This is a genomic window from Algoriphagus boritolerans DSM 17298 = JCM 18970, from assembly GCF_900108085.1.
Classification (GTDB): domain Bacteria; phylum Bacteroidota; class Bacteroidia; order Cytophagales; family Cyclobacteriaceae; genus Algoriphagus; species Algoriphagus boritolerans.
In genome coordinates, this window is sequence record NZ_FNVR01000001.1 from 351,068 (window position 1) to 466,410 (window position 115,343).

Genomic DNA, 115,343 nt, shown 5'->3' on the forward strand with positions numbered 1-115,343 from the left:
AAAGTCTGGATTCCGTTTGATTGGCGATGTGAAATTTGATGAGGTAGCCGAAAAGGCGGCTGCTATCACCCCGGTCCCCGGGGGTGTCGGCCCAATGACCATTGCTGCCTTGCTTTACAATACACTTCAATCAGCCGAAAAAAAGGTTTTTGGATAAAACTCAAAAAAAGTAAAGAAAACCCCAAAACTCGTTTGTTTCAATTGGGATGGATTTCTACTTTTGCAAACCCTAACCGCGCACGTGGTGAAACTGGTAGACACGCCACTTTGAGGGGGTGGTGCCCTTACGGGTGTGGAAGTTCGAATCTTCTCGTGCGCACAGAGCCTGACCAGATTGGTCGGGCTTTTTTTTTCGGAAAGTCATGAAAAAAAATATCCTTATTGGATTAGACCTGTCAGGTTTTCAAAACCTGACAGGTGTTTTTACACTTTCATGGCTGTGGATGAATTTCCCTCATTCATATAAGTTTTATTAATGGGCCTTTTGAAATTTTAATTTTCCTTACTTTTCCTTCAAATTCCCCAGTTATGAAAAATCTCTTTACTTCGCTTGTCTTTGTTTTTCTTTTAGTAAGCTTGTCCTATACCTACGCACAGACACCGCAGTTTCCGATTGTGAAAGGTTTTGGTGGGATTTATGAAATACCAGAGGCTACCGAGCGTCCGGATCCAAGCTTAGAATATAAGGTAATAGTGGATCTGGCATCAGGTGCGGAAGACAACAAACAAATCTCCCGATGGGTGGACAACGTGGCCAGAATGATGAATCTTCATGGTCTGGCGGGAGTTCCAAAAGAAAAGATCAAGGTCAAAGTCATCATTCATGGAGGTGCCATTTTTACACTTCTCACAGATGAGAATTACCAGGGTCGATTTGAAGTGTCGAATCCAAATCTTCAGGTCTTTGAAGCATTGAAAGAAGCTGGAGCGGACATTTATGTCTGCGGTCAGTCTCTGATCGCAAGAAATCTAAAAGCTTCGGACCTTTGGCCGGGGGTCACGATCGCACACTCAGCCCTGACCACAATCACTACCTATGTGCCGCAAGGCTATGTTTTATTAAAGTTCTGACCAGCTTGGAATAATTGTTGAACAGTGAAGGTTTGATAATGAAAAGAATGAAGCCCTTCAATTCAATTAGTTCGACAGGGAAAAAAGTAGCCGCCGGATTTTTTTTGGCGACTTTTATTCTGGTAAGTGTAGCTGGGCTGACCTATTATACCCTCAATCAATTAGAAGATTCGGTCAGACAATTGGCCCAGCCGAATCAGAAATTAGAACTGCTGAACGACCTTCAATCAGAGATTTTTCGAATTACCCGTATCGGGGGAAACAATTTTAGTGTAGATGGACGAGTCAATGATTCGACCATTTCCCAGCTTCAGGCAAAACTCGATCAATTGGACACCTTAGCTGTAGATTCTTTGGAAATCCAAAGTGTGCAGACAATCAGAGATAATCTTGCGGTGCTGATCACTGGTTTTGTGGATTTGTATGAAGTCAAGAAGAATCTCGCAACCCGAAATTTTTCCCAGGAAGCGCTCAATCGAGTGGAGGTGGGGATTCGTCGGCGGGCTCAAAACCTGGAATACAGACCCCTCCGAGAGCTCAATCCCAAGAACTTCATCTATAACGAACTCCGACAGGAAGCCAACAGCAGGCAGGAACAAAGCAGTGGACTTGTGACCAGGGATGAAGATCAACTCATCAACTATCTAAAGCGGCTTAGAGATGAAAATACCGGACAGACCAAGTCCGCCCAACCGCAAAATCTGGATAGTGTACTCTACTCCCTAAGGGGAGTAATCAATCAAATTTATAAGGAAGAAAGCTTTCAGCGCCAAAGATTAGCCACATTGGAAGCTTCTCTTTCTCAAAAACAAAACGAGATCGGAAATACAATCCAATCTTTGATCGGTGACTTGCAATCCAAAGCCATCCTCGAATCCAATGCGCAAAGTCAACAAGCCTCAGGTCTTGTTTTTGATGTTTCTTACTTCCTGCTGATTGTTGTTGTCATTGCCGTAGTGGGTACAGGCTTTTTGGTTTATTCGATCCTCAAGGAAATCAGTCTCAATAAATCCTATCAGGAAGATCTGGAATCTTCTCGTAGAAAATCCGTTCAATTGGCAAAATCCAAGCAGGAGTTTCTGGCCAATATGAGTCATGAGATCCGTAACCCGCTCCACGTCATTCAGGGATACAGGGCTATTTTAGAGAAATCCAGTTTGGAATCCAATCAGTTGACTCATCTCAAAATGATTGGATTTGCCTCCGATACCTTGATGGAAATTGTCAATGATATCCTTGATTTTTCAAAGTTGGAGGCGGGTAAACTCAATTTGGAAAAAGAGCCGTTTGATCCCATTAGGTTATTTGGAGCGATTCAAAGTTTTTTTGAATTAACAGCCAAAGAGAAGAAGCTTGATTTTATATGGCATTTGGATTTGCCAGATGACCAATGGCTGGTGGGGGATGAACTTCGGATCAAACAAGTGATGAACAACCTGTTAGGCAATGCTTTCAAATTTACCCAGGAAGGAAAAGTAGAGGTAAAAGTGAAATGGGACCGTGGCAATCTGGAGATTGCGATCAGTGATTCCGGAATCGGGATGAATCAGGAGGAACTGAAGAAAGTCTTCCAGGAATTTGATCAGGCGGACACCTCCATTTCAAGGAAATTTGGAGGAACCGGTTTGGGCTTGGCCATTGTACAGCGCCTCGTAAGCCTCATGCAGGGAGAACTTTTGCCGGAAAGTTCTCCGGGAGAGGGGACGACTATGCGGGTTGTGATCCCGATGGAATTGACTGCGGCACTGGAGGAAATTGAAGTTTCGGACACAGAGAATTCGATCGATTTGAGTGGATTGAAAATTTTGCTCGTAGATGATGATCGGGCAGGATTGAAATACCTGGAAACTGTCCTGGCTTATTTTGGAGCGGAGGTCACTTCGTTTCCCGGAGGCAAGTTTTTTAGGGATGACTTTTATTCCATGCCGCTGGATCTGGCGATGATCGATATTCAGATGCCTGAATTTTCAGGATTTGACGTGGCCAAATCCATTCATAACTTTCAGGAATACAATAAATTACCCTTGGTGGCAATGACTGCGAATGTATTTGTGGAAGAAAAGGAGAGATTGTTTAAAGAAGGGTTTGATGAATTGATTCTTAAACCCTTTCAGGAAGAGAAACTTATTGCTGTTTTGGGAAAATTCTTTCCCGAACGCATAAAAGCTAAAATTCAACAATCCGTTCAAGAACCGCATTCAATTGGACTTTTTAGCCTGACCGATCTGAATAAGTTTTGCATGGGCGACCAGGATTTACTTGCTGAAATTGTGCGAGACCTGATACGGGAGACCGAATCGGACTTACAGGCAATAACCCGGGCAAGGCTTAACAATCGTTGGGCTGAGATTCTCGAGATCTGCCATCAACTCGGAAGCAGACTTGGACAAATCAACAGTCAAGCCGGACCAATTGCCCGGAAAATCGAGAATAGCCTGAAGTTGAACAATCAGCAAGGAATTCAGGAACTGCTCAATCAACTGGATTCAGAGACCAAGAAAACTTTGAGCGGATTGAAGGAAAAAGTGGCTGAGATCGTCTGATTTATTCCAGCCCGTATTTTTCGATTTTGCTGTAGAGCGTTTTTCGGTCCATGTTTAAAATTCGCGCAGTCTTCGACTTGTTAAATCGCGTATCCAGGAGAACTTTTTGGATCAACTCCTTCTCTTGCTCTTTCCACTGGCTTTTATAATCTGTCCCGGCAGAAGGATTCACGAGTGGCGGAACTGTGGTGGCTGGAGAGGTTGAAATCGCCTGACTAGGAGACGCTGTTAGATAGGAATTGTCGTATAATTCCAGGGGCAGGGCATCTTTTTCAATTCGATCTTCTGATGAAAGCAAAACGGCCCGCTTTACGATATTTCGGAGTTCCCGCAAATTTCCCGGCCAGTCATAGCCGTAAAAAATATCCCAGACTTCGGGACTCAGGCTTTTGATTGATTTATTCAGTCGCTCATTGCTTTCCTGAATAAATTCTCCCACAAAATACTCCAGATCAGCTTTTCGCTGCCGAAGAGGAATGGCCTGAAGCGTAAATTCATTTAATCGATGATACAAATCTTCCCTAAATCCTCCTTCGCTGGAGTGTGAGGTAAGCATTTCATTGGTGGCAGCGATGATTCTTACGTTGACTTCAATTTCTTTATTCCCGCCGATTTTTCGGATTTTCCGCTCCTGAATCGCCCGAAGCAATTGGATCTGGACCTCATAGCTGAGGTTCCCGACTTCATCCAAAAAGATGGTACCGCCATTTGCGGATTCAAAGTGACCGGTTTTGTTGTCCAAGGCACCTGTAAAGGCACCTTTCACATGGCCAAAAAGTTCACTTCCAGCGAGTTCTTTTGGCAATGCACCACAGTCAATAGCTACAAATGGGCCGTCTTTTCGCTTGGAGAACTCATGAATGCGTTTGGAAATCAATTCTTTTCCCGTCCCGGTTTCTCCTAGAACCAAAACACTCAAATCCGTAGGAGCTACAAGCTGAATATGTTTTTCAAGTTTCTGGGCCTCCTGCGATTCGCCTATTACATAGGGAGTTTCAGACTTTCTTGATTCGGTTTTGGTAGGCTCTTTTGGAGAAATACCAGACTTAAGTTCTATTTTTTGTGCCAGGGATTCTTTGACTGTAGCGAGCAATTCGTCGGGATTGATAGGCTTGGTGATGTATTCAAAAGCCCCCAGTTTCATCGCTTTGATTGCTATCCGGATGTCGGAATAATGCGTGATGAGTATCACCTGAAGATGAGGGAAGTTTGATTTTGCCCATTGAAGCAGTTCCATCCCGGTACCATCAGGAAGTCGGAAGTCTGCTATAATCAGTTCAAATTTGCCGGTACTCAGAATGGTTTGAGCCTCCTTCACTTTGGTCGTGGTGGTCACTTCGAAAGAGTTCTTTTCCAAAAAGGTCTTTACTATTCTGGAGTAGGTCAAGTCGTCTTCAACTAAAAGGATATGTGCCATCAATTTTGTTTTTTTATGATATAAACAAAAAAAGCACCAGACTAGAGTCCAGCGCTTTTAAAAATAGGGAATAAGCAACTTACTCTTTTATTTCGTTGCCTTCGGCATCGTAAGTTTTCCAGAGTTTTTCTTCAGTTCCATTATCAAAGGCTACTTTGTAATGCACTGCACCGTCTACTTTTTTTACCTCCCATGCTTCAGTCAAGGTAAGCGCTTGCAGCGATACATCTCCTGCGATGGTTTGCTTGACAGGTGTTGGAAGTTCGTCAGGCTTTATTTGTACTTTTTCTTCCTGCAAATTAATTTCCAACGAATTTGAGATTCCAGAGGCGATGGTTGGGGTGGCGAAAGCTGCACCGGCCACCATCATGGCAGACATCAAAATGATCTTTTTCATGGTGTTAAAATTGGTTTTAAGGGTACCATGGAATTTCGCGTTGATGTAAACCATCCGTCTGCTAGACAAATGTGTTAGGCTCGATTTCATGGTGTTGTTTAAATTGGTTTAGTTGATTTTCAGAATCCGGATTCTGATTTCGGAAACGTATTTTCCAAAGTTGATAAGTTTAATGCGAACCCTGTGCCATACCTGTTTTTAGCTTTATTTGGGGGTTTTCATTAAAAACGGAACAGGATTTTTGAGTAAAAATTCCGCTAGCTGTGGAGATTGACTCCCACTGGAAGATGCTGAAGTCCACTAATGCCGAATTGGATGTCACCCATAGAATATTCTTCGAAGCCGAACTTTTAATCAGGAATAATTCTTTTGAAAACACTTACCTTTGAATCACCAAAAGAACATTCGCCTTTCTCCATGAGTGACGCAATCAAACACGAGTGCGGTATAGCCATGATTCGGCTCCGTAAGCATCCTCAATATTATATTGACAAATACGGAACCAATGCTTTTGCCGCCAAACGCATGTATGTGCTGATGCAAAAGCAAATCAACCGGGGACAAGATGGTGCGGGAGTCGCCAACGTGAAAATAGACACCAAACCAGGCACCCGATACATCAGCAGGTATCGATCTATTGAATCAGCCGCGGTCAATTTTATTTTCGACAAAATCAATGCGAAATATAAAAAGGCCAAAAAGATCGGAGGCAAAAAAGTCCTCCAAGATGCAGAGTGGCTCAAAAAGAATATCTCATTCACCGGTGAAGTTTGGTTGGGTCACCTTCGCTACGGAACGCACGGAGAGAATAGCATCGAGACCTGCCACCCATTTTTAAAGCAAAACAACTGGAGAAGCCGAAACCTGGTTATGGCCGGCAACTTCAACATGACCAACAATGAGGAACTTTTTGGCAAACTCGTCCAACTCGGTCAGCACCCTAAAGAAAAAACCGATACTGTCACCGTGATGGAAAAGGTCGGGCACTTTTTGGACGAGGAAAATCAGCGAATCTTCGAGAAATACAAACATCAATACAGTAACGAGCAAATTACCCAACTCATCGAGGAAGAATTGGATGTGATTCGGATCCTGAAAAGATCCTGTCGCGATTTTGATGGCGGATATGCTATGGCTGGAATAATCGGAAACGGTTCCTCTTTTGTCGTCAGAGATCCATCGGGAATCCGACCGGCCTTTTACTATGCAGATGATGAAATTGTGGTGGTAGCTTCAGAGAAGCCTGCAATCAAATCGGCATTCAATATTGATTTTAAAGAAATAAAGGAAATAAAACCCGGTCACGCGATAGTAATCAACAAAGACGGGTCCTTTACCGAATCGGAAATTTTGCCTGCACGGGAGAAAAAATCCTGTTCCTTTGAGCGGATCTATTTCTCGCGTGGTACTGATCCGGATATCTATCAGGAGCGGAAAAATCTGGGCAAAGCATTGATTCCCCAGATTCTCAAGGCGATCGATTTCGATCTGAAAAACACCGTGTTCTCTTATATCCCGAATACTGCTGAAACTGCATTTCTGGGAATGATCGAGGGATTGGAAGACTACCTGAGTGCAAAACGAAGAGAGGTATTCTTGGAAGGAAAGCCTCACGTGGGTGATTTGGATGATTTGCTCAACTTCCGACCGCGTGTCGAAAAGTTGGTCAGTAAGGATGTCAAACTGCGGACTTTCATTACCAATGATACCGACCGGGATGCCATAGTGGCAAATGTTTATGACACCACTTATGAGGTGATCAAGTCTGGCATTGACACCTTGGTGGTGATCGATGACAGCATTGTACGTGGAACTACCTTGGAAAAAAGCATCCTGACCACACTCGATCAACTGAATCCAAAGCGAATTATCATCGTGTCTTCTGCTCCACAAATCCGCTTCCCGGATTGCTATGGTATAGACATGTCACGCATGAGAGAATTTATCGCGTTCCGGGCAGCAATCGAACTATTGAGAGACCGAAAAACCGAGAATGTATTGGATCGGATTTATGATTCTTGCATTGAAGACCCTGTTTCCACAGAGAATTTTGTGAAAGAGGTCTACAGTTCGTTTTCTGACGATGAAATCTCTGATAAAATAGCCGAAATCGTAACCACCCCCGAGATCAAAGCTGAGGTCAAGATCATTTTTCAAACGGTAGAGAACCTACACAAGTGCATTCCAAAACACCTTGGTGACTGGTATTTCACAGGGGATTACCCCACTACAGGCGGGACTAGAGTTGTTAACAGAGCCTTTGTCAATTATATGGAAGGTAAGTCTGTGAGGGCGTATTAAGTTTGAAGGAATCCATTGAAAAACAGGCGCAAGGAATAATCTTTGCGCCTTTTTACATTATTGGAAGAAAGGATTGCGAACAAAAGGTTTATTTTGAACCAAAATTGATCTTATTAAAATGGAAATAAACGTCCCCCTTCTTAAACAAATCTGTGAAATCGCCGGAGCGCCCGGTTTTGAAAAAAGAGTGAGAGATCTGGTCATCGAACTCGTCGCACCACTGGTCGATGAAGTGAATACCGACAATCTTGGAAGTGTAATTGCCATAAAAAAAGGCAAACGAAATCCAGATGGAAAACGAGTGATGGTAGCAGCCCACTTGGATGAAATCGGTTTTATAGTAACTCATATTGATGAGCAGGGATTTTTGAGGTTTCATACTCTTGGTGGTTTTGATCCGAAAACATTGACAGCCCAACGGGTGATAGTGCATGGAAAGAAAGACATGGTAGGGGTGATGGGCAGCAAACCCATCCACGTGATGTCAGTTGAGGAACGAGCTAAACTTCCAAAAACCACCGACTTTTTTATTGATCTGGGAATGTCCAAGGAAGAGGTCGAAAAGTATATCTCGATCGGTGATCCGGTGACCCGGGATCGGGAACTGATCGAAATGGGCGATTGCGTCAATTGCAAATCCATCGACAATCGAGTAGCTGTATTTATCCTGATCGAGACGCTGAAGCAACTTGAAAATCCTGCCTACGATGTCTATGCGACATTTACAGTGCAGGAAGAGGTTGGAACCAGAGGTGCCAATGTAGCCGCTCATAGTATCAATCCGGATTTTGGAATTGCCTTGGATACGACCATTGCATTCGATGTACCCGGAGCTGCTGCGCATGAGAAAATCACTGAGCTAGGGAAGGGGACCGCAATCAAAATTATGGATTCGATGACGATCTGTGACTACCGCATGGTGGAATTTATGAAGCAAACGGCCGAAAAAGAAGCGATCTCCTGGCAACCTGAAATTCTTACTGCAGGAGGAACTGACACCGCCGGAGTGCAGCGAATGGGTAAGCAGGGCGCCATTGCCGGTGCGATTTCCATTCCTACCCGACATTTGCATCAGGTGATCGAGATGGCGCATAAGAAAGATATTGCCCATTCCATTGCATTGCTCAAGGCTTGTCTGGAGCAACTGGATGGCTATGATTGGAAGCATTGAGTAACCCAAACTTCGATATTCCCCATTCCGCGTTCGGTTTTCGATATTTTAAGTTTTTGAATATCGAATACCTAATAAAGAAAATCGAATAATGAAGGTAAAAGAACTAAGCCGTGAGCTAAACCCGCTAGACAAATAACTCCCAAAACCAACCCCTAAACACTATGAAACCTATTCTTTTTCTTTTTTCCATCTTCCTTTTCTTCTCTTGTCAAAAAGCCGAAAACGAAGAAGTCAGCGTACAATCGACGGAGTCTGAGTGGCAGGTTCTTTTCAACGGAAAGGATCTCAGCGGTTGGATCCCCAAAATTCATCACCACGAAGTAGGTGAAAACTATGCCAATACTTTTAAGGTAAAAGATGGCGCAATTGAAGTCAATTACGATGATTACGGGGCCTTTGAGGATCGGTATGGACACCTGTTTTATGAGAAATCTTTTTCTTCCTTTCATCTAAAATGGGATTATCGATTCACCGACCAGTGGCTGAAGGATGCGGCAAGTTATACCTATCGAAATTCCGGAATCATGTTTCATTCGCAAGCACCTGAGACGATTTTGAAAGAGCAGGATTGGCCGATATCAGTGGAATATCAGATGCTGGCAGAGGAAAAGGAAGGCGTCGCACGACCTACCGGCAATATGTGCAGTCCGGGTACGGATGTAGTGTATGAAGGAAAAATCGACGAGCGTCATTGCATCAATTCCATCTCGCCGACATTCAAATGGGACGAATGGGTAAAAGCTGAACTGATCGTGTATGGAGACTCTATTGTGCATCATCTGGTCAATGGAGACACCGTTTTGACTTATAGTTTTCCTCAGATCGGTGGAGGAGTAGCCAATCGATTTGATCCTGCGATCAAGGTCGATGGTACGCCGCTCAAATCAGGCTATATAGGACTTCAAAGTGAGGGGCAAGGGGTGATTTTCAAGGATATTAAGATCCGGGTATTGTAAGAAAATTTAAAAAGCCGGTAAGGTTTTGATAAACTGCAATGGTTTTGGCGGCCTATTGATAGCGGTAGATTCTCGGGATTTCCCCCCCTCCCTTTTTTGGCTGGCGAATTTCTGATCCCAAGAATACTTTTTCCTTCCAAAAGGGTATTTCATACCTCGAAGTGTGTAGCAATTACACTATACTGAAAAGCGGAAAGGACATTGATTTGATCTAGTTGGCCATTTCTCCATTGGCACGTTTCTGGGACAAGATGAATCAAATCAATTATTCATTTAACCCACATCCAAAATGACTATTCCAAATCATTCCCAAATTAGTTTCGGTACTGCAACTTCTTGTAAAGTAAAAACCTCCCGTGATGAATCAGTCGGTTCCATCAAGGAATTCATGATCAATGTACAATCTGGTAAAGTAGATTATGTTGTCTTGAAGGTTGATGAAGGGTTCCTGAATCTGGGGTCAAAACTTCTGGCTTTGCCTTTCGAAGCTTTCGAGTTTAACACAGCGCAGAAAGACATCGTCATTGTCAAAGAGTCAAAAGAAACATTGGAAAATGCACCTGGATTCGATAATGACAACTGGCCAAGCGGTCCGCAGTCGGACTTCCTTCATACCATGCGTACCTATTACAGCCAGGAGTCTCGCAGTTTGCATGGACGATATGATCATGAGAATGAGTCCTTTTTTGCCCAAAATGATCGATTTGACATGGAATCAAAAAGTATCAAGAACCGTGAATTCGGCGATGGATTCCTGGAAACAGATCATCGCGGTGATAGACAATCAGATCTACGTAGAGGGGGTCAACCGCTGTTGTAGAATTATCAAAAATTAGATTTAAAAGAAGGCTAATTCAGTTCGAATTAGTCTTTTTTTATTTTTTCGCAATTTGACTAGAATCGAGTTAACCTTTTAAAAAAAATGCGGTCATAAGGGACTTTTCTGCGATTATCAGCGGGATAAAACAGGAGTTTTTTCGTAAAGTGTTTTTCCATGTTTCTGAATAGGATTGACCAAATCTGGATTATCAATTTGATGAAAAATTGAAAGGTCAATTTGATAGGGTAGAAGCAAATCATCCAGCTCGTTTTCAATCCTGAAAAGCTCGGTCAAACTTAAGTTTTTCCCAATCAAAGTTAAGTCGATATTGGAGTTATGTTGATAATTACCCATAGCTCTTGAACCGTAAACCACACACTTTTCCACTTCCGGGAAATTCATAAATACACGTTGGATTTTCTCTAATGATTCCACTTTTAATCCAAAATTAAGATCAGCTTTCATCTTTTAGTTGTTTCATTTTTTCTTCCAATTCTTTGAACAAAATGAAGTAAGTGTCCGAGATTTTTCTTGCAATTCCTTCAGCAACTTCTTGATTGTACGTGTGCGAGGATTGATTTCGGCTTTTGATCATTTCCATCCAGCCATCTCCGTCATGAATTAGTCCTTTTCAAAATGCTTCTCGGGAAGCATCCCGTGAACCCGTAATATCCGGATTTCCCTGAAACGCAAAGAAGTCCTTTAGGACATTCCAGGCTAATTCATGGGTGAATTCAAATGCTTGAATTAATCCTTGCTCTTCCAAATCAGAAAGCTCTCGTTCCCTTGAAAGTGCCACTGCACGCTCCAATTGTCGAAGTGCTTTCGAGTAGTTTGTTAGTCGTTGTTGCCAGCGGATTTTGGTGTTCATTGCCTTAAGTTAAATTTTTAAATCATTACCTCTAAATCTTACTTTTCATTCAACAAAAAATCCAGAGCCTTTCAACTCTGGATTTTCACTAATTACTCAATAACTCGATAACCTAATAACCATCATCCCAACTTCCCCAAACTCTCCTCCAAAGCCTTGATCTTGGCTTCAGCATCTGCCTGCTTTTTGCGTTCCATTTCGATGACTTGGGCTGGAGCCCCTGCTACAAAGCGCTCATTGTTGAGTTTTTTCATGACAGAAGTCAAGAAACCTTGCGTGTATTCGATTTCTTTTTTCAGGTTGGCTTTTTCCTCCTCTACATTGATCGAGTCACCCATTGGTACAAAGCACTCATCAGCTTTTACTACAAAGCTCATCGCATGGTCGACTTTTTCCGCAAAGCCAAGGGAGGACAAGTTTGCCAGTTTGATTAACACTGATTCGAAGCCGGCGTAGACCTCCGGATTCTTGGAGTTGATGCTAAGATCAAGTGCTTCTTTGGGTGACATCCCTTTGGAAGCTCTCAGGTTTCTCACTTGTGATACGACCTCGAAAACTTGCGCAGCTTCTTCAATGATTTTAGAATCAAAAGCTTCCGCTTCAGGCCAAGATGCCAGGATCAAGGATTCAGCGACTGATCTTTCTTTGATTTGGTGCCAAAGTTCTTCCGTGATAAATGGCATGAACGGATGGAGGATCTTCAGGATTTTTTCGAAAATCTGAATCGTCCGGTCATAAGTCTCCTGATCAATCGGATGCTGATAGGCAGGCTTGATCATCTCCAAATACCAGGAGCAGAAGTCATCCCACACCAGCTTGTAAGTCACCATCAAAGCATCCGATATTCTGAATTTCTCAAAATGCTCGTTGATTTCTGTCAAGCCTTGATTGAATCTGTTTTCAAACCACCTGATGCTGGAAGCATTGGCTGATCCGTCCAGATTTGGATCGATTTCCCAGCCTTTTACCAGTCGGAATGCATTCCAGATCTTGTTGGAGAAGTTTCTTCCCTGCTCCACCAGCTTGTCATCGTAGGGTAGATCATTTCCCGCGGGGGAAGAAAAAAGCATCCCTGTTCTCACGCCATCCGCGCCATACTGAGCGATCAATTCCAGTGGGTCAGGAGAATTTCCAAGAGATTTGGACATTTTTCTGCCCAGTTTATCCCGGACGATTCCAGTGAGGTAGACGTTTTTGAAAGGCTTTTCACCCATGTATTCATAGCCTGCAATGATCATGCGCGCTACCCAGAAGAACAGAATCTCCGGCGCTGTCACCAAATCATTGGTAGGATAGTAGTATTTCAGTTCCTCGTTTGGCTTGCCGGTAGTGAAGACATCCGTGTCAAAAACCGAGATCGGCCACAGCCAGGAGCTAAACCAGGTATCCAACACGTCTTCATCCTGGTGTAGATCGGACAAGGTGTAGCTTGTGCCGAATTGAGAATTGGCTTGTGTCAACGCTTCCTCGGCGGTTTTGGCCACGACATACGCTCCGTTTGGAAGGTAATAGGCAGGAATCCGGTGTCCCCACCAGAGTTGACGGGAAATACACCAGTCGCGTACATTCTCCATCCAGCTGCGGTACATGTTTTTGAACTTTGGCGGATAGAGTTGGATCACATCATCCATTACCGAACTTAAAGCGGGCTTGGTGATGTCCTCCATTTTTAGGAACCATTGAAGCGAAAGCTTGGGTTCGATCACCGCATCAGTTCGCTCAGAATGACCGATGTTGGTTTTGTAATCCTCGATTTTCTCGAGTTGATCAGCCTCCTTGAGTCGCTTGCCGATCATCTTGCGGGCAACAAACCGATCCTCTCCGACTAGAATCTGTGCTTTTTCATTGAGTGTTCCGTTGTCATTCAGAATGTCAATAACCTCCAGTTTGTGCTTGACTCCGAGTTCGTAGTCATTGATGTCGTGGGCTGGAGTCACCTTCAGGCATCCCGTCCCAAATTCCATGTCCACATACTCGTCTTCGATGATCGGAATGGCTCGGTTGATCAAGGGAATGAGTGCTTTCTTTCCTTTGAGATGAGTGAATCGGGGATCATTTGGATTGATACAGATTGCAACATCGGCCATGATGGTTTCAGGACGTGTAGTCGCAATGGTTAGGAATTGATCTTCGGTTCCTTCGATTTTGTATTTGATGTAATACAGCTTCGAAGCGATTTCCTTCATGATCACTTCGTCGTCTGAAAGTGCTGTTTGGCCTTTTGGATCCCAGTTGACCATGCGGATGCCACGGTAGATTTTGCCTTTTTTATGCAAATCCACAAAAACCGAAATCACCGCATCGCTCAATCCCGGATCCATGGTGAAAGCCGTCCGGTCCCAGTCGCAGGAAGCGCCGAGTTTCTTGAGTTGTTCGAGGATGATACCTCCGTATTTTTCTTTCCATTCCCAGGCATATTTCAGGAATTCCTCACGGGAAATTGATTTTTTGTCAATACCCATTTCTTTGAGCATGTTGACGACCTTGGTCTCTGTGGCAATGGAAGCATGGTCGGTTCCGGGAACCCAAAGTGCATTTTTGCCCTGCATTCTGGCACGACGGATAAGCACATCTTGAATGGTATTGTTCAGCATATGGCCCATGTGGAGCACCCCGGTGACATTAGGCGGAGGAATGACGATGGTGTAGGGTTCCTTGCTGTGGTCAATCTGGGAGGAAAAGAGCTTGTGCTCCATCCAGTAACCGTACCATTTGGCTTCGGCGGCGGCCGGTTCGTATTTGCTGGCAATAGACATACTCAGGGGTTTTTTCGAAGCTGCAAAAATAGGAGAAAATAGGGAAAGGGCCTTGATGGAATCGGAATGGGTTGAAAGAAAAGGTTTTTACCACCAAATAAATTCTGAATCAGTGAGTGATTGGTACAGATTGGGAATCTAAATCCTAATCTGCACAAAAATGAAATTTCAGATTTAGAACAAAAAAAGACCGACGATCCCGCCGGTCTTTTAAAATTAGCTGAAAGTAAACTTAATCGCCCTTATACAAATCCCAGCTCAACTCTGCTTGTGGATGAGGAAATTGTGTAAAAATCGTACCTCCGTCAAAGCTTGTTGGGATCTGATTTAGGCGCCCATATCTACGAGCATCGATCCAACGATGACCCCAAGGCTCAGCCCAGAGTGAATACCTCCTCTGATATAAGATTTCATCAAGTAGTGCCGCCTGTGTTTGAGCGCCTGAGTAAGGACCAATTCCAGCCGCATTTCTAATGATATTAATCGCTTCTACCGCCTGTGGCACCTGATTGAGATTAGCATGTGCTTCAGCTTTCAGGAGAATCAATTCCTCATTCCTGATAAATGGAATAGAAGCTGTATTGGCAGGCCATCGGGCATCCTGATGTGTACCCACCAAGGCTCCGGCATCAGTGGTTACCGTGACAGGGTTGCTTCGGCGAAGGAATTTTCTTCGAACACGTAAATCACCGGCGGTTGTATCTTGCAAAACTGAAGGGTGAACAACAATGATGGTGTTTACCGCTGCATTTGGCACATAAAATAAAGGATTGAAAATATCTGGAGCAGCTCCATAAGGATGTGATGGACCTGCATTCAAATCCCCATTTAACTGCATAAAAGATTCATCCAAAGCAGTCAAGACACCTTGCCAATCCTCCCGGTAAGCATTTAATCTGGCGGTGATAGCCCGATTAACTTGGCTCAAGCCTGCAAAGGTATTGTACCCATTAAATCCACTGGTCAGTGAGAAGGGGAAATTACCTTCTCCGGCAGCCACAAGCTCAGTATTCCCTTCATCCAGGATGGTTTTGATCGCATCTAGCGCTTGTTTATAAGGGACAAAAGGTCCTGGGTTTAAGGGGTCTTTCACATCAATTCGAATTCCATTTTCATATACGAAATTTGCAGGAATCATAAACTGAAAACCCTGAATGGTCTTTGCAAATCCTCTTACCGCACTTTTTGAGGTTTCAGGGATTAATGAGGTATTTGCCGCGGCGGTAATTAAGACGTCTGCTTGCTTGATTGCCTGATAAGGAGCCGCCCATGATCCTCCTCCTGTAGTACCAAACCCGAAATAGGCTCTATCCGGAACTCGTCCGTTTTGACCCAGCCAGTCAGTTTGGAATCTGGGATCAGAGGCATTGAGATACCAGATTTCCCTTCCGAAGGTATTCCATGCCTGGGAAATATTGGTCACATATCCTCTGTGCCTGGATTCCAGTCCTGTGATTAAAAACTGGATTTGCTGAGGAGTGGCATTGTTCGACACAGATCCAACGGAAGGGTTGTTTGGATCCTCTATATCATCGAGCTGTAGTGGATTACAGCTGGATATTAATGCGGCAGCAATTAGAGCTGAAGCGAAATAGTTTCTTAGATTTTTCATGATAAAGCCGGTTTAGAAATCAACAGTTAAGTGGAAAAATATCCTTCTTGGTGTTGGATAGGGAGCAATATCCACATTGTTGGCAATGGCTTGGGCTCCAAATGTGGAAGTTTCTGGATCATAACCTTCATAGTTGGTGAAAAGGAAGGCATTGTTGACAGATGTGCCAACTCGGATATTTGATACGCTTGTACCAAACCACTCAGCGATGGATGTTTTTGGTAAATTGTAGTAAAGACCTATTTCTCTAATTTTCACATAGCTTGCATCCTGAACCCATCTACCTGCATTGTTGAATGGTGCTGGTGGTCTTTGGCGTCCGTTTGGTCTTCCGTCACCATCATCGTCATTAAACCAACCGTTGGTGGTTCCCCCACCATCAGTGAGAAATGAAGTTAGGTTGATGTTATCTCCGCCTTTTTTCCAGTCAATTAAGAACGACAATTCAAGTCCTTTTAGTAAACTGATTGTATTGAAAAAGGACATATTGAAATCGGGCTGGGCATCTCCCCAGAAGGTAAATCCGCCAGGATTATCTGCTGCGGCAGGGGTACCGACAATCGTGGTGGGAGAATAACCTTCAGCATAAAGAAAGGTGCCAAGCCCACTGCCAAACGCTCCGGCGATGTAGGTAGGGATACCCAATCTGGTCATCAAAAGCTCATTTTTCCAATACATGACCCGGCTGAACCAACGGAAGTTGGCAGTCTCGATTGGAGTACCGGAAATCGCCAATTCAATCCCTTTGTTTTCAAGTTCAGCCTCATTACTTGGCGTGGTGTTCACACCTGTAGAAGGAGCAAGATTCAGGTTTTGAACGTTGTTTTGGGTGGATTTGATGTAATAAGTTGCTTCAATTGCCAATCGGTTGTTGAAAAAACCAGCGTCAACACCAAATTCAAGTTCTTTGGCGGTTTCAGGCAATATTATGGTGTTACCGATTTGAGTACTTACCACAGAGCCCAGGAGTCCGCCGATGTTGGTGCCACCAAGTGGGGTGAATGTTGAACCAAAATTCACAGGTCCGGCTGTCTCGCCATAGGCAATTCTGGGCTTTAGCTGATTTATAAAACCAACATTCCAGAAATCAAAATTTGCAACATTGAAAGCAACTGATGCTCTTGGGAAAGCATAATATTGGTTTGGGTCTCCATTGAGTGTGGATTTATCCCATCTGATGCCCACAGTACCGATGATTTTATCCTCCCAGTTGGCTTCTTGCTGCAAGAATATTCCTGCATCCTGAATTTTGCTGCTGAATTCCTGATTGATCTCTTGAATATTGGCTTGTTGCAAATTACGCTGCCCCGGCACCAATCCTCTGCCTCTGTTAAACAGCGCATTATTTTCAAAATCCAACCTAACCAGTCCCGCTGAGCTATTCATATTAACAGCCCCAAGGTTCCAATTGTAAACCAAGGCAGCCTGAAAATTAGTGTTGAAGCTTTCCTGCTTTCCTTTTAAAACGTCCCCAGGATTGGCTTGTGCTCTTTGAAACTGAAGGAATTCCGGCAGGTAAACCAGGGAAGTGTTTTGAAGATAGTCCAGCCCTCCGGAGAATGTTGCTTTGAGGAAGCTTTTTTCTGTTTTTAAAAGATCCACGTCCAGTGTAAAAGCCTGGATAAACCGGTTGACCAAGGTGTTGTTGACTCCATTGTCTGTCACTGCTACCGGATTTTCTGAGAAATAGGGATTGGTCGGATAGGTCCCGTCCGCATTTCTTCTTAAGTCAAAATAATTTGGTACATAAGCGATGGAATAGCCGATCGATGCACCTGAGTTATTCTGATTTCCGGTGAAACCTCTGTCCGTATTTGAGCGAATGTAGTTTGAAGATACTCCCAGTCTGATTCCGTTAGTGATCTTATGATCGATGTTTGCACGGATGGAATACCGATTGAAACCGGTATTTTTAACTGTTCCCTCTTCATCCGTGATGTTTCCTGAGACAAAGAATTTGGTTTTGTCAGTTCCACCGCTCACGTTTATTCGAGTATTGAGTAGGGTAGCCTGATTGTTATAGAAGTAATCTTCATAATCTATGAAGTTTCCACTGGATTGGGCAGCTCTAAACCGCTCCAATTCGATTGGTCTCCTGGATTCTGGAAAGAAGAAATTGATTTTATCTTCACTCCAATCATCCACTCCGAGGAGTCTGAGCGGTTGAGCGAAACCAATATCCTGAGAAAGGGAAACGGTAGTTTTTCCCTCCTGACCTCTTTTGGTGGTGATGATGATTACGCCGGCATTTGCGCGGGTACCATAGATAGCAGCTGCTGATGGACCTTTGAGGATTTCGATGGTTTCGATGTCAGCCGGGTTGATGTCAGCCAGACGGTTTGAGCCGTCATCTTGATTGCTAGCGCCTGCACCTGAGACGGTTGCTCTACCAGTCCGCTGCGAAGCGTTGCTGATATAGACTCCATCCACGATGATCAGAGGTTGAGAGGCTCCGGAAAGGCTGGAAATCCCTCGTAGTTGGATCGAAATACCTCCTCCCGGTGCTCCGCCGTTGGACCGGATAGTTGCCCCGGGGACTTTTCCATAGAGTGCTCCATCAGTTGTCTGAATCGTAGTCGTACCCGTCAGGTCTCTAGCCGAAACCGAGGTCACCGCATTGGCGAGGTTACTTCGTTTGACAGAAGTCGCCAGACCCGTTACTACTACTTCTTCCAAATTGGTAGCGTCTTGTTTTAATTTGATGTTGAGGATGGTTACTCCCGGGGCGACCTCCACATTTTGTGTAAGGTATCCAATTGACGAGAAAATCAGCGTTGCCGGATCATTGGTAGGCAAAGTGATCGAAAAACCACCATCCAGGTCGGTAATAGTACCTGTGGTAGTTCCTTTTAGCAAAATACTGGCTCCAATCATGGCGTCGCCAGTACGCTCATCTGCAACAGTTCCGGAGACTGTGTATTGGGCATTTGCCCATCCAACAGATCCCCACAGGAACGCCAGCGAGAGGATTGTTTTGTAAAGTTTGAACATAGAATAAAGAATATTTGGTTTAGACTAATTTCTTAAAAAAATCTGAATGAAACGTGGTCTATCCTGATTTGAGGAAAGAAAATTTTTAAAAGGAGATTTATCCTGATTAGTTGTCTTAAACCAATTTAAATAGGTGTAATTCGAAGAAAAAAAGAGGAGAACCTAATTCTCCCCTTTTTTCTGAGAAAGTAGAAAGCAAGCTGTTCCTTACTTTTTAATCATTGGCAACATAATACGACTCTGCATTTTTCTACCATGGTGAATCGAGTTTGTGGCGATTTTGCCCTCCGTTTCGTCGTAGTTGTTTCCTCCGGTATTCATATTTCGGTCAAAGCGGGGGAAGTTGGAGCTGCTGACTTCGATCCGGATGCGATGGCCTTTTTCGAAATAATTCGAAGTGCTCATTGGAGTCATTTTTACCTCATAGACTTTGCCGTTTTCCATCCAGACTTCCTTATCATAGCCTTCCCGATAGCGTACACGTTGGATAGTTTCATCCAGATTATAGGCTTTTCCGTCCGGATAAACATCTATAAGCTTAATCGTGACATCGGTGTCTTTGACATCTGAGGATAGATATAGGTAACTTTCGATAAAACCTGAAACTTCTACGCCCTCTGCCAATGGTTCGGAAGTATAGACCAGGATATCCTCACGCAGTTCCATTTCACTCTGATCAAATGAGCCACCGACTACAGCATTGCCCGTACAGCAGACATTTCCGCCGTAGGAGTTGACCGGATTCATCGGATCGTATTTGAAGGTGTCTTGGGTGGCTTTTCTGGGGGCCTTTGTGACTAATTTTCCATCACCGTTTCGTGTATTTGCTTTTCCCTCAGAATCCAAAAAGAACGGAGTCATCACCGCCTCAGCAGGTGGCCAGACATCCGAAGATTGCCATTTGTTACTGCCCATGGTGTAGTAAGTTACTTTTGGCATTTTGGCAATTGTACCACTTTCGTCCTTTCCTTTTAGCCACAAATCAAACCATGCCGTAATTACTTCGTCATAATTCCATCTCGCATCGCCTACACTTCGATCACCGATGATTGTATTTTCAGTGGCCCGGGTATAAGAGCAGTGAAGAACAGGTGCGATGATCAGGTATTGATTGTCCCTTGCCATTTGACTGACCGCATTCTGTCGGGCATGATTGTAAAGCGCAATGTTTGGCGAAGAGGACACATCGTACCAAGATACAAACCACATCGACGGCTTGTCAAAAGGCATATTGTCATGATAAAGGCCACCTTGATACCACTTCGGATCGTTGGGCTTTCGCGTGATCATCTCTTCGTAGATTCCCATAGGCCCATTGGCGGCTTTGATTATATCTTTAACTGGGAGATGAGCCAAGCCATCTTTCCAGTCCACCCGGGGATATTCCGGAGCCATGTCATAAAAACGCTGCAACCTGAGGAGGTCTTTTTGCCCAATTCCGGCTTGAAGTTTTGGCGCCATCGGGTCATGTTGGGTGCTGTAAAGCCACGCCGTGAAAAGCATCTGCCCTGCGCCGCCTCGATACCAATTGCCTTGCTCATAAAAGTTGCCGATGCGGCCTACACCTGCACCGTATCCCTGTGGTACCAAAGCTGCCAATGCAGGGTGCTCCAGCGATGCGGCCGCCATCTGCCATTCAGCTGTAGAGGAGCAGCCTAGCAAACCGATCTTTCCATTGCTCCAAGGTTGCTTGGACATCCATTCAAAAGCATCGTAGCTGTCAGTCAATGGAGTGCCGAGAATGTCCCAGTCTCCTTCGGAAAAGAACCTGCCGCGCTCATTTTGCACGACATAGGCATAGCCTTTCTTCACCCATTCCATGGCGGTCTGCAGAGTTCGGGTATTCATTTCCCCGTTGCCATAGGTGTTGAAGTTGTAGGGAGTCCGAGAAAAAACCACCGGTACTTTCTGGTCACCTTTTGGGCGATAAATGTCCGTCGCCAATCGAATTCCGTCCCGCATAGGCATCATGACTTTTTGATCGACAATGGCAACTTCCTCCAGTTGGACTAGTATGGGTTTTTCCTGTGAAAATGCTTTTGGCCCGGTGGCCAAAAGAAAGAGGGCAAGTAAAATTTTAAAATATGTCTTCATTTGGGTTATTTTTAGGATTTCAAGTTAAGAAGTCCGACTTGGTTTAGCATTTCTTTTTTACAAATGGTCTTAAGAAAGAGATCATTTGCTCTCCAATCTCCTCGAATTGTCTTTTGGATTTTTGATTTCCCCCAATCGGGTTAAATTTGCGTTCTCAATAATTTTTGAACATGAGCGACAGCCCTATTCCCACTCTGAGTTCCTGGGTGGAAGTACCCAAAAATTCCGATTTCACGATTTACAATCTCCCGTTCGGTATTTTCAAAAACAAGAAACTGAATCCCAGGATTGGGATAGCCATTGGAGACAAGATTGTTGACTTGAGTGTCTTGGATCAGGAAGGCTTTTTCGCAAATATGTTTTTGCCGGAAGGAATATTCATCAAAGAGTCTCTCAATGAATTGATTGCCTTGGGAAAAGTACAGACCAAAAAAATCCGGGAACGGGTACAAAGTTTACTCTCGGCAGATAACGGAGAGCTCCGGGATCACTCAGCCCGGGGAAAAGTAATGGTATCCAGAAAGGAAGCGGAAATGCTTCTGCCGGTCAAAATCGGAGACTACACTGACTTTTATAGTAGCCTTGAGCATGCGACCAATGTCGGAAAAATGTTTCGAGACCCTGCGAATGCCCTATTGCCAAATTGGAAACACATCCCCGTTGGCTATCACGGGAGAGCCTCATCCATTGTAGTATCCGGGACACCGATTCACCGCCCCAAGGGGCAATTCAAAGATCCGGACATGGAAGTGCCGGCTTTTGGGCCCAGCAGAAGATTGGATTTTGAGTTGGAGTTGGCCTTTATCACGGGCAAACAGACTAAGTTGGGAGATTCGGTGGCTACCGAAGATGCAGAGGATTATATTTTTGGCTTTGTACTCTTCAATGACTGGTCAGCCCGTGACATTCAAGCTTGGGAGTATGTACCCTTGGGTCCATTCCTTGGGAAGAATTTTGGATCCTCCATCTCTCCCTGGGTAGTAACCTTGGAAGCATTGGAATATTTCAGATCTCCCAATCAGACCCAGGAACCTGAAGTGCTACCATACCTGAAATGTGAAAAAGATCACAGTTTTGATATCAGTCTTGAGGTGCTGATCCAGCCTGAAGGTAAAAAACCTAGTAAGGTCTGCACGTCCAATTTCAAACATCTGTATTGGAATGTGGCGCAGCAACTTGCGCATCACACCTCCAATGGCTGTAATATAAATGTCGGGGATATGATGGCATCGGGTACTATCTCAGGTTCAACAGCCGATTCTTTTGGCTCCATGCTTGAGTTAAGCTGGAATGGAACCCAACCTGTAAAACTTGAAGATGGGGAGGAGCGAAAGTTCATTGAAGATGGGGATACGGTCATCATGAGGGGTTTTGCTGAAAAAGCCGGTATTCGAGTGGGTTTTGGCGAAGTGAGCACCCAGATTTTACCTGTAAAGTAAATTCACATTAGAAAAATAATACCAGGCCACGGATAAATCTAATTCGAGGCTTTTTTTAAATTTTTTTAGTTTTTTATCTTTTTTAACCCTTACTTTATGTAAGATGCTGACAGGCAGTTACTTGCGTTTTAGTTAAATGCAAATGTTCTCAGGTTCCCGAAAAGCTTCGCTTTTATTTTAATCTGTTTATAATTTGATTTTAAAAGGCCATCCCGATAGTTATCGGGAGGAATCTCGCATGGTTTATAATCATCCCAGTGTGTGTCACCGAAGGGGGCATGCTCGATTTCATCCCACTTAATCTTTCTTTATTGCTGAGTTGATATCATCCGATTTTTTTTGAAGTCACCTAATTGTGGAGAATAATTCTTAAAGCTTTATGCTTTTTGTGAGTTTATTTAAACACTTAGGTGGCTTTTTTGTGGATTCTGGATCTTGTTTTTTTATTCGAACACTTTATCAAGTGTGTAGCTCAACGAAAATTCGAATAGCTTTGGAATCTGATCAAGTAGGGGGTATTTCTACTCTCGATTGATCCAAAGGTATTCTGCAGGCTTAGTCTGGTTTTTTCTCTTTATTTAAATGTCAAATTCAATCTCGAAAATCCCGATTTCCCTCTCTTGGTCAGGAGGAAAAGACAGTGCATTTGCACTTTGGAAGCTGCAAAATGACAGCAGATATGAAGTCACCAGGCTCCATACGACCTTGGGGGAGCAGACCAGACGAGTGGGGATGCACGGAATTCATGAGGATTTGATCCAAGCACAAGCCGAAGCATTGGGAATTCCCTTAGATAGGATTTATTACCCAGCCAGCGGAGACAATGTCGCCTATGAAAAGGCAATCAATAAGTACCTGGATTCTTTGGGGGAATTGGGAGTAAAGCATATCGCCTATGGGGATATTTTTTTAGAAGATCTTAGAAAATACAGAGAGGAAAAATTAGCTGAAAGGAATTTTCAGGCGGTTTTTCCGCTTTGGAAATTCAATACCCAAGCGCTTGCTCATGAGTTTATCGCTGCTGGATTCAAAACCAAGATTTGTGCCGCAAGTGCCGAATTGATTAATGAAAACCAAGTTGGGATAGATTTTTCTGAGGATTTTTTAGAATCACTGCCAGAACTGGTGGATCCATGTGGTGAAAATGGCGAATTTCATAGTTTCTGTTATGCGGGGCCCGTTTTTGCCCGTCCTTTGGATATTTATTTGGAGAAAGTCCTTAGCCAGACGTATCAGATTCCTTTAGAAAATGGAACGATTCAACAGAAAAAGTATTGGTTTGCAGATATCCGCATTTCCAATAGCGGTTTTTAATTTTTCTCGGCAGATCAGCCATTTTACCGGTACCTGAATTCACAATTTCCAGAAGGCTATTTTAACCTGCAGCGACTGCGATGAAGTTTGAACTAATACACCATCCATCCAAGGCATAGTCCTGGTTTTCTGACAGGGTTTTGAGTAATCCCTCTGTTTTTTATCGCTCACCGGGAATTCATTAGGTAGTCATCTCCTTGAAAAATAATGGTTTATAATCCATTTTGCCTTCCTGTATTCCTCTGTTTATAATTGGTTTTCAGTTGCCACATAGCCTGTCCCGATCTTTAATCGGGAGAATGCCCTGAATAATCATCCCCTGTGTGAGAACCCTTTCTCATGGGCATTTCATTTAGGGAAAGAAATTTTTGAAAAGTTGCAGATCATTTATAAAAGTCTGCAAGGGCAGGGTCAATGGTGGGTATCCTGGTAATTTTGAAAACCCAAGCAACGAGATGACCAGAATATGTGGAGAAGCTATAAATCAATAATTTGGAATAATACCCCATTAAAGGAGACGCCTAACTCGCTGGAATTTTGGAGAGGTTACCTTTTCGGAGTGATTTTGATCTACTTGATTCCGTTTTCAATTCTGGCTTTAATCCCAAGCATGGTTATGACCTCCATTGGAGGGCAATATTTCCTGATGACTTTTGATATTATCGCGTTTTTTATACTGTTGTTATTGGGATTTTCAAAGATGATTTCACTGAAGTGGAAAAAGATTCTGCTCATAACTTTAGTCTACCTTCTTGCAATGATGATTATGTTGGAGCTGGGCTCATTTGGTCCCGGCTTGATGTATCTAGTAGCTTCGGGGGTATTTATCGCCTTGCTTTTTCCTTCTCAGGACAGTTGGTATGGGCTTTTAATTGGATTTATTGTCTGTGCTTTTTTTGGGCTGCAAACCAATTATCATTTCATCCCGGGGTTTACCGGTGAAAGATTGGATTTCATGGGGTGGTTTGCAATCGCGATCAATCTGGTTTTTATCAATGGAGTAATTGCAAAGGTAGTACCTGTTCTCTTCGAGAAAATGCAACAGAGTATAGACGCACGGCATCAGGTGGAGAATATGCTCTTAGTCAAACAGGCCGAACTCAACTCGATTGTTCAAGAATTGGAAATTAAAAACGCAAACTTAAATCAGCTAATTACCGGTGTTTCAGAAGATCTCCAAGACCCCTTGCGAAACATAATCAGCTTTATGGAGAATCTCAAGCGCAAGTACGTTGGGAAATTGGATGAAAGAGCCCATCAGTACATTGATTTTGCGATCGGTGGAGGGCATAAAATGCGAGACATTATACTTGGGCTGTTGGAGATTGCCAAGATTGGAAAAAAGAGGGAAGATTCAGAGTATTTCCATGTCGATGAAATCGTTCAGAAAGTCCTTTTGCTACAGCGAAAATCGATTCAAAATTCCAATGCTAAAATTGAATTTGGAGAATTACCAATGATTTTTGCACCTAAAACTTACCTCCTTCAAGTATTTAATGAATTGATATCCAATTCGTTGAAATTCTGTGATCCTGATAATTTCCCCGTTGTCAAAATATCCTATCAGGAGGCCGATTGCTGGTGGCAGTTTGCCGTCAAAGACAATGGGATTGGGTTTGATAGTTCTGATGGAAAAGATCCGTTTACCATATTTAGCAAATTACACCTTAGCAACGAAAAACAAGGATTTGGTATTGGCCTTGCCTTGGTGAGGAAAATTTTGGAAAATCTTCAGGGTTCGGTTTGGGCAGAATCCACTCCGGGGCAAGGGTCAGTTTTTTACCTGAAAATCCCAAAAGCTGCTTAATTTTCGCGTGAAAGCAGTTTTTCAACTGAAAATACGCTGTATTGTATTCGGGGTAAAAGCAGGTTTTAATCAAGTAGCGTAAAAAGCAACTCAGGTTCATCGGTGGTGATGAAATCTGCTTTCATTTCCATGAGCCACTTCATGTCCTCTACCTTGTTTACAGTCCAGGCGTTGACAGTCAATCCCAAATTTTGGGCTTCGGTGATCCATTCCGGTTTTTGTCTCAGAACTCGGATATTGTAATCAAAACCAAAAAAACCGGCGGTCTTGAGCTCTGCAGGGGATTTGTCTCCGCTCAGGTAAGCCACATTGGCATTGGGATCGGTTGCGATGGCTTTTTTTCCTCCTTCATAGCTGAAGGTGATGTAGTCCACCCATTTTTCTGCTCCCAACTCTTGGACAGTTTTTACTGCCATTTCCCCCACTTTTTCGCTTCGTTCCACACTGATGCGAGAAGGTTTGAATTCCAGAATCAGCTTGGTTCCCTGCTGTTTCATTCCTTCGGCCAGGTATTCTTTAAGTGTTGGGATTTTTTCTCCATTGGGTAAGGTTTTGGCCAAAAGCTCCTCATACGTAGAGATTTCAATATCCAGACCCTGCAAATCATGATCGTGGTTGACGACTAAGATATCATCTGCCGTCATCCAAACGTCAAATTCAGATCCTTCGCAGCCTAATCGAATGGCCTCTCTCAGGGAAGCCAGGGAGTTTTGGGGCAAACCTTGCGCTTTCCAGGCTCCGCGGTGCGCGATGACTTTATTGACATGAAAGCTGCTTTGGGCAGCGCAGGAAGATAAAATAAACACCATTGACAGAATCAGGAACAGCATATTTCGCATAGCAGTGAATACCAATTAGAATGAAATTTGACCCAAAATAACTAATCTAGTTTATGCTACCTGCTCCAACCTGGAAATTCACAAAAACTTAATCTACTGTTGTCGATTTTAAACTTGTGGATTTTCCGGAGGCTTAGGGCCAAATATTTTATAAAGAAGCCATCCAATTCCCAATAGAAAATGAAGAATAAGGATAACTGCGATACTGATTACTAAGGAATTACTTGCCATTTTCTGTTTGTCAAGCTAAGGGGCATAATTTTTATTTGAGCAAGAAATTCACGGAAAGGGTAGGGCTAGAATTTCCGCCAACCATGATGGTAAATTCTCCCGGTTCCACCAGCAGATTACCTTCTCCATCATAGAATCCCAAGTCTTCAGGACCCAGAAAAAATTCTATTGTTTTGCTTTCTCCGGATTTGAGATGGATTTTTTGAAAGCCTTTCAATTCTTTTATTGGGCGGGTGAATGATGAGAAATGGTCGTTGAGATAGAGTTGTGCTACTTCTTCACCATCGCGTAGACCTGAATTTTTTAAATTCACTTTTACCCGTACCTGTTGGTTGGCAAGGCTCTCAACGCTAAGCCCTGAATAGTCAAATTGGGTATAGCTTAAGCCAAATCCAAAAGGATAAAGTGCTTCATTGCTGACATCAGAATAATGGGACCAGAACACGATATCATCACCAGGATTATTAGGTCTGCCTGTACTTTTTTGATTGTAATACAAAGGCATCTGACCGACATTTCTTGGAAAGGACATGGGGAGTTTGCCCGAAGGGTTGTAATCGCCAAAAAGCACCTGCGCAATAGCGTTGCCACTTTGTGAACCCAATTGCCAAGCCTGCAAAATGGCCGGAATATTTTGGTCGGCCCAACTTAGATCTAGGGGACGGCCGCTGATTGATACTAAGATCACTTTTTTGTTGACTTTGATCAGTTCTTCTAAAAGTTCCTGTTGCAATCCAGGAAATCCTATTTCACTCCGGCTGCGCGCTTCACCGGACTGGAATCCATGCTCACCCATCACAGCGATGACTACGTCGGCTGCACTGGCGGCTTCAAGGGCTTGAGAAAATCCACTTCGGTCAGTGGTATTGAGTTTTACTTCTTTCAAAAATGTGGGTGGCTCCGTTACAAGCTCAGCACCTTTTGCAAAAGTGTAGTTGTTTTGAGAAAAATTTTCTAGACCTTCTAAGACCGAAACAGCACTGTTCGGTTCGGCCAAACCTCTCCAGCTACCCAAGGGACTGTCTTTATCTGAAGCTAGGCTACCTATAATCGCTACTTTTAGTCCTGATTTAGCTAATGGTAAAAGATTTTCCTTATTCTTGAGTAAAACGATGGATTTTTTGGCCATCTCCAAGACGCCAGAGATATGTTCAGCACTTCCCACCACTACTTCTTCTCGGGTTTCATCACAATAAAGGTAAGGGTCATCAAAAAGACCCAATTCAAATTTTAAACTTAAAATTCTCCTGACAGCATCATCAATTAGAGATTCCTCAACCTCTCCGGATTCTATTAGTTCTTTTAAATGTTTGATGTATAAATAGGATTCCATGTCCATATCCGATCCTGCCTGAATGGCAAGTTTGGCTGCAGCTCTTCCATCCTGAGCCACCCGGTGATTGACCATTTCACCAATAGAGCCCCAGTCAGAAACTATAAACCCTTTAAACCCCCATTTTCCTTTAAGGATTTCTCGTTGCAAAAGGGAATTGCCGGTTGCGGGAATTCCATTGAGGTCATTGAATGAATTCATGAATGTCCGTGCTCCGGCATCCAAGGCAGCCTTGAATGGAGGAAGTATTACGTTATATAGAGTACTGGTACCTACATCCACAGTATTGTAATCCCGTCCACCCTCAGAAAACCCGTATCCAGCAAAATGTTTGACACAGGCTGCCAATGTCAAGGGGTCGCTTAAATCGTCTCCTTGATATCCTTTAACTCTTGCTTTGGCGATTTGGCTACTTAAATATGGATCTTCACCGGCCCCTTCCATTACCCTTCCCCATCGTGCATCCCGGCTGACATCCACCATTGGGGCAAATGTCCAATTTACTCCCATTGCTGCAGCCTCCCGTGATCCGATTTGGGATGATTTTTCAATAGCATCCAGATCCCAGCTGGCAGCTTCTGCCAGGGGAATTGGACTCATTGTTTTCATGCCATGAATCATATCAAAGCCAATTATCAGCGGAATTCCAAGTCGTGTTTCTTCAACTGCAATTTTTTGAACCTTTCGGACTTCTTCGACACCCGTAATATTGAGCATAGATCCAACAAAACCCTTTCTTAGGTTTTCATACTTTTGGGAGGCATTTCCCTCTGCCGGTGCAGGACCAGTTACATCCCAAAACCCATTGTACTGGTTCATTTGACCTATTTTTTCTTCCAGAGTCATTAGGGAAATCAAGCTGTCAACTCGGCGGTCCAAGGCGGATTGTCCGATTGCCCATTGGATTGTGGGGACATTTATTGCCAGTAAAATCATTGCTGAACTGAGTGTTTTTTGCATGGCTTTTGAGTTTTGAAAATGTTTCAGTTTTCAATTTCCGCAATCTTATTTCACTATTAGGTGATAAATATCAGTTGAAAAAATAATTCATTTAAACTCTCAACAGACCTTGAGGAAAAAGAAAAATAAAGAAAAGAGAGAGCCAACCCGAAGGCTGGCTCATGTAAGCTATATTTTGGAGTTCATTTACTTAAACCCAATCTCTTCCAATCCTGCATGGCTGATTTTGATGGCTTCCAATGGATCCAAACCAAACGTGTTGTCTTGCTCGACCAGGTAATACTCCATTCCTGATTTCGATTTTTCTGCCAAAATGCGTTTGAAATCAATGTTTCCGGTGCCTACAGGCGCAAATTGGCTGGAATCATTCATGTCTTTCACGTGCCAAGACTTGAATCGACCCGGATACTTTTCGAAATAGGTCAACGGGTCCACTCCAGCCTTCGTCACCCAAAAAAGATCCATCTGATAGTTGACATCAGCAGGGTCGGTATTTTCCAGGATATAGTCTGTCAGGATTGTCCCGTCCGCCATCGGGATGAATTCAAAGTCATGGTTATGATAAAGCATTTTTAATCCTGCTGCGGAGCATTTTGCACCGATTGTTTTCAGGATTTCCACCAATTCAGCTGGGGTACCTTTCATTCCCATCCCATCAGGACCAAAAGTGAACATGCCCATAGGAGGTACTGGAATGACAAAATATTCGATTCCAGCTGCTACGGTGGCAGCGATTTGCTCCTCAGCATTATCCAGGGTCACGCCGCCCATGTGGGTGCTTTTGGCGATGAGGCCGAGTGAGTCCAGATAGTTTTTGAATGCTATCGGTTCCATGCCGTAAAACTTCCCGTCTGCGTAGCCCGCAGCTTCTACATAGGCGTACCCAGCGTCAGCCACAGCCTTGAGTGTTCCTTTTGGGTCCTTGCCCATGGCATCTCTGACCGTGTATAGTGCCAGTCCGCCGAATTTGGCAGGTTGCTCGACTACAGTCTCTACTACTTCTTCGGTTTTAGGACTGCATGAATAAATGCCCAGTAGGATTGATGAAATCAGGGCAAGGTTTAGTGCTGTTTTTTTCATTGATAAAATTGATTTGAGAGTTGAAAGTTACCTAATTCCATTTATTCTCCGGTCTTATTTAAACTATTAGATTACGGATATTGAATAGAAGCTTCTCTATGTTGCATAGTAAAAGTCGATGAAACATTTTGAACTGAGATCGTTTTAAGTAGTGTACCAAACTTAAATTTTTATGCCAGATTTTGTGAAAATCCTCGATATCCAACGCCTGACACATGACGTCAAGCAATTCAAAGTGGAAAGGCCAAATGGATACGAATTTGTACCGGGACAGGCAACCGAAGTGGCAATCCGAAAGAAGGGTTGGGAAGCGGAAAAACGCCCATTTACCTTCACTTCTTTGCCCAATGACCCCCAACTCGAATTTGTGATCAAATCCTATCCTGACCATAATGGGGTTACCAAGGCCATTGATGATTTGAAAGTAGGCGAAGAGCTGATTGTGGATGAGCCATGGGGAGCTATTCAATACAAAGGAACAGGAGTTTTTATTGCCGGAGGCGCAGGTATTACGCCCTTTATTGCGATTTTCAAAGACCTTCAAAAAAAGGGAAAACTAAAGGGGAATAAGTTGATTTTTGCCAATAAAACTTCCAAAGATGTCATCCTGGAAGATTGGTTCAGAGGTTTATTGGGTGATGATTTCATTTCTATTTTGGATAAGGAAAAGAAGACAGGGCATCAAAATGGCCGGGTGGATAAGTCATTTCTGGAGAAGCATATTTCAGACTTTTCTCAGGAATTCTACCTGTGTGGGCCCGATCCGATGATCAAGGCTGTGAGTAAAAGCCTGGAGGAATTGGGAGCCAATCCGGAAGCCATCGTATTTGAAAAATAAGAGAATTACCACCCTTATATCGACGAGATTTAAAAAAAAAGCCGTTTCCTATCAAATATGGAAACGGCTTTTTTGCTTATTGAAACGCAAAAATCACCGGAAATAAGAAAACCACAATCCCTGTCCACAGTAGGTAAACCGGAAGATACCGCACTAAGACTAACCCCACTTCCTCCAGCTTTTTTCGACGCAGTACTGTCTGAATCAACATGCGCGCAACTAGCAGCAAATGGATTAGCATCAGAATATTCACGCCCAGAACAGCCAGTCGATTGGGCGTAATGCCCCACTCGGAGATCCGAAAGGCAATCGCAGACAGTGCTATACCATTGACTAGGATAGTAACCAATGAAAGTAAAACCAAAATCCAGATGTCAATCCCGGATTTTTCTTCCTTGGAGGATTCGGCCACAGAAAAGAAAATCAAGGCCATTACTCCAATCAATAGCATGTTAAAAATCATCAGAAATTCCCGATCGTTGTAAGGATCCTTGCCCGCGTAAACTATCGCTCCGAGATAGATCACTAGCATAACCAGCACGAGTGGACTGAAGATTTTGGCGATGATCGGCGGCACCTTATTGACCAGTTGAGGATTGGTTTGCGTCAGGTGAGTAGCGACCAATGGAGCAGCCGCTAAACCAAATACTACAATGTATTCGAAATAGAACTTTTCGATCTGAAGTCCGATCAAACTGAACAAACCTATGGTGATGCCGGACATGAATCCTCCTGCCAAAAGTAACAGTGCTCCCATGATCACAGCATCCCCATTGAAATTGAGATAATCCAGCCTTTTGGGAAGATTGTTGATTTTGGTATCCGAGAATACAAAGCCCAAAATTCCCCAGAGCAAAAGTGGGAAGTGAATGCAGGCTAAAAACAAGGTGTCGCTTTCTGGATTGTCGGGGAGTAGATTGATGTAGAGCGCTGCGACTAAGATAATGCCGAATGGAAGAACCAATGACCGGAAGGGGAGTTTGTTTTTCCGGGCAAAATAGGCGGCCACGAACGGGAAAGCGATAAGTCCTATATTTCTAGGGTAGAAAAACTCCTCATTCAAAGAGAAGATGGCTGGAAACTTTGCCAATATGCCCGCCAAAAGTGCAGCGATAACTACAAACTTCCACTCGCTGGGACTGCCCCAGCTTACCCGATCCGATTCGTAACTGAGGCGTTGGTACCAGAATTCTGCCTGAGGTTGACCTTGAAGTTGAGGATAGAGCAGCTTAAATTCCTGTTTAAACTCAGTTTTGTTTTTTCGATAGTATTTTTCGAGTAGACCGGGATTATCCCAGAGACTAAGGATGGAATCTTTCATGATAGTGAGCGCATATGGAGAGTTAAATTATTGATCATTTGGCAAATGTTTAGTCCCAATGTCCGGTAAAGTTGAAAGCGATCACAGCGCTGATCCAGATTGCGACGAAATACAGAATGGTACTGAAAATGATTGCGATCAGCTTTTGATTGCCCTTGGGAAACCAAAGAAATCCCATCAAAAAGAAGAAAATTCCACCTACGGCGCCCCCCATGGGGATGAGAATAAGCGGAACAAGCATCCACAATTCCAGCAGGTCCTCTTTGGTCAGAATGATGAAAAGCAATAAAGAGAACGGTGCGCTTGCACCAAGTAGGGCAGGGAGCCCCAATTTTTTGAGGGGTAAACCTTGTAGGAAGTCAGTTGAATTGTTCATGAGATTTTTCATTTTAATTGAAAGTACTTTGATTTTCAAAGTGAATAGATAAATTTTATGTATATCCGCTTTTTTACCAGTACCCCTATTAACTATCGTTTGGAGTTCCTAAGAACATGCTGTTGACCGTCGACCGTCGTCTGTGGACGATTAGCCGCAACTTCTAAAGCATCTTTCTTAATTACTGGAAGGATTGCGGATAATCAGAATAAATTTTTTTAGGCTTTGTTCTGGTTGATCAAATTTTCAAGAAAGTCGAGATGTCCCTGAAACGCCTTTTTACCTTCGTCAGTAGCTGAGTAATTTGTCAGAGGCTTTCGCCCGGCAAAGGTTTTTTTCACGGAGATGTATTCGGCGTTTTCCAGATTTCGCAGATGCGAGGCCAGATTGCCGTCCGTGACCTCCAGGATTTCTTTGAAAGAGTTGAAATCATACTGTTCATTGACCATTAGAATGGACATAATTTGCAGCCGGATGACGTTTTCAAATGCTTTATCGTAATTCCCTTTCACCCTATCTGTCGTAGCGGTAATACATCATTGAGCCATAGATCACATGCAGAACACCGAATCCCAAGGCCCAGCAGACTAATCCAAAATCAGGAAAAAAGGCGGCGATAAGACCCAGAAGCAATTGCCCTATTCCCAAATTTTTGATTTCGCCCAAAGTAAAATGAGAGGCATTGATCAGACCCAAACCATAAAAGACCAAGGTAGCAGGGGCAATCAAGTTATAAGCGCTTTCGTGGATCAAAGCAAAAGAGAAAAGTCCGCCGGAAATTACCGGAATAAAAAGGGCAAAAAGAAAACGTTTGCTAGCCGGAGACCAAAACTGATGGGAATTACGCTGACTTTTTTGCTGACTCAGCAGGTAGGCTGTACCGATCGCGAGCACCAATATGACCAATGCCACAGCAAGTAAATTGACCTGCAACGCATCACTTTTGATTGGAGACGAATCCTTTCCATAGTCAGTGTTTGGGAAGTAGATCCAATACCATGCGATTCCTGCACCCACAAAAGCATAGATGCCTGCGAGTATTCCAGCAAGCCCGCTGAGTGAGAGAAAGCGGGTACTCCGCTCCATCATGGATTTGATTTCTGCTAATTCCTGTTCGGGTTTTTTCATATTCAAAAGTACTTTGAAATACAAAGTAAATCAATTTTTCAAATCTCGTTTCTTTTTTTTAAAAAAATAAAACTCCTTTAGGAGCAGAAGGCATTCATTAATGAGTAGAATTTGGAATTGAAGCCTTTCCTTTTTTGAAAGTTTTTTTGTTAACAGGTAGGCGATCTTAATTTTTTGATTGGCTATCCACAAAATACATGTTGACCTTGCCAAGGTTTTTAGCTTCTATTTTCCCCCTAAGAATGCAATAAAAGACATCTTTGACTAATTGGTAGGTGGCTCCTGAGACATTTAAATCAACTAAGTTTTCTATGAATTCTAGTAATCAAATTCAGATCCGCTCTCAATGAGAACTTCCAGGATCAAAAGATCAGGAACTAGTTTACTGTCCGAATTTTGCCTCTTGGGACTTGCGTCATGCAAAAAAGATGAAAATGATCCGATTGTTGACACGATGAGTCAGCCATACAGAAATTCCGCATTTTAATCTTCCCAGTACATCAATTCACAAATTTCGCCAGGTCAACTAATACTTAAAAATGGCCAGGATGATCCTTTCTTTAAATATCCCGGAATGATGGTGTAAAATCCAGCCGAATTAAAGCACTTGTATGGAGAACCGAAATCGCCAATGAAAACATCCAATTTTTTAGCTTTGACATTCTTTGAGTCTCCATTGTGGAGATCGGCTTTTTTATTGAAAAAAAAACGCAGCACAATTAGAGCTGCGTTTTTGATGCCGAATCGAACTTTGTCTAAAAAAGCAAAGGTGCAAATTGGCTCAGATACACTCTCCAGTTTTTCCAGGTATGGCCGCCTTCGCTTTCCACATAGTCGTGAGGCATTCCCATCCCTTTGAGTTTTTCGAGGTATTCTTGATTGGCTTTGTAGAGGAAATCCCTATTACCGATGGCGATCCAATATAATTTGTAACCATTGTCCATTTGAGCTTTTAGCGTTTCATCGAAGTTGCTGTAGACCTTACCGGTCGCATCTTCCCGAGGCATGATCGCTGCGGAGAAGAGTCCCATGTAGTCGAAGGTATTTGGATAGTATCTGGAAATATGAAGGGTATGAAATCCCCCCATGGAAAGCCCGGCGATGGCCCGACTGGCTTTGTCAGCTTTGACACGATAGTTGCTTTCTACAAATTTGATAATATCCTCAAAAGTGCCTTCGTACGTTCCATCCATTGTCTTGGGAATCATAAATTGCGGCTTGTAGAAGTTTTTGCTGCCTTCTCCGGGGGCACCATCCTGAATTACGTTTCCGTTTGGCATCACCACGATCATGGGTTTGGCTTTTCCTTGAGCGATCAGATTATCCATGATTTGGGCAGTACGGCCTAAAGCGAGCCAGGCTTCTTCATCCCCACCGGCGCCGTGTAAAAGATAAAGTACCGGATATTTTTCAGTAGAAATTTCATACCCCGGAGGCGTATAGATGGTGATTCTTCGATCCATTCCCAGTCCCGGAGAATCATACCAACGCCTGGCTACTGTGCCGTGTGGAATGTCATTGGTCATGAAAAGATCAGCATGTCCACCACCGACAATGAAAATATTCGTCACAGAGGCCACGTCTCGGATCAGGAAGGGATTACCCGGATCAATGCTGGAGAAGCCATCTATTGTAAAAGAGTAATTGTAAAGTCCGGAGTCCAAAACCGGAGTTTTGAATTCCCAGACACCATTTTCCCCCTTTTTCAATTCAGCTTTTCCAGGACCGTCCATTAGTCCCATTGGAGTTTCCATTTTTACTGAAGGAAGGAAATCCCCGGTTACCTGAACAGCGGTCGCATTGGGGGCGTGAAGTCGGAACGTGACTGAATTGTCTTCGTGTATTTCCGGCGAAATGATGTTTTGGGCGCGGAAAAGGGCTTCCTGTGCGTAAGAGGTGAATCCTATCGTAGCTAGGAAAAACAAGGTTGTTAGCAGGTGATTCTTCATCGGTTATTTTTCTATTGTCTCAAAGTGTGAAAATAGAAAAAAGAAAACCGAAAACCTATAGAATGGGTAGTAAGCGAAAAAGAAGGATTTTAAATTGACGCTTAAAATCAGTGGAATCCGGAGGTTCAGGCCGTTAAAGTCTTCAGGTTTGGACTCCCATAAGGAAATCTTCCGATCACCCTGATCCAGAATTTGCTCTCAGCCTTTTCGACAATGAGCCAATGCCTCGGGAGATTTTGAACCCTAGTTGAACAGGTCCCTTTCGGGTAGAAAGAGAAAAAACATGAAACGTATCAAAAGAAGTAGAGCGACTTTCATTCAATCAGTAGAAGGATTAAATCATTTGGAATATTGGGGTCATTGACCTTCAAATTTCCCAAAAAAGTGAATTCGGATTAATTGAAGTTTTTGATTAACAGGTAACTGAATTCAATAATTTCCTTGTAATTCTCCTTGCTGATTTTCTCATCGATTCCATGGAATCGCGTCATAGATTCAGGGTTGATCCGAATAGGATAAAATCGGTAAACTTCTTCCGAAATATCATAGAAGTTTCGGGAATCGGTGCCTCCTCCCAACAATCCGGGAACAACCAACGCATCAGGATTTTGGCTTCGGATCGTTTTGGCTAAAATCTGAAAAGCTTCAGATTCGACTGTGGAAACCGGCGAAGGATTGGTCAAATGTCCGACGGGTTCTACCCGGACTTTTTCAGAAACTGTCTTTTCGATGTGTGCTTTCACGGACTCGATGGTCTCTCCCGGCAGAATTCTAAAATTGACCGTAGCCTCTGCCACAGTGGGAATGACATTGTTTTTCACTCCCCCATCGATGATTGTAGGCGCCGTGGTTGTATGTGCATTGAGCGATTCCAGGATTGGTTTTTTAAAAAGCCAAGGATTCGCAAAAGCCAACTTGGTAAAAAACGGAAGCTCTGCGCCTAGGTATTCCAATTGGGCATCGATCGGCTTCACCATTTTGTAAGGCAGCTGATTGTTTTCAAGATCCACAATTGCCTGAGCTAGAATTCCAATCGTGTTTTCTCGGGGAGGAGCGGAACTGTGACCACCGTTTGTCTCTACGATTAGTCTGAAGGAAGCGAATCCCTTTTCGGCCAGATTTATCATAGCCACAGGTTTCTCTACTCCAGGAATCATGTTTTCGGCAATGAAACCACCTTCATCGATCGTCATCGCTGCTTCCACACCTTTTGCCTTCAAATGGGCGGCAATTTTCACTGCGCCGTTACCACCCCCTACTTCTTCGTCATGACCAAAAGCGAGATAGAAGGTTCGAGAGGGAACGAAGGATTCTGACAGTAATTTTTCCACTGCTTCCAAAAGACCGACCAGTGTCCCTTTATCGTCCATTGTGCCCCTGCCAATGATGTGCGTATCGGTGATTTTTCCCTCAAATGGTGCAGCTTCCCAATCTCCCAAAGTAGGTTCATCTACCGGCACCACATCCTGATGTGACAACAGGATGATTGGTTTTTTTGAAGCGTCTGACCCTTCCCATTTGTAAATCAGGCTGTAATCGGAGATTTTTTCTAAAGTCAAGTTTGCATGGGTGAGCGGGAATGTCTCGGCAAGAAATCGATGAAATCCAAAAAAAGCAGCAGAATCCGGAACAGCATCTTCACTGTAGGAAATGGTCTGGAATTGAATGGCTTTTGAAAGATTTAGAAATACATCATCAGATATTTCCAATTTCTCAATTGGTTCTGCCGCGACTTGCTTTGAGCTAAGTTGGAAGGTATTGAAAAGCAGGATAGCAGCTAAAGCAACTAGAATAAGGACTAGTCCAAGGAAAATTTTTTTCATAAAGCGGTTGGTTGGTTTGCCTAATTTAGCTAGAAATTGGAATCTATAAGTGCTGAGATTAGAATGCTTTAAGGAAGTGAACTCTTCCATGTGCCAATGGCAATGACTAAGAAGCCATGGGAAGCCACTTCATTTAGGAAGTTGACATGTTCCCATGGAGAATCAAAGCAGGCCCCATTGCCCCAAGCGATGATCGGTAGCTTGTTGGCGCCTCCACACTTGGACAAATCCTGAGGTTGGAATAGCGTATGAGTCGGCAGGGAAGTAGCACTAGTCATTATCGCAGGAAAGTTTCCTTTGCCGCCATTCTCGATGACTTCAGTTGGTGTTGGAGCCTCAGAGGCCAAGTTTTCGGAGAAAAAGGGAAGCACTTTCGTCTGAATTCACTCGGCGATTCGGTTGAGGTGATCGCCCTCATAACTTTCGTAGACGTGGTCGATCTGATAGGAGTCCAAGATCTCGTGCAGGGTTTTGGTGGCATTGCTGATGCTCCTGTCCTGTAATCCTGCATCCATGCCGATGGCCTTGAGTTTTTTGAGATTCAGGATGTATTGATCTACAAAATTGAGCGTGCGGTTGGCGATAATCTTATTGATGACATCTTGGCGGGGCTCTCCATTTTGAACTGGAAGATCAAGGTAAACGGTTACATCCCGGTCAGCCGAATCGCCGATGAGATTTCCTTCGAGTGCTTTGCTGTGGACTTTGATTCGTTCCTTGTTGCCCTTTTGGGCAAAGGAGGCGAACGCTCCCAAGCAAATCAGGAGCGTAAAAAGAAAAAGCTTCTTCATAGGTTTATGGGTTTAGGTTGAGCTAAAAGTAGGTTTTATGGTAAGAATGGCCAAACGGTATTTTCCAAGAAGATATAAGTTAAATTTAGACGAGGAATGCCTGGATTTTTCCTGTCAAATAAAAAGAATATACCTTTAGTATTACTACTCGGAAAAATGAAGACACTGAATTTGGCCCAATTCCCTTACTTGAGAAAAAGAATCCGGTTTTTTGTTTCGAGGCTTAAGGGGATTTATTTACAAGTCTCATTTGATAGTTTACTCCATCTACCTCCAAAGAGTTTGCTCAAGGAGGTTACTTTCACAACGTCTTGGAATCCGGGTTTAAAAAGATTGGGACTGCTAAGCCGGACTTGTCTGCGCTAAATCTAGTAGTAACTGGCAGTCAAATTCTATTATGATTTTTTTTACCACCGAGAATTAAAAAGTACAAACAGTGAATTATAAGTCAAATCTCAAATGAGAGTTGAGTTTTGAAAAATTCAATTCCCTGCCTAAGATTTAATCAGGTCAATTTTCAAGCTGTTGAAATTAAAAAAATAGAATTTCAGCCAGAAATTCTAATTGGGCATTTTACCTTGCAATAAAAAGTACCAGATCATGGCAAAAAAGAAATCCAAACCCCAAAAAACAACTTTTAATCCTATGACCTACCTGAAAACCGGTAATGCCCGAAAGCTACCGGTTTATGAATGTCTTTTGCCAAAAAATTGGGAACTAATCAAGAAGTTTCCGGTGATCTTGGCCCGAAAGCATGTCAATGGAAATATAACTTTTACCTCCGTTTTGGTTGATTTATTGTGCACAGGAGCCAAGGATGTCCTGTTTTTTGTGAATGAACCCGAGTCTTTCTACCGGGAAATTTTGCAAAGATATAAGGAGGGAATGTTGCTGGATTTTGAACCTGTTTCCTATGAATTGATCCATAATGTGATTTTTGAATCGATTGCATTTGCTGAGGAATTTGGGATTGCACCACATGAGGATTTTAGGTTTGCGGAGTTGATTTTGGATGAGGATTCGGATGATTTTCCCAGGATAGAGGTTCCCTTAGGAGAAGGTGGAAAAGCGCATTTGTACCTGAATTTTGATGATGAACGTGCGCTTTATTTTGAGCGGCAAATTATGAAGTATGGTCAAACCGGGACTTATGAAATCATTCGAAATGAGTTTGATCCGTTCTTTGATGGGGATGAATTGGATGATGAGGAAGACTGGGAAGACGAAGATATGGATGATAAATTTTCAGATACTTGTTTTGCCTGGAATGAATGGGAATGGGAGGAGTTTTATAATGACGAAAACTTTGAAAACTTACCTTTTGATATTGTGATCTTTACGCTTACCCGTTTGCCGGAATACGCTTATGATGAAATGATTGAGGAGCCGATGTTTGCTCCATTTTTGGAGATTCTACACACGGAGGAGCCTACCTCCAAGTATTCCTTTAGCAAAAAAGAACAAGAATACATGGCTGAAGTCTATGAAAGGCTGGGATTTTCTGACTTGGAATTTGATGAAAGCGATCCGGAATTGCTGGAAATGATAGAATCCGGAATCCAAAAATTTCCAAAAAATAGAATTCTTTACCAGTACAAGTGGGAATATTTCCAACGCAGCGGGGATCTTCCTAAGTCATTGGAAATCGCCTTGGAGATGAAAGAAAAATTCCCTGACTACCTGTTTGGCCTATCTTGCCACGCTCAATCATTGATTGAAATGGGTGAGGTTGATTCCATTCCGGAGGCTATGAACGATTTTACCAAAATCCAGGATTTTTTACCGGACCGGGAGAAGTTTCATGTTACGGAATTACAGTCCTTCTATTCGCCTTGGATTTATTATTACGCCAAAACGGGACAACTGCGGGCAGCAATTTTTTTGTACATGTTATTGGAAGATCATTTTGTGCTGATTTCTTTTCCACTGCATCCACTTGTCGAAGAGGCATTGGCATCAGAAGCACTTAAAGTAGTCGAACCTTTTTATAAAAAAGTCAAGGCAGGCGAAGTTTCCAAGGAGGAGTTTGTTGACTTGATGATGGGGGAGGATTAAGGATAGGCCTTACAGGAGATCAATATTTTGGAATTTGCGGCACTGGGTTTGATTTTAAAGCCAATTGCAAATTGGCAAAAATAGGAGGGTGGAATTGTAAATTCCACTTAGCATCAATAGAAAGTTCACCTTTAAAAAATCAGATTAAACCCAGAAAAGGATAGGCATTACCATAGAATTCAAATTCCACTCAGCTATTCCAAGAACCTGATTTTGAAAAGACAGAATACACCTTGAAAGGACTTGAAAATTTAAAATACTAAAGGTTCTTACTCTTCGGATTTTGCCTTACATCAAAAAAAGCCAAGATCAGAATATAGGTTGACCTTATAGTGTAAAAGACCCTAGTTTGCCATGTAAGCTGAAATCCACGAATATCTTTCTCGGGAAATTCCATCACACCAATTTCGGGGAAGCTTTCCAAAATATCCAAGAAGTCATTGGTTATAGATTTGAATTTTTCAACTGAACCTAAGCCCCAATTGTATTCCAAATAGTTTAAAATTCTCAAAAAATCTTTATTCGCTCGTTTGCTGACGAGGATTTTCATTTTTTTCGTTTTAAAAATTCTTCTCTTGAAATCAAAGTTGACTCATCGGCTGACTCTTCCAAAGCCAATAGAATTTCCTTTTTTTTATCTTCCGGTAATTCTTCCCAAAGTTTTCCATGGGGAGTTTCTTTTCTCAGTGAAAGGAAATCCCGAAGTGTCTCTAAAAGTTGCTCGTTGTTTATTTCTTCTACGAGCTGATGAACCGAATCTTTAAGTGTTTCTGACATGATTTCTTTTGCTTATCAACAACAAGATAAGGAACGTTGAATTGAAAGAGAAGATTTCGAGATCGGATTTATCTTGAGGATTATGTCAAGAATAAGCCTGGAGGTGGAATCTTCAGCCTTAATGAAAGGTTTGAGTTTTGAAAGTTTGATACTTAAATGATTTGTTGGTATTCTAAAAGCCAATCATAAATTGAAAAGAATATCCGGTAGGAATTGCGAGTTCCACCAAGCGTCAATAGAAAGTTCACCCTTAAAAGACAGATTACATATAGAAGGGTTTGACTCCAAGAATTAATTGGAAAAACAAAAATCAGTAAAAGAAAAAAAGTTGATTTTTTTATGCTCAAAAAGTGTAAAATTCTTTCAAACTTTTAGGTTCTACCAAATCCAAATCTTTCAGTCCTCAAATCTCCCAATCCGCCCAAATCTCCATTTGCCATTCCCCGCCACCCAAGGTATCTTTGCTCTCGAATCAAAAACGCCTTAGCTGTGTCAAACAAAACCGTCAAAGTAGGTCTGGTACAACTCAGTTGCTCTGGGGATGTGGCCGAAAATATGGAGAAAACTATCGCAGGTGTCCGCACTGCTGCCGAGAAAGGCGCGCAAGTCGTTGTTCTGCAGGAACTTTTTAGATCGCTCTATTTTTGCGATGTGGAGGATTATGATAATTTCCTTCTCGCCGAACCAATCCCCGGCCCATCGACTGATACGCTCGGAGCCTTGGCCAAAGAACTTGGCGTGGTGATCGTAGCTTCTCTTTTTGAAAAAAGAGCAGAAGGCCTTTATCATAACACCACTGCGGTATTGGATGCAGACGGAACCTACCTGGGCAAATACCGAAAGATGCATATTCCTGACGATCCGGGCTATTTTGAGAAGTTTTACTTCACACCCGGCGACTTAGGTTACAAGGTTTTCCCTACCAAGTTCGGCAAGATCGGTGTCCTCATCTGCTGGGATCAGTGGTATCCGGAGGCGGCCAGAATTACAGCGTTGAAAGGTGCTGATTTCTTAGTCTATCCGACTGCGATCGGCTGGGCCTTGCATCAGGATGAGCAAACGAATGATGATCAATACAATGCCTGGCAGACGATTCAGCGTTCGCATTCAGTGGCGAACGGCATTCCGGTAGTTTCTGTCAACAGAACAGGAATCGAGGGCCCGATGCAGTTTTGGGGAGGGTCTTTTGTTTCCAATGCCTTTGGAAGAGTCACCTATAAAGCGCCTCATTTGGAAGAAGAAATCCATGTGGAAGAATTGGATCTGACCGGTTCGGATCGGTACCGTACACATTGGCCTTTCTTGAGAGACAGACGGATTGACTCCTATGCTCCGATCACCAAACGCTACCTAGACGAGGAGTAGGCCATGAGAGACGTTTTTGAACTTGCCAGATCAGGGGCAGCCACTCCTGCGGAATTGGGCTATTATTTTCCTGCGGAATTTGCACCGCAGGAGTCCATGTGGCTGAGTTGGCCCCACAAGGAAGAAAGCTGGCCAGGGAAAATTGAAAAGATTTTTGCACCCTATTCCCGGTTTGTCAAAGAAGTGGCCGCAGGTCAGAAGGTCAATATCAATGTGGCCGATGAGGAGATGAAAGGTTTTGCTGTGAAGCACCTTAAGAAAGCTGAGGTGAAGCTAAGCAATGTGAGTTTTCATTTTTTTCCAACCAATGACGCTTGGTGCCGCGATCACGGACCTGCTTTTTTGATTAATCCTGATTCTGAATATAAGAAAGCCATCGTCAAATGGGAATACAATGCCTGGGGAGAGAAATATCCCCCCCACGATCTGGACAATATGATTCCGCTTCACATTGCCACGTATTTGGGAATTCCCAGCTTTCGTCCGGGGATCGTCATGGAAGGCGGTTCGGTAGAATTCAACGGAAAAGGAACCTTACTAACTTCTAAGGCCTGTTTGCTTAATGAAAACCGAAATCCAACCCTAAACCAAGCTCAAATCGAGACGTACCTTCGTGATTATTACGGAGTAAGGCATATTCTCTGGGTAGGGGATGGCATCGTTGGTGACGATACCGATGGACATATCGATGACATCACTCGCTTTGTGAATGAAGATACTGTGGTGACTGTAGTGGAGGAAAATAAAGCAGACCAAAACCACAAGATCTTGGTCGAAAATCTGGCTTTATTGAAGAAAATGCGCCTTGAAAACGGCAAGCAACTGAACATCGTGGAGCTCCCAACGCCGAGTCCTGTCATCTACGAAAATCAGCGGCTACCAGCTTCTTATGCGAATTTTTACATAGCTAATGAAGTAGTAGTAGTTCCAACTTTTAGAGACAAAAACGATCAAAAGGCATTGGACATCCTGACGGAATGCTTTCCACAGCGGAAAGTGGTGGGGATTGACAGCACGGATATCATCTGGGGATTGGGATCATTTCACTGCTTGAGTCAGCAGGAACCATTTGTGGAGTAGGCAGTTCACCGTGTTCAGTTCAAGTACCAAGGTTTAGAAGCAAAAATCAGAGTAGTAAAATACAGTAAAAACAGGTCACCTGTAGTTGCTTAATAGGAAATAAGAAAAACAAATTATGTGTATCCGCACTGATGCACGTGAACTAGATTTAGGGTATTTTGTATCCGGATATACGTCCACAGACGACTGTCAACAGCACATTCAATTGGAACTCAATCTTGCCCTAATTTGGGTACGTGCAGCTAACCGAATCCACATAAAACAAATTAAAAGACTGAATGTAGGGAAAGAAATTTTAAAATTAGGGGATAGAAAACAAATAAGGCAGCCTTCTGGGCTGCCTCAACTTTAAGAAATCGCAATGGATTTAACGGGTTTCCTTTTGGCTTCTTCCTTTTTTGGAATTTCCAGCCTCAGTATTCCGTCCCTGTAACTGGCTTTGATCTGGTCAGCTTCCACAGTATTGGGAAGATAGAAAGATCTCTTAAAGGATTGATAGCTGAATTCTCTTCTGGTAAACGAAGTGTTTTCATCCGTATTCTCGAAAGAGTTTTCAGACTGGATAATTAAAGTATCGTTATCCAATTCCACATGAAAATCTTCCTTTTTCATCCCTGGTGCTGCCATTTCTACCATAAAGGCTTCATTGTTTTCCATAATATTAACCTTTGGTAGCGTGTTGCCTTGAGTTGCCCAGTTATCCCATCCAAAGAGGTCTCTCCAGACGGTATCATCGAAAAAGGATGGGGTAGAAGGCGAGATTCCGTTTCTTTTAATTAGGTTAGTCATGGCTTTCAAATTTTAATTGTTGAACATTTAAACTTTTACAATCAATCTGAACTTGGCATGCGCAAGCATAAATCAATAATTTCAAGAAACTAGCTTTTGAATTGCAATTCAAGGGTTAGATTACAAGTTAAATGCCAAGCCTATTTTGGGAAATTTTGACAGATTTTTACTGAAAAAATGACAAGGAACTGACAGGATTTCTTGCATAACTAAGTTATATTTAGCCATTAGATTTGCCAATCCTGAACTCTTGATTCCTGTTAGTAATCAGTTTTTTAACTTTCATGTGTGTTTATAACTTGAAGTTTATTGGTCACATGGAATCTCGCAAGGTTTACAATCATTCCAGTGTGTGACTTTTTAATCATGCTCGATTTCATATAGCTTGGAATAGAGGACCGTTTAAAACTAGCCTAAAGACAGATTGGATAACTCTATCCTTCACAAAAATCATCCATTGAATTTCTATAATCCTGTTTACATCAAAAACCCGTTTTCAACAGGATAAGGCGCCGGAATTTCTTTTTCCTCCAGCATTTCGAGCAAATCAATTTCTATCACCCGTGCAATAGAAGAAATCGGCACATCGTTGTAGGCACCTTCAAATGGATTTTCGGAATAGTCTCCAATTCGGTCTACCAAAAAGAAAATCCAAATAATTATCGTGGAGAAAGGCACGGTTAGCCAATAATGCAGTTTGGTGGATTGTTCGAAAATGTCGAGTAAACCAAAAGGGATCAACGCGCAAAAAATGTAATTGATAAATAAACCTGTAGAGGCATATTGTCTTGGGAAAGGGAAATTTTTGATTCGTTCGGACATGCCCTGACTGTCCATCAGTTTGGAGAGCAGCTGCTGAAGGTAGACATGCTTGTATTCGGTGATTCCCCCACTTTCCTCCAGTTTTTTCAATTCCAAACTTTGTGTTTTGAGTAGATGGAAGGGCATATTTGTGAAAGATTTTAGTTTGTTGATTTCCGGGGTGGAAAGGTATTTTTCAAGTTCGGCTTCCGGGCCTCTCATGCCTTCTTGCTGAAAATATGGGGTGAAGATTAAGTTTTCGATTTTGGCATTGTGTTCCCATGTTTTACCTTTTCGCATGGCATGTTTTAAGGCAATAATCCAAGCTAAATGTCGGTGGACAAACTTCTTTTTCCACTCAAAAGCCACCGCAGGGGAGGAGAGACTCATGATGCCTATGGCGATCGACCTGCTGTCATTGACGATGGCACCCCAGATTTTTCGGGCTTCCCAAGCCCGGTCGTAGGAACTGTTGTTTTTGAAACCCAGGTAAAATGCCACTGCGATACCGATTACCGATATCGGTTGCCAAGGAAGCGAAAAGGGAATTCTTGTGATTTCGTAGCACACGATTACTGCAGCTGAGTAAAACAGTGCGTTGATCAATGGTTTTTTGGACCAGCGGATCGTGCTCCAAATGTGGTAATGCCTTTTGACGTACATGAGTGGTGGTTTTGGGTCAGAATATCAAAAAGTTCTTCTGATTATCCAATTCAGATAGATGAAAATGTTTTTGCATCTCCTCACTTCACCCCTTCTGCCTTATCCGCCGGTCCCACGCTTGATTTTTAAGTATTGTCTGATCAGGGGAATGGAGGTAATGACGATCAGACTCACTATGATCCACTCCAGGTAATGGATGAGTTCGGGGAAGATGATTTTCAGAAAATATCCGGCCAGCACCAAACTTGAGGTCCAGACCAATGCACCGATCAGGTTGTAGACCATGAAATTCCGAAAATTGGATTTGATCAATCCCAGGCAAAGCGGTAGAAAGGTTCGGATGATCGGAATGAATCGTCCTATGATAATAGCACCATGCTGCCGCTTTTCGAAGTAAGAGGCCGCGACATTCAGGTAGCTTGACTTGAAAAAGAGAGAGTCCGGTCGCGTCAGCAGCCATTTTCCGAGTTTTAGCCCTATGAAATAAGAGACGATATATCCCAAAAAGGCTGCTGCGGCAATGTAAAATACCAAGGCATAAATGGAGACTTCCAAAATTGGCAGCCCGCATAGCATGCCTGCCAAAAACAATAGTGAATCTCCGGGTAGAAAAAAACCAAAGAAAAGCCCGTTTTAAGTAAATATGATCGCTAATAAAAGCAGGAGTCCACCCCGCCGAATGATCAGTTCCGGACTCAGAAGTTCTAAAATAGAATTGATAAATTCATACATCTGAATTTTGGATTTATAGGTAGTTAATTTTTTACTGATTGGGGCAATTCCTGTACGACAACGACTTCGGATTCGATCAGTTCGAGATTTTCCTCAGGTGGCAATCCAAACTCACCTTCCCATTTTGCAATCACACAGGTAGCCAGGCAGTTACCGATTACGTTGACAGATGTCCTTGCCATATCCATAAGTTCATCGATCGCCAAAATCAGGAAAATGGGTGCCATGGGCAGGTTGAAGCTTGCGGCAGTTCCCATCAGGATAATCAGGGAAGCTCTTGGGATTCCTGCCACCCCTTTGCTCGTCAGCATGAGGGTCAGCACCATGAGAAGTTGATCCGCAATACTCAGTTGGATCCCTGCTGCTTGGGCGACGAAAATAGAAGCCAAAGCGAGGTAAAGGGTGGTGCCGTCCAAATTGAAGCTGTAGCCTGTGGGTATGACAAATGCTACGATTTTGCGTGGAACTCCAAACTTCTCCATAGCCTCCATTGCTTTCGGAAGGGCTGCCTCTGAGCTCGTGGTGGCAAAGGCAATAGAGACAGGTTCGGAGATGGCTTTCAAAAATTTGATTACCGGTATCTTTAGCAGCAGCGCGATAGGCAGTAATACCAAGACTAAAAATGCTAAAAGGGCGACGTACAAGGTGACGAGCAAATGGAAGAGGTTGACCAAGATTCCCAGGCCCATTTCACCTACTGTGTAAGCGATTGCTGCGCCGACTCCGAAAGGAGCAAAATACATGATGATCCGCGTGAAATTGAACATCACTTCGGACAGACTCTCCGTGAAGGATAGCATGACTTGCTTCTTTTTTCCATCCTTTACCAGCGCCAATCCGATCCCGAAAAGGATACTAAAAATGACGATTTGAAGAATTTCCCCTTCTACAACCGATTTGGCAATATTCTCCGGAAAAATATGGAGGATCACTTCCTGCCAGGTTCGAGCTGTGCCCTGCAGCGGGACTTCACCCACGGGCAGTTCGATACCGACACCAGCTTGAGAAATGTTGATGGCCAACAGACCGATCAACAGGGCCAAAGTGGTTACAACTTCAAAGTACAAAAGCGATTTCCAGCCCATTCTTCCTACTTGCTTTAGGTTGGAATGGCCGGCAATGCCTACCACGAGCGTCCCAAAAAGCAGGGGGGCGATCACAGTTTTGATTAGCTTGAGAAAAAGCTGACTGACCACTTTCAGGTTCATCGCTACCTCGGGGAAATCTGTTCCGATTGCCGTTCCGATGAGCATACTGCCAAATATCCAGGTGGTAAGCGAGCTTTTTTTGAGACAATAACCCACCACGGCTACCAAACCGATCCACCTACTGATCAGCATCAGCGAGTCGCCTACAGTGCCCGGAAATAGGAGGTTGATTACGATGAAAATGGCCGCTTGAGAAGCCGATACGGCTAGAAGGATCAAGACTCCGCTTGATTTAGGAAGTGACATAGAAAGAAGGATTGGGAAATACTGAATTGACTTGCTGGCATGACAGGCATATCAGCATGCAGTCCTGGTGGGATATTCCGGAAACTGAATTCTGATAAGAATGCCTTACCTTAAAAGCAAAGGATTTAAAACCTTTTGATCATTAGGAGATTACCTAATTTGGAAAAGCGAAAGATCCCCTGGGCTAGGTGAAATAGTGGTGCGGAAAAGCAATGCGAAACGCGGGTAAACCTGTCTCGATGGTTAGAGCTGATTTTAGGTAGCAGCGTCCCAAAAATTGGCATTTGGCTGATAGGCCTGTAAGATTGGCAAGAAGAACCTTTGCCGAACCAACCTTCTGAAGGGAGTGAAAAGCAGGTCTTTCAGGAATAAAGCAGTTGGATAAAGGTTCGCCGACTTCTCCATTGAAATGGTGCTGAACAAAAAAATCTGATTTTGAAATCAGTCCGTTTTCGGGGGAATTTTGATTCCACTGGTCAGGGATGTGATCTGCTCCGAAGACCAAGGATCCGACTAGACCGAGAAATAAGAATAATGTCCCCCAAACCCGCATTAACAGCATTTTGGAATAAAGCTAGCTGAAAAAAAAGGATAAAATTCTAAATGAGTTCAATTATTTTTTTGCCTGTCCGTAGTCAGTGACCGCTGTGATGTAGCTAGAATTTGGGTAATAGCCAAAAACATCTTTTATTAATCCGGATTGATCCATGGGGTGTAAAAGGATAACCTGTAACTTGGATAAGTCCTTCCTGTCATTTATATGGCCAATATCCTGAAGTCTTCCCGTTACTTTCCCTTACAAGTCACCATCGATGATCGTGAGCCAGTTGCTTTAGAACAGGAGTTTCGGAAATTGGGAAATATGATCATTCACCGGCGGAGATTGGCAGTTGGGGATTATCTTTTGGACAGGGATTTTTTGGTTGAGCGAAAGTCCATTCCTGATTTTTGTCTTTCGATAAAAGATGGTCGATTGTTTACCCAAGCCGGAAAACTGGTAAACAGCCGTATTCCTGCCTGTATTGTTTTGGAAGGTAAAAACAGGGAATTCAGGAAGACTGATTTTTCTCCAAAGGCAATTCAGGGGATACTGCTTTCCATTTCTATGGCTTTCAGACTTCCGATTTTGCGGACCAAAAACACGCATGAATCCGTTGAAGTCATGCTTCAGGGCTTTAAGCAACTTACCCGGGATAAATTGGAGGAACAACGCTTTTACCCCAGAACTTTTCATTCAAAACCGAAAAAAGATCCTCTTTTGGCTCAAAAGCTTCACATTCTTGAAGGGTTTCCGGGAATTGGTGTGGATAAGGCAGAAAGGCTGTTGATGAAATTTGGAAGTCTTCAGGCGGTCTTCAATGCCGAAATAGAGGACCTACTGCTTGTGCCGGGAATCGGTAAAAGGACTGTGGAAGGGATGCTTGAGATTTTGAAAAAATAAGTGGCTGCGAGCAATATCAAGGCTGAAATTATTGATCCTGTGAGTGTCTCACTGCTCTTCAGGTTTAGAAATTCTTGAATAAGTGAGTTTCTGCCTTCACTTTCAGATTCTTCTAATCGCGATTCCTATAGATCTTTAGATTTTTGGTGTATCGCCCTGAGGCAATAAGTTCCGGTTTTCCGTCTCCATCTAGATCGGCCGCTTGCAGATCCTCAAAGGCCATCCCGTATTTGTCTATCCGGATTTCTTCAAACTCGGAAAATGAATCGGTTTTCGGGATTAATAACTTGATCCCGAACTCTCCCCCTCATTTTCCGATGAGTTCAATTTATTTTTGCCCGGATGCGAACAAAAATGTTCGAAGTATCTGTCCGAAAAATAAATAAAGGTTCAAAACAATCAATTTTGGACCTTTTTTCATGGCATAAAAGTGGAAACAGAGAGTGTGACCAAAAGTGCAATTAACCAATGCCTTTTGATTTGAGCTAAATCAATACTTTAATTTACCAGGTTATGTGGATCAATTATCTGAAAAGCGGATTCCGCAATTTGCTCAAGCATCGTTCCTATACCCTCGTCAACCTGATAGGCCTCACTGTAGGAATCGCAGAGACAATCCAACTGGTTTTTTATATTCAGTTTTAGACAAGTTTTGATTCTTTCCAACCGGAAAAAGAATCCTCGTACAGCGTGCTACGGGTTCAAAATGGAGATCAGGGCGAATTTAAGTTTCCATCGCTCCCCTTGGTATTGCAGTCCATGATTGAGGAAAATATGGCTGACCAAGTTGCCTATACCAATTTTGTTCCCAATAATTTTCTATTCAATCGCGAAAATGGTGATGGATTTAATCAGTCGGTGACTTTGGTAAGCGGGGATTTCTTCGAGCTTTTTGGCTATGAAATACCCATGTCGAACGGTCGACACACAGGAGCATGATTATATGGGGGTATTCTCCCGATGAAAGATCGGGACAGGCTATCTGACTTTTGAAAAATAAATTATATACAGATGAAATCGAGCATGACGAAGTTCGTCACACACCGGGATGATTATAAACCATGCGAGATTCCATCTGACCTTTGAAAAAAAAATTAAAAACAGATGAAATCGAGCATGACGAAGATCGTCACACACTGGGATGTTTATAAACCATGCGAGATTCCATCTGACCATTGAAAAATAAATTATAAACAGATGAAATACCCATGACGGGCGAACGACACACAGGGGGATGATTATATCCCAGCAACAATCCTCCTCGTAAAAATCAATCGGGAAACTATAACAGTCATGAACACTCAAACTGTAAACTTTGATCAACTCATAGAAAGAGGTTGTGGGATAGATGTCCACAAAAAACTGATCGTAGCCACCATCAAGGGCGCAGGACTGAAAGAAGAGACCCGTTCTTATGATGGATTTACCGAATCGCTTGAACAACTTCGGGATTGGTTGAAAGAAAGCGGTGTCACCCATGTAGCCATGGAGAGTACAGGGGTCTATTGGAAGCCTGTCTACAATGTATTAGAAGAAGACTTTGAAGTCATTTTGGTCAATGCCCGGCATATTAAGAACGTACCCGGCCACAAAACCGACAAGAAGGACAGCAAGTGGATTGCCAAGCTGTTGCTTTGCGGGTTGTTGAAAGGAAGCTTCATACCGCCCAAGCCCATCCGGGAGATGCGGGATGTAACCCGATACAAGCGGAAAGTAATCGACCAAGTTGCCTCGGAGAAGAACAGGATTCAGAAGATACTCGAAGATGCCAACATCAAGCTCTCCAGTGTGGTCAGCGACATGAGCGGGGCCGTGGCTACCAAGATCATCAAGGCACTGATCGATGGGGAGGAAAATGTGGATGAATTGGTCAATTTTCATCACGGAAAAATGCACTGCACCAAAGAAGAGCTGGCTGCTTCACTCCGGGGCAAACTGACCGACCACCATCGGTTTATGCTTCAGATGGTAAAGGAATCGATTGCCGAAAAAGAGCGTCTGATCACCAAGTTGGATGAGCAGATTGAAAAGATGCTCAAAGCCAATGAGCTGGAACTGGACGCCAAGCTTTTGGAAACGATTCCCGGAGTGGGCAAAGACGGAGCTGCTTACATACTCGCAGAGATCGGCAATGACATGAGCCGTTTTCCCAACGAACAGCATTTAGCCTCCTGGGCAGGAGTGAGCCCGGGCAGCAATGAATCGGGCGGTAAAAAAAAAGTACACGGACCACCCACGGGGATAAATATTTAAAATCTATGCTCACGCAATTTGCCTGGGCAGCAACAAGAACCAAGAAAACTTATCTGAGAAGCAAGTATGAAAGTCTGGTGGGAAGAAGAGGTAAAAAAAGAGCGCTGGTAGCAATAGGACATAAGATCCTGGTAGCGGCCTACTTCATCCTCAAGGACAAAACAGCATACAAAGAACTCGGAGGAGACTACTTGGACAACCGAAAAAAGGACAGACAAATCCAAATGCACCTAGATAAACTCAAGGAGCTTGGAGTTAAACTAAACAAAGAAATGGTAGCATAAAAAACAAAGGTCGGTCATTACTGGAGGTTGAAACATCATTGCCCAAACAATGAAACCCCGTAGATGAAATTGACATCAAGCGCTAAGCACACAGGAGTATTGCCGCGAGCATGTAGATGAAAATTTAACTTCTTAGCGTTTTTCTGCTATTACCTGAGAAAATAAAATGAGTTAAACAAACCAATTATAATCAGATGAAAGTTTTCAAAACCACTAACCCTGTAACCTTGAAGTATTTCGAAACAAAAATCCTCAAATCGAGCAAAACTCAAATTTCAAACGGAGAATTGATTTTCCAAATCTGCGAGATTCCATCAGACCATTAAAAATCTTTCAAAGTCTGATGAAATCGAGCAGGCTCCCTTCGGTGACACACAGAGGGATGATTGTAGACCTTGCGAGATTCCTCCCGATAACTATCGGGATGGCCAATAAAATTCAAATTATAAACACATAAAATCTCAATTTGTCCAATAGATTTGTAGAAGACTCATTAATAAACGCATTAGGACATGCAATTTCGGTTTTGGCACCAGCTAATTTTCCTTTTCCTTATTTTTTCACCGGGCCTTAATTCATTGGCTCAGGAATCTAACCAAGGTTTCACCCCACTTTTCAACGGCAAAAATCTCGAGGGTTGGATTGGAAACAAAACTTCCTATCAGGCCAAGGACGGCATGATCGTCATCGAACCCAATGGCGGGGGAGGAGGAAATCTTTTTACTGAAAAGGAATATGGAGACTTTATTCTTCGATTTGAATTTCAATTGACTCCCGGAGCAAATAACGGACTGGGAATTCATGCGCCTTTGGAAGGTGATGCAGCTTATGCAGGCAAGGAAATCCAGATTTTGGATAACGAGGCTGAAAAATATGCAGGGTTGAAAGCCTATCAATATCACGGTTCGGTTTATGGTGTAATTCCTGCCAAAAGAGGATTTTTGAAACCTGCCGGTGAATGGAATCAGCAAGAAGTCATCGTCCAGCATCCAAAAATAAAAGTCATTCTAAATGGAGCAGTCATCTTGGAAGGTGATTACCTGGAAGCGAGTAGAAATGGGACATTAGACGGAAAAGATCATCCGGGATTAAAAAGAAGTAGCGGGCACATTGGCTTTTTGGGTCATGGAGACGTGGTCCGATTTCGAAATATTGACATCAAAGAATTATAAAAAGGCTGGAAGACCCAAGGCGGGAGACCGAAGTTGCCCCGTTGCTAGTAATGATCCAACGGAATAATAGGATTCTGATTGATCAGTTTTTAAAAGAACATAACTATTGAAATTCACCCAAATTTACCCCCAAACCTCATGAACAAGAATCTTCAATTCATCGATCGAAGGGACTTTCTGAAAAAGTCAAGCCTAGGTGCTGCCGGATTATTTTTGGCTCCTTCACTCCTTGCGCAAGCCCGGGCCAATGGAAAACTACGAACCGCTCATATTGGATTAGGCGGTATGGGAATGGAAGATCTTCGGGCCATTTCTTCCCATGAATTGGTGGAGGTGGTCGCGCTCTGTGATGTAGATACCCATGCCCTGAGCAATGCGACAGCACTTTTCCCCAATGCCAAGACTTTCGTGGATTACCGGGAGCTTCTCCGAGAAATGAAAGATGATATTGATGCTGTCATCGTATCGACTCCGGATCATACTCATGCCCCTGCCTCACTGATGGCAATGGAAATGAATAAAGCAGTTTATTGCCAAAAACCCCTCACGCATCATGTCTCTGAAGCCAGGGCCATGAGAAAAATGGCCGAGGAGAAAAATCTGGTGACGCAGATGGGTATTCAGGTTCATTCTTTTTATGACTATAAACTTGCAACGCTGCTAATTCAGTCTGGAATCATTGGGAAAGTTCATACTGTCCGTGCCTGGTCTCCCAAAAACTGGGGCTACGATGGACCCAAACCAAAAGGCAGCGATCCTATTCCAACAAACTTGAATTGGGATCTCTGGCTGGGAACAGCCAAAAAGCGAAAGTTTAAGGAAGGCGTGTATCATCCTGGCAATTGGCGAAAGTTGTTGGACTATGGCTGTGGAACCTTAGGCGATATGGGTGTTCATATCTTTGATACCCCATACAATGCCCTTCAGCTCGATGTGCCCAGAACAATCCTCAACAACTGCCGGAAGCCAACCGGATTCGGGTTTCCTGAAAATAATGTGGTGACTTACGAATTCCCAGGCACTCCCTATACCGCAGTAACGCTAAAATGGGTATGGTATGATGGTCCTGGGGCTCCCGCAGATCATGAAGATCTTTTACTTCCAAATGGAGAAGAATTGCCTGATCAGGGAGCGATGTTTATGGGTGAAAAAGGAAGATTGTTGCTTCCACACTTTCAGCAGTTACCGCGCCTCATCGTAAATGGGAAGTATGAGGAATTCGATGTGGAACCGTTCAAACTCGGTGCGCCTGTGAAAGATTATGCCGGAGAAAGCAAAAAGCATTACCATCAGTTTGTGGATGCCTGCCTCGGAAAAGATGAATGCAGTGCGCCATTTGAGTATTCTGCGAGATTGACCGAAACGATCTTGCTCGGTGTGATCGCCGGTCGTTTTCCTAATCAGACCCTGAATTGGGATTCAGAAAAAGCACTGTTTGCCGAGAAAAAGGCCAATAAGTACCTGGGAGGAAAGTATCGAAAGTTTTAAGTTTAGTAGCAAATATCAAGACACAATTATCAAGACTAAGAGAGGCAAGAGGCAAGAGACAAGAAGGTTGAACCAAGAATTTGTTCGGATAACTGACATATGGGAACTAGTAACCTCTTACTATTCACTACTCACCACTTCTGATAAAGCGACTGCCCCCTGACCTCTGACCTCTGCCTACTGATCACCGTGACTGCCCACTGACCTCTGCCCACTGAATTGTTCGCTGGCGAACAAAAATGTTCGAGAAAAGAATAGGTTTAAATCTTCTAAATCGCCTCTGGAGCTAATTCAGGGGCATTTTTTATGGCATAAAAGTAGGAAGTACGAATGGGAGATGTCGGGATTCAGGAAGTAGGTAGGAAACCTTCCAACTTTCCAACTTTACAACCTTTCAACTTTTGTCATTATGTGGAAAAATTACTTAAAAGTCTCCTTTAGAAACCTGAAAAAGCGGAAGCTTTATACAGGCATCAACCTTTTGGGCTTGACCATAGCACTGGTTAGCTTCTTTTCGATCACGCTTTACATTCATCATGAATGGAGCTATGATCGAATGTACACCGATGCCGATCGAATCTATAAAATCAATCAGGAGTTTGTCTCAGGTGGCGAAATGCAACTCGTAGGTACCACACCCGCAAGCTTAGTTCCAACTTTGATTGGTGAGTTTCCTGAGGTGGAAACTGGAACTCTGGTTTTTGATTTGAGTATTTTTAGTTCTGTGTTGGTCGACGCCGGACAGGGAAATCAAGAGGAGTCTCGATTTGCTTTTGTGGACGAGAATTTTTACGAGGTTTTTGACTTTGAAATTTTGGCTGGGCAAAAAGGAGCCCTTCTGAATGAACCAAACCAATTGGTTCTAACCGAAAGCACCGCAAAACGCTACTTTGGTTCGGTGCAGAACGCCGAAGGAAAATCGCTTAAAATCGATGGAAGTGACTATTTGATCACAGGAGTGATGGAGGATTTCCCAAGTAACAGTCACCTGGATTTTGATTTTTTGGCTTCATTCAAGACCCACCGTCATGGTAAAAACCCGGAATGGTCCCCAAGTAATTATTACAGCTACGCAAAGCTTCGAAAAGATGCCGATTTGAGTCAGTTTGAAGCCAAACTTCCCCAAATGGTCGAGAAATATTTGGGGGAAGAACAGCGGGAATATGGATTTCAAACCTCCTTTCAAACACAACCTGTTACCCAAATTCACTTGGGTGACCAAACGCTGAGTACAGTGAAGCCGGGTACAGACATTAAGTACCTTTACATTTTTGGGGTTGTAGCGATCCTTTTGTTGGCGATAGGAATTATTAATTATGTAAATCTCGCTACGGCAGAAGCCACAGAGCGCAATAAGGAAGTGGGGCTGAGAAAGGTGATGGGAGCCGACCGGGGACAGCTTTTTGGTCAGTTTGTTTCCGAATCGATGCTTTTGACCTTTGGTGCAGCGGTTTTAAGCCTATTTACTATCTATCTGCTGGCCCCTCAGTTTGTCAAATTGGGCGAAGTTCCTTTGAATTTGGCACTGCTTTTTTCTTTTGAAGGATTGTTGATCTTGGCTGGAATGGTGGTGGTAGTCGGGATTTTGTCCGGTTTGTATCCATCGATTTTCCTTTCAGGTCTGGAACCCATCAAAGCACTGGGAAATAAAGTGAAAATCGGAGGTGGAGCCTGGGTAAGAAAGTCATTGGTGGTCTTCCAGTTCTTTGTGTCCATGGGTTTGTTGATTTGCACTTTTGTGGTCAAATCCCAACTGGATTTCATGCAGGAAGTCAACTTGGGTTATCAAAAGGAGCAGATAGTAGCTTTGCCATATCATTACAATATGCGCAATTCCATCGGAACTGTGAAGCAGGAAATGCTTCGCACGGGAGCTGCTGAATCCATTGCTTTGGCATCTGATATGCCGATCCATGTGAAAGCTTCCTATTCGATTTTTCCCGGAGGGGACAATCAGAAGGAATTTATGATCACGGGCTATTCTGTGGACAATGACCTCGTCAATACCATTGGATTGGAGATTCTTGCCGGTGAGAATTTCACAGAGACGGACATATCCAGATCCTATGCGAACGATTCCACATTACAACTTCCTATAATTCTCAATGAATCTGCCCTTCAACGCCTGGGCTGGAGTCCGGAAGAAGCCATCGGCAAGCGTGTTGATTTCGGAGGCGGACTTGCCAATGTAAAAGGGGTGGTGAAAAATTTCCATTTCAACTCGCTGCATCATCAGATAAGTCCTATGGTGATTTTCATTGATCCGGATCAGGCCAATGTGTTGCTGGTGAAAATGCCGGCCGGAAATCCCGCAGTTCATTTGGCAAGCCTGGAAGCGTCTTGGAAGTCACTTGTCCCTGACCGGCCTTTTAACTACAAGTTTGTAGATCAGGAATACGCTCAAATGTATCGCTCAGAACAGCGGGTAGGGGAAATCTTCGGGCTTTTTTCCGGTATCGCTATTTTCATAGCAGGCATGGGGCTGTTCGGGCTGGTTTCTTATGTGGCTTTGAGAAGGACTCGGGAAATCAGCATTCGCAAGGTCTTAGGTGCGACCCAAGGCGATGTGATTTCTGTGCTTTCATCAGATTTCTTCAAGCTTTTGGCTATTTCGGCAGTGTTGGCTGTCAGTTTTGGGATTTGGTTTAGTTCTTCCTGGCTTTCAGCCTTTGCCAATAAAGCCTCCATCGGAATCTGGCCGTATTTGTATGCTGTTTTGATCGTCCTGCTATTAGCATTAATCACAATTGGTTACCGAAGCTGGAAAGTCTTTTCACTGAACCCGTCCAAAACGCTAAAAAGTGATTAAAAGCTTGATTTCGGATGACCAAAGTCTGATGATTCCAACCTTACAACCTTACAACCTTACAACCTTACAACCTTAAAACTTTACAACTTTCCAACTTTCAAAATGATCCAACTCAAAGCAATAGATAAGTACATCGAGTCACGTTTTCAGCGGATTTTTATTCTCAAGGGAATCGACCTGACGATAAACGAAGGGGAATTTATCACGCTCATGGGGCCTTCCGGAGCAGGTAAATCTACATTGCTGAATATCCTTGGGTTATTGGATGAAGATTACGCAGGAGAGTACTTTTTCGGTGAAAAACGCATCAAAACCATGAAGGATAAAGAGCGATCCAACCTCCACAAAAGTGAGTTTGGATACATCTTTCAAGCCTACCACCTCATCGATGAACTTACCGTTTACGAAAACATAGAAACGCCTTTGCTCTATCGGAATGTCTCTTCCTCTGAGCGGAAAAGCATCATCGCCAATCTTCTGGACAGGTTTAATATGGTGGCAAAAAAAGACCTTTTCCCTGCGCAACTTTCAGGAGGACAGCAGCAATTGGTAGGGATCGCCCGAGCCATTGCAGGACGACCAAAAGTGCTTTTAGCAGACGAGCCGACCGGCAATTTGCATTCAGCCCAAGCGAAAGAAATCATGGAGATTTTCCAGGAATTACATACCGAAGGCACCACCATCATCCAGGCAACGCATGCACGGGAAAATGCCGATTTCGGAACTCGATTAATCAATTTAGTAGACGGTAGAATAAAAACGGATGAAGCTATCACAAAGTAAATTCACCTTGCTTACGCTTCTTGGAGCAAGTTTGGTCTGGGGAAAATTAAAGGCTCAGGATACCATTCCAATGAATTTTGAAATGGCAGTCGAACTGGCCTTGACCAAAAACCTGGACTATAGAATACAGCAAAACAACATGTCCATACTGCAAAAGGAAAAGCAAGTGGCCATGTTTTCCCATCTTCCTTCAGTAGGAATGTCCTCCAATCTTTTACAGCAAACGGGTCAGCAATTCCAGCAGATAGAAGGTGAGATTGTGGTTACCAACGTCTCAAATGACATCCTAACGGGAAACCTGAATGTCACTATGCCGCTGTTTAATTCCGGTAGAAGGATCCTTGATACCCAATCTGCAATATTGGCTTTGGAAGCGGGTGAAAAAGGACTTAACCGTGCCAAGCAGCAGGTGATTTTTGATGTGTCACGGAGGTATTTGCAGGTGCTGTTGGATCAAGAATTAGTACGAATAGCTGGAGAAAATCTCGAAAACCAAAAGCAGCAATTGGTTCAGATTGAGGGTTTTGTAGATGCGGGTTTGCGGACGATGTCGGACCTGTACAACCAACAATCGGAAGTGGCACGACTGGAATCTGTCAAAGTGGATGCAGAAATCCAATATGAGAATGACCTTTGGCTATTGACTGAATACCTACAATTGCCACCGGGTGTGGTTCCTGTGATTGAATCGGTAGATCCCATTCGGGAAGTTAGTTCCTTTGAAGGCCTGGATTTGACTCAACTCTATGACTTGGCAAAATCTAACCGGCAGGATTTAACGCAGCAGACGTTGCTGGCCAATTCCTTCAAAAAGGACATGCAGGCGATCAAAGCGATGTATTTTCCGCGATTAAATGCCTTTTACAATTACAACACCTTCTTTACTTCCTTGGATCAGAGAAGTTTGCGGGAGCAGTTTCTGAGAATTTATCCTCAGAATACCCTTGGGATAGGGTTGACGATACCGATTTTTACCAACTTCCAATCTCGTCTCGAGGTGGGGAGAAGCAGAGTGGCCTATGAAAACCAAGTCCTTCAGAAAGAATCCATTGACCGGAAAGTGTACCAGGAGGTAAAATTATCCTATCAGAATTACCTGGCGGCATTGCGAAAAGAGAAAAATGCCCAAGTTCAGGTGTTGGCCGCAGAAGAAGCATTCAATGCTGTCAATGAACGTTTCAGACTGGGGCTTTCCAGTTTTGTGGAGGTATCTACTGCCAATCAGACTTTGGTCAGGGCTCAGGCAGACCAAGCCCAAGCGGTCTATACCCTTTATTTTCAGGATGTATTGATGAAGTTTGCTTTGGGAACTTTGGATTTTTAGATCAGTCTGAAAAAAAGAAAACCACAAAGGATCAAAGCTCACAAAAAAAAGACAGATCCATTAGACCTGTCTTTTTGCTTGGTTGAATTGTGGTAGTTGTTTTTAAAGCATCGAGAAGAACATATCCAAATCTGGAATCAGGACAATTCGTGTTCTTCTGTTCAAAGCCATATTTTCTTGGGAGTCATTTTCAACCAAAGGCACATAAGAGGCTCTACCGGCAGCGATCATTTTTTCAGGTGCTACCTGATATTTCAATTGAAGGGCTCTCACGATGGAGGTAGCTCTCTTCACTGACAAATCCCAATTGTCTTCCAAAGCAGGAGTGGAGATGGTTCTTGAATCTGTATGGCCTTCGATCATCACTTGTAGACTTGGTTCGGCATTGATCACCTCTGCAAGTTTTTTCAGCAAAGGATCTGCTTTAGAATTGATTCTGTAGCTACCTGTGTTGAAGAGTAGTTTGTCTGAAATAGAAATCATCACCACAGTTTTGTCAATGTCAATTTGGACATCATCTTCATCTCCACCTTGCTCGGTGATATTTTCTCTGATATTATGACCAATAGCAAGGTTTACCGAGTCTTCGAGGGTTTTGGCTTCTGCCAATTTGGCCGGATCTACCTTGGCTAAAGTCTCATTCATTTTGGCTTTGGAGTTTTTGGACATCACCGCCGCACCTTCCAGAGTCATCATGCCATTGTTCGTTTCCGTCAATTGGTCGTTGGTTTCCCTCAAGGAATTGATCCTTGCATTGTATTCCGCAACGCGGGCCTCAATTGCAGACATTTTTTCTTCCAATTCAGCTTTTTCCTGATTGGTTGCCGCTAGTTCGGATTGGGTTTTAAAAAGATTGCTTTCCAGTTCGGTGTATTTCTTTTTGGATACACAGGAGACCGTTAAGCTCAATCCGATAACGCTTGCTAGAAGAAGTGATTTTTTCATTGGTTTTGATTTTTGGTTTTCAAAGCAATTCCAAATAGCCCGCCAAGCCAGCGGGGTTTAAATTTTTGAATCCCTTGTGATGCTAAAAATGCCCTTTTGGCTTCAAAATCATTGTTTTTAACAGTTTTTCAAAAAAGTGGAGATAAAAAAATAGTCCTGATTTCTCAGGACAATAGTGGGAGAACTGTAGCGTATCTCCCCAGTTTGAGTAAACAATTAAGCTTATTCCGAAAGTCTGTTGATAATTTTGAATTCATTCATCACCCGATAGGCTGCCCGCGTGATGTCGGACTGGAATGTGGGAGATGCCAGATCAAAGTTTGCAGCGGTGTAGCCTTGCCAGATGGTATTCCCTTTCCTGGAGTCGATCACATAGATCACCAGCATGCCGTTGTTCTCCGCATATTTTACCTGATTGTAGGTTTCGTCCTTCTCTTGTTCCCGTTCGATTTCTCCCTCATCATTCCTGTAGGTCATTCCTGTGCGGTTGAGCCAGTAGTCAAATTCCGGTTGAACATAGCCTCGGTACCGAATCGAGTCTGAAAAAATCTTATAACTCACCAACATGTCGGGTTTGCTGATTTGCTCCCGATAACCCTGCGAACCCAGTCTTGCACCGATCGTTGAGTTTAGTACGCTTACCAGAGGAGAAACTTCTTTTTCATTGGTTTCTACAAAAGCGAATGTCTTGTATTTTTTGAAAGAGCCGGTGTAGTTGTAGTCGTAATCAGTCACGTAATCCTTGGACGAAAAGCAAGAGGCAGTGCTTACTACAAGGAGTATGAGAAGGGCTGAGGAAATTTTCATGGCTGACTGTGGTTTTAATGGTCGATTTTTCGTATTAAAAGAGGCTTTTGTCTAACCTTTGGTTTTGAATTTTTGTTTTGGCAAGTGCTTATTTTTCAGGTTTCTAATCGATCTAATTTATCAAGAAGTGATCTAAAAATGGACATTTTTTTATTTAAATCGAAAAAATGTCCTTTTACCGGCTTTTCCTTGAAATGAGTTGGTGAAAGGCACTGAATTGAAGTTGGGTTTTTGAAAGGCTGTTGCTTGTCTGTTCCATCAGTCCGAATTGAAGTGCCAGTCTGGGAGATGTACGATATCCAATGCCCAGATAGATTCGATTACGGTCAAAGAATTGGGAATTTTCTGTTGGTTTTTCTCCATTTATAAAGATTTCATCATAAATCTGTGCGTAAACAGCCCCCTTCTCCGCCAAATCTTTTTTATTTAATGGCACATTGATAAAAATCGCATAGCGAAATCTCGTCCTTAAGTCCAAACCTTCAATCCAGCGCTGTTCGTACCGATAGCGGTGCATCAAACCGACTCTTCCCGGGCTTTGCCTGAAGATTACCTCTTGGTAAATCCTGTTTTCGTGAAACGTCTCGGTAGCTTCTCCGGGGATGCCGGTGGTAATCGATGCGTATCCGGCCAGAAAACTCACCTGACCTGATTTGAGGTTATATTGAAGGCCTGTACGAAGCAGTAATTGCTCGAGGTCCCCGAGAATCTTATTGTCCCGGTATTGCGCCTCTCCGTGAATTGCCCAGGGAGACTCTGCAAATCTGAAATTCCCGAAATACATGTACCAGGAACCCAAATCAGGCACTTCTTGAGCGAACACGGGAAATTGCAGTGAGAATAGTAAAATCGAGATACATAGCTTCTTCATTTGCACAAATTAGTAAAATTGATCACGTTCTTCCAGTTGGATTTTATAAATGCCCTTAATTCTTAACCTGCGGTTGCTGAGCATGCCTGCACTGAGCCTGTCGAAGTGTCTAATCCTCAGCCCTCAACCCTTTTTCAATCAAACGAGTATTCGAATACCTACTATTCAAACTAGATTCTCTAAATTGAAGGAAACTTTTTAGCTATGACTCAGGAAAAAAGAAACTGCCTTCACTGTGGCAAACCGATTCAGGGTCGGGTTGATAAAAAATTCTGTGACGACAGTTGCAGAAATACCTATAACAATCAACAAAATCCGGAAAGTGTCAACTTGATCCGGAATATCAATCATACCCTGAAGAAAAATCGAAAAATTCTCGAGACGCTGATTCCATCAGGGGAAGTTTTGGCTAAAACCACCCGGGAGCGATTGACGAGGCAAGGATTTAATTTTAAGTTTTACACCCATACCTATCAAAATAAAAAAGGTAACCTCTATCATTATTGCTACGACTTCGGCTATCTCGAACTTGATGGAGACTGGTTTTTGATCGTCAAAGGAAAGGAGGTTTAGGAGGATTACTAGGTATAAAGTACTACTTACCAAGTACCAAGTACCAAGGATTGGAAACTAGAGCAAAAAAGTAGAAGCAAGAAGCAAGAAGCAAAAACCCAAGAACCGTCCATCAACCATCAATTAACCAGTTTAACAACCCCTGAACTCTAAACCCCGAATCCCAACACTAAGTTGATTCAATAATTAGTCAGTAAGTCAGTAAGTCAGTTCACCAGTTACCCAGTTAGTCAATTTCACAGTTAATCCATTAACCAGGTCAACACTAAAATCCTCCTCTAATCCCCCCCAAGACTTGCCTGCGTTTTTTTCCAAATCAATAAAATCCCGACTTTTTGTAGTAATTTCCTAACTTTGCCCAGTTTTTGAGATCGACTAGTTAAAATTCCTTTATGCGTAAGCTCTTCAGTATGCTATGTTTTGGACTCGTTTTTTGGGGTTCATTGTCTTGTGTTTCTAACGAAAAAATCATTTACCTGCAAAATCTTGAGGGTAACGAACCGATTCCTGATGATGAATTAATTTCTTATGAAATTCCGGAATACAAGCTTCAATACAACGATATCGTGGATGTCAATATTCAAACCGTTGAAGATCTGCTGTTAAACGGTTTCAACAATAGGGCAGCTGTGGGTGGAAATCCGCAAATGCAAGTAGCAGGACAAGGTGGGGGAGATATCTATTACATGACAGGCTACACGGTGGATAGGGAAGGAAATATCCGTCTCCCGATTGTAGGTGCCATCAATGTCAAAGACAAAACGATTGAAGAAGCCCGGATTCAAATCGAATCCCAACTCAAACAGTATGTGACCACCGAGGTTTACGTGAAAGTGAAACTTGGAGGTATTCGTTATTCCGCCCTAGGCGAGTTTAGAAGACCCGGCAAATTTGTGGTGCTTCAGGACAGAATGACCATTTTTGAAGCAATTGCCAATGCCGGTGATCTGACCAATATCTCAAAAAGAGATGAGATTTTATTGATCCGTCAATATCCCGAAGGAACCAAGCTCCATCGACTTAATCTGAACGATCGGCAATTGATCCGCTCCCCGTATTACTTTATTCAACCCAATGATCAACTCTATGCAGAGCCAATGAAGGTTCGTGAAATCGGCGCAGGGGAGAACGCCGCCCAATCCCTTGCGCTAATTATTTCTGCGATTACCGCAGCAGTTCTAATCATTAATGTTGCTACCCGATAATAATAAATGTATCCGAATTCACCACAAATAAATCAGACTCCGCAGTCCCCGTTTATGGTCAATCAGGAAGATGAAATCGACCTGAAAGTTATCCTTTTCAATTACCTGCAATATTGGCCGCTTATTTTGGTCTTTGCCCTGTTGGGGCTGCTTTCTGCTTTTCTTTTCAACCGCTTAACTACCCCCGTGTATAAAATCGAATCCACCGTTATTGTGGAGGATGAGAACGCAGCATTGGGTGCGGACCTTTTTGAATCGGCAGGGCTTCTGGGCCTTCAGGGTAAAAGTAACATTGAGAATGAAATCGGAATTCTAAAGTCTTTTTCATTGGCCCAAGCAGCACTCAATGAGCTCAATTTCAACGTTCGCTATTACCGGGAAGATTTCTTGAAGAAAACCGAAGCCTATGGCAATTTTCCGATCTTGGTAAGTGTGGATTGGAATAAGCCTCAGGTGGTAGGAGGACTTTTCAAGGTCGAGGTAATCGATGAAAACAGTTTTGAGCTGAGTGTGGAGGAAGAAGGATTTTCTGTTTTTTATCCAAATGATCCTTATTATAAAGGTAGATTGGAAGAGCTCCTTTTTGAGAAAAAAATCTTCCGCTTCGGTGAGCTGGTAAAAGGTGAGTCCTTTGAGTTTAAGATTGAAAAGGTTTCCGCCCAGCCGAATGAAATTTTTTATTTTAAACTGGTGGATACTCCAAGTTTAGCGCTTTCTTATAAAGAACAACTTCAGGCTGCCCCATCCAATAAGCAAAGCTCCATTGTCACCTTGGGTTTGGAAACTCCCCTCCGAAGAATGGGAGAGGATTACCTCAACAAATTAATGGAAACCTACCTGCAGCGGGAATTGGATGATAAAAACCGTACAGCAGAAAACACCATTAAATTCATCGATCAACAACTCAGTGGAATAACAGATTCACTTCGAGGCTCTGAAAATCAACTCGAACAATATCGATCCGAAAATAAAATCTTCAATCTCTCCGAAGAAGGGTCTATCATTTTTGAAAGACTGTCCGAATATGAAAAGGAAAAGGGGCTGAATGAAATCAACCTGAAATACCTTCAGACACTCCGGGATTACCTGTCCAGTGGCTTATCTGGCGAATTGATTTCCCCTTCAATAATTGGAACAACAGATCCTTTGCTCAATGCACTGGTGCAGAATCTTTCCGAATTGCAGGCTGAACGGGTTCGGCTGACGGCCAACTTTTCGGATCAGACTCCACAGGTTCGGGATATCAATTCCCGAATTCAAAACACGACCAAAGCGCTTCAGGAAAATGTCAATTCCGCCATCGTTAACACCCAAAATGTCCTCGCAGATATCAATGGGAGAATCAGAACCATCGAACAGGAGATTAACGCCCTGCCTCAGACTGAGCGCAAGTTGCTAAGCTATACCCGGCAGTTTACGATCACCGAAAACATCTACATCTACTTTTTACAGAAAAAGGCAGAGGCAGAGATTACCCAAGCCTCCAACATGCCAAGTAATAAAATCCTGGATTTTGCCAAATCCGGTCAACTTCCCATTGCTCCAAAGCGAAGCTTAAATCTGTTGATTGGTTTGATCCTGGGACTGATTGTTCCGATTGGATTTATTACCGTTAAGGATTTTCTAAATACGAAAATCGAAGATCCAAAAGAGCTGGAGAAGCAGATCAAAGTTCCGTTGATCGGAATGATCGGCAGAAATAATTCTACGGATGCCCTGCCGGTATTTAATAATCCCCGCTCTTCGGTTACCGAATCATTCCGCTCTTTACGGGCTGATTTGGCCTACCTAAGTCCTCAGAAGCAAAACCTTACGATTCTTTTTACTTCCTCCATCTCAGGAGAAGGCAAGACTTTCGTTTCGCTCAACATGGCCTCAGTTTTTGCACTGATGGGTAAAAAAACCGTTTTGATAGGTTTAGACCTGCGTAAACCAAAAATCGCCCAGGATTTTGGTATGGTCAATGACAAAGGAATAAGTACCTGTCTGAGTAGCGATACACCTTGGCAATCTGTGGTCAAGCATTCCGGCTTCGAAAACTTGGACTTAATTCTTTCTGGACCCATTCCTCCTAATCCTGCCGAATTACTTTTGCAGGAAAAGTTCAAAACAATAGTGACAGAAATTAAAGCGGAGTATGATGTAGTGATATTTGACTGCCCGCCTGTCGGACTTGTCTCAGAGACCAAGGAGCTATTTTCTTACGCTGATGTGAATTTCTATGTGTTCAGACAGGGATACTCCATGAAAGGAAATACGCATATCCTCAATAACCTGGTTGAAAAAGGGGGGATCACAAAAATGTATGCGATCCTCAATGACTTGCACATAGACAAGGGGTATGGCTACGGATACGGCTATGGTTATGGCTACGGATACGGCAACAATTCCTACGGTTACCATGAAGAGGTGCAAATCCCTTGGTGGAAACGAGCCCTGAGAAGACAGCGCTAATAAAAAACGCAAATTCAAAGCCTCGGCAAGTCCGGGGCTTTTTTTATGGGATTGAATCAAAGCAATTGCTTACCAATTCACCAGTTCAACAAACTATAAATATTGACCGCTGAACATTTTTTTCGATTAAACGACGGTTGCTGAGCTGGTCTAAGCATCCAACGATTAATCAAATCCTATCCCCTAAAACTGTGGATACTAGTTCTTTTTTTCCCCAACTCGTTTGCATGTTCCTCTCTTTGAATTTTTTATCCTGAAATTATTTCCGACTGCCAACATTTATTCTGCTGATTTTTTCCAGATTCATTATGTAATTAGTTTAATAAGAAATTATGATTTTATTGTGAAATAATTAACTTATTTCAATTATAATAATAATTATACTAATTATTATTATAATTAATTGAAAATATATTATTTAATGCTTCCCCGTTTCCTTTTTTTATCGGAATTTTAACTTTCTCAAAAATCTGTTTACCCATCATTTTTGCCATCATTTTTAAAGGAGATGGAATTCAATTTAATGGAGTGCTACGGTTGTCCTCATCATTTTAAAGCCTTACTCAAATGATAAACTATTTTAGAAAACTGTTGACAGGGTACCAGACGGTCAAGAAGAAAGTCAATGGAATTGATTTTCGCTACACCTATTCTGACAAACCTATTTTTTTCGATCCCATAGGAATGCTGAAAGAATTCAATACCCGGGTAGCACATGAGGAGGTTCAGCAATTGAGGATGATATCCCCAATCTCCGAAAATCTTCTTGAACTTGAATTTCCAGAAGAAGAGGAAAAGCCTTCTGTTGTCTGTGAGTGTTTCTTTAAAGGTAAGAGCCTGAAAGTTTCCAGGTTCTCCTTAAAAGGTGGCCTTTATCCCATTAGTTTTTATCGATTTGAACTGGATGACCAGCTCCTTGGTACGTTTAGACGAAAATATGATTATGGTTCCCAAATTCAGAAAATTGGGCTAAAACTTGCTTCGGAAACTGGGTTGGCGATTGACCTGGAACTGGGAAAATGGCTCTGGCAAAACAATCAGGGAGAGCAGCTTTTTGTCGAGAAGTTTGGGCATACACAGATTTGGTTCTTCAAAAATTCAAAGTTGGATACCCTGATAAATTAATCAAAATGAAATGCCATTCCATTTCCGCCGGGCGATTTAACCCGCTTTGAAATTCATTTATTTTGGCTCCCAAAATCGAAGTGCACTAGCCAACTAGCTGATTTGAATCTGGCTCAGAGGGAATTACCCGGTATGGTTATATAATATTCTTAATTTAATAGTTTTAAGTTAATCTTTATAAAAAACAGACCGTGTTCAAGTAAGAAAATAACTTCTAAAAAACAGGAATAAAACTGAGTACAAAAACTACTCAGTTTTGTACCTTTGTTGAGTATTAAAGGTAAAAGGATGTTTTAAATCTCGATTTGAAGCACTTTTTTTTAAAAAATCGGATAACCTATAACCTTGTAAATCCCAGGAGCTTTTCAAGGAATTCTAAACTGGCTAAGACCTAAAAGAAAAGGAAAAAAGAGAAAGTCGGGTCGATTTTTGAATTGTCCAAATCATACCCGCCGACACATTTCTCAACTTCCATTTCAACATCCCGGGACTGAAAGGGCGAAGCTGTGTTCAAGAGTCTTAGTTTTAGCGATCTTAAAAATTTTTAATTGTTAAGGGTTCAATGTTCAGTGTTTTTATTCAGAATATGATTGTCCGCAAAGAAACCAGTAGTCAAATTAAATTAAAGTGGTGGTGATTGTTTGTTAATCTAAGATCCGAAGGATCAAAACAATTCATAACCCCCGGTCTAGCCGGGGGTAAAGTCAAAATGATAAAATCTGGAGCCCCGAAGGGGCGATACCTTGAAATTTCACCCTTTCAGGGCTCTAAGGAAAGGAATTCAATGGATACCCTGCACTTCGTACAGGGTCATGAATGGTTTAGCTCCTTCAGAGCTATTTAGGATTTGTTTTGAAATTTTAATGAATTATCGACTTCAAAAATCTTCTCTTTCTTTCCTCTTTCTATTGGTGACATCGCAGGCATACAGATTATTTATTAAAGAAATTCAGATAAAAAAGGTAACAAGTTTGGTTAATAAGGGTAGTCTATTGAACATCGAACTCGATTGATTGAATTCTGAACATCAAACTTTGGTATCTTAACCCTGAACTTTGAACCCTGAACCTTTTAATTATCCGGCTGAACCTAAGCGATAATACGATGTCTACGACAATCAACGTCCTCCTCTCAGGCGGGGTCGGATCCCGACTTTGGCCCTTGTCAAGAAAATCAAGACCTAAACAATACCTGCCTATTTTTGAGGAACAAACCCTCTTTCAGAAGACCGTTTTGAGAAATCGTGCCTTTTGCGATGACGTAGTTGTGGTGGGAAACTGTGACAATTACCAACTTTCACAAAAGGACCTGAAAGAATCAGAAATTACAAATTATACGGAGATAGTGGAAGCTTGCCCCCGGAATACCGCGGCGGCAATTGCTTTTGCCGCATTTGCTACCAAATCCGAAACTATCCTTTTTATCACACCTTCTGATCATTTGATTGAAGAAGGGGAGTCCTATGCAAATGCCGTCAATCGGGCGATCCAACTCGCAAAAGAAGGCTTTATTGTAACCTTTGGGCTCAAACCTACCAAGCCTGAAACAGGCTACGGATACATTGAGGCAGAAGGAGAAAACGTGAAAAGCTTCCGTGAAAAGCCGGATTTGAAGACTGCAGAAGCATTTTTGGAAAATGGATCTTTTTTCTGGAATTCAGGCATGTTCTGCTTTCAGGCAGGAATCTATTTAGACGAACTCCAACGCCTTGAACCTGAGGTTTATCATTCGGCTAAGGAAGCTTATGAAAATTCCAAAGACGGGAAATTGGATTTCGATCTTTCCATGAAAATCCCGGCTATATCCGTCGATTATGCAGTAATGGAGCGAACTGATCGGATAAAAATGGTTAATTCACAGTTCCAGTGGAGTGATATGGGTTCTTTTGAGTCTATTTATGATTATCTGGAAAAAGAAGGCCATCCCAAAGATGAACTGGGCAATATGGTCATTGGCACCGGACTCCACACCGAATTCGCAGGTCTGACCAATACCCTATTAATCCAAACTCCGGATGCCATCTTGGTTCTCAAAAAGGAAAATGCCCAGGATGTAAAAAAAATCTACGAGCGGCTCGAGAAAGAAAAGACGGAACTCGTCTGAAAATGTTGTTTTTGGTTAATAGTTAATTGATAAAAGTTGGCCAAAATCGAAAACTTTGAAGATTTGGAAATTTGCCAGAGAGTTATCTTTAATTGTTAGGATACTGTCGAATGAAGTATTGTTTGCCAAGGATCTCAGGTTTTCATCCCAAATTAACTCAGCGGCTGGTTCATTTATGGACCCTGTGAAAAAATAATGTACTACGTTTATTTACTTCAAAGCCTTAAAGATAAAAAGTTTTATACTGGATTTACTTCTGATAGCAAGCGTAGGTTTGAGGAGCACAACACCGGTTTGGTAACCGCAACAAACTACAGCTTACCATTAAATTTGGTTTATTACGAATTTTGTCTTAATCAACACGATGCAATTCATAGGGAGAAGTATCTAAAGTCAGTAAATGGCAAAAGATATATTAAAAATCGACTAAAAAATTTCCTCCTGGAATAGTATTTCACAGGGTCGCCGAAGGATTTGAAAGAGACGGTAACAAGGAGTTTATTAATTTTCTGTATATAGCGAAAGGATCAAATGGAGAAGTTCGATCACAAGCATACAGCGCATTTGATGTTCAATTTATTAATCAAGAATCTTTTGAAGATATGCTGAGGAGAACAGATATTTTGAAAATAAAAATCATTAATCTGATTCTAACTTTGAAGTTCGGTGGTCCGAAAGGCTACAAATAATGCTCGAATTTACGCTTAATAATTAAACTTTTAACCACTTAACCACTTAACCCCCAACCATGAAACGAATTCTTATCACCGGAGGCGCCGGATTTTTAGGGTCTCACCTTTGTGAGCGATTGCTGAATGAAGGCAATGAAGTCCTTTGTGTCGACAACCTATTCACAGGCAGAAAGTCCAATATCCACCACCTTTTGGATAACAAAAACTTTGAATTCCTAAGGCATGACGTGACTTTTCCGCTCTTTGTGGAAGTGGATGAAATCTACAACTTAGCCTGCCCTGCCAGCCCGGTTCACTACCAGTTTGACCCGGTACAAACGACCAAAACATCGGTGATCGGGGCAATTAACATGCTCGGCCTGGCTAAGCGACTCAAAATCAAAATTCTTCAGGCAAGCACCTCGGAGGTATATGGTGATCCGGAAGTTCACCCCCAACCCGAATCCTACAAGGGAAGTGTCAGCACCACCGGTATCCGTGCCTGCTACGATGAAGGAAAGCGATGTGCAGAAACCCTTTTCTTTGATTACCACAGACAGCATAAGGTAGCCATCAAGGTCATGCGAATCTTCAATACTTACGGCCCCAGAATGCACCCCAACGATGGGAGAGTGGTAAGTAATTTTATTGTGCAGGCATTGAAAGGTCAGGATATCACCATTTTTGGAGACGGAAGGCAAACCCGCAGCTTCTGCTACGTGGATGACAACATAGAGGGGATGTGCCGCCTGATGAATTCACGGGATGGATTTACCGGGCCGGTCAACATTGGCAATCCGGGTGAATTTACCATGCTGGAACTTGCCCAACTGGTCATCGAAATGACAGGAAGCAAAAGCCAATTGAAGTTTTTACCCCTACCTCAGGATGATCCCATGCAGCGCAAACCCGTCATTGACCTGGCCAAAAAAGAACTCGACTGGGAACCGAAGATAGATCTTCGATCAGGACTGGTCAAGACGATTGATTATTTCGACAAGCTTCTGAAGGGTTAATGGTTAAATAGTTAAGCGTAAAGCGGTGGATTGAGTCATTGCAAGCGATTTTTTTAATTATCAAATCACCTTTAAGCCCTATGATCCCGAATCAATCTTTCGGAATAAAACAAAAGATCGCTTCGTCGCAAGGAGGTTTTGAATAAGGAAATAGGTAAAGTTCTGCTCCTCGCGATGACTTCGACCCAAAACGCTGCCAACAGCGACTGACCACCGAAATCTCAATTCAACGGTTCTACAATTCAGCAATTCAACAATCGCCTGGACTTAACGAATTAACCCTTAACTCAATGGATCAATTCAACAGTTAACCGATTCATCGATTCAGTTATTCACCAATTCAGCAGTTAAATAATCCTTACCCCAAACAGTCAATTCAACGAATACATTCCAAAACCAACATATTTACTAAAAAACGCTACACGTATTCATTTTTTTGCTTTTTGTTTATAAAAAATATAGTTTTGCTCACCGTATGAATAGTTTGTTTTTTGACTATTCAAATTGTTTATCCCCCCTTTTTTAAAACAATGAGCATACTAAATTTCTTTAGTAAAGCAGTGACGGGCTATAAAAACAAGACCCGTACGCTGTTAGGACACAAGGTCGTTTACAAGTACACCGGCAAGTCTGTCCTTTTTGATCCGTTCACCATGATCAGGGAATTGCAGTATCGATTCCAAGATGCTACCATCCTGGATTGCCCAGTCAACCTGGAGGAAGAAATCCTTACCCAAGAATTACGGGAACCGGAATACGTTCTGCCCAATGTCATATTCACTTGTAAAATTCCGGAGGGTGAGTTCCGGGTAAAGCGATTTGTCCGGAATCCGGGCAATAAGCCGATCAGTATTTATGATTTTTTTTTAGATGGAAAATTTCTGGCAAAATTCAAACGCATCTATGACTATGGGGCAGCTTTTGACAAATTATGTCAAAGTCCTGAAATTTTGGAGCAACTCCGGCAAAAAGAGTCCATTCAGGGTTTTCGATTGCCTTGCCTTATGGGGACAGAGATTTATGTTGAAAATTTTAGTCACAGCCAAACCTGGCTGATCTATGATTTGGAGGGCTTAAATCGGGTGCAATCCTCCTTTTGATGCAAAAAAATGTATTCAAAACGCATAATACCTGATGTATAAAATAAGCTAAAAAATCACCCAAACTGAGTACTTAAATTACTCGATTTTTTATCTTTGTAGCATCAATTTTGATCAGCAAAAAATGGCTTTTTAGCTGGCCTTTTTAGAAAATAAATCTCTTTAAAAAATCTCCTTTCCTGAGGAGTATTATACAAACTAAGCTTTAAAAGCTAAGTAGCAGAATAAGCGAAAATTCCGGAGCCAAACTAGAGGTAGTTCATCCCTTTTCCCTCCCGCTCCGAAAAATTTTCCTTCCAGCTGGGACTGAAAGGGCGAAGCTGTGATAAATTTGTAATTGTCAAGAAATTAAGTTCAAAGTTGAATTTTTGGCAGTAGGGAGTAGACCAGTCCATTGATCCATAGAACGCTGAATAGCACTTTAATCCTTTCTCTTTTACAAAATTTTTGTTCGATGTTCATAATTTGGCCGAACCTGGAAAGCTCAACTCAACAGTTCGACAATCCAACGGTTCAACAACCCTTGAACTCTGAACTCACTGAACACTGAACCTTCAAATCAAGGCTTCAACAAGTGGTCAGTTAACCAATTCTTTGATTATTCCTTTCAACAATAAACAAATTCAAAAAACAACCTTGACCATCAACCACCACTCCAGAATCTACATCGCCGGCCATCGAGGAATGGTAGGATCCGCCATTTGGAGAGCTTTAGAAGCCAAAGGCTATTCTAATTTGATAGGAAAAACCTCAGCTGAATTGGATCTGAGAAATCAGAAGGCTGTTTCTGATTTTTTCCAAACCGAAAAACCCGAAGTAGTCATCGATGCAGCAGCACGCGTAGGAGGAATCTTGGCGAATAATGAGTACCCCTATCCGTTTCTGATGGAGAACCTGCAGATTCAAAATAATCTGATTGATTATTCTTTGAAAGCTGATGTGAAAAAATTCATCTTCTTAGGTTCCTCTTGCATCTATCCCAAACTTGCTCCCCAACCTTTAAAAGAGGAATACTTGCTTACAGGTCCATTGGAGCCGACCAACGAATGGTACGCCGTGGCAAAAATCACCGGAGTAAAGGCTTGCGAAGCCATTCGAAAGCAATTTGGAAAGGACTACATCTCCTTGATGCCGACTAATTTGTATGGACCATACGACAATTTTGACTTGAAAACCTCTCATGTTCTGCCTGCAATGATTCGTAAGTTTCATGAAGCTAAACAGTCAACAGTCGACGGTCGACAGTCGACAGTAAGCTTATGGGGAAGTGGAACACCGATGAGAGAGTTTTTATTCGTGGAAGACTTAGCAGATGCCGTGGTTTTTGCTTTGGAAAATAAGTTTGAAGATAACCTATACAATGTAGGAACAGGTGCTGACTTAACGATTCGCGAACTTGCTGAGTTGATCCAAAAGACAGTGGGTCATGCGGGAGAGATCATCTGGGATTCCTCCAAACCCGATGGCACGCCTAGAAAATTGATGGACGTATCCAAAATGGAAAAGGCCGGCTGGAAAGCTAAAGTGGGATTGGAAGAGGGGATAAAAAGAACCTATGTGTGGTTCCTCGAACATCAGGACTCCTTTAAAGAAGTGAAAATCTAGTGCTCGCTTGATTAGTTACACAGCGGACCACAGAGGACAGCAGAGGAGGCACAGAGTTTTGCTCGCAAGCTTGCAAGATTAATTACACGGAGTTACACTGAGGGTTGCACGGAGTTTCACAGAGTTTGCTCGCAAGCTCGCAAGATTAATTACACAGAGTTTCACAGAGAAATGCACAGAGTTGCTAGCAAGCTCATAAAAAAATATAACACAGCGTTCCAAAGGTTCTAAAAAGAAAAAATTGATAAAATAAAACTCCGTGAGCCTCCGTGTTAACTCCGAGCAACTCCGTGTTCCTAAAAAAAATACTCCGCGTTACAAATAAAAATTAACCTCCGTGAGCCTCCGTGTTTAACTCCGTGGGACTCCGTGTCACTAAAAAAAAAAATACTCCGTGAGCCTCCGTGTTCCAAATAAAAAATTAACCTCCGTGAGCCTCCGTGTTAACTCCGCGGGACTCCGTGTACCTAAAAAAATACTCCGCGGGACTTCGTTATGACAAGAAAAAAATGCTTGAAAAAGAGGACCTAACAGAGCAAATTCTGAATTGTGCATTTAAAGTACATTCCAAGCTTGGCCCTGGTCTTCTTGAATCTGCTTACCAAGCCTGTTTTAAGTATGAGTTAGAGAAATCTGGATTTGAGGTGAAATCCGAAGTTCCAGTGCCTTTGATTTATGAAGAGATCAGGTTGGAATGCGGATATAGAATCGATTTATTAGTTGAGGATCAAGTAATTCTTGAATTGAAAACTGTCGAGCAAATAACAGATGTCCATAAAGCTCAAATCTTAACTTATTTGAAATTCTCAGGATATCGGGTTGGATTATTGTTGAATTTCCGGACTAAAAGTCTTGTAAAAGGTCTCCACAGGTTTATTCTTTAAAAAAAATAAAACTCCGTGAGCCTCCGTGTTTAACTCCGCGGGACTCCGTGTCCCAAAATAACCTCCGTGAGACTCCGTGTTAACTCCGAGCAACTCCGTGTCCCCAAAAAATAAAACCTCCGTGAGCCTCCGTGTTTAAATCCGAGTAACTCCGTGTTCCAAAATAAACTCCGCGGCACTCTGTGTCCCTAAAAAATGAAAACTGCCTTAATAACAGGAATCACCGGCCAAGACGGCTCCTACCTAGCCGAACTTTTACTCGAAAAGGGCTACCATGTCCACGGCATCAAGCGTCGGGCCTCCTCTTTCAATACCCAGCGTATCGACCACCTCTACCAGGATCAGCACCAGAGTAATGTCAATTTCACCTTGCATTACGGTGACCTGACAGATTCCACGAATATCATCCGAATCATTCAGGAGGTCCAACCGGACGAGATCTATAACCTAGGCGCAATGAGCCATGTAAAGGTTTCCTTTGACTCTCCGGAGTACGTGGCCAATGTGGATGGTATCGGAACTTTGAGAGTTCTCGAAGCAGTTCGAATTTTAGGTTTGGAGAAAAAGACCAGAATCTATCAAGCTTCAACATCCGAGTTGTATGGTGGAATGCCGGAAAACAAGAATGCAGCAGGATTCTACGACGAAAGTTCACCTTTCTACCCACGCTCTCCTTACGGTGCCGCTAAAATCTACGGATTCTGGATTACTAAAAACTACCGGGAAGCCTACGGGATGTTTGCCTGCAACGGCATCCTCTTCAACCATGAATCCCCAAGAAGAGGGGAGACCTTTGTCACCCGCAAGATCACCATGGCTGCGGCTGCGATTGCTTTAGGGAAGCAGGATTGCCTATACTTGGGCAACTTGGATGCGCTTAGAGACTGGGGCCATGCCAAGGATTATGTCAAAGCCATGTGGCTTATCCTTCAGCAAGACAAACCGGAAGACTTTATCATCGCCACTGGCAAGACCACCAAAGTTCGTGACTTTGTTCAAATGGCCTTCGCCCACGTGGGCTTTACCCTACGCTGGGAGGGAACAGGCGTCGATGAAGTTGGGATTCTGGCAGGTGTAGATGAACAAAAGTACTTTGAGGCAACAGGTGTCGCCCTGAGCACCTTAGCGACGGGAGTCGATAAGTTCGAAGGCCTTTCCATTGGAACAATCTTAGTAAAAATCGACCCTGCCTACTTCCGCCCAACCGAAGTCGACCTCCTCCTAGGCGACCCAACAAAATCCAAAACCCAATTGAGCTGGGAGCCTGAATACGATCTAGCTGGACTAATAGATGATATGATGGGTTCTGATATCAAGTTAATGCAAAAGGATATGCACTTGATGCAAGGTGGGCATGAGGTTCATAGACATTCGGAGTAGAAAATTCAAATGATGTTTATTTGAATAAAAAATAATGATTTATGGTATTTTTCAGTTAAAAAAGAATGCTTTTTAACTCAATTGAATTCGCAATATTTCTTCCTGTAGTTTTTATCCTTTATTGGTTTGTAACCAGTAAGGCTCTAAAATTGCAAAATCTCTTAATAGTTGCAGCAAGCTATCTATTTTACGGGTGGTGGGACTGGCGTTTTTTATCACTAATTATATTCAGCACTATACTGGATTTTTCCATAGGAATATTATTATCAAGTCAGCAAAATGAACTGAAGCGAAAAGTACTCCTTTGGACGAGTATCATTATTAACCTAGGACTTTTAGGTGTATTCAAGTATTATAACTGGTTCTTGGATTCATTATATAATGTGATCCCGGGTTTGCAGGTCATAGCAGGATTTAATTCCCTTGATATCTTGCTTCCTGTGGGAATCAGTTTTTACACATTCCAAACTTTGAGTTACACCATAGATGTATATAAAAAAAGTATGGAACCAACAAAAGATCTAGTGGAATTTGCTGCATTTGTCAGCTTTTTTCCACAGCTTGTAGCTGGTCCTATAGAACGGGCTAATCACCTGCTTCCTCAGTTTCAGATCAGAAAATCATTTAATTATGCGTATGCAGTTGATGGTCTGCGTCAAATACTCTGGGGACTATTCATGAAAGTGGTAATTGCTGATAACTGTGCCGGATTTGCTAATCAGATATTTAACAATTCAGATAACTTAAGCGGAAGTACCTTAGTATTAGGAGCTATTTTCTTTACTTTTCAGATTTATGGTGATTTCGCAGGTTATTCAAATATAGCAATTGGAACTTCTAAGCTATTTGGATTTGATTTAATGCAAAATTTTAATTATCCATATTTCTCCAGAGATATTGCGGAATTTTGGAGAAGATGGCATATTTCTCTATCCACTTGGTTCCGAGATTACTTATACATTCCTTTAGGTGGTAGTCGTGGGAGTAAATGGGAAAAAGTGAGAAACATTTTTATAATATTTATTGTAAGTGGATTTTGGCATGGCGCAAACTGGACATTTATAGTATGGGGTGCATTAAACGCCTTATATTTTTTGCCTTTATTACTGACCAATGCAAACCGAACACATGTTGGCGAGATTGCAAAAGGTAAGACCCTTCCATCAGCAAAAGAATTTTTATTAATCTTATTCACTTTCGGACTTACTGTATTTGCTTGGATATTTTTTAGAGCAGAAAACCTCAATCATGCAATTACATACATAGGAAAGATATTATCTATGTCGTTATTTGAAATTCCAAGATTTAATGATATGAGAAATGCTTTAATTCTAATATTGATAGTTGCGATATTTCTTATAATTGAATGGAATGGCCGGGGGGAAAGATATTCTATCTCGAATTTAGGATTAAAATGGAAAAAACCAACTAGATATTTTTTCTATTATTGTATTATAGGTGCAATATTTTGGTTTGGCGGGAAAGAGCAACAGTTTATATATTTTCAATTTTAAATGGGTGATATGAAAATATTTGTAGTTAATCTAACAAATTTTTTTGTACCTTTTTTATTCTTTGTAATAATCGCAATTGCAATTCCTGTTACTCCAAGGGCCTCCAAATCCTTGCTGTTTTCTTCTGAGAAAAAGAATTTATTATTAACAACGGTGCCAAATCCAAGAATTATATTCGTTGGTGGATCCAATTTAAGTTTTGGCTTAAATAGTCAAATAATAAAAGATTCATTAGGGATGAACCCAATAAATACTTCTATTCATGCATCCTTAGGATTGAAATATATGATGGAAAGCACATTAAAGTATGTCAAAGAATCGGATATTATTATCCTTGTACCTGAGTATAGTCAATACCACCGATCGATCAATTCGGGATCTGAAGAATTAATGAGAATTATTTTTGATGTAGACATTTTAAACTTAATGGATTTGAGTATTATCCAGATCTTTAATATAATACCCTATTTGCCAAAATATGGAATGTCTAAATTTAAAATCACTGAATATTTTAATGTTAAAGAAAGTGATATTTATTCTGTTAACTCATTTAATGAATTCGGAGACGCAGTTTCCCATTGGAGTTTACCAAGACAGGAATTTCGTCCTTATCCCCAAATAAATACAAAATTTAATCCAGACGTAATAAAATGTATTATACAATTTGGTAATGAATTGCAGAAAAAGAACGCAATTCTTTTAATTTCTTATCCAGGATTTCAATCTACATCCTATAATAATTCGCATAAACAAATTTATAATGTGCAAAATAAACTTGAAGAATCCGGTTTATTTGTAATTGGAAAGGCCGATAGGTATAAAATTCCTGATTCCTTAATGTTTAATACACCTTACCATTTAAGCAAAAATGGGGTGGATTATCGTACAATTTTATTAATAGAAGATATTAGTAAAGCACTCAAAAAATTGGATTATAATTAGTTAATTTTAAAAAAAAAATAATTTTTTAATTATTTAAAATATAAATAAATTATTTTTTTATTTAGCCATCTAAGTATGTCGTTAGTAGTACCTTTTCCTGCAACAACCGTGAACTAGGAAACTTATTAGGTGAATACCGAAATGCTGAATAGGGTCGGAGTCCATCAAAATAATGACATTTCTTGGAAAGCAGAGAGGAGTGAAGGCCTATCCATTGGAACAATCTTAGTAAAAGTTGACCCCGCCTACTTCCGCCCAACCGAAGTCGACCTCCTTCTCGGCGACTAAACAAAATCCAAAACACAATTGGGTTGGGAACCGGAATATGATTTGGAGGGATTGGTAGAGGATATGATGAGGGGGGATCTCAGCGTGTATAAAAAAGTCTAAAATTTCACAGCATGTTTTGGAGACTCCAGTGATAGGAATCAATTAGTCCAAAAAATTTAAACACAAGTCCATTTTGTTATTAGATTTGATTGGATAACAACCAAAGTTCTTAACTTTATAGATTATAGTAGTGAAAGAAACCACCTCCAAAATTTAACCTTCAGATTTTTCCAGCCACTTATTCTGGGATGTAGGGTGTTGGAATATGGGAATTTGAATGATTGGAAAATACTTAAAACAATCTATGGTCACGATGAAATAAAAAAGATTGTTGCGACAATTCGATCAATGGATGAAGTAACACTTTCATTCCTTTGCGTCTTGTTTGATTTAGAAAGAACAAATTTTAGATGCTATACCAACAAACAGTCAGCCCAAAGCTTCTGGAAATCTTGACTGCTTCGATAAGTAATTCCTATTTTGGGGAGTAGGGTATTAAAATAATAACTTTAGGAACCAATTACCTTCTCAACATCCTGTTCCGAACTTTTATGGGGAAGGGCTAGAGGGTAATGTTCGAACTCGAAATAGACAACTAAAAGAAAATTAGGTTTTGAATAAAAAGAAAATTTCAAATTTTTCCCTAACTTCTACCATGTCTAAAACCAAAAAACAAATAAACCTTGTGGAAGAGCCTTACGTGGAAACATACCAAATCCCATTGGAGCAAAAGGTGATGCAATTTTTGCGAATAGCTGAGACACTACCTCCCACAAAGCTTAAGGAAATTGTTGAAAAACTCGAATAATTGATGAGTACCAAGCCGATTGATTCCGATTTCTCCTTATTTCTGTTGGAAGATCCAATTATGAGTGATGCCCAATTTGAAACATTTCTCCAGAATAAAAGGCTTAGAAATTCTTGCTAGCTAAAGAGAAACTTAAGGTTCATAATACAGTAACGGAACATAAAGCCAAGACTTTACCATTAACCAATCAACCATCCAACCCTTAACGTAGGCCTTGTACTTATTAAGGTAGACCTGAGTAATTTTAGGCCGACGGGAGTCGATCTCCTGCTCGGTGACCTGACCAAATCCAAAACCCAAACGGCTGGGAACCGCAGTATAATATTGATGGATTGGCGGAGTATATGATGAACACTGATATTAGGTTGATTCAATATGATATATTCTTATTAGAAAAGGGGCATGAGGTATATAGATAATTGGAGTAATAATTAGGTAAGATTAAATCTCATCAAATGTTAGTTTTTTTTATTTTTTATTATTATTATTAATATGACTATTTTGAAGGAGTTTAACTAATCTGTAATCTGTATTAAATCCTAAAGACAGTTTGACTTTATATTTATAGTTAAATTTAAAACTTCTGACATCAATTTCTTCTTCCAAACTCATAGCCAAAAATACTCTGTTTCTGTATTTTCGAATGATGCTAACTTTAGTTGTCTCGCTATATACATCAAGAGTTATTTTAAATGTACTTGGTGTTCAAGATTATGGTATATATACTGTAGTTGGAGGGATTGTGGCTATGTTTGGATTTTTTAACTCAGCCATGTCATCTGCAACTCAGCGATATTTGGCAATAGAAATTGGAAAAGGAAAGGATGGAGATGTAAGAAAAGTTTTCAACTCTAGTTATCTTATCCATATAGGTATTGCTTTTGTTGTGTTAATGTTTGCAGAGACTTTAGGTCTTTGGTTTTTAAATAATAAACTCAAAATACCTATTAATAGAATCGATGAAGCAAACTTTGTTTATCAATTCTCAATAATTGCTAGTTTAATTACTATAAGTCAAGTACCTTTCAATTCCTTGATTCTAGCTAAGGAACGAATGAATATATTTGCAGTCATTAGTATAGTTGAAGTTGTACTCAAACTATTAATTGTTTATTTGTTATTTATTTCTCCTTTTGACAAGTTGAAAAGTTATTCGCTACTTACAGTTTTTGTTTCTATAAGTATTTATTTTGTATATAAAAGTTATTGTTTAAAAAAATTTGATGAATCTAAATTTAAAATTTACAAGGATAAAATATTTTTTGTCGAATTATTAACTTATTCAAGCTGGAATTTATTTGGTAATTTTGCTGCTATTTCTAAGCAACAAGGAAATAATATTTTATTAAATATTTTCTTTGGATCAACTTTAAATGCAACTTTTGGTGTTATGTTACAAGTTCAATATGCAGTAAGTTCATTTGTACATAATTTTCAGACCGCAGTAAATCCTCAAATTTACAAAAATTATGCGCAAAACAATTATTGTAAAGTTGAGAAATTAATTCTGCAGAGCTCTCGGTTTTCGTTTTTCTTATTGCTTATTTTAATAAGTCCTATAATTTTCAATATCAATTTTATTTTACTTTGGTGGCTTAAAAATCCACCAGAGTATTCCAATATTTTCGTTACTCTTATTTTGATCAATTTGTTAATTGAATCTATATCCTACCCTTTAATTACCGCTGCACTAGCTACCGGAAGAATTAGAAATTATCAAATTGTTATTGGAACTATTCTCTTTTTAAATTTGCCTATTTCATATGTTTTTTTTAAATTTCTCAATAATCCTTTTGTTTTTCTTTATATAGCTATTGCTTTGTCGATAGTATCTCTATGTTTTAGAGCTTTATTCTTAAGATCATTAATAAATTTTAAAATCATTAACTTTATGAGATATACTATTTTACCTATTGTAATTTTATTTTCCCTTAATTTATTTTTATTTTTTTTTCTAAAAGGCTACTTAGGTATTTCAAGTGAAATTTTTGACGTTATTAAGTCATCTCTTGTAATTTTAGTAATTAATTTAACTATTATTTATTTATTTGGAATTCAAAAATCTGAAAAGGATACAATTAGAAATTATATTTTGGCAAAGATCAAGTAATGAAAGCAAGTATAACTGATTTAGTAGCTAATGGTCTCTGCACTGGTTGTGGAATTTGTACATCTGAGAGTGCAGGAGCTTTAGAAATGAAATGGAATGAAGACGGTTTTCTCATTCCTGTACATAATGGTCAAAAGTATGATATGGAAAGAACAGTAAAGCTATGTCCTTTTAATCCTAGTCCAGATGACTCCATCAAGGATGAAGATGTTCTAAGTTTGAAATATTTGAAGGATACTACACAATATGATGATCGTGTTGGTCGATTTTTAAATACTTATGTAGGATATAGCAACCAATTTAGGTCTACTTCTTCATCTGGAGGTATTGCTACTTATGTATTTAAGCAACTACTCATTTTAAATATAGTAGATTATATATATATTGTAAAGGAAGATAATGGATCATACTCTTATCAATTATTCAACAATATTGAAGAGATAGAATCTGTTTCTAAAACAAGATATATTCCAGTTACCATGGAGAGTCTGTTTAAACAAATAAATTGTCTTGACGGAAAAATTGGTATTTCTGGAGTTGCCTGTTTTGTTAAAGCTATTCGATTAAAACAACATTATCATCCAGATCTATATCAAAAAATTCCATTTTTAGTTGGTATAATTTGTGGTGGATGGAAGAGTAGTTTTTTTTCTGATTTTCTGTCTCAGACAGCTGGAATTCAAAATGAATATTCTGAGCAAGAATATAGAATTAAGGATCCAAAAAGTTTAGCATCTGATTATTCATATGGTGCAAAGGATGATCTAGGGAATTTTCATAGTATTAAAATGGCGAAAGTAGGGGATATGTGGGGAACTGGATTATTTAAATCTAGAGCATGCGATTTTTGTACAGATGTAATGACAGAACTCGCCGATATATCTTTAGGGGATGCTTGGCTTCCTGAATATCGGAATGATGGATTAGGAAATAATATTATTGTTACTAGGAGTAAAATGGCTGATCTGATAATTTCCAATGGAATTTCATCTGGTGAATTAAAAGTTAGTTTTATTTCAACGGGTAAAATTATTCAATCCCAGTTGCCAAGTTTTGCGCATAGACAAGATGCAATAAAATTTCGTTTAAATATCTCAAATTTTAAAGGGCATTTGACTCCTTATATTAGAAAGCGAGTTCTAAAATCAATTTCATTAGCTTATAGCTTAGTTCAAATCCAAAGGGAGCGAACACGTTATAGAAGTTTTAAATATTGGAAAGAAAGTAAAAATTCAAATGTTTTTATTGATAAAATAAACTTTGATCTAAAACTTTTAAAATATCTAACAAAAATATATCACAGATTAAGAAATTTATGAAAATTGGTATTCTTACACAACCTTTGGGCCATAACTATGGAGGAATTTTGCAGAATTTTGCATTACAGAAGTTTTTAAGAAACAACGAATATAGTGTCTCTACAATTAATCTTCGTGGTTTACAAAGAAAAAGTTCTTTACAAAGTCGATTTAAAACACAAGTTGCTATTTCTATTAAAAAAGTAGCTAAATCTTATATTTCCAAAGATAGTTTATATTTAGCTCTTCAAGACTTTATTCAAAATGAAATTATCTTAACAGAGCCTTATAATGCTCCATTAAAACGCACCACTTTAACCAATCATAATTTTGATACATTTATAGTCGGTAGTGACCAAGTTTGGCGTCCTTCATACTCGCCCAATCTTTTGAATTATTTTCTTGATTTTTGTAAAGAAGAACAAGTTCGTAAGATCTCATATGGGGCTTCTTTTGGTAATGGGGAAAGTGAATATACTTCAAAAGAATTAATTGAATGTAAAAAGCTTCTTTCTTTATTTGACGGAGTTTCAGTTAGAGAAGAAACAGGTGTCAAATCCTGCAAAGATCTTTTTGACATCAATTCAACTTTAGTCTGTGACCCAACACTGCTTCTTTCTGCCGATGATTATAAATCCAAAATAAATAAATTCCACGGTAATTCTATTTGTGCATTTTACCTATTAAGCCCTAATTTTGAGAAAATTAGTTTTATTTTAAGTTACTGTAAAAAAAATAATTTGATACCTGTTTCTATGACTCCACTCAAACACTCAAATTCTGAGACGGCGAAGCATATTTTTTCGCCTACTTATATGATATCAGTCTCTGAGTGGTTAGGTTTTATATCAAATAGTAATTTAGTAATCACAGATTCTTTTCATGGGACTATTTTTTCTGTGATTTTTAATACACCATTTTTGACATTCGATAATCCTAGTCGAGGATCGGATCGAATTAAAGGATTCCTGAATATAACAAATTTAGAAAATCATTTTTTATCAAATGAAACGACGATTGAAAGCGAAAATCATTTGATTCCAACAATTGATTGGCAAATTGTAAATGAGTCATTAAGACCATTAGTAGAATCGTCCAAGCATTTCCTTAATTATCATTTAAAATTAAATTGATTTTGGATTATGATGGTCTCGGTCATAGTACCTTGTTATAATTCAGAAATATGGTTACCAAATTGTATTAATTCTGTTCTTGAACAATCATACTATAATTGGGAATTGATTTTGATAAATGACGGCTCTAGTGATTCGACCTTGGATTTATGTAAGACCTATTCGAATCTAGATACAAGAATTAAATTTGTAGACCAAACAAACCAAGGAGTTGTTGTGGCTCGTTATAACGGTTTTCTCGCATCATCTGGAAAAATTATCCTTTTTCTTGATTCAGATGATAAGTTTAAACCACAGGCGTTTGAATTAGTAGCAAGGGTGATGGATTCAAATAATTATGACCTTCTTAGATTTGGATTTGATTATTGTGACCACAATTGGAATTCTTTACGAAGGAATTTTCCAGATATCAGTGGCACAGTAAATCAAAGAAAATTAATGCTTGAACTTGAGGATCCTTTAAAGAATTATTCCTCACCAAGCATTTGGGATAAGGCCTATACCCGTAATTTAGCTGAAAAAGTTTTCTCACTTACTAAAGATATACGTATTCGTCATTCTGAGGACATGCTTTTTTCTTTAACCGCTTTAATTTTGTCTCAAAATACATTATTTATACAAAATTCATTATATCTTTATTTACAAAGGCCTGGATCGATGATCCATTCTTTGAATAGAACTTCCATTTCAGACAAAGAATTATATATAAAATCATTAAAAAAATTAACTAATGAGCTTCCAAAAGGATTTAGAAAAAGGATGGATGATCTTGTAAATAAGGAATCAAATGAAGCAATAGTATATATTTTAGCTAATGCTTCTTTATATTCAAAAAATTATATTTATTTATGTCAACTTATTTCAAGTCTGCGGAAGTCGTTTATTTATCAAGAACATGTGTTTGGGAAAAGCTGGAGACTGAAATATATTTTTAGGGATTTACTTTTTTATATTCCATTTATATTTTCATTTCTTTTATTGACAAGGGCGTTTGTTTTAAAAAAGATTTTAAATAATTGATTATTTGATTGTTTATGGTTATTATATAATAAGATTAATAATGGTGAAAATTTCTGTAATTACTGTATGTTTCAATGCTATTTTAGATATTGAAATGACAATTCACTCAGTTATAAATCAGAGTTATAAAAATATTGAATATATTATAATTGATGGAGGATCTACAGATGGTACTCTTGAAATTATTTACAAATATAAAGGATCTATTGATGTTATAGTTACTGAGCCTGATAATGGTATATTTGACGCAATGAATAAGGGAATAAAACTTTGTACTGGAACATGGGTGAATTTTATGAATGCGGGGGATAGATTTTATAGTTTAGAAACCATAAAAGATATTTTCGAAAAAGACGAAAAATATTCTAAAATTGGTGTTATATACGGAAGTACTATTACTAGTGGATTAATTAATCGTCCTCATAGATTATCTTCATTAAAGTATGGAGGTATAATGGCTTGTCATCAGTCAATTTTTTATAATAGGGACATCTGCAAAAAAGAATTGTATTATAAAACCAAACATAAATATTATGGAGATATTGAATTAACTAGAAGGCTTTTTTTAAAAAAAGTATCTTTCCAAGAAGTTCCTATAATTATTTCTAACTATAAAGGAGAAGGTTTCTCATCTAAAGTATCAACATCGGCAAGACTTGCTAAGTTTAGTTATCTTTTTCAAAATATGGGATTCAAAGGTATTGTGTTTGGGATTTTTGGGAAATTAATATATATTCGTAAAACCAGAATTTAATAATAATTAAATTTAAGATTATCCATTATAAAAAAATTTAGTTTTTTAATTAATTTCATTATACAAATATTTACTATTAAATTATTAATTGTTTATCAATAAATTGAATAAAACATCTATAAATATCATTCTTAAAACCCTTAGTTATTTTTTAGCTTTAATTGTTATTTTGGGTTCATCTTCATTTGGAATTTCTTTCGGATCGTTCTTTTATATTAGCATTCTGTTTATATTTTCTTTTTTAATATTAATTATACAAAAAGAAATATTTATATATAATTTAAATATTTTTTTCTTAGTTATTGCATCCGTTTTAAGTTTATTATTAAATGATGTCCCATCTTATTTTTCTTCATATCAAAGATTATTATTTTTTGTAATTATATTGTTTATAATTGGTCCTTTGTGTATTTCACAAACTTTGCAAAATTTTCGACAAAGATTATTTGTGATCTTAAATAATTTTAATATTTTGTTTTGTTCATTTTCATTTCTAGGACTCATTTCAGGTTTGTATGTTGGTTTGACTACTAGAAATGGCTTGGATCGACCTGATTTTACTGGTTTTTATAATCATTCAATGATTTTAGGGCCTGCGTCAAGTATCGCTTTACTGACTTGTTTATATTATTTCTATGAATCTGGGAATAAAATAAAAAAAATATTTTTAATTATTTTAATATGTTTGTGTGCTATGTCTGCAATTACTGCTGGATCCAGGGCTGCCTTAGTTGGGTTGCTTATTGGTTTGTTATTTTTTTATTATAAAAAATATAAAGGCAGAATGACAAGATTTATTAAAACTCTTTCTTTTGTTGTATTTTTATTAATAATTTCTTTTCCTATTTGGGAGGATAATACTAAATTTTTAATGAATAAATTTAATAGAGCTGAGGATAGTAATGATCCTTTTGACTCAAGATCCGATAAATGGAACTTACGATTAACTGAATTTCAAACATCTCCAATTTTCGGTATTGGTTTTGCATCCGTTAGCGTTATTGATCAAACTAGTTTAGAAAAATTAAAAGGAATAATAGAGCCGGGATCATCATGGTTATCCGTATTGTCCATGACTGGAATTCTTGGATTTGTTCCAATTTTTATTTTTTTTACCTCTCATTTTACATTTCTTTTTCGTTTAAAGACTTCAGGTGAAAATATTGCCTCTTACCTAGGTTCTCTATTCTTGTTATTTACTTTACATATGCTTTTCGAAGGTTATATTTTTGCATCTGGGGCATTCTTATTTTTTTATTTATGGCTTTTCCTAGGAATATTAGAAGGGTACAGACGTCAAAAAAATTTATCTTAATAATTTATGAATTTATTCTTTTTATCTTCTAATTTTGTTCCCCAACATGTTAATTGGATTAGAAAGTTAATTGTTGATTATAATGTAAAAATTTATTGCATTCATATTAGCAAAAAATTTCAATACATTCCCTTAGGAATTGAATCCTTTTATCATTTTAAAAAATCTGAATTATCACGAATTGAAATGTTTAATTTAATTTTGGAAGTTAAACCTTCATTAATGTATGTAGCAGGTTACGCAGACCGTGATTTTTTATGGCTTGGGAAAAAAACTAGAAATGTTTTAAGAATACCAGTTATTTCTGGTTGTGATACACAATGGAGGGGCGAATTTAGACAATGGATCGGGTTGTTAATTTCTAAATGGATAATTCGTCCTAGTTTTAGTCATTTTATAGTTTCTGGTGTTTATCAATATGAATGGGTACGAAAACTGGGATACAAAAAAGAAAATATATTGTTTAATATGTATTCAGCAGATAATTTTCTTTTTAATTGTGTAGATATTTCTCGAAAAGAATTAAATTATCCACATAGTTTTATTTTTGTGGGAAGATTTGTTGAAGAGAAAGGTATAGGATATTTGGTTAAAGCTTGGGATTCAATTATAGATAAATGTGGATGGACTCTTACGTTAATTGGTGATGGGCCCTTAAAAGATCTTTATTCTGGAAGGAATGATATCATAATTAAAGATTATATGTCTCAAGATGTTCTTATTAAAGAAATTCAAAAATCGGGATGTTTTATTTTACCTTCTATTTTTGAGCCGTGGGCAGTAGTGATTCATGAATTTGCTTGTGCTGGCTTACCTATTATTGCCACCGAAGTTTGTGGAGCAACTCCTCATTTTGTTATAAATGGGTTTAATGGTTTATCTATAAAATCAAAAAATGTTAACTCATTAATTAAAGCTATGGAATTTATAATTAATCGGTCTGATTCTGAGTTATTTGTTATGGCTAAAAATAGTAGAAAATTGAGCAATAATATCACGCAAGAAATTTCAGCCGCAAGTTTAATGAGTGTATTATTTAAATTAAATTGAATATGGTTGTTAATCATGTCATTTCTTCTATTGATATTTCAACTGGTGGACCAGCTAGGAGTGTCACAAGTTTAATTTCAGCAATTTTAAGTAATTCTAATATTAAAATTGAACTTTTAACAAAAGAATCAAAGAATCCAATTGTAACTAATTTTAATAATCAGAAGGGAATTATTATTTTTTTTAAAAGTGTGATTTTTTGTAGCCTAAAAAATTTTAATTTATCTTCTCAATCTCCTAATATCAGTTTATACCACGGTCATGGATTATGGGAAATACCTATTTTACTAATGACTTATATTGCAATGAGGAAAGGTATTCCCTATTTGATTTCCCCAAGAGGTATGTTGGAGCCGTGGGCTTTAAAAACTGGTAGATTGAAGAAAAAACTCGCTATGTTTCTTTACCAGAAAAGTAGTTTGAAAAATGCTGCATGTTTACATGCTACTGCAAAAATGGAGGCTGATAATTTTCGGAAATTGGGTTTTACTAACCCTATAGCTATAATTCCAAACGGAATTTATATTCCCGAATTTCCATTAATTCGACCAAAATTTGAAAGAATAGAAAAGAGGAAGATACTTTTTCTTTCTCGTATTCATCCCAAAAAAGGAATTGAGTTTCTTATTAAAGCTTGGTACAGGTTGAGTTTTGATTTACGTAATGATTGGAAAGTTGAAATTGCTGGGAATGGTGAAGCTTCTTATATTGCCACTTTACAGTCGATGATTAATACTTTCGGATTATCAGATGAAATTCAATTTACTGGGCCTCAATTTGGGGAGAACAAATTTGCAGCCTTTCATAATGCTGACTTATTTGTTTTGCCTACTTTTAGCGAGAATTTTGGAATTGTGGTAACGGAAGCCTTGGCCTGTGGAGTTCCTGTTATCACAACTAAAGGAACTCCTTGGGAAGAATTAAATACCTATAATGCCGGTTGGTGGATAGATATCGGTGTTCAACCTTTAGTTGAAGCTTTGAAGGATGCAATGAAACTTTCGGATGAGGAAAGAAGGGCTATGGGTAAAAATGGCAGGAAGCTAGTAGAAGAAAATTATAGTATTGAAGCCGTAGCCAAACAAATGATTGAATTATATCAATGGATTCTTGGGCAAGGAGAAAAGCCAAAATTTATTTTTGATTGATGAGTTTAGATATTCAGAAAAATAGAAATGTTAAAAAATATTCTTTTCAGGAACAGGTTCTAAGAGTTTTTTGGATTTTAGGCAAATTAGCCTTTCGCTTATCTCCTCGTTTTCTTTTTGGTTATAGGAGGTTTATTCTTAGGCTTTTTGGTGCTAAGGTCGGAAATCAAGTGAATATTTATGCTTCAGCTACTATCTACTTTCCTTGGAATTTAAAGATTGGAGATTTTAGTGCAATCGGTGAAAATGCTCTGATTTACAATTTAGGTCCTGTTGAAATTGGAAAAAATGTTACTATTTCTCATCTGGCTCAAATTTGTGCTGGAACCCATGAATATTCAGATCCCACCATGCCTTTAATTAAACCAAAAATAATGATAGAAGATAATGTTTGGGTTTGTACACAAGCATTTATAGGTCCGGGAGTTAAAGTAGCTGAGGGATCAGTGATAGGGGCTTGTGCTGTTTTAACGAAAGATTCTGAAGCATATAAAGTTTATGCAGGTAATCCGGCGAAGTTGATTAAGGATCGTGTAATAAATAGATGAATATTCCCGTAACAGTAATAGTTTCTGTAAAAAATGAAGAAAAAAACCTTCCTTCATGTTTGACTCAATTATCGGAGTTTGATGAAGTCTTTATCATTGATTCTGGTAGTACTGATAGGACACCAGAAATTGTTAAAGACTTTGGATATACATTGGTTAATTTTGAATGGAATGGAAAATTCCCTAAAAAGAGGAATTGGGCTTTAAGGAATTTATCCTTTCGTAATGATTGGATTCTATTTTTAGATGCTGATGAACAAGTGACCTCTGAATTTATAAAGGAAGTTTCTTTAAAAATATTAAGTACTGATGATGTTGGCTTTTTAATTTCCTACCATAATTTTTTCATGGGAAAGAAACTTCGGTTTGGAGATAAAATGACGAAACTTTCCTTGTTTCGAAAAGGGGCCGGTGAATACGAACAAATCGAGGAGGACTCATGGTCATATTTGGATATGGAAGTTCATGAGCATCCAATATTGAAGGGTAAAATTGGAGTGCTTAAATCCCCCCTTATTCATAATGATTATAAAGGTTTAGAAAAGTATATCGAAAGGCATAATGCTTATTCAACTTGGGAAGCAAAGCGCTATCTTCAGTTAAAAAGAGATAGAAAAGTAAATCTTACTTTTCGTCAGAAATTGAAATATGGACTTCTCGAAACCGGTTTTCTTCCCTATTTCTATTTTATCGGGGCCTATTTTTTTAAGCTTGGATTTCTCGATGGGATAGAAGGTTATTATCTGGCTCAATACAAAAAACAGTACTTTTTTCAAATCCAGACTAAATTAAAAGAATTCAAAAGCTGAAAGTTTCTATCATTACAGTTACCTATAATTCAGCAGCTACCCTAGCGGATACCATCAGAAGTGTAGGCATGCAGGATTATCCCGATATCGAGTACCTAGTTATTGATGGAAATTCCAAAGATGGTACTCAGAATGTTATTCGCTGTTTCAACGCGGAAGTGTCTCGTTGGATATCTGAATCAGACAAAGGTCTCTATGATGCAATGAATAAAGGTATCAAGATGGCGACAGGTGATATTGTTGGAATTATAAATTCGGATGATTTTTATCACCGTAAAGATTCCATTTCCCAAGTAGTTAAAGCTTTTCAAGAATTTAAAACTGACTGTGTTTACTCTGATGTTCGATTTGTAAATCCATCGAATTTAGAGAAAACAGTTCGTTATTATCGGTCAGGTAGATTTTCTCCAGAAAAATTCAAAAGAGGATTGATGCCTGCTCATCCTACATTTTTTACTTACCGAGAGAACTTTATCAAGTATGGATTTTACAAAATTGATTATAAAATTGCTGCTGATTTTGAATTATTGGTGCGATTTCTTCATAAGCATAGACTGAGTTACTATTATCTTCCCATTGATTTGATGAAAATGCGTACGGGAGGGTTGAGTACAAGATCCTGGAAAAGTAATTTCATTATCAATCAGGAAGATTATAGGGCTTGCCTAGAGAATGGATTGAAAACAAATTATTTTTGGTTGTATTCTCGATATTTTAAAAAAATCTTGGAATTTATACCTGGACTATTTTGAGAGTTTTATTTCTAATTTTTTTCTTTTTTGGTTTTCATAGTTTGGTCGCTCAGGTGATTCCTTCCGGATTTCCTGTTCTGGAGGAGAGAATTCGACTTGAGCAACTAAAGACAGATTCTATCACTGATTCTTTTTTCTTAAGACCTTTATCTATTGAACACATTAAAAGGCTATCAGAAAGTCAAATAATTTTAGATTCAAATAGAAATCATAAAATCACTTTTTTACCCACTTTAGCCTCATTTAGGCTCACTTCAAAAAGATCCTATGGTTATGGGGATTATGGGTTGATTCCTACACCTGGTATACAAGGCTTTATTTCTGCCGGTTTGCATTATCAGTGGAAAGAGCTTGGAATTACTTTCTATCCTGATTTGGTATCGGCTCAAAATTCATCCTATCAAGGATTTGGAGGAACTGGCAATATCAATATAGACAGGGCTCGATTTGGTTATTGGAATATTGGAGATAATCCGGAGCGATATGGTCAAGGAAATTATTCAAGATTAAGCCTAGGCCAATCAAAAATTTCTTATGGTTTTAAGTCCTTCGAAATTTCATTAGCCAATCAAAATCTTTGGTGGGGACCAGGGCAATTCAATTCTTTGACTTTTTCTAATAGTGCTCCTGGATTCCCAATGATTTCTTTTGGTACGAGGAAACCTGCCAAAACATTTCTAGGGAATTTTGAGGTTCAAATGTTTTCTGGAGTTTTAAATTCCACAAGGCATCCACCAACACAATCTGATTCCTTGAATAATTTATACTTTCGACCCACAAGAGAAAAGGATCGGTATGTTAATGGGTTAACAGTTTCTTATAATCCAAAGTGGGTAAAAGGACTCTATTTTGGGGCGACTAGAACCGTTCAAACCTTTACAGACTCTATTGGAACTGGATTTATTGACATCCTACCAGTTTTTTGGGGGGTAACAAAAATTTCTGTTGGGTCTGATTTAATTGGTGAATCGGATAAAGGGCGGAGTCAGCAAATCACTATTTTTGGAAGGTATGTACATCGTCCATCACGATCAGAAATTTATTTTGAATTAGGAAGACGAGATCATGCCTACAATTGGAGGGATTATATCTTAAGTCCGGAGCATGCAAGAGCATACATATTTGGATTTAATAAATTATTGAAGATTGGTAATTCAGAATCTGACTTTCTCTTAAGAGCAGAAATAACTCACCAACAAGAATCTGTAAATCGGTATATGAGATATTTAGGATTGGGTGGAGGCGCTTCTTGGCATACGAATGGCTCTATCGGTGGAATTACCCATCATGGACAACCTACAGGAGTGGGGGTTGGTACTGGATCAAATATTCAGACTATCGAATTTAGTAAACTTGATGGATTAAATAAGGTTGGTTTATTCTTTGAGCGATTGGATAATAATATTGATTTTTATTACAAAGTTCAATATCAATATACCGAACGCAAACCCTGGATCGACCTCTCCCTCGGCTTCCTCTACGATAAGCAATTCAATAACCTCCTCCTCAGCTCCAAACTCCAGCTGATCCACGCCCGGAACTACCAATGGCAGCTTGACCCCGCCAGTACGCCTGAATTCCCAAAAGGGGAGAACCTCACCAGTGTGATGGCTCAGGTATCGGCGATTTATTTTTGGAAGAGGTAACCACAAAGGACATTAAGAGATTATTAAACCACTAAGGGCACAAAGGCAATTTGAACCACTAAGGACACAAAGGGAATTTGAACCACTAAGGACACAAAGGGAATTTGAACCACTAAGGACACCAAGGGCACGAAGAAAATTTTAAAAAGCTTTGCGTTCGTTGTGCGCTTTGTGGTTTTCTTTTTTTAATCTTATTTGTGTTCGTTGTGGTTTTAAATTTCACCACTAAGGATTATTTACCACGAAGGACACCAAGGGCACAAAGGGAATTTGAACCACTAAGCACACCAAGGGCACGAAGAAAATTTTAAAAAGCTTTGTGAACTTTGTGCGCTTTGTGGTTTTCTTTTTTGTGGTTTTATTTTGAAATTGAGTTGAGTTATAAATTTTTAGAGTATGGATTCACTTACAGAATTGAATTACAAGAAACTTTTAGATGCTTGTTTCAAAGTTCACAAGGCATTAGGTCCGGGTTTGTTGGAGAGTTCCTATGAGCTATGCCTGGCCTATGAACTCCAAAAATCAGGTTTGCAGGTAGCTACTCAAGTCCCTACAAATCACAAATGGACTGACTTTGAATCGAATTCAATGTCTTTCTTCCATAGAGAATGATTTTTTATATATTTGTTCATTGGTAAAAAACGATTTACGATGGAATCTGATTTGATCAAACAGCTTCTTCTGGACCAAAAAGAAACCTTCAATCGAAAAAAGTCTTTAATTGAACGGGATCTTGACTTGACCCCCTTTCTTAAGACCCGGCAAGTGGTGGTCATTACTGGTGTCAGACGCTGTGGAAAGTCTGTTTTATTGTTCTTGATCAAACAAAAACTGGAATTGACAGAAGAGCATTATTGCTATGTCAATTTTGATGATGAACGATTGATTCCTGAAACTGCGATACTTGAGCAGATTTATCTCGCTCATATCGAACTTTACAAAATAGAACCTGTTTTTTTCTTTGATGAAATACAAAATGTGCCCAATTGGGAAAAATTTGTAAATCGAGTTCATGAAAAAGGCCTCAAAGTCTATGTAACAGGTTCGAATGCAAATCTTTTAAGTTCCGAAATAGCTACTAGCCTCACGGGAAGGAATAAAACCATCACCTTGTTTCCTTTTTCTTTTACAGAATACATGAGGTTCAAAGAAAAGTCTTCTGATTTTTCTCGAATGACTTCAACCCAAATTAGCCTTATTCAAAGTGAATTTCAAGAGTATATGAAATTGGGAGGATTTCCTTTAGTGGTTGAGGAAAATGACCTCGAACTGGTTAACCATTACTTTCAGGATATTTTGTATCGGGATATTATAGCCCGGTATAGAATCTCCCAAGTTAATGAATTGAAACATATCGCAATTTACCTCGCCTCCAATACTGGAAAGTTGTTTTCTTTTTCCACCCTTCAAGCTGTTTCAGGAGTGAAAAGCACCAATTCTGTGAAAAGCTATCTGGATTATCTTGAGCAATCGTATTTGTTTTTTTACTTGAAAAAATTCGATTACTCTTTAAAAAAACAGATCTTGAATTCAAGAAAAGTATATGTCATCGATCCGGCTTTTTGTAACCGACTTGGATTTCATTTTTCAGAAAATAAAGGAAGGATACTGGAAACGATAATTTTTCTTCAACTCCTTCGGTTGAAGCAAGAGGCTTTTTACTACAGTGGGAAAAAGGAATGCGATTTTATCGTTCAGAAGGGATTGAATGTTACCCAAGCAATTCAGGTGGTTTATGAGCTAAATGATATCAATGTAAGAAGAGAAGTAGAAGGCCTCATGGAAGCTCTGACAACTTATGGCCTTGAAAAGGGAGTCCTAATCACAGCTGACAATCAGTTGAAAAGCGGAGTCATTCCAGATCAAATTGAAGTAATCCTTGCCTGGAAATGGTTAATAATCAATTCCTTTTCATAAAGTTCATTTCCTGCACACGACCAACACATATAAAATAAACCCTGGATCGACCTTTCCCTTGGTTTCCTCTATGATAAGCAATTCAATAACCTCCTCCTTAGCTCCAAGCTCCAGCTGATCCACGCCCGGAACTACCAATGGCAACTCGACCCGGCCAGTACCTCGGATTTCCCGAAAGGGGAGAACCTCACCAGTGGGATGGCGCAGGTATCAGCGATTTATTTTTGGAAGAGGTAACCACAAAGGACATTAAGAGATTATTAAACCACTAAGGACACAAAGGGATTTTGAACCACTAAGGACACCAAGGGATTTTGAACCACTAAGGACACCAAGGGATTTTGAACCACTAAGGACACAAAGGGCACGAAGAAATTTTTAAAAAGCTTTGTGTTCGTTGTGCGCTTCCCAGATTCAAGTAATTAATGCAACACTTCACCGGTTTGTCACTTCCAAAAAATGTCCAGTCCTTCCACATATTGACCCGTTTGATGGAGTCAACCCACAGACTGTACCGTATCTTACCTGTCTAAAATTTGATCGTTCTTATCATTTCGAAGAATCTTAACTTCAAAGGCTATAAAAAATTCAATATTTAAGCTGATTTTTCTTCCTGATTTTTAAGTTTTCCCGTTTTGTTTCAGAATTTTTCACGTTATTTGCCATTGAAAATTTGGAGAAATTCTAAGTATAAAAAAAAATCTTTCTCTTTAAAAAAATATCAAACCCAAAAAAATGCACTTTAAAATCAAGAATTTTTTTTTCAAATTAAAATTGTCTTGATTTTGCATTTTTCAAAGAGGTGGGGTGTAAATTATTTTATTGTTAAAAAGTAGGTATAGTAATTGCTGAATTTTAAATTCACGTTCCTATTTACTTTTAAACCAGTCTATTATGTACTATATTTTAGCTGCTATCACATCTTTTTCTATTGGCTTTCTTTTAACTCCAATAATCATCTCAATACTTAGAAAGGCGAAAATCGGCGATGCTCCCGGAGGTAGGAAAATCCATAAGAATTTCACCCCTTCCATGGGAGGGATTGGTTTTGTGGTAGCCACCTTTATTACCTTGGCTATTTGGGGCTGGCAATTTCCCCTTCCTGATATCCGATTTTTGTTGGGGGCCATTGGGCTGATGTTTATCGTAGGTCTTCGTGACGATATGGTCGAATTGAAAGCCAATCATAAACTTGCCGGACAGCTGGTAGCAGTTTTGATTGTGGTGATAGCCGGTGATATCCGGATCAAAGAGTTTCATGGATTTCTGGGTATTCAGGAACTTCCTCTTTTATTCAGTTATGCATTCACCTCATTTGTTTTGTTGGCTTTAACCAACGCCTTTAATCTTATCGATGGCTTGGATGGACTTGCAGGTACAATTGCCTCTATTTCACTTAGCTTTTTGGGTGTATGGTTTTACATTCAGGGATTGGAAAGTTATGCCGTATTGAGTTTATCCCTGCTGGGTGGCGTATTAGCTTTTATGGCCTTCAACTGGCATCCTGCCAAAATATTCATGGGCGACACGGGTTCATTGACTTTAGGTTTTGCCATGGGGAGTCTGGTGGTAGCCTTTATGGAAAACAACGCGGCACTTCCTGCTGATGCTTTTCTTCGGTTGGAACCTTCATTTACAGCCGGCATTGTGTTGATGATCTATCCGCTTTATGATATGGCGAGAGTTTTTACCCGTAGGATCTCTCAAGGAAAGCACCCCATGACAGCAGATAAAAGCCATGTTCATCACTTTCTGATGCGGATGGGGCTTAAACACAATGAAGTAGCTTTGACTTTAGGACTTTTACAATTATGCCTTATAAGCTTAGTATTTATTTCCGGTGATTTTTCCGACAATGTTGTTCTCCCTTTACTTTCGGCAGTGGTATTGTTTTTAGGATATCGATTGGATAACGTTACGGTCAAATATGTTAAAAAGAATGTTTTAAAATCCCCAAAGATACTGGAAATGAGGAATTTAGATTCGATACAAAAATCCAAGATTAAGGTGGAAAGAGAAATCGTGGATTCAGGAAAAATGAACCTTAATTAAAATTTCAATCGTGTTGATTACCTAATTTAAGCCCTTTTGGGCTTTTTTTATTTGGTGTCGAGCCATAATTGGTTTGCTTTTTGTATTTAAAGTATTAAGTTTATCCAGTTCTATAAATCTATTTCACCCGAATGCCGTATAAACTTCCCCTTTCGTCCCCTATCTTCGATGGTAATGAAAGTTTATATATGCAACAAGCACTTAGTTCTGGACAACTGGCAACTAACGGGGAATTTATCTCCAAATTCGAAAATAAACTTTCAAAGAAAATTAAGCAACATCAGGCTGTTGCTTTAAACTCAGGTACTTCTTCCCTGCACTTAGGATTGGTATTATTGGGTGTAGGTCCGGGGGATGAGGTGATCTGTCAGTCCTTTACGTTTTGTGCCTCAGCCAATCCAATTGTCTATCTGGGAGGCACCCCGATTTTTGTGGATAGTGAGGAGGACACTTGGAATATTTCTCCCGAACTTCTCGAAGATGCGATCATGAGTAGGATTGCTTTGGGTAAAAAGCCAAAGGCAATCGTGGTCGTTCATTTGTTTGGCATGCCAGCCAAAATGAAGGAGATTATGGAAATAGCCGGAAGATATACTATTCCGGTCTTAGAGGACGCAGCCGAAGCCGTTGGGAGTACCTATAAGGGACATTCCTGTGGGACGTTTGGAAAAGTCGGCGTATTCTCTTTCAACGGAAATAAAATTATAACTTCCGGCGGAGGAGGTGCTTTGATTTCGGATGAGGTCAGCATAATCGAAAGAGCCAAATACCTATCCACGCAGGCCAGGGAAGATCTGCCTTACTATCAGCACTTAGAAATCGGATATAATTATCGAATGAATAATATGGCTGCGGCTATAGGCTTGGCGCAGCTTGAAAAATTGGATGGTTTGATTTCTAAGCGGAGATTGATAAATCATCGGTATAGATTGCTTTTCGAGGGTTTTCAAGGGGTAAGTTTTCAAACCGAAACGGAGGAATCCCAATCCAATTACTGGTTGACCACAATCCTTATCGACAAGCCTCAAACCGGCTTTTCCAATGACAAACTTAGGATTGCCCTGTTTAAAAACGGAATTGAAACCCGGTTTTTATGGAAGCCGCTACACCTTCAACCCGCCTACCGAAGCGTACCCTTCTACGGTGGGCACATAGCTGAAAAAATGTTTTTAAAAGGGCTTTGCCTTCCCAGTTCTGCAAATATGACCTTCGAGGATCAAAAGAAGGTATTTGGGGTTTTTGAAAAAGAGCTTAGTAAAATATCCTGATGTGAATTACCCTGATTTTTGGAAGAGGGTTGTCGATGTTGTTCTTGCTTTCTTCATGCTTCTTGTGCTTTTCCCGGTTTTCTTGGCCTTGTTTCTTGGTATTTCAATTTACCTTGGTGGATCTCCATTCTTTTTTCAGAATCGACCGGGAAAAGGAGCCAAAGCATTTCGGATTATTAAATTCAAAACAATGCTGGACATCCGTGGTCAATCCGGTGAGTTACTTCCCGACGAAAAAAGGATAACCACCTTGGGTAAAATCATCCGAAAAATGTCTCTTGATGAAATACCACAATTGATCAATGTCCTGAAAGGGGATATGAGTTTGGTTGGACCCCGTCCACTGTTGACTGAATATCTGCCCCTGTATGACCCTGTCCAAGCCAAGCGACATCAGGTCAGGCCCGGCGTGACGGGTTGGGCACAGATAAATGGTCGTAATGCGATCAGTTGGCAACAGAAGTTTGAATACGATGTCTGGTATGTGGACCACCTTTCGTTTGCACTTGATCTAAAAATACTTTTTCAAACACTTTGGAATGTGATCAGAGGAAAGGGAGTAAGTCAGCAAGGACACGTGACAGTCGGGAAATTTATTGGAAATCAAAAGCCAAGAGATGTTACCAAGGCTTGATTTGGGAGGGATTTAATCACACTTTTTTTTCAGGTCCTGTTCCTTATGGACAACTTTTCGAAAACTCATTTTTCGGCATGATTATCCGCTTCTTTGCCAGGAACCCAGCTCATTATTGGAAATGGAGCCAAATTCTAATTTGAAGGCACTCTCCGGTATTCTGTCTTTCGTGCTGCGCGCAGTCGAAGGATCCAGCCCCTATCCCATGGCAATTTCGTTTATCGGCCGAATAGCGCATATCCGTATTTTTCTTTACAGCTGAAATCCGAAGAGTCTAACAAGTACGTATTTTTAAATGCAAGATTTCCGATTCGGAAGAATAAAAGGATTATACAAATCTTCAAAAAGCAATTATTATCCTACAAAAAATTCTAAATTGTAGAAAATGAAAAAATCTCCGTATTTTGCGAGTAGATTGTGAATAAATAGTGCGAATAATAGATTTTGACTATTTGAAAATAACTCTACTATGAATTTTTTAACAAGGCTTAAAATCCTTCCTCGATGGATTATTGCTGCTCTGGACTCGATAATACTCTTCCAATGTGCGCTGTTTGGATACTTGGTCAGGTTCAACTTTGAACTCGATTTAATCGAACAAAATGATGCATTTGCCGGAAGTTTCATCTTTATGGTTGGAGGACTTTTGGTTATGCAAAATACCCGAAGCTATGAAGGCATCGTTCGACATACGGGTTTCCATGACGGTTCCAATATTTTCAAAACCGTCCTGATTACCTTTATCCTATTCCTTTTCCTTAATTTTTTCCATGGTAATTTTCTGAATGACAGGTTTTTACTTCCTACTTCAGTTTTAATTATTGCAAGTTTATCGTCGATGTTTTTGTTGATCTTTTACCGATTATTGGTAAAAGAAATCTTCGTTTATCTCAAAGGCGGTTTTTCTCAAAAAGATCTTCGTCATGGAGTGATTTTTGGAGCAGGCGAAGCAGGCATTATTGCTCAGGAAGCTATTAAGAATGACAGCAAAAGCCAGATTAACATCGTTGCCTTTTTGGATGATGACTCCAAAAAGGAAGGAAAAAACATTGACGGAAAGCGGATTTACAAAGGTTTGGGTGATCTCGAAAAACTGGTTATGCAGTTTGGGGTCACTGAATTGATTATAGCAATCCGGGATCTCTCAGTTCATCGAAAGAATGAAATCATCGATGAATGCCTCAGATTAAACGTATCGGTGTCAATGGTTCCTCCTGTTGACCAATGGATAAATGGGGGACTTACCGTAGGTGCCATCCGGGAAATTAAGATTGAGGATCTTCTAAGCCGGGAGGAGATTATTCTCGACAATCCAAGAATCGAAGAAGATCTGAAAGGTAAAATCGTATTGGTTTCCGGCGCAGCCGGTTCGATAGGATCTGAGCTTTGCAGGCAGATTTCTCACTATCATCCAAAGCTGATCATCATGTTGGATATTGCTGAGTCACCACTTTACGATATCGAACAGGAATTTCGGGAACAACATCCGGGATGTCCCATTAAGGTTATCCTGGGAGATGTGAAGAATAAAAAGAAGATGAAGGAAGTCTTCAAAGAATCCAAACCTCAGGTGGTTTTTCATGCTGCTGCTTACAAGCACGTACCCATGATGGAAAAATATCCCGAAGAGGCCATTCATGCTAATGTAATAGGTACTAAAATCCTGGCTGATCTGTCAGTGCTAGCTCAGGTTGAAAAGTTTGTATTTGTCTCCACCGATAAGGCTGTGAACCCTACCAACGTGATGGGAGCCACCAAAAGGGCAGCAGAAATGTATGTGCAGGCCCTTAATGAGTATTTGGAGGTAAATCATAAAAAATACCATACCCGATTTATTACAACCAGATTTGGAAATGTGTTGGGTTCAAATGGCTCAGTAATTCCGCTGTTCAAAAAGCAAATCATGAATGGGGGACCCATTTCCGTGACCCATCCGGAGATTACCCGATATTTTATGACCATACCTGAGGCTTGTCAACTGGTATTGGAAGCAGGCGTAATGGGAGAAGGAGGGGAGATCTTCGTTTTTGACATGGGTGAACCGATCAAAATTTTGGATTTGGCTAAGAAGATGATTCAACTTTCGGGGAAGAAAGTGGATACGGATATCAAAATCCAGTTTACCGGATTACGAGAAGGTGAAAAGCTCTATGAAGAATTGCTCAATGATTTTGAGACAGTGAAGATTACACACCATCCGAAAATTAAAATCGCTCATGTTCAGACGTCCTCCTACCACAGAATTGATGGACAGATCGAATTTTTCCATGAATTACTGGGGAAAAATAACGAAACTGATCTGGTGAGACATTTGAAAGCCCTGGTGCCTGAGTACATTTCCAATTCCTCCAGATTCGAGGTTTTGGATCGGATGAATTAAAAAAAGTACTAAGTACTAAGTACCAAGTATGTTCTTTCAAAAGAAGCCGCTTTCGAAGAGCGGTTTTGTATTTCTATTCGAGTTTATTTTTTTATTTAGGTCTGCATAATTGCACACTGCCAAGCAAAGTATGGATAGGGAAACTATTTAAGTAGCTGTGGTCCGATAGCTATCGGACAGTGGACTGTCGTCCGTGGACAAGTATCTGCATCATTTTCGCATGACTTGATACTACCGTCTAGATACTTGATACTTGATACTACCATCTTGATACTTCTCCTTACCTTTGTGGTGATTTAAGGATAAATACCTTACCATGAAGAAGACTTTCACGCTACAGCTAAGCCCTGAAGAGGCTTATGATTCACAACTTTTTAAGGAAACTGTCTTAAAGAAAGCCGGATTATCTCCGCATCTCGAAGCAGCATTCGCCCGACAAACCCGGAGATCCATCGATGCTCGTGGACGCAAAGTGATCATCAATGTGGAGGCGGAGTTATTTTTGAATGAAAAGCCCGGTTCCTTGCTGGATCATTTTCCGGCGTATCAACAAGTTCATCAAGCCGATCCAATCCTTATTGTGGGTGCAGGTCCTGCCGGCCTTTTTGCGGCATTGCGGGCAATTGAATTGGGAGTGAAGCCCATTATTATCGAGCGTGGCAAAGATGTCCGCGCCAGAAGACGTGACCTTGCCGCTATCAATAAGGAAGGAATAGTCAATCCCGATTCAAATTATTGTTTTGGTGAAGGTGGTGCCGGAACTTACTCGGATGGAAAGCTTTACACCCGATCCAAAAAGCGGGGAGACATCCGCAGAATTATGGAAATTCTCGTGGCCCATGGAGCGACTGAAGAAATTCTCGTCGATGCGCATCCTCATATCGGTACGAATAAACTTCCAATTCTTGTCGCTAAGCTCAGAGAAACCATCCTCGGATCAGGGGGAGTGATTCATTTTGAAACTCGGGTCGAAGACCTGATTTTGGAAGCTAATGAGATTATAGGTGTGGTGACTCAAAACGGCGATGTACTCAAAGGTCTCGGTGTAATTCTAGCCACAGGGCACTCTGCCAGGGATATTTTTCAATTGCTTCACCGCAGAAATGTCCTGATAGAAGCCAAGCCATTTGCCCTTGGCGTAAGAATCGAGCATAGCCAAAATCTAATTGATCGTATCCAATACCACTGTGCCCTTGATCGGGGAGAATACTTGCCTGCTTCAGCATATTCTCTGGTTCAGCAGACTGATTTTCGGGGAAAGCAAAGAGGTGTTTTCAGCTTTTGTATGTGTCCGGGTGGATTTATCGTTCCTGCGGCTACTGCACAGGGAGAGTTGGTGGTCAATGGAATGAGTCCAAGCAGGAGAGACAGTAAGTTTGCCAATTCCGGTATGGTGGTCTCTGTGGAATTGGAAGATTTGCCCGAATATCAAAAATTCGGAGCGCTTTCTGCCATGTATTTTCAGGCTGATATCGAGAAAAAAGCCTGGGAACTGGGGGGTAAAAACCAAGTCGCTCCCGCCCAACGGATGGTGGATTTTGTAAATCGTAAAGTAAGTTCTTCCCTGTTGGATACCTCTTATCAACCAGGTTTGGAATCGGTAGAGATGCGGGAGGTTTTGCCCGATTTTATCTCTGCTCGAATGGCAATGGCCTTCAAAGCTTTTGGTCAAAAAATGAAAGGGTATTTTACCAATGAGGCTCAGATCATAGGGGTGGAGAGTCGGACATCCTCACCGGTACGAATACCACGGGATCGGGAGTCTTTTGAGCATCCTCAAATCAAACGGCTATATCCCTGTGGCGAGGGTGCAGGCTATGCCGGCGGCATTGTCTCCGCCGCAATGGATGGCGAGCGCTGCGCGGAAAAATTGATTGCCTCTTATGTGAAAAGGTAAGGGGCTGCTTATTTCACGCCCAAAAGCCGAAACGGAAGCATAAAAATATTTCTGACCAAATCGAAACTCAACTCCACTGCAAACCCCAATAAGCGGAAAGGAAGCAATAATAGCCAAACAAAAGGGTAAAGAATCAAGGCTAAGGTGGCTATCGGCCAGCAAATGATAAAGAGAATTATCCAAAGAAGAAACGTGAGCATGGTCGGTTGTTTTATTATCTAGAATCAAAAGGCATTCCAAGCATAGAAATCGAGGTTCGTGAGTAGCTTTGCCATTTTTTAAAAATTAGACTGCCTTAAAATCGGACACTTTTGTTCGGACGGTCTTTAGGTTGTTTTACCCTTGATAGCAAGGCTCGGTTTTCATTTTTTTTTAACACGACAGCGATCTCGTCGCCTCCTCCCCGGTTAAATATGATCCCGCTGATAGCCGCAGAAAAAGACGCTGATTTTCGCAGATTATTTCCCACAAATCTGACAGCCGTCAGGTAGGTTTTCCCAAGAAAAAGCCACAGGCAATCAAAGATTTCCCTGATTGGCTAATAAACAAAAAGCTTTAGCTTTTCTCCGTGTTCTCCAGCGTGATTGAATTTGCTGAATGGTACGTATTTCTCATGGTGTTCAAAGAAACCCAAATCTTTTTCTTTTTTCTCTGTGGTAAAAAATCCATGAAACACAGAAATAAAGCAAATATTATTTACCTTTTAGTTTATATTCATAAATTAAGTTGCTGAATTGACCGGATTTTAATGCGCCAATTATTTTTCATTTGGATTTTTCTTGCTTCAGGTTTCAGTTTTTCGCAAACTATTACTGGCGTTGTAAAGGAAAAGGGCAGCGAACTGCCACTACCCTTTGCAAACGTATTCATCAATAATACCACTATCGGAGCAGCGACAGATGTATATGGTAAATTTATCATCACTGGAACTATTCCCGATCAGTTTGAGCTGGTTGCTTCTTTTGTGGGGTATGGCACTGTCAGCGTAATAATTAACCGTAAGGGAAAGCCGTTGATTACTCAAAATTTTGAATTGGAATTGCTGGAGGATAACCTCTCAGAGATTGAACTGAAGGCAAAGCGGGATAAGTCCTGGGAGCGAAATCTTAAAAAGTTTAAGGAGGTTTTCCTGGCTGTACCTGACGATCCCTATGGAAAAGACATTGAAATTCTGAACCCCTGGGTCTTGGACTTTTCGACAGTAAAGCCGGATAATGGGTTTAACTATACGCAAGCCACGGCGCAGATGCCATTGCAGTTGGTTAACAATGCCTTGGGCTATCAGATTGATTTTTATTTGCAGGATTTTCGGATGCTGCGCAACGCTTCACGATTTTTCGGACAGGCATTTTACAAAACTCTTGAGCCTGAGGATTCCCTGTTGGAATCAAGATGGAAAGAGGGCAGGGAGCTGAATTATCAAAATTCGGTAAGGCATTTGGCACTTTCGCTTTTGTTGAAAAACTCAGGTGCTCAGGGTTTTGAATTTTATCAGGCAAATACCGGTATACCAAAGGAGAACCGAACAAATGATTTTTACTACGAACTGAAAAAATCCATCATTCCGGTCAATCTGGAACTCATCTATACCAAGCCACTTGGGAATGGGATTTACCGGATTTTTCTTCCCGAAAGAATGGAAGTCCATCATCTGAACAAGCCTTGGCCGAATGATTATTACACCAATATTTATCATGCGATTTCATGGATTTGGGCGCCATCGGGATATTTTGACGTAGATCGAAAAGGGACATTACTTCATCCGACGCAATTGGTCCTTTCCGGATTTATAGGGAGGCAGCGTATGGCACGCTCTCTTCCGCTGGATTTTGTGCCGGATAAAAGCTTCGATGGATTATTGGAGGAATTGGATGTTTTTCAGAATCGGTACATTTCGCTCAACAACCTTCGCGAAACACCCTGGATTAGCTTGAATAAGCCATTTTACTACCCAGGCGAGAGCCTTTGGCTAGGAGGTGAGATGCTTTATCAAAACCCTGCTAGGCAGGATACACTCAGTAGAGTGCTCTATGTGGATGTTTTGAATGATCAAATGAAAGTACTTCATCATGAATCCTTTCCCATCACCAAAGGAAAAATTACAGGTGGCATTTCACTTTCAGATACCTTAAAAAAGGGAGATTACTTGCTTCGGGCGTATACTCGATGGAGTCTCAACTTTGGTGAAATGGATATTTTCCAACTCCCGTTTCCAGTTCTAAATCCCAATGAAACGATTGAACTCCGGGAAGAAACCGAAGAGGAACTGTTTGGGGATATTGTGGTAAAGCCTGACTATTCACTCTCGGATTCGGTTTTCTACCGGGTGATGGATTTGGAGTTGAATTTTCAGGACAGCTATGAAAATTCGGTAGATGCCAGCTTTTTGCTCTCGGGTTTGGAAGGATCCGTTATGGCAGAGCTGGATCCAAATTTCCGATTGGAGGATAGGTTGAATTGGCTGGATAAGCCTCTAGCGGAGGGTTTTGACAGTGAGTTGCCTTTTGATATTGAGTATGGAATCACTGTTGAAGGAAAGTTTACACCGGATAAGAAGCGGGCATCTTTAGTTTCAAAAATTACCCTGGTAAGGGGGGATTTGGAGGATTATGGTCAGGTGGATTCCGATTCTTCCGGGAGATTTTGGGCTTCGGGGCTTTATTTTTTGGACACTGCCCTGATTGCGATCGCCGCTATGGATGATAAACTCAGGCCTTACGGAAAAGTGGAGGTACTTCCATTTAGCCCGCCTTTGTTCAAAGGTTCCTTTCCCAAGGTCAGGTATCAAGTGAAAGAGATTTCCAACGAAGCTGAGTCTATGCTGGACTTTTCAGGGGATTTCATTCAGTTGGAGGAATTTGTGAAAGAGGAGGTAAAGGAAAAGGAAACGATGGCTGAACGAAATTATGGGTATGGTGAACCTTCACGACAATTAAGACAAGAGGATTTGGAGAAGTTGACATGGGAACAGATCTATGGAAAATTGTCCATAGGAGGGAAACTATTTGGAAACTATAATTATGGGGAGAAAGTAGGTTCTCCATTGATAATTTTAGATGGTAAAAATTATCCATTTCTCACGGGGCTTGAAATTGAAGAATTATTGGGGGGTTTAGAACCTTCTCAATTGGAATCAATTAAAGTGTATTCAAGCCCATCCGACAAAGCCATTTTTGGAATGGCCGGATACTCGGGTGTAATCATGATTGAGACCAAAAAGGGCTTCAGAACCGGTCCTGATTCTGATCGGAAATTCAATTCTGAAGGATTCCAGATTTTCCCCGTAAAGGGTTTTTCAAGTTTTTCTGAATTTCTCAAAAACCCTCCGCCTGACCAATACCTCAGAAAAAAGCCTACGATATATTGGGATCCTGATGCGAATACTTCAGAAGGGGTTTATAAGACCCAAGTCAAAGTGCCTTATGGCATAAATCAGCTTAGAATTCGCCTGGAAGGAAGAACACTAGATGGGGAAGCTTTCTATAAAACTCTTAAGATCGAGATTCAACTGGATCGTTTATAGATCCTTTTTCCGACACGATCAATATGTTCCATAAGGGAATCATTATGGATTTGGTGAAGAATGGCTACATCAAAAAAGTAAGGCTGATAGCTGTCGTCCAAGTCATTCCAAAAGGAGAGTTGGTCTGCCAGTTTGAGAGTCTTTCCCACCAAAACCAAATCCACATCACTTCCAGGCCGATAGTTTCCTTTGGCCCTTGAACCGTAATCAATTATTTCTTCAATAGCCGGAATTTTTTGTGCAAAGCTTCGGATTTCCTCCAATTGCTCATCCTTCAATCCCAATTCGGATGCGGTAATTTCTTGTAGGGTGCAGGACTTCATACTATTTCTTCCAATTTTGTTATCAGTTGCTTAAAAAGCGAATAATACTGATTAATCACATCTTCCTCAATTGAATTGAAAATATTTGGTTTTGGATCAAAGCAACTTACTCAGCTTGTCAATCTTTTTACTCAAGTTCAAAATCGCTTTCGCGTAGCGCGAATCCCATTTTTCCAGTCTTGCGGTGTTTTTGATCGCAACCTCATATTGAATACCCGGAAGGATCCAGGAAGCATAGCCTGAAAACGGATCATTGCACACATAGAGCGACTTATACCATTCCCCGTAATACATTCCTTTGGGATCGATCCAGCTTTTTTCCAAACCAATCAGTCCGGTATTGATTTTTTGAAGCGCTTTTGCTGACAGATTTTGGCTGGATAGTCCTTCTTCCAAAGCTTTTTGGTAGGCGGTCGAACTTGCCTCCAATTTCGACAAGGCGGCATTCACCTGATCAAATTCGCTAAAGTTGGAATCGATGGTTTTTACATTTTTCACAGCTTGCTCAAAGTGCCCTTTCAGATCTTTTGCATAGCGTGGTACATCATAGGGTATCACTGCGGCATTCGCCTGTCTCAAGGCTACTAAACCAAACAGTTGGGCTACGGCACCTCCCATTTTGAAGCTAGGGTCTACGAATTTTGAATAATAGTGGAAGTTATCATAATTACTATGATAGGCAGTCGGTCCACCGGAACCTCCACTCAGTGATGGAACGCCTACATGCATGTAGAACGCGATATGGTCCGATCCTCCGCCCAGATTCCCGATTCTTGGTTCAGGGCTTTGTCCTGCCCAAATGTCAAACACAGATTTTGCCGAATCAGGATAGGTTACTTCTTTGGAAGCGTCGATGATGAGTTTTTTCAAGGTCGGAGCAGCGGATGCACCAAAGTTTCTTCCTGATACACCCCCGTCAAAGTTCATATAGGAAATTGCCTTTGCACCTAGTTCTTTTTTCAAGTGCTCCACCCATTCTGTAGAACCAATTACGCCCTGCTCCTCGGCATCCCAATGTCCGATCAGAATGGATCGGGATGGCTTTTGGCCTTTTTTATACAATTCTCCCAAAGCTTCCGCAAAAGTCAACAACATGGCAGTTCCCGAATTGGGATCTGTTGCTCCAAAAGACCAGGCATCGTAATGGCTACCCAAGATGATCCACTCATCCGGAAATTCACTTCCTTCGAACGTTCCAATGACATTGTTTGCGCGGATAAAGTCCGGCTTTTGATCGACCATAACCCGAACCTTCAGTTCTGAACCGCCCGTGATTCGGTATTTGAAAGGTAGACCACCTTGCCAGGCTTCAGAAACTTCCGATCCGGTCATCCGGCTCAATATTTCTTTTGCAGCTCCATATCCGATTGGAGTCACAGGAATGGTGTGGAATGCTACATCTTTTGGATCCAACCGATCCACTTTCTCTGGTCCATCGAGCGGAAGGGCAGGTCTATTTGGTGTAAGCGGGTCTCCCGTGTAGTCCAAGGTGAGCATGGAGCCTCTTTGGATGGTAGTTTCGTTGAAAAACGGGCCTTTTGGATAGACTTCACCCCGGGTAAAGCCTGAGTCCTTAGGATCAGTGTACACGACCAATCCAATCATGCCATATTGCTCAGCGTACTTGGCTTTGTACCCACGAAAATTGCCTCCATACCGTGCAATGGCAATTTTTCCTTCAAGAGGAACACCCATTTCGGCCAATTTCATAAAGTCTTCGCGTGTGCCATAATTCACATACACCACCTCAGCTGTCACGTCTCCACTACCTGAGAAGGCATTGAATCCCAAATGAAGCCTTGGATCATCGGAAAATGGATCTTCCGGTAAGGCTCCTTCTTTTTGGGAAAGTGTCAACTGTACCGGAGAGATGATTTGCAATTCAGATTTACCCGGATGATTGGGTAGATAGACGTCATAAGGCCAAACTTTGACATTCATACCTGCATCTCCCATGATTTTCACCAAGTAATCCTTGACGAGTTCGTTTTCGGGTGTTCCGGCGATGTGCGGGTTTTTGGTGAGTTCAGTCAGGTGAACTTTAAACCGATCAAAATTGACTGCATTGAGATAGTCGGTTTCAAATTTCTGCTGCTCCGCAACTTGCGAAGGTAAAAAGCCATCCTGCTGTGCAAATGCCCCCGTGGCAAGGAGGGAAGAAATGGTTAAGGTGAGTAAGGTCTTTTTCATTTTTGAATTGGAAGATTGTAAAATTGAAAGATTGAAAAATTGGGCTATGAATTTCGTGGTAAAATCAATTTTTTAAAATGAATTTCCAAAATGACTTCAGACGCCAAATTTCATTTTGATTACACCTCGACTTCGCTCGGTGACCGTTTGTTTTTTTTAAAGGAGGGGAGAAAATGCGGCGCAGCCACATTTTCTCCCCTCCTTGTCTTAATTCTAAATCCGGAGGCCGAGCGGAGTCGAGGTCATTTTTTTAAAATTAAGGTGGAAAGTTAGCTGAAAATCAATTTTTCAATATTCAAATTTTCCAATTTTTCAATCAACATCAAAAAAGGCCACAGAATCAATTTCCATGGCCTTTTTGATTTTAGTTCGCTTTCAAGCCGGGAGATCGCTCAAGAAACTCCTGATACAATCGAATGTGCCTGTTGGACATCGGAATCCTATATCCATCAATAAATACATGGTGAATCTGAGAGCTGGTCTCCAAAGGATCACCCGTGGACACGATCAGATTTGCGCGCTTACCGGCTTCTACTGATCCGTATTGATCGGCGATTCCGAAAATTTCGGCTGCATTAATCGTGATTGCTTTCAAAGCCTCTTCCTTCCCCAATCCATAAGCTGCAGCAAAAGCTGCATGGAATGGGAGATTTCTCACATTCTCTTCCTCATCTGTTCGTAGGGCGACTTTCACACCGGCTTTTGCCATTTTACCAGCATTGGCATAAGGCGTGTCATAGCGGTCTGACTGTCGGGTAGGAAGATCCTGCACCGGTCCTGTGATGACAGGAATCCCGGCTTTGGCAATCTCCTCCGCTACTCTCCAGCCTTCTGCCACACCTGAGAAGATCACTTTGATATTTTTACCTTCTACCCATTTGATCGCATTCTGAATATCAGAAGCTGCGTCTACGACGATTAACAGCGGGAGCTCCCCTGAAACTGCCTTTGACAACTGATCCATTTCAGGGTAGTATTGCAATTCAGCACCGGCTTTCTTTAAATCCGTATATTTTTCGGCATTTTCCCAGATTTCATTGGCCTCTTTGAGGGATTTTTCAGCGTCTTTTTTGACATCTTCATCCGACCTGCGGTCAAATCGACCACGACGCCCTGAGCTTGGGAAATTCATCACCACTGCCTTAAACCCACCATACATCTGATCCGGCGTGTAGCCATTTAGATTGATCAAGGCAGCTGTGCCGGGGAAAAGTCCACCGGTTGGCACGGTCAAAACGGTGGTGACACCGGACACACGAGTGACTCCGATTGCCTCTGAGCTTGGATTCACGGTGGTCAAAGCCTGCATGTTGGGAGTAACATTTCCGATTTCCGCATAATCCACCGTTTCCTGTACGGAACTTACTTCGACAAGTCCCAATCGGGTGCCGCTGTCGATCATTCCCGGATAGATATACATTCCGGAGCAGTCGATCACTTCGGCTCCATCCCCACTGAGATTGGTGCCGACTTGAGCGATTTTTCCATTCTCTACCAAAACAGACGTGTTGGTCAGCGTACCTTTGGTGACGGTCACCACCGTGGCATTTTGCAGGAGGAATTTTCCTGTACGGGGTTTTACAAATTCCCCGTCGATCTGTGCCATCGCTGCCACCGGAATTAGGGCAAGCATTGCGGCGCAAAAGGTTTTTAAAATTCTGTTCATGTTATGTCTGAATTTTCGCGGTGATTAATGTTTTTCTTCAAGGAAAGCTCCCTGAAATGCTTCAAAATAGGCGTCTACATCCTGGAGACAACGATGATCTTCCTCAGTACGAAGGAATATAGGTTCCACCATCTCAGTAGCACTTACAACCTGACGCTGGTCATCCGGATCTGCTTTGATGTCAAAGTATTTTACCCCGTCGACAAAAGTCATCTGGGGGACGGTGTAAGAAGAAAGCGGATGCCCTTCGAAAATCACCAAATCAGCTTGTTTGCCCACTTCGATCGAACCTACTTTATCATCGATCCCCAATTGCCTGGCGGGATTGATGGTGATCATGGCCAAAGCTTCCTCATCAGTCAAACCTCCATAACGCTGTGTCTTTGCTGCCTCATGATAAAGGTGACGGATCAATTCCGCAGAGTCAGAGTTGATGGAAGTGATGGCGCCGTTTCGCTGAAGGATGGCGGCATTGAAGGCGGTAGAATAATAGACCTCCATCTTGTAAGCCCACCAGTCCGCAAAAACAGAAGCACCCATGGTGTATTTGGCGATTTCAGGAGCTACTTTGAATCCTTCATTGGTATGCTGAAGTACAAGCTTGGTGATTCCAAAGTCCCTGGCAACATTGATCAGCATGTATATTTCATCAGCACGATAGGAGTGGCAATGAATGATGATTTTGCCATCGAGGATGTCTGCCAAAGTTTGTAATCGTTCGTTGTAAGCAGGAGGGGTGAGAGTGTTGCCTTTCTGCGTTTTTGCAGCATTGTAGGTTTCCCAATTTTTCTTGTATTGCAGCGCTTCGCTAAAGCCGTTTCTCAACACCGCTTCCACACCCATTCGTGTTCTTGGCTGAATCCCGTTGCCTCGACCGTGAACCCGGGTTGGGTTTTCACCCAATGCAAACTTGATCGTGCGTGGTGCGTCCTCCATGATGATTTCCGAAGGATCTTTTGCTCCCCAGCGATGCTTCAGGGTGGCATTTTGTCCGCCGATGACGTTAGCCGAACCGTGCATGGCATGTGATATCGTCACTCCGCCTGCTAAAGCCCTGTAAATTCCGATTTCAAATGGATTAACCACATCTTTCATTCTTACCTCGGCAGTGATGGGAGAGGAGGCCTCGTTAACTACATCCAAGGCGACGTGAGAGTGTGCATCGATGATACCGGGCATGAGGTATTTGCCACTGGCATCGATGGTCTGAACTCCGGATGGTGCAGCAAGATTTTTACCTACTTGTTTGATAATTCCATCCTGAACCAAGACATCCGTGTTTTCCAGATTTCCCTTGGTAACAGTTAATACAGTTGCGTTTTTTATCAGGACGCTCCCTTTTTGAGTTTGGGCATGGGAATAGTTTAACCCCATTCCCAACAAAGCAACAAATATAAAATTGAGCTTTTTCATAGATTAAAATGTAAGGTTAGGTGAGGAAAGTTTTGCAGTCAAGGGGAAGGAGCCAAACTGAGCGACCGCCATCGTACCTTCCATAGCCGTGCCGTTGACTTCACCGGAAATATCCACGGTGAGGGTCATGCCTTCTGCGTTGACGTCAAACTGGAGAGTTAGTGTTTTACCATTCAGTGCAACGTTTTTAATTGGAGCACTTACTTTTCCTCCACCTGAAGGATCATCATAGGTGATGGTACCAGCATAGCCCGATCCATCTTTGGAAATGACCAATTCTCCCCCCGAAGATCCGGCAGGAGTCTCAGAGGTGTATTCCCAAACCCCGGTGATTGTGGGTGTCTCCCCTTCAGTTTTTCCGTTTCCGTTGGTCGATTTTTTCTTCACCTCGTAGTCGAAGATGTAACCATCCGCTACTACATGTTTGATTTGTGCATCTTCCTTGAATAGGGAGTCTGAGCTGATGACGAAGTTGGCCATTTTCCCTTTTTCAATGGTTCCGGCCATCCTGCTGATTCCTAATATTGAGGCAGGATTTGTCGTCAATGCCGCCATTGCTGCTTTTTCACTCAGGCCATTTTCGATCAGGGTGCGGATCGCTTTCATGGCATCTTCTGCCTTGGCATCAGCAGTCGTAAAGCCAAACGGTATTCCTGCCTTTTCCAACAGGGAAGCTTGCTTGATTGCGTTTTCGTAGGCTTTTTTTACCCGCTCGTATTGGGCTTTAGTCGCTTCTGTGACATCTTCGGTCTTTTGATTTTTTACAGCCTTGTCATCAGGGATCGCCAGTTTGATCAGTACAGGTGTGCCGGAACTTTCGATCAGCCCGATTACATTTTCGTAGTTTTCCAATCCTGTTAGGATGAGCTTGAATCCCAATTCTTTCTGTAGTGCGATAGCTCTTCTGACTTCAAGATCGGAACCTGCTTTGAAAATCACTGGGATTTGTCCCTGAACTGCGGCTGCCATTCCACTTTGTGTGAGCGTCATTTCCGGGCGCTTTACTCCGGCGGTGGAGGCAAAAAGCTTGGAATGATCCAAGGCTAAGGAAGTGTTTTGATAAACATCACGAAACTTAGCCATTACCCCTACTACAGTCGCAGGATACATTCCTCTCGAACCGGAGAAATTGGCTGCAATCGCTGTGTTTTCCTTTAAAACATTGACATTACCCTCTTTTCCTAAGATCATAAGGGTTGCTTTACCGGGAAGCATTCCGCCATCAGGAAGTATCTGACTGATCGTAAACCCGGACTTTCTCCAGTCTTCGACCTGACTACCTGTGATGGAAAACTGATCCATGGCAGATCTCCAAGGCGTGATACCCGCCAGTTCATCCGGGGGATTGGAGGAGACAAAATCCTTTGGTCTTTCCGGATCCTTCGGTTTGGTGACGCCCATCAGTCCCGCACCGTCAATAAATCCGGGATAGATAAATAGTGAATCCCCGGGAATCACTTGAGCTTCTTTGGGAAGTGACAGGTTTGCACCTATTCCCAGTATGACTCCGTCTTGGAATAAAACTGTCCCTTTGATTCCCTGTTGTCCGGGAGCTGCAAAAATTGTGGCGTTGGTAATTGCGTAGGTATCCGACACTCTTCGTTTGCCTGTTGGGTCACTTTGTGACCAGGCATTGACGGTGAGTAAACTCGAAAAAAGCAATCCAACGATTCCTGCTTTCAGAAATTGTTTTTTCATCTGTTAATCAGTTGTTTTTAATTGGTCAGATGGAATCTCGCATGCATTATAATCATCCCAGTATGTGACGATCTTCGTCATGCTCGATTTCATCTGTTAATCAGTTGTTTTTAATTGGTCAGATGGAATCTCGCATGCCTTATGATGACCTCTTTGTTTCACATTGGGTTATACTCGATTTCATTCGATTGATGGTTATTCTTCAATCAGCAAGCTAACAAAAGCTATTTTAGCATCTAGGGGGATTTTTTTTTCGCAACTTTTTTTTTGATCAGTGGTTCGGGGCGTGGCATGAAATGCGAAAAAGTGCCTTTTATTTACATCGCATCGTCGATCTACTTATTTGAACGGTTTAAATGATTTGGTTTTTACACATTGATGTTATATTTAAGGTTGAATCACCCCCCTAAAATGAAAAAAATCCTAATTATAGAGGACGATTTGCTTATTTCCAGTTTAGTTCAGTTTAGATTAAAAAAAGACGGTTACGAAACCCACTTGGTCTGTGATGGCAATGAGGGAATCAAGGCCATAGATGAATTTCTTCCTGATTTGATCATTACAGATGTCATGATGCCGTTCCGCAGTGGTATTGAAATAATCCATCATTCCAAAAAGACCCATCCGGATACTCCGATCATCGTGCTGAGTTCCTTGGGCGAGGAGGAAGAGGTTGTTTTGGAAGCTTTCAACCTGGGGGTTGCAGATTTTATTCCCAAGCCTTTCAATCCCAATGAATTGGCAATTCGTGTCAAACGTATTCTTAAATAAGGCTAGATGAAGAAAATTCTATTCCTGCACTTAAGTTCATGGATTTTTCTTTTTGCCTTCAGTAATGCCAATGCGCAAGAGGTATTCTTGCCGAATAATTCCGAAGAATTAGCCGATTTTTTAGCACTTCAGGGGGAAGTTCCCAATCTGAGTTACCGGTTTTATGTGTCAGATCCGGCTATTCCCGATTCGC

Annotated in this window: 94 protein-coding genes, 1 tRNA gene and 3 pseudogenes (2 of these 98 running past the window's edge); 63 read left to right on the forward strand and 35 right to left on the reverse strand. The window is 41.1% G+C overall.

Translation table 11 applies throughout. The features are described from left to right. From folD to C4S61_RS01545, 4 genes are all read left to right on the forward strand, one after another. Window positions 1–157, forward strand: the 3' portion of a protein-coding gene (gene folD / locus C4S61_RS01530; RefSeq protein WP_103923018.1) for a bifunctional methylenetetrahydrofolate dehydrogenase/methenyltetrahydrofolate cyclohydrolase FolD. It extends 728 nt beyond the left edge of the window; 157 of the gene's 885 nt are visible here — the last part of the coding sequence; the start codon falls outside the window, past its left edge; its stop codon occupies window positions 155–157. A 78-nt stretch (window positions 158–235) separates the two neighbouring features. Then, window positions 236–319: transfer RNA gene (locus C4S61_RS01535), tRNA-Leu, on the forward strand. A gap of 209 nt (window positions 320–528) precedes the next feature. Then, window positions 529–1,071 (forward strand): DsrE family protein, encoded by a 543-nt coding sequence (locus tag C4S61_RS01540; protein WP_103923019.1) that lies wholly within the window; start codon window positions 529–531, stop codon window positions 1,069–1,071. Between the two features lie 47 nt (window positions 1,072–1,118). Further along, window positions 1,119–3,614, forward strand: a complete 2,496-nt coding sequence (locus C4S61_RS01545) for a hybrid sensor histidine kinase/response regulator (protein ID WP_160111190.1) — start codon at window positions 1,119–1,121, stop codon at window positions 3,612–3,614. A 1-nt stretch (window position 3,615) separates the two neighbouring features. On the opposite strand, the gene C4S61_RS01550 is transcribed toward C4S61_RS01545, so the two are convergent. Next, window positions 3,616–5,031, reverse strand: a complete 1,416-nt coding sequence (locus C4S61_RS01550; protein ID WP_103923021.1) for a sigma-54-dependent transcriptional regulator — start codon at window positions 5,029–5,031, stop codon at window positions 3,616–3,618. 79 nt (window positions 5,032–5,110) lie between these two features. Beyond that, on the reverse strand, window positions 5,111–5,428 hold the full coding sequence (locus C4S61_RS01555) for a hypothetical protein (protein ID WP_146064321.1): 318 nt from the start codon (window positions 5,426–5,428) through the stop codon (window positions 5,111–5,113). Window positions 5,429–5,845: 417 nt separating this feature from the next. On the opposite strand from C4S61_RS01555, the gene C4S61_RS01560 reads away from it, so the two are divergent. The 4 genes from C4S61_RS01560 (at window position 5,846) to C4S61_RS01575 (ending at window position 10,679) form a co-directional block, all read left to right on the forward strand. Further along, complete coding sequence (locus C4S61_RS01560; RefSeq protein WP_103923023.1) at window positions 5,846–7,729, forward strand: amidophosphoribosyltransferase; 1,884 nt, start codon at window positions 5,846–5,848, stop codon at window positions 7,727–7,729. A 118-nt stretch (window positions 7,730–7,847) separates the two neighbouring features. Beyond that, window positions 7,848–8,900, forward strand: coding sequence for a M42 family metallopeptidase (locus C4S61_RS01565; RefSeq protein ID WP_103923024.1), 1,053 nt, complete (start codon window positions 7,848–7,850; stop codon window positions 8,898–8,900). 164 nt (window positions 8,901–9,064) lie between these two features. Continuing rightward, a complete protein-coding gene (locus C4S61_RS01570; protein WP_103923025.1) occupies window positions 9,065–9,859 on the forward strand; it encodes a 3-keto-disaccharide hydrolase in 795 nt (264 codons plus the stop codon). A gap of 289 nt (window positions 9,860–10,148) precedes the next feature. Then, window positions 10,149–10,679, forward strand: a complete 531-nt coding sequence (locus C4S61_RS01575; protein WP_103923026.1) for a PRC-barrel domain-containing protein — start codon at window positions 10,149–10,151, stop codon at window positions 10,677–10,679. Window positions 10,680–10,811: 132 nt separating this feature from the next. Here C4S61_RS01575 and C4S61_RS01580 read toward each other — a convergent pair whose 3' ends face one another. The 6 genes and pseudogenes from C4S61_RS01580 to C4S61_RS01605 form a co-directional block, all read right to left on the reverse strand. Then, window positions 10,812–11,144, reverse strand: coding sequence for a nucleotidyltransferase domain-containing protein (locus tag C4S61_RS01580; RefSeq protein WP_103923027.1), 333 nt, complete (start codon window positions 11,142–11,144; stop codon window positions 10,812–10,814). Further along, window positions 11,134–11,550, reverse strand: a pseudogene (locus tag C4S61_RS01585) (nucleotidyltransferase substrate binding protein). Before C4S61_RS01585 ends, C4S61_RS01580 begins: the two are co-directional and overlap by 11 nt. 122 nt (window positions 11,551–11,672) lie before the next feature. Further along, the gene (locus C4S61_RS01590; protein ID WP_103923028.1) at window positions 11,673–14,306 is read right to left on the reverse strand and encodes a valine--tRNA ligase; all 2,634 of its coding nucleotides are present in this window, start codon (window positions 14,304–14,306) and stop codon (window positions 11,673–11,675) included. A gap of 232 nt (window positions 14,307–14,538) precedes the next feature. Then, window positions 14,539–15,918, reverse strand: a complete 1,380-nt coding sequence (locus C4S61_RS01595; RefSeq protein ID WP_103923029.1) for a RagB/SusD family nutrient uptake outer membrane protein — start codon at window positions 15,916–15,918, stop codon at window positions 14,539–14,541. A 12-nt stretch (window positions 15,919–15,930) separates the two neighbouring features. Then, entirely contained in the window at window positions 15,931–18,909 is a 2,979-nt protein-coding gene (locus C4S61_RS01600; RefSeq protein WP_103923030.1) for a SusC/RagA family TonB-linked outer membrane protein, read from the reverse strand. A gap of 207 nt (window positions 18,910–19,116) precedes the next feature. Further along, on the reverse strand, window positions 19,117–21,003 hold the full coding sequence (locus tag C4S61_RS01605; protein WP_103923031.1) for a CocE/NonD family hydrolase: 1,887 nt from the start codon (window positions 21,001–21,003) through the stop codon (window positions 19,117–19,119). Window positions 21,004–21,173: 170 nt separating this feature from the next. On the opposite strand from C4S61_RS01605, the gene fahA reads away from it, so the two are divergent. The 3 genes from fahA (at window position 21,174) to C4S61_RS01620 (ending at window position 25,563) form a co-directional block, all read left to right on the forward strand. After that, window positions 21,174–22,442, forward strand: a complete 1,269-nt coding sequence (fahA, locus tag C4S61_RS01610) for a fumarylacetoacetase (RefSeq protein WP_200820524.1) — start codon at window positions 21,174–21,176, stop codon at window positions 22,440–22,442. Window positions 22,443–23,024: 582 nt separating this feature from the next. Further along, window positions 23,025–23,756 (forward strand): Dph6-related ATP pyrophosphatase, encoded by a 732-nt coding sequence (locus C4S61_RS01615; protein WP_103923032.1) that lies wholly within the window; start codon window positions 23,025–23,027, stop codon window positions 23,754–23,756. 466 nt (window positions 23,757–24,222) lie between these two features. Further along, window positions 24,223–25,563, forward strand: coding sequence for a sensor histidine kinase (locus C4S61_RS01620; protein WP_103923033.1), 1,341 nt, complete (start codon window positions 24,223–24,225; stop codon window positions 25,561–25,563). A gap of 65 nt (window positions 25,564–25,628) precedes the next feature. On the opposite strand, the gene C4S61_RS01625 is transcribed toward C4S61_RS01620, so the two are convergent. The 3 genes from C4S61_RS01625 to C4S61_RS01635 form a co-directional block, all read right to left on the reverse strand. Continuing rightward, window positions 25,629–26,417: a glycerophosphodiester phosphodiesterase gene (locus C4S61_RS01625; protein ID WP_235009724.1), complete on the reverse strand. Its 789-nt coding sequence runs from the start codon at window positions 26,415–26,417 to the stop codon at window positions 25,629–25,631. 247 nt (window positions 26,418–26,664) lie between these two features. After that, complete coding sequence (gene bglX / locus C4S61_RS01630; protein ID WP_103923035.1) at window positions 26,665–28,926, reverse strand: beta-glucosidase BglX; 2,262 nt, start codon at window positions 28,924–28,926, stop codon at window positions 26,665–26,667. 186 nt (window positions 28,927–29,112) lie between these two features. Beyond that, entirely contained in the window at window positions 29,113–30,006 is an 894-nt protein-coding gene (locus C4S61_RS01635) for a sugar phosphate isomerase/epimerase family protein (protein ID WP_103923036.1), read from the reverse strand. A 172-nt stretch (window positions 30,007–30,178) separates the two neighbouring features. Between C4S61_RS01635 and C4S61_RS01640 the strand changes: the two genes are divergently transcribed. Beyond that, window positions 30,179–30,844, forward strand: a complete 666-nt coding sequence (locus C4S61_RS01640) for an FAD-binding oxidoreductase (protein ID WP_103923037.1) — start codon at window positions 30,179–30,181, stop codon at window positions 30,842–30,844. A 76-nt stretch (window positions 30,845–30,920) separates the two neighbouring features. Here C4S61_RS01640 and C4S61_RS01645 read toward each other — a convergent pair whose 3' ends face one another. From C4S61_RS01645 to C4S61_RS22210, 8 genes are all read right to left on the reverse strand, one after another. Then, window positions 30,921–32,165: a DUF4153 domain-containing protein gene (locus C4S61_RS01645; protein WP_103923038.1), complete on the reverse strand. Its 1,245-nt coding sequence runs from the start codon at window positions 32,163–32,165 to the stop codon at window positions 30,921–30,923. 49 nt (window positions 32,166–32,214) lie between these two features. Beyond that, on the reverse strand, window positions 32,215–32,541 hold the full coding sequence (locus C4S61_RS01650) for a hypothetical protein (protein ID WP_146064322.1): 327 nt from the start codon (window positions 32,539–32,541) through the stop codon (window positions 32,215–32,217). A gap of 218 nt (window positions 32,542–32,759) precedes the next feature. Beyond that, on the reverse strand, window positions 32,760–33,053 hold the full coding sequence (locus C4S61_RS01655; RefSeq protein WP_103923040.1) for a winged helix-turn-helix domain-containing protein: 294 nt from the start codon (window positions 33,051–33,053) through the stop codon (window positions 32,760–32,762). Between the two features lies 1 nt (window position 33,054). Beyond that, complete coding sequence (locus C4S61_RS01660) at window positions 33,055–33,669, reverse strand: hypothetical protein (RefSeq protein WP_146064323.1); 615 nt, start codon at window positions 33,667–33,669, stop codon at window positions 33,055–33,057. 755 nt (window positions 33,670–34,424) lie between these two features. Then, entirely contained in the window at window positions 34,425–35,618 is a 1,194-nt protein-coding gene (locus C4S61_RS01670) for an esterase (RefSeq protein ID WP_103923043.1), read from the reverse strand. A 395-nt stretch (window positions 35,619–36,013) separates the two neighbouring features. Next, on the reverse strand, window positions 36,014–37,441 hold the full coding sequence (locus tag C4S61_RS01675) for a M20 family peptidase (RefSeq protein ID WP_103923044.1): 1,428 nt from the start codon (window positions 37,439–37,441) through the stop codon (window positions 36,014–36,016). Window positions 37,442–37,509: 68 nt separating this feature from the next. Then, window positions 37,510–37,812 (reverse strand): hypothetical protein, encoded by a 303-nt coding sequence (locus C4S61_RS22205; protein ID WP_235009725.1) that lies wholly within the window; start codon window positions 37,810–37,812, stop codon window positions 37,510–37,512. A 12-nt stretch (window positions 37,813–37,824) separates the two neighbouring features. Then, entirely contained in the window at window positions 37,825–38,232 is a 408-nt protein-coding gene (locus C4S61_RS22210) for a hypothetical protein (protein ID WP_235009726.1), read from the reverse strand. A gap of 600 nt (window positions 38,233–38,832) precedes the next feature. Between C4S61_RS22210 and C4S61_RS01685 the strand changes: the two genes are divergently transcribed. Further along, on the forward strand, window positions 38,833–40,287 hold the full coding sequence (locus tag C4S61_RS01685) for a tetratricopeptide repeat protein (protein WP_146064324.1): 1,455 nt from the start codon (window positions 38,833–38,835) through the stop codon (window positions 40,285–40,287). A gap of 259 nt (window positions 40,288–40,546) precedes the next feature. On the opposite strand, the gene C4S61_RS22600 is transcribed toward C4S61_RS01685, so the two are convergent. Beyond that, complete coding sequence (locus C4S61_RS22600) at window positions 40,547–40,837, reverse strand: type II toxin-antitoxin system RelE/ParE family toxin (protein ID WP_103923046.1); 291 nt, start codon at window positions 40,835–40,837, stop codon at window positions 40,547–40,549. Further along, complete coding sequence (locus C4S61_RS01695; RefSeq protein ID WP_103923047.1) at window positions 40,834–41,064, reverse strand: hypothetical protein; 231 nt, start codon at window positions 41,062–41,064, stop codon at window positions 40,834–40,836. Before C4S61_RS01695 ends, C4S61_RS22600 begins: the two co-directional genes overlap by 4 nt. Before the next feature lie 489 nt (window positions 41,065–41,553). On the opposite strand from C4S61_RS01695, the gene C4S61_RS01705 reads away from it, so the two are divergent. Both C4S61_RS01705 and C4S61_RS01710 read left to right on the forward strand, forming a co-directional pair. After that, window positions 41,554–42,429 carry a carbon-nitrogen hydrolase gene (locus C4S61_RS01705; RefSeq protein WP_103923049.1) on the forward strand — a complete coding sequence of 292 codons (876 nt, stop codon included), beginning with the start codon at window positions 41,554–41,556 and terminating at the stop codon, window positions 42,427–42,429. Between the two features lie 3 nt (window positions 42,430–42,432). Continuing rightward, window positions 42,433–43,509 carry an agmatine deiminase family protein gene (locus C4S61_RS01710; protein ID WP_103923050.1) on the forward strand — a complete coding sequence of 359 codons (1,077 nt, stop codon included), beginning with the start codon at window positions 42,433–42,435 and terminating at the stop codon, window positions 43,507–43,509. 348 nt (window positions 43,510–43,857) lie between these two features. Here the strand turns inward: C4S61_RS01710 and C4S61_RS01720 are convergent, their stop codons facing one another. The 5 genes and pseudogenes from C4S61_RS01720 to C4S61_RS01740 all read right to left on the reverse strand — a co-directional run bounded on the left by C4S61_RS01720 (window position 43,858) and on the right by C4S61_RS01740 (window position 48,510). Continuing rightward, on the reverse strand, window positions 43,858–44,298 hold the full coding sequence (locus C4S61_RS01720) for an Hsp20/alpha crystallin family protein (RefSeq protein ID WP_103923052.1): 441 nt from the start codon (window positions 44,296–44,298) through the stop codon (window positions 43,858–43,860). A 477-nt stretch (window positions 44,299–44,775) separates the two neighbouring features. Continuing rightward, window positions 44,776–45,762 (reverse strand): bestrophin family protein, encoded by a 987-nt coding sequence (locus tag C4S61_RS01725; RefSeq protein WP_103923053.1) that lies wholly within the window; start codon window positions 45,760–45,762, stop codon window positions 44,776–44,778. A 99-nt stretch (window positions 45,763–45,861) separates the two neighbouring features. Then, window positions 45,862–46,359, reverse strand: a pseudogene (locus C4S61_RS01730) (DedA family protein); the annotation flags it as partial. 158 nt (window positions 46,360–46,517) lie between these two features. Continuing rightward, window positions 46,518–47,948 carry a dicarboxylate/amino acid:cation symporter gene (locus tag C4S61_RS01735; RefSeq protein WP_103923055.1) on the reverse strand — a complete coding sequence of 477 codons (1,431 nt, stop codon included), beginning with the start codon at window positions 47,946–47,948 and terminating at the stop codon, window positions 46,518–46,520. 184 nt (window positions 47,949–48,132) lie between these two features. Beyond that, window positions 48,133–48,510, reverse strand: coding sequence for a hypothetical protein (locus C4S61_RS01740; RefSeq protein ID WP_146064326.1), 378 nt, complete (start codon window positions 48,508–48,510; stop codon window positions 48,133–48,135). Window positions 48,511–48,708: 198 nt separating this feature from the next. On the opposite strand from C4S61_RS01740, the gene C4S61_RS01745 reads away from it, so the two are divergent. The 10 genes from C4S61_RS01745 (at window position 48,709) to C4S61_RS01780 (ending at window position 59,502) form a co-directional block, all read left to right on the forward strand. Further along, a complete protein-coding gene (locus C4S61_RS01745) occupies window positions 48,709–49,389 on the forward strand; it encodes an ERCC4 domain-containing protein (RefSeq protein ID WP_103923057.1) in 681 nt (226 codons plus the stop codon). A 513-nt stretch (window positions 49,390–49,902) separates the two neighbouring features. Beyond that, window positions 49,903–50,034 (forward strand): hypothetical protein, encoded by a 132-nt coding sequence (locus C4S61_RS22470; RefSeq protein ID WP_262494999.1) that lies wholly within the window; start codon window positions 49,903–49,905, stop codon window positions 50,032–50,034. A 45-nt stretch (window positions 50,035–50,079) separates the two neighbouring features. Further along, entirely contained in the window at window positions 50,080–50,328 is a 249-nt protein-coding gene (locus C4S61_RS01750; RefSeq protein WP_103923058.1) for a hypothetical protein, read from the forward strand. 354 nt (window positions 50,329–50,682) lie between these two features. Further along, on the forward strand, window positions 50,683–51,642 hold the full coding sequence (locus C4S61_RS01755; protein WP_235009728.1) for an IS110 family RNA-guided transposase: 960 nt from the start codon (window positions 50,683–50,685) through the stop codon (window positions 51,640–51,642). A gap of 5 nt (window positions 51,643–51,647) precedes the next feature. Continuing rightward, window positions 51,648–51,926 carry a hypothetical protein gene (locus C4S61_RS22215; protein WP_235009729.1) on the forward strand — a complete coding sequence of 93 codons (279 nt, stop codon included), beginning with the start codon at window positions 51,648–51,650 and terminating at the stop codon, window positions 51,924–51,926. A 578-nt stretch (window positions 51,927–52,504) separates the two neighbouring features. Beyond that, window positions 52,505–53,098 (forward strand): 3-keto-disaccharide hydrolase, encoded by a 594-nt coding sequence (locus tag C4S61_RS01760; protein WP_235009730.1) that lies wholly within the window; start codon window positions 52,505–52,507, stop codon window positions 53,096–53,098. Between the two features lie 138 nt (window positions 53,099–53,236). Further along, window positions 53,237–54,586: a Gfo/Idh/MocA family oxidoreductase gene (locus C4S61_RS01765; protein WP_103923060.1), complete on the forward strand. Its 1,350-nt coding sequence runs from the start codon at window positions 53,237–53,239 to the stop codon at window positions 54,584–54,586. A 409-nt stretch (window positions 54,587–54,995) separates the two neighbouring features. Then, window positions 54,996–57,395, forward strand: coding sequence for an ABC transporter permease (locus C4S61_RS01770; RefSeq protein WP_103923061.1), 2,400 nt, complete (start codon window positions 54,996–54,998; stop codon window positions 57,393–57,395). Between the two features lie 102 nt (window positions 57,396–57,497). Beyond that, window positions 57,498–58,178 (forward strand): ABC transporter ATP-binding protein, encoded by a 681-nt coding sequence (locus C4S61_RS01775; protein ID WP_103923062.1) that lies wholly within the window; start codon window positions 57,498–57,500, stop codon window positions 58,176–58,178. Continuing rightward, on the forward strand, window positions 58,159–59,502 hold the full coding sequence (locus tag C4S61_RS01780; protein WP_103923063.1) for a TolC family protein: 1,344 nt from the start codon (window positions 58,159–58,161) through the stop codon (window positions 59,500–59,502). Before C4S61_RS01775 ends, C4S61_RS01780 begins: the two co-directional genes overlap by 20 nt. Window positions 59,503–59,604: 102 nt before the next feature. On the opposite strand, the gene C4S61_RS01785 is transcribed toward C4S61_RS01780, so the two are convergent. The 3 genes from C4S61_RS01785 to C4S61_RS01795 all read right to left on the reverse strand — a co-directional run bounded on the left by C4S61_RS01785 (window position 59,605) and on the right by C4S61_RS01795 (window position 62,125). Further along, window positions 59,605–60,447 (reverse strand): OmpA family protein, encoded by an 843-nt coding sequence (locus C4S61_RS01785; RefSeq protein WP_103923064.1) that lies wholly within the window; start codon window positions 60,445–60,447, stop codon window positions 59,605–59,607. A gap of 222 nt (window positions 60,448–60,669) precedes the next feature. Then, the gene (locus C4S61_RS01790; protein WP_103923065.1) at window positions 60,670–61,254 is read right to left on the reverse strand and encodes a DUF4136 domain-containing protein; all 585 of its coding nucleotides are present in this window, start codon (window positions 61,252–61,254) and stop codon (window positions 60,670–60,672) included. Between the two features lie 175 nt (window positions 61,255–61,429). Next, complete coding sequence (locus C4S61_RS01795; protein WP_103923066.1) at window positions 61,430–62,125, reverse strand: DUF2490 domain-containing protein; 696 nt, start codon at window positions 62,123–62,125, stop codon at window positions 61,430–61,432. A gap of 204 nt (window positions 62,126–62,329) precedes the next feature. On the opposite strand from C4S61_RS01795, the gene C4S61_RS01800 reads away from it, so the two are divergent. The 35 genes and pseudogenes from C4S61_RS01800 (at window position 62,330) to C4S61_RS01985 (ending at window position 103,566) form a co-directional block, all read left to right on the forward strand. Continuing rightward, on the forward strand, window positions 62,330–62,698 hold the full coding sequence (locus C4S61_RS01800) for a DUF2116 family Zn-ribbon domain-containing protein (protein WP_103923067.1): 369 nt from the start codon (window positions 62,330–62,332) through the stop codon (window positions 62,696–62,698). 392 nt (window positions 62,699–63,090) lie between these two features. Then, window positions 63,091–63,903, forward strand: a complete 813-nt coding sequence (locus C4S61_RS01805; protein WP_103923068.1) for a polysaccharide biosynthesis/export family protein — start codon at window positions 63,091–63,093, stop codon at window positions 63,901–63,903. A gap of 6 nt (window positions 63,904–63,909) precedes the next feature. Then, complete coding sequence (locus tag C4S61_RS01810; protein WP_103923069.1) at window positions 63,910–66,357, forward strand: GumC family protein; 2,448 nt, start codon at window positions 63,910–63,912, stop codon at window positions 66,355–66,357. Window positions 66,358–66,924: 567 nt separating this feature from the next. Continuing rightward, window positions 66,925–67,482, forward strand: a complete 558-nt coding sequence (locus C4S61_RS01815; protein WP_103923070.1) for a hypothetical protein — start codon at window positions 66,925–66,927, stop codon at window positions 67,480–67,482. A gap of 1,104 nt (window positions 67,483–68,586) precedes the next feature. After that, entirely contained in the window at window positions 68,587–69,585 is a 999-nt protein-coding gene (locus C4S61_RS01825) for a mannose-1-phosphate guanylyltransferase (protein WP_103923072.1), read from the forward strand. Between the two features lie 195 nt (window positions 69,586–69,780). After that, entirely contained in the window at window positions 69,781–70,035 is a 255-nt protein-coding gene (locus C4S61_RS01835; protein ID WP_103923074.1) for a GIY-YIG nuclease family protein, read from the forward strand. Window positions 70,036–70,100: 65 nt separating this feature from the next. Next, the gene (locus tag C4S61_RS01840) at window positions 70,101–70,274 is read left to right on the forward strand and encodes a four helix bundle protein (RefSeq protein WP_235009747.1); all 174 of its coding nucleotides are present in this window, start codon (window positions 70,101–70,103) and stop codon (window positions 70,272–70,274) included. A gap of 59 nt (window positions 70,275–70,333) precedes the next feature. Further along, entirely contained in the window at window positions 70,334–71,272 is a 939-nt protein-coding gene (locus C4S61_RS01845) for a UDP-glucuronic acid decarboxylase family protein (RefSeq protein ID WP_103923076.1), read from the forward strand. 530 nt (window positions 71,273–71,802) lie between these two features. After that, entirely contained in the window at window positions 71,803–72,372 is a 570-nt protein-coding gene (locus C4S61_RS01850; RefSeq protein WP_103923077.1) for a hypothetical protein, read from the forward strand. 642 nt (window positions 72,373–73,014) lie between these two features. After that, window positions 73,015–73,977: a GDP-L-fucose synthase family protein gene (locus C4S61_RS01855; protein WP_103923164.1), complete on the forward strand. Its 963-nt coding sequence runs from the start codon at window positions 73,015–73,017 to the stop codon at window positions 73,975–73,977. 509 nt (window positions 73,978–74,486) lie between these two features. Further along, entirely contained in the window at window positions 74,487–74,861 is a 375-nt protein-coding gene (locus C4S61_RS01860) for a GxxExxY protein (protein WP_103923165.1), read from the forward strand. 195 nt (window positions 74,862–75,056) lie between these two features. After that, a complete protein-coding gene (gene gmd / locus C4S61_RS01865) occupies window positions 75,057–76,241 on the forward strand; it encodes a GDP-mannose 4,6-dehydratase (RefSeq protein WP_103923078.1) in 1,185 nt (394 codons plus the stop codon). 65 nt (window positions 76,242–76,306) lie between these two features. Next, window positions 76,307–77,755: an MBOAT family O-acyltransferase gene (locus tag C4S61_RS01870; protein ID WP_103923079.1), complete on the forward strand. Its 1,449-nt coding sequence runs from the start codon at window positions 76,307–76,309 to the stop codon at window positions 77,753–77,755. A 9-nt stretch (window positions 77,756–77,764) separates the two neighbouring features. Beyond that, entirely contained in the window at window positions 77,765–78,697 is a 933-nt protein-coding gene (locus C4S61_RS01875) for a hypothetical protein (protein WP_146064327.1), read from the forward strand. A gap of 585 nt (window positions 78,698–79,282) precedes the next feature. Further along, window positions 79,283–79,483, forward strand: a complete 201-nt coding sequence (locus tag C4S61_RS22605; protein WP_407640567.1) for a hypothetical protein — start codon at window positions 79,283–79,285, stop codon at window positions 79,481–79,483. Between the two features lie 995 nt (window positions 79,484–80,478). Then, window positions 80,479–81,945, forward strand: coding sequence for a lipopolysaccharide biosynthesis protein (locus C4S61_RS01885; protein ID WP_103923081.1), 1,467 nt, complete (start codon window positions 80,479–80,481; stop codon window positions 81,943–81,945). After that, complete coding sequence (locus tag C4S61_RS01890) at window positions 81,945–83,264, forward strand: Coenzyme F420 hydrogenase/dehydrogenase, beta subunit C-terminal domain (RefSeq protein WP_103923082.1); 1,320 nt, start codon at window positions 81,945–81,947, stop codon at window positions 83,262–83,264. The genes C4S61_RS01885 and C4S61_RS01890 overlap by 1 nt, the downstream gene beginning before the upstream one ends. After that, window positions 83,261–84,376, forward strand: a complete 1,116-nt coding sequence (locus tag C4S61_RS01895) for a polysaccharide pyruvyl transferase family protein (protein ID WP_103923083.1) — start codon at window positions 83,261–83,263, stop codon at window positions 84,374–84,376. Before C4S61_RS01890 ends, C4S61_RS01895 begins: the two co-directional genes overlap by 4 nt. Before the next feature lie 12 nt (window positions 84,377–84,388). Next, window positions 84,389–85,396 carry a glycosyltransferase family 2 protein gene (locus tag C4S61_RS01900; RefSeq protein WP_235009751.1) on the forward strand — a complete coding sequence of 336 codons (1,008 nt, stop codon included), beginning with the start codon at window positions 84,389–84,391 and terminating at the stop codon, window positions 85,394–85,396. Between the two features lie 43 nt (window positions 85,397–85,439). Beyond that, entirely contained in the window at window positions 85,440–86,150 is a 711-nt protein-coding gene (locus tag C4S61_RS01905; RefSeq protein ID WP_200820526.1) for a glycosyltransferase family 2 protein, read from the forward strand. A 103-nt stretch (window positions 86,151–86,253) separates the two neighbouring features. Then, window positions 86,254–87,465, forward strand: coding sequence for an O-antigen ligase family protein (locus C4S61_RS01910; protein ID WP_146064328.1), 1,212 nt, complete (start codon window positions 86,254–86,256; stop codon window positions 87,463–87,465). Between the two features lie 6 nt (window positions 87,466–87,471). Next, complete coding sequence (locus C4S61_RS01915; protein WP_103923086.1) at window positions 87,472–88,515, forward strand: glycosyltransferase; 1,044 nt, start codon at window positions 87,472–87,474, stop codon at window positions 88,513–88,515. A 2-nt stretch (window positions 88,516–88,517) separates the two neighbouring features. Continuing rightward, window positions 88,518–89,663: a glycosyltransferase gene (locus C4S61_RS01920; RefSeq protein ID WP_103923087.1), complete on the forward strand. Its 1,146-nt coding sequence runs from the start codon at window positions 88,518–88,520 to the stop codon at window positions 89,661–89,663. Continuing rightward, the gene (locus C4S61_RS01925) at window positions 89,663–90,211 is read left to right on the forward strand and encodes an LbetaH domain-containing protein (RefSeq protein WP_103923088.1); all 549 of its coding nucleotides are present in this window, start codon (window positions 89,663–89,665) and stop codon (window positions 90,209–90,211) included. The genes C4S61_RS01920 and C4S61_RS01925 overlap by 1 nt, the downstream gene beginning before the upstream one ends. Continuing rightward, window positions 90,208–91,020, forward strand: coding sequence for a glycosyltransferase family 2 protein (locus tag C4S61_RS01930; RefSeq protein WP_103923089.1), 813 nt, complete (start codon window positions 90,208–90,210; stop codon window positions 91,018–91,020). The genes C4S61_RS01925 and C4S61_RS01930 overlap by 4 nt, the downstream gene beginning before the upstream one ends. Window positions 91,021–91,031: 11 nt before the next feature. After that, window positions 91,032–91,772, forward strand: a complete 741-nt coding sequence (locus tag C4S61_RS01935) for a glycosyltransferase family 2 protein (RefSeq protein ID WP_262495000.1) — start codon at window positions 91,032–91,034, stop codon at window positions 91,770–91,772. Window positions 91,773–91,825: 53 nt separating this feature from the next. Further along, window positions 91,826–92,833, forward strand: a pseudogene (locus C4S61_RS22225) (capsule assembly Wzi family protein); the annotation flags it as partial. 156 nt (window positions 92,834–92,989) lie between these two features. After that, entirely contained in the window at window positions 92,990–93,418 is a 429-nt protein-coding gene (locus C4S61_RS22230; protein ID WP_235009757.1) for a hypothetical protein, read from the forward strand. Window positions 93,419–93,814: 396 nt separating this feature from the next. Further along, entirely contained in the window at window positions 93,815–94,030 is a 216-nt protein-coding gene (locus C4S61_RS01950; protein ID WP_103923092.1) for a GxxExxY protein, read from the forward strand. A gap of 39 nt (window positions 94,031–94,069) precedes the next feature. Further along, a complete protein-coding gene (locus tag C4S61_RS01955; protein ID WP_103923093.1) occupies window positions 94,070–95,335 on the forward strand; it encodes an ATP-binding protein in 1,266 nt (421 codons plus the stop codon). Between the two features lie 894 nt (window positions 95,336–96,229). Beyond that, window positions 96,230–97,387: a glycosyltransferase family 4 protein gene (locus C4S61_RS01965; protein ID WP_103923094.1), complete on the forward strand. Its 1,158-nt coding sequence runs from the start codon at window positions 96,230–96,232 to the stop codon at window positions 97,385–97,387. 131 nt (window positions 97,388–97,518) lie between these two features. Beyond that, the gene (locus C4S61_RS01970) at window positions 97,519–98,655 is read left to right on the forward strand and encodes a DegT/DnrJ/EryC1/StrS family aminotransferase (RefSeq protein WP_103923095.1); all 1,137 of its coding nucleotides are present in this window, start codon (window positions 97,519–97,521) and stop codon (window positions 98,653–98,655) included. 1 nt (window position 98,656) lies between these two features. Further along, the gene (locus tag C4S61_RS01975; protein ID WP_103923168.1) at window positions 98,657–99,289 is read left to right on the forward strand and encodes a sugar transferase; all 633 of its coding nucleotides are present in this window, start codon (window positions 98,657–98,659) and stop codon (window positions 99,287–99,289) included. Between the two features lie 469 nt (window positions 99,290–99,758). Continuing rightward, window positions 99,759–101,669: a polysaccharide biosynthesis protein gene (locus C4S61_RS01980; protein ID WP_103923096.1), complete on the forward strand. Its 1,911-nt coding sequence runs from the start codon at window positions 99,759–99,761 to the stop codon at window positions 101,667–101,669. 316 nt (window positions 101,670–101,985) lie between these two features. Further along, window positions 101,986–103,566 carry an NAD(P)/FAD-dependent oxidoreductase gene (locus tag C4S61_RS01985; RefSeq protein WP_103923097.1) on the forward strand — a complete coding sequence of 527 codons (1,581 nt, stop codon included), beginning with the start codon at window positions 101,986–101,988 and terminating at the stop codon, window positions 103,564–103,566. 8 nt (window positions 103,567–103,574) lie between these two features. On the opposite strand, the gene C4S61_RS01990 is transcribed toward C4S61_RS01985, so the two are convergent. Further along, window positions 103,575–103,766 carry a hypothetical protein gene (locus C4S61_RS01990; protein WP_103923098.1) on the reverse strand — a complete coding sequence of 64 codons (192 nt, stop codon included), beginning with the start codon at window positions 103,764–103,766 and terminating at the stop codon, window positions 103,575–103,577. Window positions 103,767–104,314: 548 nt separating this feature from the next. Here C4S61_RS01990 and C4S61_RS01995 point away from each other — a divergent pair. Beyond that, entirely contained in the window at window positions 104,315–107,089 is a 2,775-nt protein-coding gene (locus C4S61_RS01995) for a carboxypeptidase-like regulatory domain-containing protein (RefSeq protein ID WP_103923099.1), read from the forward strand. Here C4S61_RS01995 and C4S61_RS02000 read toward each other — a convergent pair. From C4S61_RS02000 to C4S61_RS02025, 5 genes are all read right to left on the reverse strand, one after another. Further along, window positions 107,071–107,412 (reverse strand): nucleotidyltransferase domain-containing protein, encoded by a 342-nt coding sequence (locus C4S61_RS02000; RefSeq protein ID WP_103923100.1) that lies wholly within the window; start codon window positions 107,410–107,412, stop codon window positions 107,071–107,073. The two genes, C4S61_RS01995 and C4S61_RS02000, sit on opposite strands and share 19 nt — an antisense overlap. A gap of 96 nt (window positions 107,413–107,508) precedes the next feature. Beyond that, window positions 107,509–109,602, reverse strand: coding sequence for a M28 family peptidase (locus C4S61_RS02005; protein WP_103923101.1), 2,094 nt, complete (start codon window positions 109,600–109,602; stop codon window positions 107,509–107,511). A 364-nt stretch (window positions 109,603–109,966) separates the two neighbouring features. Next, window positions 109,967–111,268 carry an amidohydrolase family protein gene (locus tag C4S61_RS02015; RefSeq protein WP_103923103.1) on the reverse strand — a complete coding sequence of 434 codons (1,302 nt, stop codon included), beginning with the start codon at window positions 111,266–111,268 and terminating at the stop codon, window positions 109,967–109,969. Between the two features lie 24 nt (window positions 111,269–111,292). Further along, window positions 111,293–112,681 (reverse strand): amidohydrolase, encoded by a 1,389-nt coding sequence (locus tag C4S61_RS02020; protein ID WP_103923104.1) that lies wholly within the window; start codon window positions 112,679–112,681, stop codon window positions 111,293–111,295. Between the two features lie 3 nt (window positions 112,682–112,684). Continuing rightward, window positions 112,685–114,379 carry an amidohydrolase family protein gene (locus C4S61_RS02025; protein WP_103923105.1) on the reverse strand — a complete coding sequence of 565 codons (1,695 nt, stop codon included), beginning with the start codon at window positions 114,377–114,379 and terminating at the stop codon, window positions 112,685–112,687. Window positions 114,380–114,790: 411 nt separating this feature from the next. Here C4S61_RS02025 and C4S61_RS02030 point away from each other — a divergent pair, with 411 nt between their 5' ends. Beyond that, complete coding sequence (locus C4S61_RS02030) at window positions 114,791–115,150, forward strand: response regulator transcription factor (RefSeq protein ID WP_103923106.1); 360 nt, start codon at window positions 114,791–114,793, stop codon at window positions 115,148–115,150. 6 nt (window positions 115,151–115,156) lie between these two features. Then, a protein-coding gene (locus tag C4S61_RS02035) for a hypothetical protein (protein ID WP_103923107.1) crosses the window boundary here: on the forward strand, window positions 115,157–115,343 show its 5' portion. Its footprint extends 1,394 nt past the window's final position; 187 of the gene's 1,581 nt are visible here — the first part of the coding sequence; it begins with the start codon at window positions 115,157–115,159; the stop codon falls past the right edge of the window.

Excerpts from the sequence above, each read along its gene's own strand:
- C4S61_RS01540 (WP_103923019.1), top strand. The coding sequence starts at position 529 with ATGAAAAATCTCTTTACTTCGCTTGTCTTTGTTTTTCTTTTAGTAAGC.
- C4S61_RS01545 (WP_160111190.1), top strand. The coding sequence starts at position 1,119 with ATGAAGCCCTTCAATTCAATTAGTTCGACAGGGAAAAAAGTAGCCGCC.
- C4S61_RS01550 (WP_103923021.1), bottom strand. The coding sequence starts at position 5,031 with ATGGCACATATCCTTTTAGTTGAAGACGACTTGACCTACTCCAGAATA.
- C4S61_RS01555 (WP_146064321.1), bottom strand. The coding sequence starts at position 5,428 with ATGAAAAAGATCATTTTGATGTCTGCCATGATGGTGGCCGGTGCAGCT.
- C4S61_RS01560 (WP_103923023.1), top strand. The coding sequence starts at position 5,846 with ATGAGTGACGCAATCAAACACGAGTGCGGTATAGCCATGATTCGGCTC.
- C4S61_RS01565 (WP_103923024.1), top strand. The coding sequence starts at position 7,848 with ATGGAAATAAACGTCCCCCTTCTTAAACAAATCTGTGAAATCGCCGGA.
- C4S61_RS01570 (WP_103923025.1), top strand. The coding sequence starts at position 9,065 with ATGAAACCTATTCTTTTTCTTTTTTCCATCTTCCTTTTCTTCTCTTGT.
- C4S61_RS01575 (WP_103923026.1), top strand. The coding sequence starts at position 10,149 with ATGACTATTCCAAATCATTCCCAAATTAGTTTCGGTACTGCAACTTCT.
- C4S61_RS01580 (WP_103923027.1), bottom strand. The coding sequence starts at position 11,144 with ATGAAAGCTGATCTTAATTTTGGATTAAAAGTGGAATCATTAGAGAAA.
- C4S61_RS01590 (WP_103923028.1), bottom strand. The coding sequence starts at position 14,306 with ATGTCTATTGCCAGCAAATACGAACCGGCCGCCGCCGAAGCCAAATGG.
- C4S61_RS01595 (WP_103923029.1), bottom strand. The coding sequence starts at position 15,918 with ATGAAAAATCTAAGAAACTATTTCGCTTCAGCTCTAATTGCTGCCGCA.
- C4S61_RS01600 (WP_103923030.1), bottom strand. The coding sequence starts at position 18,909 with ATGTTCAAACTTTACAAAACAATCCTCTCGCTGGCGTTCCTGTGGGGA.
- C4S61_RS01605 (WP_103923031.1), bottom strand. The coding sequence starts at position 21,003 with ATGAAGACATATTTTAAAATTTTACTTGCCCTCTTTCTTTTGGCCACC.
- fahA (WP_200820524.1), top strand. The coding sequence starts at position 21,174 with ATGAGCGACAGCCCTATTCCCACTCTGAGTTCCTGGGTGGAAGTACCC.
- C4S61_RS01615 (WP_103923032.1), top strand. The coding sequence starts at position 23,025 with ATGTCAAATTCAATCTCGAAAATCCCGATTTCCCTCTCTTGGTCAGGA.
- C4S61_RS01620 (WP_103923033.1), top strand. The coding sequence starts at position 24,223 with ATGTGGAGAAGCTATAAATCAATAATTTGGAATAATACCCCATTAAAG.
- bglX (WP_103923035.1), bottom strand. The coding sequence starts at position 28,926 with ATGCAAAAAACACTCAGTTCAGCAATGATTTTACTGGCAATAAATGTC.
- C4S61_RS01635 (WP_103923036.1), bottom strand. The coding sequence starts at position 30,006 with ATGAAAAAAACAGCACTAAACCTTGCCCTGATTTCATCAATCCTACTG.
- C4S61_RS01640 (WP_103923037.1), top strand. The coding sequence starts at position 30,179 with ATGCCAGATTTTGTGAAAATCCTCGATATCCAACGCCTGACACATGAC.
- C4S61_RS01645 (WP_103923038.1), bottom strand. The coding sequence starts at position 32,165 with ATGAAAGATTCCATCCTTAGTCTCTGGGATAATCCCGGTCTACTCGAA.
- C4S61_RS01650 (WP_146064322.1), bottom strand. The coding sequence starts at position 32,541 with ATGAACAATTCAACTGACTTCCTACAAGGTTTACCCCTCAAAAAATTG.
- C4S61_RS01660 (WP_146064323.1), bottom strand. The coding sequence starts at position 33,669 with ATGAAAAAACCCGAACAGGAATTAGCAGAAATCAAATCCATGATGGAG.
- C4S61_RS01670 (WP_103923043.1), bottom strand. The coding sequence starts at position 35,618 with ATGAAGAATCACCTGCTAACAACCTTGTTTTTCCTAGCTACGATAGGA.
- C4S61_RS01675 (WP_103923044.1), bottom strand. The coding sequence starts at position 37,441 with ATGAAAAAAATTTTCCTTGGACTAGTCCTTATTCTAGTTGCTTTAGCT.
- C4S61_RS22210 (WP_235009726.1), bottom strand. The coding sequence starts at position 38,232 with ATGAAGAAGCTTTTTCTTTTTACGCTCCTGATTTGCTTGGGAGCGTTC.
- C4S61_RS01685 (WP_146064324.1), top strand. The coding sequence starts at position 38,833 with ATGGCAAAAAAGAAATCCAAACCCCAAAAAACAACTTTTAATCCTATG.
- C4S61_RS22600 (WP_103923046.1), bottom strand. The coding sequence starts at position 40,837 with ATGAAAATCCTCGTCAGCAAACGAGCGAATAAAGATTTTTTGAGAATT.
- C4S61_RS01695 (WP_103923047.1), bottom strand. The coding sequence starts at position 41,064 with ATGTCAGAAACACTTAAAGATTCGGTTCATCAGCTCGTAGAAGAAATA.
- C4S61_RS01710 (WP_103923050.1), top strand. The coding sequence starts at position 42,433 with ATGAGAGACGTTTTTGAACTTGCCAGATCAGGGGCAGCCACTCCTGCG.
- C4S61_RS01720 (WP_103923052.1), bottom strand. The coding sequence starts at position 44,298 with ATGACTAACCTAATTAAAAGAAACGGAATCTCGCCTTCTACCCCATCC.
- C4S61_RS01725 (WP_103923053.1), bottom strand. The coding sequence starts at position 45,762 with ATGTACGTCAAAAGGCATTACCACATTTGGAGCACGATCCGCTGGTCC.
- C4S61_RS01735 (WP_103923055.1), bottom strand. The coding sequence starts at position 47,948 with ATGTCACTTCCTAAATCAAGCGGAGTCTTGATCCTTCTAGCCGTATCG.
- C4S61_RS01740 (WP_146064326.1), bottom strand. The coding sequence starts at position 48,510 with ATGCTGTTAATGCGGGTTTGGGGGACATTATTCTTATTTCTCGGTCTA.
- C4S61_RS01745 (WP_103923057.1), top strand. The coding sequence starts at position 48,709 with ATGGCCAATATCCTGAAGTCTTCCCGTTACTTTCCCTTACAAGTCACC.
- C4S61_RS22470 (WP_262494999.1), top strand. The coding sequence starts at position 49,903 with ATGTGGATCAATTATCTGAAAAGCGGATTCCGCAATTTGCTCAAGCAT.
- C4S61_RS01755 (WP_235009728.1), top strand. The coding sequence starts at position 50,683 with ATGAACACTCAAACTGTAAACTTTGATCAACTCATAGAAAGAGGTTGT.
- C4S61_RS22215 (WP_235009729.1), top strand. The coding sequence starts at position 51,648 with ATGCTCACGCAATTTGCCTGGGCAGCAACAAGAACCAAGAAAACTTAT.
- C4S61_RS01765 (WP_103923060.1), top strand. The coding sequence starts at position 53,237 with ATGAACAAGAATCTTCAATTCATCGATCGAAGGGACTTTCTGAAAAAG.
- C4S61_RS01770 (WP_103923061.1), top strand. The coding sequence starts at position 54,996 with ATGTGGAAAAATTACTTAAAAGTCTCCTTTAGAAACCTGAAAAAGCGG.
- C4S61_RS01775 (WP_103923062.1), top strand. The coding sequence starts at position 57,498 with ATGATCCAACTCAAAGCAATAGATAAGTACATCGAGTCACGTTTTCAG.
- C4S61_RS01780 (WP_103923063.1), top strand. The coding sequence starts at position 58,159 with ATGAAGCTATCACAAAGTAAATTCACCTTGCTTACGCTTCTTGGAGCA.
- C4S61_RS01785 (WP_103923064.1), bottom strand. The coding sequence starts at position 60,447 with ATGAAAAAATCACTTCTTCTAGCAAGCGTTATCGGATTGAGCTTAACG.
- C4S61_RS01790 (WP_103923065.1), bottom strand. The coding sequence starts at position 61,254 with ATGAAAATTTCCTCAGCCCTTCTCATACTCCTTGTAGTAAGCACTGCC.
- C4S61_RS01795 (WP_103923066.1), bottom strand. The coding sequence starts at position 62,125 with ATGAAGAAGCTATGTATCTCGATTTTACTATTCTCACTGCAATTTCCC.
- C4S61_RS01800 (WP_103923067.1), top strand. The coding sequence starts at position 62,330 with ATGACTCAGGAAAAAAGAAACTGCCTTCACTGTGGCAAACCGATTCAG.
- C4S61_RS01805 (WP_103923068.1), top strand. The coding sequence starts at position 63,091 with ATGCGTAAGCTCTTCAGTATGCTATGTTTTGGACTCGTTTTTTGGGGT.
- C4S61_RS01810 (WP_103923069.1), top strand. The coding sequence starts at position 63,910 with ATGTATCCGAATTCACCACAAATAAATCAGACTCCGCAGTCCCCGTTT.
- C4S61_RS01815 (WP_103923070.1), top strand. The coding sequence starts at position 66,925 with ATGATAAACTATTTTAGAAAACTGTTGACAGGGTACCAGACGGTCAAG.
- C4S61_RS01825 (WP_103923072.1), top strand. The coding sequence starts at position 68,587 with ATGTCTACGACAATCAACGTCCTCCTCTCAGGCGGGGTCGGATCCCGA.
- C4S61_RS01835 (WP_103923074.1), top strand. The coding sequence starts at position 69,781 with ATGTACTACGTTTATTTACTTCAAAGCCTTAAAGATAAAAAGTTTTAT.
- C4S61_RS01845 (WP_103923076.1), top strand. The coding sequence starts at position 70,334 with ATGAAACGAATTCTTATCACCGGAGGCGCCGGATTTTTAGGGTCTCAC.
- C4S61_RS01850 (WP_103923077.1), top strand. The coding sequence starts at position 71,803 with ATGAGCATACTAAATTTCTTTAGTAAAGCAGTGACGGGCTATAAAAAC.
- C4S61_RS01860 (WP_103923165.1), top strand. The coding sequence starts at position 74,487 with ATGCTTGAAAAAGAGGACCTAACAGAGCAAATTCTGAATTGTGCATTT.
- gmd (WP_103923078.1), top strand. The coding sequence starts at position 75,057 with ATGAAAACTGCCTTAATAACAGGAATCACCGGCCAAGACGGCTCCTAC.
- C4S61_RS01870 (WP_103923079.1), top strand. The coding sequence starts at position 76,307 with ATGCTTTTTAACTCAATTGAATTCGCAATATTTCTTCCTGTAGTTTTT.
- C4S61_RS01875 (WP_146064327.1), top strand. The coding sequence starts at position 77,765 with ATGAAAATATTTGTAGTTAATCTAACAAATTTTTTTGTACCTTTTTTA.
- C4S61_RS01885 (WP_103923081.1), top strand. The coding sequence starts at position 80,479 with ATGATGCTAACTTTAGTTGTCTCGCTATATACATCAAGAGTTATTTTA.
- C4S61_RS01890 (WP_103923082.1), top strand. The coding sequence starts at position 81,945 with ATGAAAGCAAGTATAACTGATTTAGTAGCTAATGGTCTCTGCACTGGT.
- C4S61_RS01895 (WP_103923083.1), top strand. The coding sequence starts at position 83,261 with ATGAAAATTGGTATTCTTACACAACCTTTGGGCCATAACTATGGAGGA.
- C4S61_RS01900 (WP_235009751.1), top strand. The coding sequence starts at position 84,389 with ATGGTCTCGGTCATAGTACCTTGTTATAATTCAGAAATATGGTTACCA.
- C4S61_RS01915 (WP_103923086.1), top strand. The coding sequence starts at position 87,472 with ATGAATTTATTCTTTTTATCTTCTAATTTTGTTCCCCAACATGTTAAT.
- C4S61_RS01920 (WP_103923087.1), top strand. The coding sequence starts at position 88,518 with ATGGTTGTTAATCATGTCATTTCTTCTATTGATATTTCAACTGGTGGA.
- C4S61_RS01925 (WP_103923088.1), top strand. The coding sequence starts at position 89,663 with ATGAGTTTAGATATTCAGAAAAATAGAAATGTTAAAAAATATTCTTTT.
- C4S61_RS01930 (WP_103923089.1), top strand. The coding sequence starts at position 90,208 with ATGAATATTCCCGTAACAGTAATAGTTTCTGTAAAAAATGAAGAAAAA.
- C4S61_RS22230 (WP_235009757.1), top strand. The coding sequence starts at position 92,990 with ATGAGATATTTAGGATTGGGTGGAGGCGCTTCTTGGCATACGAATGGC.
- C4S61_RS01950 (WP_103923092.1), top strand. The coding sequence starts at position 93,815 with ATGGATTCACTTACAGAATTGAATTACAAGAAACTTTTAGATGCTTGT.
- C4S61_RS01955 (WP_103923093.1), top strand. The coding sequence starts at position 94,070 with ATGGAATCTGATTTGATCAAACAGCTTCTTCTGGACCAAAAAGAAACC.
- C4S61_RS01965 (WP_103923094.1), top strand. The coding sequence starts at position 96,230 with ATGTACTATATTTTAGCTGCTATCACATCTTTTTCTATTGGCTTTCTT.
- C4S61_RS01970 (WP_103923095.1), top strand. The coding sequence starts at position 97,519 with ATGCCGTATAAACTTCCCCTTTCGTCCCCTATCTTCGATGGTAATGAA.
- C4S61_RS01980 (WP_103923096.1), top strand. The coding sequence starts at position 99,759 with ATGAATTTTTTAACAAGGCTTAAAATCCTTCCTCGATGGATTATTGCT.
- C4S61_RS01985 (WP_103923097.1), top strand. The coding sequence starts at position 101,986 with ATGAAGAAGACTTTCACGCTACAGCTAAGCCCTGAAGAGGCTTATGAT.
- C4S61_RS01990 (WP_103923098.1), bottom strand. The coding sequence starts at position 103,766 with ATGCTCACGTTTCTTCTTTGGATAATTCTCTTTATCATTTGCTGGCCG.
- C4S61_RS01995 (WP_103923099.1), top strand. The coding sequence starts at position 104,315 with ATGCGCCAATTATTTTTCATTTGGATTTTTCTTGCTTCAGGTTTCAGT.
- C4S61_RS02000 (WP_103923100.1), bottom strand. The coding sequence starts at position 107,412 with ATGAAGTCCTGCACCCTACAAGAAATTACCGCATCCGAATTGGGATTG.
- C4S61_RS02005 (WP_103923101.1), bottom strand. The coding sequence starts at position 109,602 with ATGAAAAAGACCTTACTCACCTTAACCATTTCTTCCCTCCTTGCCACG.
- C4S61_RS02015 (WP_103923103.1), bottom strand. The coding sequence starts at position 111,268 with ATGAACAGAATTTTAAAAACCTTTTGCGCCGCAATGCTTGCCCTAATT.
- C4S61_RS02020 (WP_103923104.1), bottom strand. The coding sequence starts at position 112,681 with ATGAAAAAGCTCAATTTTATATTTGTTGCTTTGTTGGGAATGGGGTTA.
- C4S61_RS02025 (WP_103923105.1), bottom strand. The coding sequence starts at position 114,379 with ATGAAAAAACAATTTCTGAAAGCAGGAATCGTTGGATTGCTTTTTTCG.
- C4S61_RS02030 (WP_103923106.1), top strand. The coding sequence starts at position 114,791 with ATGAAAAAAATCCTAATTATAGAGGACGATTTGCTTATTTCCAGTTTA.